A 112,342-nucleotide genomic window follows, 5' to 3' on the forward strand; every position below is an offset into this window, starting at 1 on the left:
AAAACCTCCTTAACTTACAACCTCAAACCTGTGCCATGGGTGCTGACGGCGGACACTCAGCCTTGTTGTAGACAGCCCTCACGCCCTTCTGCTCGTGCGCCAGGCACTTCTCGATCCAGTCGGTGTTGTAGCCGGCCTCATGCAACAGCGTGCTGGCTGTGCGCCGCAAATCATGCGGTCCGAACTTGGTAAGTGACTTCCCATCTTTCTGCGCCGCCTTGTAAGTCAGCGTCAGCACCTGGTTAAGTGTGGCAGCGCTCATCGGCGCATCCGAGTCGTACCGTGATGGCAAAACGAAGTCGGAACCACCGGCAAAGGTTTTCATGGCAATGAAAATATCCAGAGCCTGCTGGGACAGAAATACCAGGTGCGGGTTACGGCGTTTCATCCGCTCCTTTGGAATCGTCCACAACGCTTCGCTGAAATTGATCTCGCTCCAGGTCGCATTGGTCAGCTCGCTCTTGCGCACCATCGTCAGCAATAACAGCTTGGCCGCCGCACGGTTTGTTGGGCTTGTGCCCACTCGCTCCATGTACTGGTACATCAGCCCAATTTCTTCTGGCGTCAACGCTCGGTCACGTGGCTCGAATCGAGCGATGCTTGTTGGGCGCACCAGTTCTGCCGGGTTTTCGACCTTCTGCCCACGCTCGATGGCCCAGCGAAATACCTGCAACACGATTTCACGCACATGAACGGCGGTGGCCGGTGCGCCTCGCTCAACAATGGCATCAGCCAGCGCCCGCAAGTCTTCGTGGGTGATCTCCACCAGCTTCTGATTGCTGAATTTCGGCTTCAGCTCACGCTCATAAACCGAGCGGCGCATATCGCGGGTGGAGTCGGCCATCTGGTAGCCACGCAGCCACTTCTCCGCCCAGGCACCGAACGTCTCTGCATCTTTCACCCGCGCCTTGTCTCGGGCTTTCTCCTTGGCCGGCGACTTGCCCGCCGCAACCATCTTCTTGGCGTCACCCAACAGCTCGCGGGCTTCGGCCAGGGTGATGCCACCGACACCATAACGCCCAAAGGTGATGGTCTCCTGCCGACCGTTGATTGAGTAGTTGTAACGGAACGAGATGGAGCCGGCTGGAGTCACTGCCACATAGAGACCTTCCCGGTCATTCACTTTGTAGAGTTTGTCCCTGGGCTTGAGATTGCGCAGCTTGGTATCGGTCAGCATGTACCTTGTCCTTCTTCGTCTCCGATACCATGCTGAAAAAATCTCGAATTTATCGTATTTTTTCTTACGAAACAGTAACTTATAGAATATTAATACCATGAACACACAAAAGAACGCAGCATGGTATCGGCATCAATCATGGCATCGCCAAACCATAATACCAGCTTTAATGCCATGCTCAAACGGTGCTTGGCGCTTCCTCCCGTTGCCAGATCGTGCCAAACACAAACAAAAAAAAGCCCGCAATTACGCGGGCTTAGCGGCATTTCATGCCATCAGGTGCCTGGCTGTGCCAGACGCGGAATCATTCCCACTCGATCGTTCCCGGGGGCTTGCTCGTCACGTCATAGACGACGCGGTTGATGCCCTTGACCTCGTTGATAATCCGGGTCGCGGCGCGGCCGAGGAAGCCCATGTCGAAGGGGTAGAAATCGGCGGTCATGCCGTCGACGGACGTCACGGCGCGCAGGGCACAAACGTTCTCATAAGTCCGCCCGTCGCCCATCACGCCGACTGTCTGCACGGGTAGGAGCACGGCGAAGGCTTGCCAGATGGTGTCGTAGAGGCCCGCCTTGCGGATCTCATCGAGATAGATCGCGTCGGCCTGGCGCAGGATATCGAGCTTTTCGCGCGTCACACCGCCCGGAAGACGGATGGCGAGGCCGGGTCCGGGGAAGGGATGGCGGCCCACGAAGTGTTCGGGCAGGCCCAGTTCGCGACCCAGCTTGCGGACTTCGTCCTTGAAGAGTTCGCGCAGCGGTTCGACGAGCTTCATGTTCATGCGCTCGGGCAGCCCGCCGACATTGTGGTGGCTTTTGATGGTGACCGAGGGACCGCCGGTGAAGGAGACGGATTCGATCACGTCCGGATAGAGCGTGCCCTGGGCGAGGAACTCCACGCCACCGATCTTGGCGGCTTCCTTTTCGAACGTCTCGATGAACAGCCGGCCGATGATCTTGCGCTTGGCTTCGGGCTCGGTAACGCCTTCGAGTTCGCCGATGAATTCATCCGCCACATCAACATGTACCAGCGGGATATTATACTGATGCCTGAACATCGAAACGACTTCGTCCGCCTCGTTCTTGCGCATCAATCCGTGATCGACGAAAATGCAGGTTAGCTGATCGCCGATCGCTTCGTGGATCAGGATGGCGGCGACCGAGGAATCCACGCCGCCCGACAGCCCGCAGATCACTTTCTTGTCGCCGACCTGCTTGCGGATCGCGGCGATGGCCTGCTCACGATAGGCAGCCATCGTCCAGCTCGCCTCGCAACCGCAGATCGCGTGCACGAATTGCGCATAGAGCTTGGCGCCATCGGGGGTGTGCACGACTTCTGGGTGAAACTGCACGCCGTAGAATTTACGCTCTTCGTTGGCAATGATCGCGAACGGTGCGCCGGGCGAGGTTCCCACCGCCTCGAAGCCCTCGGGGATCGCCGAGACCTTGTCGCCGTGGCTCATCCACACCTGATAGGAATGGTCGAGCTCCCAGACGCCGTCATAGAGCGCGCAATCTTTTTCGATGCGGACTTCGGCGCGGCCAAACTCGCGGATATACCCCGGCTCGACGACGCCACCGAGCGCCACGCACATGGCCTGCTGTCCATAACAGATACCCAGCACGGGAACGCCGTATTCGAGCAATTTGAGATCGACCTGGGGCGCGCCCTCCTCGATCACGCTTGCCGGTCCGCCCGAAAGGATGATGCCTTTGGGCTTGAGCACGTCGAGCCTTTCGGCCGCCGTGCTGAAAGGATGGATTTCGCAATAGACCCCGGTTTCGCGCACCCGCCGCGCTATGAGCTGGGTGACCTGGGAACCGAAATCGACGATGAGGATGGTGTCGGTGGGGGCGTCGTTTTGCATGGCGAGGCTTTAATCGGAATCGAACGATGAAGCAATGGGGCGCAAGCTGCAACCTCCGCGTGAAGATGACGCAAATAAACCCATGAGGCCGTGCAACTCCCCGATGACTGCCGCGTTGTTAGGACAACTGGCGGGAATATATCGGGCTTCCCCTAACCGCCGCGAAAACGGGTTATGCGCGGCCCCCAAAGCGTCCCACTCCGCGCTCTCCCGGTCAAAAGGCCAGTTGCGGTCCCATGCCCTCAGGCCTTTTGCAGCCACCCCGGATGTCCCTCGCATCCGGGGTGGTTGAATTCCAGCCCCCCAAAATCGTTGTCAGGTGTTCAGAATTGCAAGCGACAGGTTGAGGATCGTCGCAAAGCCGACCCAGGCTGCATAGGGCGCGAACAGCAATGCCGAGACTCGGTCCTTGTTCCAGCGCTCTGCGATGAAGGCGACGATAACGCCAAGCATGGGCACGATGACGACCATGCCCAGCCAGAGATTTTCGGCCATGAAGAAGGCAGGCGACCAGGTCCAGTTGAGCAGCATCTGCCCCACCCATAGTCCCATGGCCAGACTTACGGGGGCGATTAGGGAGGTGCGCCATCCGGCGATCGCGATCATTGCGTAAAGTGTGAACCAGACCGGCGCGAATATCCAGTCGGGTGGGTTGAATGGCGGTTTGTCCAGCCCGGCATACCACGCACCGGGCGCTGTCTGTGTGCCGATCAGGGCGCCCACGCCGATCACGAGAACGAGGAAAACCGCCAGCGTCAGAAGCGAGCGGGGCTGCTTGAGAGTGTCGAAGGATAGGACTTGGTTCATGCACCGTGAACGCCGGGATGGCGTTTTTGGTTCATGCGCCCTTTTTGGTCAGGGTCGCGCAGAAAAAGCCGTCTGTATCGGTCGAGGCGGGTGTCAGGGTTACCGTCTTCCCGTTCCGGTTCAACGGAGCCGGGATCGAGGGGAAGAGAGCGGTCCAGCGCTCTTCCAAAAACGTGAGCCCGAAATCGGGGTGCCGCTCGAGGAACGCCGAGACCTGGTGGTCATTTTCCTGCGGCAGGATGGAGCATGTGATGTAAACGAGTTCGCCGCCCGGCTTGAGAAGACGCGAGGCGGTGTCGAGCACGGCCGCCTGCTCGGCCATACGCGTTTCGAGCTGCGCCGGCGTGAGCTTCCATTTGGTATCGGGCCGCCGTCGCCATGTGCCGGTGCCTGTGCAGGGAGCATCGACCACCACCCTGTCGAGCCGCCCCTCGAGGTCGCTAAGTGCATTCGGATCGGGATTTCGGACCTGAACGTTGCGTACGCCATTGCGCTTCAACCGCTCATGGATGGGAGCGAGGCGAGTGCGCTCGCTGTCGTAGGCGAAGATCTGGCCCGTGTTGGCCATGCCCGCCGCCATGGCCAGCGTCTTGCCGCCGGCCCCGGCGCAAAGGTCGAGAACCTGCTCGCCGGGCCGGGCTCCGGTCAGCAGGGAAACGATCTGGCTGCCTTCGTCCTGAACTTCGAACCAGCCCTTTTGATATCCCTCGTCGGCGGTGACGTTCGCGGTCCGCGCATCGGTCGGGCCCGAAACGACACGCAGGCCATCGGGAGCGATTGCCGTTTCCTGCGGCGAAAACCGCGCCAGCGATTTTTTCACCCGCGCCCTGTCCGATTTCAGCCGATTGACACGCATGCCTAGGGGCGGACGGGTGGTCATCCCCTGCCCTTCCTCGATCCACCGCGAGCCGAAATTTTCCTCCAGTGCCGGTGCCAGCCATTCGGGCACATCGGCCTTCACCCAATCGGGTGCGTCGGAAAAAACGGAATCCGAAGAAAGCCTTAGCGCCTCGGCCTCGGTGATTGATTCAGGTGCGAAGCGATCGGTGCTGAAGTCCTGGTTGATGGACTTAATGTCCTGATTCCACTCGGTTACCATCACCGAGAGCACCAGAGCGCGAGGAGTATCCTCGCCCATTCGCCATGCATGGCTCGCGCGTTTGCGCAACGCGTCATAGACGATGTTGCCGATTGCAGCGCGATCACCCGCCCCGGCGAATCGGTGGTCGAGCGCCCATCCTTTAAGCGCTTCGGAAGCCGGGCGTTTGCGCGCTTCCATATCGGCAAGCACCTCGATGGCCGCCGCGATCCGTCCGGGCAACCGCATCAGAGCGTACCTGCCACATAGAAGAGGCGGCCCAGCAATTCGCCCCAAAGGAAAAGCAACAGCGCCGCGCCCACCACATAAGCGAAAAAGCGCCGGGGCACATGATTGGTGGTGATGTGGATGCCGTAATGGATGAGGCGCGAGAAAACGAACAGCATCGCGACCGTCGCCTCGTACCAGTTCGGGCCCAGATACAGCGCCAATCCGCCGGCAAGATAGAGCAATACCGGCAGTTGGAACTGATTGTCGAATGCGTTCGACGCCTTGATGGCGGTTTCAGGCCATCCGTCGCGTGAAAGCGCGATATCGCGAATATGGATCTCGCCGCGCAGGATACGCGGCACGCGCTGAGCGCCTAGCCAACCCAGGGCGCAGAGGGCAAGCGCCCCCTGCAGCCACAGGGCCGTGACCAGCCAGAACGCCGCGCTGTCCATCCCGCTCAATTGCCTCCGCGATAGTTCGGGCTTTCGCGCGTGATGGTGACGTCATGGACGTGGCTTTCGCTGAGCGCCGCGCCGGAAATCTTCACGAAGGTGGCTTCGCGCCGGAAGGTTTCCAGATCTTTGGCGCCGGTATAGCCCATGGCGGCGCGCAGTCCGCCTGCCAACTGGTGCAGCACGGCGCCGGCCTGTCCCTTATAGGGAACCTGCCCTTCGATCCCTTCGGGCACCAGCTTCATGGTGTCGTTGACTTCCTGCTGAAAGTAGCGGTCGGCCGATCCGCGCGCCATGGCGCCGACCGAACCCATACCGCGGTAGGATTTATAGCTGCGCCCCTGGTAGAGATAGACCTCGCCGGGGCTTTCGTCGGTGCCTGCAAGGAGCGAGCCGACCATGGCCACCGATGCACCGCCTGCCAAGGCCTTGGCCAGATCGCCCGAGAATTTGATGCCGCCATCGGCAATCACCGGCACGCCCTGCTTGTCGGCCTCTTCGGCGCAGGCCATCACGGCCGCGAGCTGGGGGACGCCGACGCCGGCCACAATTCGGGTCGTGCAGATGGAGCCGGGCCCGATGCCCACTTTGATCGAATCCGCCCCAGCGTCGATCAATGCCTTGGTGGCTTCGGCGGTTGCGACGTTGCCCGCCACGATACGCGTGGAATTGCTCTCGCGCTTGATGCGCTCCACAGCCTCGGCGACCCGCACCGAATGGCCGTGGGCCGTATCGATGACCAGCAGGTCGACACCAGCGTCGATCAGGGCCAACGAGCGCTCGAAGCCCTGATCGCCCGTGGTCGAGGCGGCAGCGACGCGCAGCCGTCCCTGTGCATCCTTGATGGCGTGGGGGTTGAGCTGGGCCTTTTCGATGTCCTTGACGGTAATCAGCCCGATGCAGTTCTGGTACTCGTCGACGACGAGCAGTTTTTCGATGCGATGCTGGTGCAGCAGGCGCTTGGCCTCGTCCTGACTGACGCCCTCGCGCACGGTTATCAGCCCCTCGCGCGTCATCAGCTCGGAAATCTTCTGGCGGTCATTGTTGGCAAAGCGCACATCGCGGTTGGTGAGAATACCCACCAGCTTGCCATTCTTGCGCCCACCGGCCCCGCCATCGGCCACCACGGGGATGCCCGAAATCTTGTAGCGATCCATCAGGGCATAGGCATCGGCCAGCGCCGCGTCGGGGCCGATGGTGATCGGGTTGACCACCATGCCGGACTCGAAATGTTTGACCTGCTTGACCTGTTCGGCCTGCTGCTCGACCGTAAGGTTGCGGTGGATCACCCCCATGCCACCGGCCTGCGCCATGGCGATCGCCATATTGGCTTCGGTTACCGTGTCCATGGCCGAAGACATGATCGGCATGTTCAGCGAGATGTCCTTGGTGACGCGACTGCTGATGTCGACGTCGGTCGGCAACACGTCCGACCGTGCCGGCTGCAGCAGCACGTCGTCGAAGGTGAGCGCGGCGTCACCGGTGATGGAAGAAATGATTTTCGCCAAGGCCAGCCCCTTTTCGTGCCCTTCATCGTAGAACAGATGAATGTCGATGGTTTAGCGTGGCGAGCCGTCGGCTTTATGACCGCTCCGCTCGTCCGCGTTGTCCGCTTGCCGGCGAAGGAAACGACTCAGCGCCAGCTTTTGGGTTGGCGAGGGTCAATAGCACCGCGACCACGGTTTGGGAAGTGGGGCGCTACTCCCGGATATCCTGATAGTCGGTCGTCGCGGGTTTGCCCCTGAAGGTCATCGAGACAAAATTCTTGGCGTAGATGAAGCCGGTGCGCAGGATTCCCTCGTGTGCCAGCCGGCGTCCCGAAGTTTTGATGCGCAGGCGGTGCGTCCATTTGACCGGGCCGATCTTGGACATCCGCACGGCAACGTCGGTGTCCTCGCCATAAAAAGCGATCGAACGATCAAAGCCGCCCGCCTTTTCCCAGGCTTCGCGCCGGAAGACGAAATTGCCGCCGTGAATGACCGAGCCGACCCGCAGGACGAACCTGTTGATGATATAGGCGACGTAGGTGAAGACGTAGAAGACTTCGACAAGCGCCCGCTGGCCGCGCGTCAAATCGTAATAGAAATAGGGCCCCGAGAGACAAACCAGTTCGGGGTGGCGGGTGAATTCGTCAAATACCGTCGACAGCCAGCCCTCGGGCACCATCGTGTCGGCATCGATATTGGCCACCAGATCATAGCCGGCGCTGGCGACGAAACCGGCGTGGCGGGCATGGACCAAGCCTTTGTTCATCTCCTTGACGACCCGCACACCGGGATAGCTCGCGGCGATCTCACCCGTGCGGTCGGTCGAGGCGTTATCGATCACAATGATGTCGGCGGGGTGCCCGCTGCGATCGATCTCGGCAAGGATAGCCTCGAGGCATTGCCCGATCATCGCTTCTTCATTGTAAGCGGGAATTACGAATGCGACTCTCATGCGGCCCGTCGAATTAGCTTCCATATGCTCGATAAGCGGTCGTTATAGTCGTTTGTCAACGCGTGAAGACGGTCATTTCATGGCTGTTATCGGCCATTTCCACATCTCCCGCGCCCGAATGGCCCGATTTACAGCAAATGATGCGCCTAGACCATACCCCGATCTAAAGCGCGAAAATATCGGCATCGTCATCCTTGCCGCCTCCGATCGCCGTCGTGATCATTTCAGCAGCGATACGCGCAAAGGTGATGCCGTTGCCGCCATATCCCATGAGCGCGAATATCCGGGGGCGGTTTGGAACCGGCCCGATCAGCGGCAGACCGGTTGCCGTCGTGCCGAAGCTGCCCGCCCACGCGAACTCGGGAGCGGGGTCGATCCGAGGCAGAAGGTGCGCCAGCTTTTCGGTAAGACGCTCGGTTTTTTCTCCGATCAGTGCATCACGTTTTTCCTCGTCCTCGAACGACGCGTCCTCCCCGCCGCAGATGATGCGGCCGTCATGGGTCGTCCTGAGGTAGAGATATGGGTCGGATGCTTCCCAGATGAGCGGGTTGCCCGGCACAAGCGCCGACTCCGTCTGGCGCCCGGTGGCGATCGCCCATGTGGAGATGATCTGGTGACGATCTTGCTTGACCATATCGACCAGCTCATATCCCGTCGCCAAAACCACCTGGGAAGCCGAGATGGTATGACCCGATTTTGTCGTTACCGTCACGCCATCCGGCGCATGGATAAATTCCGCCGCTTCTTCAGGAGCGTAGATGCGAGTGCCCCTCTCGGCGGAACGATTGAGCAGGCCTGTCGTCAATTTCACCGGGTCGAGCGCGAGATTGTCGCGGCTCAGGATGGCGCCGGCCCGATCGATGCCGAACCGGTCCGCCAATTGGCCCGCCGTCAAATATCGTGCCGAGAGCCCCGCAGCCGCTCTTGCCTCGGCTTCTTCGCGAAGCGCCGAACCGGTCAGTTGATTGCCTGCGAGATAAAGCGTCTCGCGCGGAGACATCCGACAGTCGATGCCGAGTTCATCGATGCGCCCCTTGAGGTTGAGAACCGCTAGCCGGGCACGCCGCCAGGCTCGTGTCGCCTTGTCGCGTCCAACCATTCTCCAAAGGTCGCGCAGCGGCACGTCGATCTCATATTGCACCAGCGCCGTGGTTGCCGGCGTGGAGCCTTTGGACGGGCCGCGGCGGTCGATCACCACCACGTCATGGCCGGCCTCGCTCAGAAGATCGGCGGTCATCGCGCCAGAGATTCCGGCCCCGACGACCAGCACATCGGTTCGAATATCGCGCTGGAGCCGTCGTTCCTCGACCTTGGTCGTGCGATAGGAGAGCCATACCGGTCGGCCGGTTCGCAGATCGAGCGTACGCCTCACGCCGCTTCCCTGGCCTTTTCCCGCGTGGCCCAGCCTTCGCCGACCCATTCGCGCACCCGTATGGTGATCTCGTTGTTCTCGATATCGATGAGGTTATAGGCGTTGGGCTCACCGCGCAGACGCGTGGAGGTCGTGGACGCCGCCTGGGCGACGAGGATATGTCCCGCAGCGCTTTCACGAGGTCCGCTGGGCTCGGCGACCCGGACCTGTCCGGCCTGCTCGTGCTTGCGGACGTAGGACATGTGGAAATGCCCCGAAAGCACGAGCCTGACGCCGATCCGGGAAAAGGTCTCGAGCGCCTTGTCGGCGCGCCGTACCCGGTTCTGGTGCCTGACCATGGGTTCTTCGGGGTGAAGCAGCGGGTGATGGGCGATAACGATCTTGACGGTATCGGACGGGACCTGAGCAAACCGTGCTTCGAGCCGCTCAAGCTGTTCCCGGCTGATCGAACCATCGGACCAGTTCAGACCCCGCCAATTGGCCCGGCGCGACGTTTTGAGACCGGCCAGCGCAACGCCATCTTTATGAACGAAAGGTTCGAGGTCGCGGGAGATATAGCGGCGATAACATCCGTATGGGTTGAAGAAGCGCCGGATCAGATTCCGCTCGGGTACGTCATGATTTCCCGGAACGGCCATGAAGGGTGCCGGGAGGGAATCGAGAAATTCCCGCGCCTTTTGGAATTCCTCCGGACTACCGATTTGCGTGAAATCGCCGGAAACCACGACGAGGTCGGGTTCCTGCGCCTTGATTTCGTTTTCCAGCGAGCGCACGACAGCGTCGTCATGCCGCCCGAAATGCAAGTCGGAAAGATGGAGGATGCGCATCAGGCCGGATGCCCCATCGTGCCGACCTGTTTAGCCGCTTCAGATTGTTCCTCGGAAATCTCTTCCTTGATGGCCCGCAAGGGGGCCAAAACCGTGAGCGCACGCGGATAAATCTTGAACTGCAAGGGGACCTCCATCGACGTCACCTCCCCATCGATCATCAATTGCAGGCGCGGTTTCTTGGCGCGGATGGTCACGCTCTTGGCCGTTGAGATATCCAGAGCATCGTAATCACGCCACCGCCCCGCCAGCATCCCTGTCGCAAGCTTGAACATATCGCCGGTATTGAGGTGCCGCAGCACATAAATGGTCAGCAGCCCGGTATCGAGCTTGTCACGGTGGAAGAAACGGCCCAGCCCTTCGTCATAAGGGTTTGAGGCCACGGCGATCGCTTGGACGCGCTCGATCCGGGTCTGGCCGTCTCCCGTCGAAATCTCGAGCGCCAGCCGCCTCGCCCTCGCAATTCGGCGGAAGAAATAGCGCATATAGCCGATTTTGGCGCCGACCCCCTGCCCCCGGATATACTCGCGGCCCGCCGCCAGCTCGGGGATAACGCCGATCACTGCCTTGTGCAGGAAGATCGTGCCGTTGACCTCCGATACGTCGATGGCCAACGGCTCCATGGCGGCGAGCGCATCGATGCATTCTTCGAGATCGAGCGGCACCTCCAGGTCGCGGGCGAGCAAATTGGCGGTGCCGAGCGGCAGGATGGCGAGGTTCTTGTCGGTCTCGATAACCGCAGTAGCCAGCGCCGTCACCGTGCCATCCCCGCCGGCGGCGATGATCGTATCGGCGTCGCTTTCAAGCGCCTTTTTTATGCGCTCGGAAAGTTGTGCATCGGGATCGGCGTCGATGGTAACCTCAAGGCCCTTCGCCTCGAACATGGCCTTGAGGCCGCTCTCGGTTACGCCCAGCGTCTGAACGGTGCCGGAATTGACATTGAGAACGAGATAAAAGCGTCTTTGCGACATTCTTGCTGCCTGTTGAGATGAGCCCCGTGCCCACATCAACGTCTGGAACACGCTATTGTTTCGCCCTGACGAAATAATCCCTGCGTCGCATTGTCACCGCGCGCCGAAAGGGTGATGATGTTCCCGATCGATAATCCAGACTCAATCCTTCCGGACCAGTTCGTTGTCCCGTCTCATCCCGCTGATCCTGGCGGTTGCATTGTTCATGGAAAACATGGACGCAACCGTCATCGCGACCTCGCTGCCCGCCATCGCGGAAGATATCGGCACGACGCCCGTGGCGTTGAAGTTGGCCTTCACCGCCTATTTCGTGGCGCTAGCCATCTTCATCCCGATGAGCGCGTGGCTCGCCGACAAGTTCGGCGCCAAGAATGTGTTTCGCGCGGCAATCCTGGTGTTCGTGATCGGCTCGATCGCCTGCGCTTTTGCCGGTTCGCTGCACGAGTTCGTTCTGGCGCGCTTCCTCAAGGGGATGGGCGGCGCGATGATGACGCCCTTGGCGCGGCTCATCCTTTTGCGCACGACCCCGCGAACCGAACTCGTCAGCGCCATGGCCTGGTTGACCATCCCCGCCCTGATCGGGCCGACGCTGGGACCGCCGATCGGCGGATTTCTGACGACTTTTCTTTCCTGGCACTGGATATTTCTCATCAACGTGCCCATCGGCCTGCTCGGTGTAGTGCTGATCACCAAATATCTTCCGCACGTGGAATCGGCGGAACTTCGTCCAATGGATTTCCCCGGCCTTGTCCTTTCGGCGATTGCCTTTGCCGGCATCGTCTTCGGCCTCTCCCTGCTCTCGATGCCCGTGCTGCCGACATGGGTGGGGATCGCCTCGACTGTCGCAGGGATCGCGGCCGTGCTGATCTACATCCCCTATTCGCTCAGGGTAAAGCATCCCCTGCTCGATCCTCGTCTGTTCCTGCGGCCTTCGTACAGGGCGGCCGTGGTGGGGACATCGCTCTTTCTCATCGCTGCCGGCGCCACACCCTTCCTGTTGCCGCTCATGCTGCAGGTTGGCTTCGGCTATTCGCCCTTCGAAACCGGGATGATCACTTTCGTCGCCTCGCTCGGAGCGCTGACGATGAAATTTGTTGCCAAGCCGATATATGAGCGCATCGGGTTTCGAACGGCCCTCATAGCCGCCACGGTTCTTTCGGCGATGGGCATGGCCATTAACGGCACATTTGTCGCCCAGACGCCCGTCATCGTCATGATGCTTGTGTTTTTCTTCGTGGGACTGGTGCGGTCGATGTATTTCACGGGCCAGAATGCCCTGGCGTTCGCCGATATCGACGACGATCAGGCCGGCCCGGCCACCGCCATCCATTCGGTTATGCGTCCAATCGCCACTGCCTTGGCCGTGGCCCTGGCGGGCGGGGTGCTCGAACTGAGCAGCCACCTGCGCGGCGAACCACTCGGGGTTCCCGATTTCCATACCGCCTTTTTCGTGATCGCCGCCCTGTCGCTTATGGCCGTGATCCCCTATCTACGGCTCGAAAAGGACGCCGGCAGCGAAATCTCGGGCCACCGCTCTGCCGCACAGCGCGCCGCGGCGCTGGAAAAAGCGAGCGAGGAAGGCTTCGAGGGACGTTCGCCGCGCTTCTGAACCGCAAAAGTGGCATCCACTTTTGCTGGAAACGCCCTAGTCCTGCCGCTCGCCCTTAAAGCCGCGCGCGATCAAATAGGTTTCGGCGGATTCGGCACGGCTCGAAGGCGGCTTGGCATGGAATGTCGAGGCGAAATTCCGCTTGAGCATGCCGAGCAATTCATGCTCGGTTCCGCCCTGGAAGACCTTGGCCACGAACGTCCCGCCCGGTGCCAGGACGTCAAGTGCGAAGTCGGCGGCGATCTCTACCAGCGCAATGATCCGCAAATGGTCGGTAGGCTTGTGACCGGTCGTGGGCGCTGCCATGTCCGAGAGGACGATATCGGCCTTGTGCCCGCCCAGAAGGTCGATCAACGCCTGTGGCGCGTCGTCATCGGTAAAGTCCTTCTGCAGAAGGGCCGTGCCCGGTACAGGGTCCATTTCGAGATAGTCGATGCCGACCACGGTTGGGTTATCCGGATCGGATTTGACGGCCTTGACCGCCACCTGACACCAGCCGCCCGGTGCCGCTCCCAGATCGACCACGCGCATTCCGGGCTTGAGCAAATTGTATTTTTCATCGAGCTCGAGCAGCTTGAAGGCCGAACGGGCTCGCCAACCTTCCAAACGGGCCTTGGCCACATAAGGATCGTTGAGCTGGCGCTGCAGCCAGCGCGTCGATGATGTCGAGCGCTTGCGCGCCGTCTTGACCCGCGTCTTGAGATCGCGCTCGCCGCGACGGCCGGCACCCTTGCCGGTCGGCTTATTGGGCATCGCTTGCTCCCCTACGCCTGCGGTTGGATCGTGGCCGCATCCAGACCCTGTCATTGGACATCATTGAAATCAGAATTCCCTCCCGCAATCCCCGGTCGGCAACCCGAATCCGCTGGCAGGGCCATTCGCGCCGTATGGCCTCGAAAATGGCGCAGCCCGGAATGACCAAATCGGCGCGTTCCCGTCCGATGCACGGATTGGCCATGCGCTTTTCATAACTCATGGCCAACAGCACCCGCATTGTGGCGTCCACGTCATGGGCATGCATCCAAAGCCCGTCGACCTTGGCCCGCTCATAACGTTCGAGCCCGAGATACAGACCGGCCAGCGTGGTCACCGTGCCCGACGTGCCCAGAAAATGGACCGGATGGCTGCCCAGCATGTCACGCAGCTTTTCGCGCCCCCGGAAATGGCGCAATTGTTCGGTGACGTGATTGACCATGGCCTCGAACACCTCGGGCGTCACGTCAACGCCGCCGAACTTTTCGGCAATGGAGACGACGCCGACGGGAAGCGACTGCCAAGAACGGATCGAGGCCGAGGTCTTGCCCTGGTTACGCGGGCGACCGCCCCGGAAATCTATCCAGGCGAGTTCCGACGATCCGCCACCGATATCGAAGAGAATGGCACCCGGCGCACCGGTTTCGATCAAATCCGCACAGCCCGTCACCGCCAGTTCGGCCTCGGTCTTGCGATCGATCACCTCGAACTGAAGTCCGACTTCGCGCTTTACCCGGTTAAGAAACGCAGCCGAGTTCGTCGCCGACCGACATGCCTCGGTGGCGACGATCCGCGCCTTCACACCCTCGTGCTGCGCGAGCTTGCTATTGCACAGCTTCAGCGCTTCGATGGTGCGTTCGATGGCCGCCTCGGACAGGCGGCCCGTCTGGCTCAGGCCCTCGCCCAGCCGCACGATACGGGAAAAGCCGTCGAGCACGCGAAAGCCATTGTCAGTGGGCTTGGCAATCAGCAAGCGGCAGTTATTCGTACCCAGATCCAGCGCAGCATAGATCGGGGCGCGCTTCTTGCGTGCAGCGCCGGATTTGGATTGCGATGTCCACCGCGGCCCGCGCTTGGCACCCGGATGCGCCTTTGCGTCGTCGCGATCATGCCGAACAGCCTCACGTCCGCGCTCCCGCGCATGAACGCTGGCCGCCGACAAGGCGGTGGACCGATTGGAATCGGTCACTCGGTTCTCCGTGCTGCCTGGTCGCCTGCTCGACGGTGCAAAGGCTGTTCGCCTTTTGCACATTCCGACGGCGCCCGCGGCAGATCATTTTCACTTCACGGACACGGTAGTCCATCGCGGATGGTAACGCAACGATTGCCATCGAAGCGCATCTCATCGATGTCGGTCAATTTGTAGCCACAAAAATCCAGTTTATCCGAGCCTCTAGGGAGGGGGGCCGCAGTAGCGCAGTCCCCGTGCACGCGCCCAGCGTGATCAACCTGCCCTCCTGCGGAAAATCCTCCAATTGGCCGCCCCGTTCGCAACGGGTCTCGTCTGCCAACGACTTGACAGAAACTGGTGCCGACCCCAACCGGTGCTCCGGTTGTGCTCGATTGCACAAGCCAAGGACAAATAATAAGTGATGCGTATTGTCTTTTCGCTTCTTCTCGCCTTGGTCGCCGCCTCCGCGGTGACCACTCCCGCTTCCGCCAAGGATGCCCAAACCGTAATCAACGTCATGCTCAACGAACTGGGTGCCTCGCGGCCTTCGGGTTGTCCGGGCCGCTGGTGCGCCTGCTATCTCGACACCGTGCTGGCCCGCACCGGACTTGCCCCGCGCGGCTCGAACCAGGCCCGCGATTTTGCCAACTACGGCGCCGCCGCCAATCCTGGCACCGTGGGCTCCATTATGGTGATGTCCAACCACGTGGGGGTCGTCGTGGGCTCGTGCGGAAACGGCCAGGTTCAGATCGTCTCCGGCAATTATTCCAACACCGTCGCCCTGGGCTGCTACAGCCCCAACCGTGCCATCGCCTGGCGCGCGCCCGTGCAGCACTAGCGTATCGTAGCGAAGTGCAAATGCGGGCTTGAAATCGCCGTCATGTGTCGCTAAACAGGCGCAACTCGTCCGGCAGCGACCGGTTCGGGACAAGCGGCAAGCTCGCTGGTGGGGAATAGGTTAACGGTAGACCCACGGACTCTGACTCCGTTAGTCCTGGTTCGAATCCAGGTTCCCCAGCCAAACAAAATCAATGACTTAGCAGAGAAATCGCCCAAAAACGTGTCGCACATGTCGCGGAATTGGTGGGAAGCTAAGCCATTGATTTGTAACAGATCGGAATGAGCGGAGGCAGCGGAGCGCGACACATGCGCGACATGGTTGCCACCGATTCCGGCTGTTACAGCCCCTGCCCCGCAAAGGAAAAAGCCCACCGCCCGAAGCGATGGGGTTGGTCGGCAACCAGCTGATGGCCCGTGGGCGATAGAGCACCGGCCGACCTATTCCATTGCGCCGCTTCGGTAAGCCCGCATCACTGAAGGCTCCATCCGACCGCACGGGTACGGACGTGGTAGCTCGAGGCGGCGTTGTGGTGGTTAGGCGGCTTGGGCTTCGTCGCTGTCGCCGGGGTTTTCATAGAAACCGTCGTCGGCGGTCTGGGCTGGGATGGGCGTCGGGAACCAGTCTGTATAGCCCTCGGGCGGTGTCCAATCCGTCGCTTGCCGCGCCATCGCCAGTTCTTCGGCGGTGGGCTCGTAGGTTGCGCCCGAAAGCCGGGCTAAATCTCGCTCGATCGAAGCGGCCAGATTGCTCGTGAAGTCGTAAAGTTCTTGCAGATTCTCGTCGCGCAGCATCTTCGCTTTGAGCGCAACGTCGTCGAGATCCCGCGATTCACTTTCCACTAGCCGGGCGATGGCCTGCTCCTGCAATTCGCACAGACCATCCGAAATGTGATCTGAGTACCGGATGCCGGTCGCCAGCCAGTCGCGTTTGCGATCCTGCCCATTGCCGAGTTTGCGGCATTCGCGCCAATCGCCTTAGACTTTCCAAACTTCAACTCAGGGCCGGGAAACCGGCCCTTTTCTGTGTTCGGGTGCAGCAGCGAAAGTAGACACGGCCCCAATACAGTGCCACCATCGACCTGATTGGGAGGGGCTCATGAATATATGGCGACTATTGGCACGTCTGTTGGCCGGAAGGCGACCCAAACTTGTCTACTCAAAGCGGCAAGATACTGCGATCGTTCTGGTTGAACGAGCGAGGATCTCAAACGTAGAGACTTTGCTTCGAGGGCCGTGCTGGGTAATCGACGGCGACACCATCATCATCAACAACGTGCGTATAAGGCTCGCCGGCATCGACTCTCCAGAACTCGATCACCCATGGGGCAAGAAGTCGAAGTGGGCTCTCGTGCAACTCTGCAAGGGCCAAACCATCACCGCCAGGATCAGGCCGGAGCTGTCGCACGATCGAGTTGTAGCGGATTGCTTTCTACCCGATGGGCGCGATCTAAGCGCGGAACTCGTCAAGCTCGGCCTCGCTGTAGATTGGCCGAAGTTCTCCGGCGGGAAGTACAGGCACTTAGAGCCGCCGGGCACAAGGCAGCGGTTGTGGCGCGCCGACGCTCGTCAGAGGGGCAAGTTCTACGTTGCTCCGCCGGATTGAGGCGGGCCTTCGCCTTCGCGTCTCCTACCACCTCTTTGGCACGTTTCCCGGCGTGAAATGCACCGTCATCGGCCGCGCCCCGCACCTCTCGCACCGGAACCGCCCCAAAAAATAATCCCGGTGCGGCCTCACGTTGAAGTCAGAGCCGAAAATCTCGATCAGGCGCTCGATCGGCATCTGCCTCGAGTGATGGCACCGGCAAAACAGGGTGCAATGATCCTCCACCTCCAAATGGTCTTGGAGGGTTTCCACCACGTAAGCGCCGTTCCGATGTCCCATGTTGATCTCCTTCGAGCGAGACATACGATGAGAACGAAAAGAGAACAAGATGGGGCGGCGCTTGTTGAAGAGAATTGCGTGGAAGATGGCGGGCTAGCTGGACGTATGCCGTGAAGCCGCTTACGTTTTCCGAGTAGGATATTCTAGGGGCGAAAAGATGCGACTTCTAATTCTCGCTGCAGCTTTACTCACTGCCACCTCGGCTATCGGTCAGAGCACCTTGATAATTGTAAACGGCAATGAACTGCATGCTGAATGCCAGGACCGTAGCCCCATCTGCGTTGGGTATGTCGCTGGGGTCGCCGATGCATTAGAGGCGCTATCGGGGTCGGTTCCGCATACATGCCGTCAGGAGCAAGTCGAGTTGGGCCAGCTAGTAGACCTCGCAAGGCAAACTCTCATAGACAACCCTGCAACAAGGCACCGTGGCGCGTTCAATATCGTGGCCGAAGCGTTTGTTGCGGAATGGCCGTGCTGAGTGTTTTATCGCGTCCATTCGGGCCGCTTAGTTGTCGCTCATAAGGTTTAACCATGAATTATCCCGACGATATACTGGCGCTCCTGGCGGACACGCGCAAAGCATTCGGTGAGGCTAAAACCATTGAAGACGTAATGGCAGCATGGCATCACTTCCGCCTTGTAGAGGGCTGTGTAGAACGCTCTTGGCCCGACGATAGACAGACAATGGAAGCGCTACGCCGAGCAAAGAGCGGCCTTTCCGCCTTTACCCGTGATGTACGAGAGAACATGTCGTCTCCCTATCACGGATGGAGCGCTGACCTATACGCGCTCGAGCGCTGCGTCACACCGCAATACGACAAGGATGGGTGGCCAGTTTGACGATTAGGAGCTGACTTAACTCAGTTCTCTATTGTGCGGCCCGCGCCGCTGACGCTTCCATGCGCTTATCGGCAACAGCCTGCTTCTTCTCCGTTCGGCTTATTAAAGAAGTTAGCGTGGCATCGCGCCAGCGCGCGTCCAACTTGTCGCAGCCTGTCAGCTTTCTCAGTACGTCAATCGGATCGGCTTGATCACCGAACACCTTATAGGCGGTCTGGTCAAAGTAGAGTTCCTTCAGGGCGAACGCATATTCGTGTGCAATGCGATAGACCTCTTTAGCCTGATCTTGGTCTACCATTTCCTGAAGGAAGGCATCTAATATTAGCATGCTGGCTTTTGTCTGTGTAAGGGAGTGGTCGTCAGTCCTGTGTAATGTGTTGATATTGGCCAAGCGACTTTTTACACAATCCAGCGGGTGCAAAAGGGCAATATCAATGACGCGATCGATATTGGGAAAATAGCCCGATATCGTGACGAAACGGTCTAGGATGTCGTGTTCATCAACCCCCAATACGGTCGCCATAAAGTCGATCTGAATGCGTCGGTCATTCAAATTACCGACGACGACCGCCGCGTTGGGGGTGGCTGCGTATGCATCGGGGACTTTCAAGACGCTATTCACGAGCCGGTCGGCGAATTTAGCCGCAGCGCGCTCATCCGCAAAAAAATCAATATCTTTGCTGGTAACAGCGCCGATGGCCGCAAGGGCGTCATTTCTGCTGGCGAAATATTCTGCCCACAGCGCGATAGATTGCCCACCAATTACAATGGCATCGCAATCCTCGATATATGAAAGAAGCTGGGCTACTTCGGCGGCGTTGAGATGATTATCCGACGTCATGCATGAGCGGGATGAATAGCTCGCTTTCCGACTGCGGCTATACGAAATTTGCTCATATCGAGCGAGGCAAAGAAGTTATTCTCCTCGCGCAACTGCGCGTGGGAAACCTGCCCACTTCTAAGGCGGGCAGCATCTTCGATTCGGCTGATTTGTTTTTCCCGAACACGGGATCGTCCGTTAAGACGCACGACCTGCATTGGATATAGCCTCTCGCTGGCAGAGCTTACCTTATATCGATAAGCTAGAAGTCCGTCAATTTGATCCCTGATAGACGTCCGTTAGAATCAAATTGTCGAAATCGAGCTGGCTCACAAGGTGCAGGAATACCAGCCATCCTATTGGATGGCTGGTACCACAGCGTAGCAAAAATTTCTACCCCTTAGTCACCCAAACGCCGCCATCGCATCCGTCCAATCGTCGGAATCGTAGATCGAGCCGCCGCCGTCGCCGGTTGAGGCCATCGTGACCCTCCTTCGGTTAAACGAGATATTTCGCCTATAAGGCGAAAAATTGGGCTTTAGCTGATCGTTGTTTGTGCAGTCTCAGCTTGTCGATCGGTCAAGCCGCCCAGTTTCTGCGCGCACTGTCGTGGCACACAGTTTGCATTGGACCAATTCGCATGGTTTTCGCCATGCTCAATGACCAAAGAAACTAAGAGGGTGCAATGACGTTTAAAGGGATTCTGAGAGGCTCGCTCGCTATCTCGACAATCGTGCTAACGACTGGTTCTATACAGGCACAAACCGCCGAACCGGATCATGTGCTGGCTGCCACGCCTGACACAGTCCATTGGGGCTATTTTTCCCCTGACCTTGAACCAGTTCTTTCAATCCAATCAGGAGAAATTGTCCGCATTGAAACTGTGACATCGGCAGGCTTCGACCTCGAAAATCCTGTAGCCTTTGCGGAAGACAACGATCTCCCGATCGCCGACTCTGTGGCGGACCTAATCGACATCATTGAGAACGTGGAAAACGAGGGTGTCCACCTGCTCACTGGACCCATCTACATTGAAGGCGCCGAGCCGGGCGATATGCTGGAAATGCGCATCCACGATGTCTCGCCTCGTGCACCGTATTATGGGATCAACCTCACAAACACGAGCGGTGGAACGCTGCCGTCCATCGTTCCAGAAGGCGGATGGTCTCGACTCTTTCACCTCGACATGGAACGAGGTGTTGTCCCCTTCCAAGAAAACATTGAAGTGCCAATGGCTCCGTTTATGGGCATCATGGGCCTCTCTCCGGAAGAGCGTATTCCGAGCCCTCCGCCGGGCCGGCACGGCGGAAACATGGACATCAAGGAACTAACCACGGGGACGACGCTGTTTCTCCCCGTACTGGTTGAAGGAGGCCTATTCTCCACTGGCGATGGCCATGCGGCCCAGGGCGACGGAGAAGTTAACCTCACAGCAGTTGAGGCACCGCTCCAAGCTACTGTCGAGTTCATTTTGCACAAAGATGTACCTATGAACTTCCCGCGTGTGGAAACCGCAACTCACTTTATCCCGATGGGATTGGACCCCGATTTGAACCTCGCCGCGGAATATGCGGTTCAGGAATCAATTGACTTCCTCTCAGCTCGCTTCGGGCTCGACACTATGGAGGCCTATTCGCTCACAAGTCTTGGCGTTGACTTGGAGGTCAGCCAGATTGTCGATGGCACCAAAGGGGTTCACGCCATGATCCCGAAGAGCCTCTTCCTCGATCTCGAAGACGATTTCTGGTTCGCTGACGAGTGACCACGGAACGTCGTTTGGGTTGAATGGTTGCCCGTCTGCGCGTCGCTGCGCAGGCGGGTGGGTAAGACGGCCGGATCCAACAAGGCAGCTCGACCTCGCCGGCGTTTACGTCAATGCCGAAGCGCACATCACCACCCCCCATCTGGGCGCGGGTGACGGCCTCGGCGCTCGATTGGGCGGCCTTGCCAAGCGCTGTTGTTTGCTCGACTTCGGACGCGGCTAGGCCGTCGACGATGGTGTCGACTTCGTTCATTTGGATTCTCCATGTGGGAAAAAGAAAAAGCCCCGCGGGACGGGGCTGTTGTGGATGAGCGGCGGCCGCGTGGCCTTATTGGCGCGCTATCTAATCAATTGCCACCAGCGGCCTTGGCGACCTCCCCGGCAATCGAGGATAGATTCACGGGGCCAAATTCGTCGTCCTTGAACCGGCGGAATGCACCAATCAACAGCATAACAGTTACTGTTGTTATCGACGCTATCGGCGCGACATACAAAGCTATGATGATCGCCGGGGTCTTCTGAGACAGTGGATAGCTTAAATACTTATGGGTAGCGTACCAAAGAACAAATCCCATGAACGCCACGATGACCACCGCGAGCCGGCTTACCCAGCGGCGAATGGCGATGCGTTGCTTGATCTCATTCTGAAGTAACAACCGCTGTTCTGCGTCTGCGGAGAGCGCCTGATGCTCCAGCTTCTCTTCGAGTTCGGCAATGCGGCGCTGTAGATCATCGACCCGCGCATCGATGACCGGAGCTTCCGCTCTTCCGGGATCGCTGGGCGGGTCGATTTCATCCATTCTGTCTCAGATGCTCTTGTCGTTTAGCTCGGTAGTGGTCGACGATAATGTCGTTCGTGATTGGAGCGAAATATCCCCACCTGCTACTCGCCGAATCCCAGGGGCCGCCAGGAACGTGCGTGATCTCCGAGAGCTTCATCGCAGACAGGTTTCCATAAGAACTGTATATCTGCTCAAGTATATTCTCGGTGTAGCCGTCCACGTTCGGGGAAAATCCCGGAAGCTGCTGTGCTACATCTATTCCCTGTCCGCGGAAGGCTGAGTAGACATCTGGAATGACCGGGCCATACTTCCACGCCTCGATCTTGTTCCGGATCAGCGGGGCACTAGCCATCTCCATGTACCAGCCATGGGAGATGTAGATCAGCTTTAGCAGTTTCATGATGGACATCGACCGCCCATCGCGAGACGCGCGCTGGACGAACCAGTTGGCGATCTGTCGAGCGTCATACATTCTTGCCCTCCTTCTCACCTTTTGATGATTCTCGGTGCCCGTGAGCACCACCATACCATAGTGGTGTCAATATGGTTGCACTTTGCTTACTCTTGAAGAGCCACATAATGCAACGCAGCTATACACTCTTAAGTTGCCCCACTCTGTTCCGCGAGGGGGGGCACCATCAAACTCCTTACCTCCGCGCTCGGCTCACCGGCGCCACAGCTTTTTGCGCATATCCCCAATTGAAAATATGGGGGGTGCGGCGTGGGAAAACTTTTGAAAACCTGCGGGGACGCGCGTGTGGGTTGGGCGCGGGTCCTGGGGAGTCGACCATCCGGTATCCCACAATACCCCCCCATCGGCTCACAGCCGCACGATGCCGGCCTTACGCGGTCCTCGTGGACTGTCTCCGATACGAACCGCATGACCACCACCAATGCGGACTGGTTGGCCTGCACGCGGGTTGACGCGGACCAGGGGCACGTCGTGGCGCACCTTGCGCCCGGCTGACTTCGCGCCGACACCGGTGATGACCGCACCTGCGTTGGCTGGCACGGTGACCAGGCTGAGCTCTATCAATTCATAGCTATCGAACCGCGTTCCAGTGGCGATGGGCGTCGTCTTAATCGGACGGAAACCGATCGAGACCGATCGCACAAGACCCGCTTCGACTTCTTGCCACGCGACGTCGACACGATCGCGCAACTCACCTGCGGGGAGGTTGCTGGTAAGCGTTGCCTCGAATTCGATGCCCCGCGCGGTCGGGGTCTTGAAGGTTACCACCCCAACCGGGCGGCGATGGTCGTGTTGATGCAGAAGCGGCACCGGGTTGTTAAAGGTTGCACCCAACGGGTCGACGATATCTCCGACGCGGTCGACTTCCGGCGTCGAGGCAATGCCCCGGATCACGCGCTTACCGGATCCGGTGTCGACGGCAACGGCTGACGCGGACAGGTTTTTTGTTACTGTCATCGGATCAACCAATCTGCGCAAGAACTTCGGCAACAGCGGCATGGTCGCGCCTGTCGCCCGCGATGTGGGCGCTCCTCACGGCGCCATCTGGGAGGCCGCTGATCTGGTCTTCCAACCAACGATTCAACGCATCGGTGCGCTCGCGGCGGTAAGCTGCAATACGCTCGGGCGTCGCGCCAGTCGAGGCAAGGCGTTCGACCTCATCAGCCAGAGCGGCCTGGGCAGCGCGGCCCATAGCGAGGATCATGATGCTGCGCTCGTCCGTGACGGCGAGCGCTTCCATGTCCGCGATCACTAAATCGCGGAGGTGTTCAGTTTTGATCATTCTTCATTTCTTTCGTTACGAGGTCACGGCCGTCCTTGCCGGCTTTGACCATGAGTTGCCACGCTTCCGGGACGGTGCCGGGGCGCTCGCCGGTGCTGGCGCGTAAGGCCACCCAGCTAGAGCCGCCATCGGTAACAACGGTGCCACGGCTGTATTCGGCGGCACGCTGCCATGTGCCTGAATATTTAATGCCGGATGCCTCGATGGCGGCGAGGCGCTCTTCGACGGCTGCGAAGCCTCGGTCAATATATCCCTTGATGGCGTCGGCGAGATCATCGAGTCCGGAAGCCAATGCCCGGGTGGTATCTGGTTTGGTTCGCTTCCGTGTCATTCCGCGCACCTGAAAATTGGCGCCAAGGGAATGGCGACCAGCGCGTTCGCCTTCGGCATTGCATCCAGCGGAATAACCGCCGGCGACTGGTTCGGATCGTGCCCGAAAATCCCGACGAGCGGCTGGTCGCCCCGATCGCCGATGCGGTCGATCACAGCTTCGGCGTGCCGTGCGGCAACGGCCGGGGTGATGCCGTGGTCGACGAGAAGCGCCATGAGTGCGATCACGCGCACGTCCCGTGCGCTGAACTGGAAGCGGCCGCCGGGGGTTCGGTGGCCCAGGTCGATAAAGCTATGCTGTTGCCAGCCGCGCAGCCGTCCGGGATCAATACCGGCGGCAGCCGCGGCCTCAACCGTGGTGTATCCGTTGGACATTTTTGAATTTCCGTTGATGTGAGGGGAATAAAAAAAGCGACCGTGGGCGAGCATAAGAAACCCACGGCCGCGGCATGCCGTCGCGCGAGGCCTGAATTCGCACGCTGGCAATCTGAAGCTGAAGACGACCACCCGAGTTGCCGCCCAGGGTGGTCGTTTCTTAAGGCTCTGTGCGCCTTCGTATATAAGGGGCGGCTGACTGCTAGTTTCGGGCTATGCGGCTAAAAAATTTTGCAGTGCTTCGGCTGCACGACGGAATGACCGTTTGCCGGTCTTGTTATCGTTACTTGCCACGAGTGAACCCATTGAGCTGGCAGTCCCAGCGCTAAGCAGGAGCCGATACGCATCCGGCTCACGTTCTGCGAACTGTTCCAGCGCGATACGATCGACTACGTGTCCGCCAGCCTCGTACAGGTCATCTCTCGGCCGCTTTACCATGCTCGCCGTTCCCGCCCCATCGGCCCGCGAGCCGCGTCCGGTGAGCATTCCCAGAAATAGACGGCGCGGCTCTGGGAGCCACGGAAGACTCGGCGGACACAGCGTGGATGGCGGCAAACCGGAAAGTTCGCGAGCGACATGGAATGGGACATCGCCTCGTACGTGGCGAAACTCTGACCAGTCTATCGGTGGCAGCTTTTTGCGGCGTTTGAGCGTCTTGCCCTTCTTGCCGCCGGGCTGAACATCAAGCAGGGCACAGAACCAATCGCGACTGGCCTCGGCTTCCGATATGAATTTCTCGTTTTCCGGCTCCCGAACGCGGCCGGCATCCTGCCCTACACGCTCGCCCCAAACGTGTGTCACAGCGCCAGCCGGGACCGTGTATTCGCGAACCTCATCGACGCCATTAACGCGAACCGTCTGCTGGAATCGCTTCGCGCGATCGGATATCTTGAGAGCACCCCACGGCTTCTCTGAATCAACTGGCCTGACCCAATGAGGGACACGGCGAGGCGGACTGATCTGCCGGCCTCCTCGGCGAACAGAAACGACCGATACTCGTGTCGGTGATGGCAGGGCTCGGAGATACCGCTCGGCTTTTTGGGGGAGCGGATTGACGTCGGGCACGCTGGCCGGCCGGTCATTATCGTTAGCGGCTTCTCCGAGCGGGTACGGGTTGGCGTCGAGCGTGCCATAGAACCAACTCAGCGCTGGCACGAGGGGGTGCAAGTCGTTGTGACGGGAATGGCTAGGAATAATTGCCAATGGGTCCTCCTGGGCGGCGTGGAAGGGACTGTCAAATAGTGTCGCGGAGGCTCCCATTTGAGGAAACCGCGCTGTTCCTTCGTGCTTTTGACGGGCCGATCGGCTAATTACCGGCCTAAATGCTGTTTTCATCGGCTGCCGAAAGCGTCAACCAAAGCGTACCGATCTCGCTGCGACTGACGCCACCGAAGGTCGAAACTTTTTTTATACAAGAATAGCGACGTGATCCCCCGCCGCCGGTCCCGGTGGGGCAGGGCTGCGACTTTCGCGGTGCCCCCGCCACCAAACATTTTGTTCTCGATTTTGCACGCGAGAGCACCAAAAAGGCAAAAAAGCCCGGTTTTCCGGGACCACTTATTTCTTCCCATTTTGGCCATACGTGCGTGGCCTTGGGGGCGCGGGTCTGGGAGGAGCGAGGCGAGCGCTTCCCGGAACGCCCCCCCCTCTTTGATTTTCCAAAAAATCAAAAACAGGAATTTTAGTTGCGCGTGCCTGGGCCGCTGGTGCGCAGGGACGCGGTTCGGCTGTCAGCCGGGATACCCCCCCTAGGGGGGCGCGCTCCTGCTTACCGTTATCGTTCGCTGGACGACGGTCGGGGAACATGCGGTAGAATTCTGCCCAGCTCATCCGCCGGCCGCGGTACGAGCGGTCACTATCAGCGACGAATTCCAGCGGGCGGTTGATGATGGCTAGTGCGGTCATTGCTTGTCCCTCAAGGTTTGCGGCGAACACTGTCGACGTGTCTCACATATTGCCATCCATCCACAGTCTCGATGGCGACAAAGCCCATGCCGAAGGTTCCCTCAGCAACGCCAATGACTTTGACATCGCGCATGTCGGCCTTGGTGGCGCCCTCATGGGCAAAGTCGGCTTCGGCGTTGAATGGTTCGATGGGCATCATTGGGTAATCCGACATTCGGGTTCATTCTCTTTCCTCTCCTCATGGGTTGATTAAACAATCGGGATTGATTGTTCGCTTTTAGTGATCGTGCGCCGTGCGCACCCCTAAGATAAGGTACGCACGCACGACAGTTGTTGGGGGGATAAATCCCCCCACAACAACACTGTTTGGCTCTAAAAAATCGTGCGGGGGCACGGCTTTGATTTCATTGATATAATTGCCATCTTGACCCCCGATCGTGCGCGTGTTTCGTGCGCCGCACGATTTCCGCACGATTTGCCCGAAAAGCCGCTCCGGTCGTGCGCACCTGAATCACGCATTCCGCACGGCCATTTTTGCGGCAAACGCACCGGCTTGGCGCTCATGGTGGCGCTGTGTTCGAAGTTCGACCAGGGCCTCGTGTCCCGCCGGCGTGAGCTTCCATTTGCGCCCCTTGAACTCGACCAGCTTGTCGCGGCGCAACTTGTCGGTTGCGCGACGCACGCGGTCTTTGTGGGGATTGCCTTCTTTGGTCCAGCCGAGCGCTTCCGCCATGCTGGCCAGTGACTGGCCACCGTCCGCATCTATCTCGATCAGGACCTCGTCCTCGTCCTTTCTTGCCTTGGCTGCTTTTGCTTTCGCCTGGTCGCTGCCCAGCACCTTTGCCATGACGGTTGGAACGTCGCGGCCACGTGTGTCCCGAAGCTGTGGAGCGGTCACTTTTTCGAGCTCGAATTCGACAGGCTCAAAGTCGGGGCCGCGGTGCTTGCCCTGCCAATGCAGTCGCACACCACCATCGGTTTTCAGGCAAACAAGATTGCCATCCATTTCCGCAATGAACGAGCCCCCGCCACGGGGCAGCAGATTTTCTGTCGTCGCGTTTTTGGTGGGGTGACAAGCCACCATGACGCAGGGCCGACCCTCGAGCGTTGTGAGCGTCCGAAGTTCGCGGGCGTGCTTGCCCAGTTCGGTGTTGCTGTTTTCATCTTGCCCGTTGAAATAGGCGGCGCTGGTGTCAATCACGACAAGATCCACGCCGCCTAGCCTTTCGAAGTCCTGCCGAATGAGATCGAACATCTCTGCGATGTGGAACGTCCCTTTGATAAAGTGCACATTGATATCGGTGGCATCGAAAGGCAGATGCTCAGCTGCTGCAATCCAGCGCATGGTGATGTCGTCAGGGTTCTCACCCGCGAAATAAACCACACGGCCCTTGCGCACTTCTCGTTCACCCAGTGGCTCGCCAAGGGCTGTCAATGCTGACAGCAGCAACAGAATTGCAGTCTTGCCGGTGCCCGATGCCGCGGTCATGGAATAGATGAAGCTCTTCTGAACGATGCCGTCGATCTGGTAGTCCGGGGGCACAAACCCCTGCACCAGTTCGCCCGATGTTATGATGCCAGGGTAGCCCGTTGGCTTTGCCGGTTGCGTCTTGGCCGGCTCATTGTCGTTCGCGGGCTTGGCCATGCCCTTGGTGAACTTCTCCGCCTTCTCGCGGTCCTCTTCCCTTTGCCGCTCAACCTTGCCCCATGAACGGGCAAAATCCGTCTGCATCTTGGTGACGTCGCCTTTATACCTCTCCACCCAGTTTCCAGTCGAGGTCAGGAAGATGGCTGCCGCCTCTTCGGGCTTGTGCCCGTCGAAATGCAACTGCTCAACAACCTTGAAGGCGTGGCCGGAACGGTCTTCTTTAGGCTCCAGGTTGCAAGCCATCTTTTCCATGGCCCGCGGCGATACATCTATGCCGTCCACGCTGGGCAGTTCGCCAAGCTCTATGGTCTTGGCCTCGCGTGCGGCTGCACCATGGCCAGCAACCGCCAACGCCAAGGCAGTCGGGTCGGTAAGAGTGCCGTCCCATTCTTGGGCCACAGTGACCGGCTGCGGCTCAGGTGAGCGGCCGCGTGCCAGCTTTGTTGCACTCGGGTGGTTCAGGGTGCCCGGAACCCGCCACACATGCGCCACGTCGGCTGTGCAATGATCGGAGCCAGTGGCGGATTTCAATCCGGCCGCTATGCCTTTGGCAACTGTGGGCGAGATCGGCTTGTCGAAAAGCCAGAATGCTTGGCAGTTCCCAGCGCTGGACTCCACGACGTAATTGGGTGGCAAGGGGTACTGGCCGGAATTGTTGCCGGTGTCGCCGTCCATATCCGCGACAAGGCCAAGCACTGCGACAATATCGGCTTCGGTGCCGCGCTTGCCGCGTTCCAAGCCGCGCCGCATCACCTGTAACCCGACATAGCTATTCGCGCCTGGAGTCCCGATGTGCGCTTCGAGCGCTGCCACCATGCCGTCAACGTCACCGATCGGGTGGTGGGTTATAGGGCCAGTGCCGCCACTCGCGAAATAAGTGGAGGTGACTAACAGCCCTTCAGTGCCTGCCGCCAGGTTGTGCAGCATCTGGACGTGAGCGCGCAGCGCGCTGGGATTTTCAGAGGATTTAAGAACTGCGGTCATTGTGGGCATCGCCCTCCATTTGGGTGCGCGCAAGTTGCGTGATTTCGTCTAGAACATGCGGGGCAAGCCAAATCGGCGTGCGACCTTCGCGGACACGCGGCTGGAAAGAGCGCCAGCCATTGGCGGTGCGCTTAAGCGTCCAGTCTCTCAGTTCGATTTCGGGTGTAAGCCGCACGTCAAAAGTCGCCAAAGCTCCGCCCGCGCCCTCGACAGGGCGCAGGTTCGTGATGTGCATTGTGGGGTTCCTCCCTTATGCGGCTTCAGCCAGCCGAACTTCTTTCAGCGCGTCTCTCTGGTCCAGGAATGAGCGCATACCTGCGGCATTGGCAAAATTCCCACTATCCTTTTCTTGCACCAGTGCCTCCTCCCATCCGTGAAATCCGAACATGGTATAGGCAAGCGCCTCGCTGCATTTCGCAAACTTCCAGCGCCCCTCCGGGATATCGAAATGCTTGCGGACCCACTCCCACAACGCGAAGAATGGCTCTTCGCCTGGGAAGTGAATCGCCTGCCCAAGCATCGGGCGAGGCGTCACGACGATATGGTCGTCATTGGAAACGGCAGCATAGAAATACCCGGGCGCCTCGATGGACCCCAAGATATACGCCGCAAACGTGTAGTCGGTTTCATCGTCGGGATAGATGCGAATAGCGTGCCCGGCTTCGGGTAGCCTTCTTTCCGACAGGAAGCGCAGTGCCCCCGTGATGCCGCCCAAATCCGTCACTGTGTCGGATTTGAGCCCCGACGCAGCGAGTTTCATGAGGCGCTGGGCCTTCCGCTCCTGCACTTCGGCTCGCTCAAGGAACGGGAGCCAAGTGCCGTGAGGCGCGCTTTCCTTTGCTACAATGAGGGCGTGACCGGCCTCGATGGCCTTCTCGATGGACTGGACCGCAGCGGGGTCAGATGCCGCGACCAGCGCGCGCACGGATTCGGCCGCGTCGGCCTGGGCATTGGTGAGGCTCATGCTGCTGCCCTCGCCGCGGGCCGGTTGTCATTGGCCGATTCCTGCGCCGCCACCCAGGCGAGGAGAGTCGATTTTCGCGCGCATATCTTTGCACCAATGCGGAACGAGGGCAGCGTTCCGACTTCAATGGCGTGGTAGATTGAGCGCGCCGGCAAGCCCATAAACGCGGCGATTTCCTTCGCTCCGTTGAGCAAGTCGTCTGAAAGGTCCATGCTTTTTCACCCTCCTTTAAAAAAGTACTTGACGAGTTTTTCAGTTCTCTGCTAGTTTTCCGGGAAGGACGTACTGTGTCCGAAATTGGCATACTGAATGAAATATAGTGTTCTCCTCGCAAAACAGCGAGGATTTTTTGTAAATGATTTCATGTTGCAAAAAATCCGTTAGTCGTACATAGTGCCCTCACCTATTGATTGGGAGGGATTCACATGACCGTCTCAGTGCGAGAATGGACCACGGCGAAGGGCGAGCCACGCAAGGCGTGGGTGGTCCGCTATACCGATCAAAACGGCAAGCGACACCTCAAAACTTTCGCCAAGAAAAAAGACGCCGACGCTTTCGATTCCCAAACCCATGTCGAGGTACTTGGGCGCATCCATATCGCCGACGCCGACACGGTGACGATCGAGCAGGCCGGCAAGTATTGGCTCGAAGCGTCCAGCGCAGCCGGGCTTGAGCAAACCACTTTGGCTCAATACGAGCAGCATCTCCGCTTGCACATTGTGCCAGCAATCGGTCGGCACCGGCTCAACGAGGTCTCGATCCCATTCGTGCGTGCCTTCACCGACAAGCTGGCGGCGGACGGCAAGTCTAAGGCAATGGTTCGGGCCGTTAGGGTCAGCCTGGGCGCCCTGCTCTCTGACGCCCAGGAACGCGGGCTGGTCATGCGCAACGCGGTCAAAGACATGGGGCGGAGCAAGTCGGCCAAGCGGGTTGAGGCTCGCCAAAAGAAGCGTCCTGAAGTCGGCGTTGATATTCCGACGGTCGAGGAAATCGGCAAGCTCATAGCTGCCGCTGACGGCAAGTCTCGCGCCTTCCTGATGACGGCCGCGTTTACGGGGATGCGCGCCAGTGAGTTGCGCGGCCTGCGCTGGGCAGACCTGGCGTTCAATCGCCGTGAAGTGACGATCCGGCAGCGCGCAGACGCGCACCGAAAGATCGGAGCGCCCAAGTCCGAGAAGGGCGGTCGGACGATCCCCCTGCCCTCACGCTTATGCAATGAACTTCGGGCCTGGAAGGATGACTGCCCGGAAGGCGAATTAGGTCTCGTTTTCCCGAACGGCGTCGGGAATGTCGAGTATTATGCCAACATAACGAAACGCTGGTATTATCCCGCCCAGCTCGCGGCAAGCATCACCATGCCGACCGGGGAGACAGACAAAGACGGCGAGACGATCCTTGAGCCGAAATATTCCGGGCTGCACGCCCTTCGGCACTTCTACGCATCATGGTGCATCAACCGGAAAGAAGACAACGGGCTCGGCCTGCCTCCCAAAGTCGTGCAGGCGCGCATGGGCCATGCATCGATCCAATTGACGCTCGACACCTATGGCCATCTATTCCCGAGCGGCGATACTGCTGACGAACTTGATGACGCGCTCGAAGGACTGCTCGCGACATGATTGCGACATACCGCAAATTTCATCAATGTTTTCAATGCTCATAACCGGACTCTGACTCCGTTAGTCCTGGTTCGAATCCAGGTTCCCCAGCCAAAAAATTCTCATTGAAAATCGATGGCATATTAAGAACGCGGCACGCGATGAGCCGGGCGTATAGATATTTCAGCTGCCAACTTTGGTGTTGCCACTGGCGCCTGCCCAAATTCTACCAGTAGAGACTAAGCGAGCCTATCAATTCACCGATTCGGGAGACATCGTGAAAATGCGCTTTCTAAATTGGTCCGCACCGGCGCTGGTTCTCGCCTTGGGATTTGCAACGCCGGCTTTTGCCGACGGCAGGATATTCGTGCCTCTGCCCGACCTCTCATCCTATCAAGGAGAAGATGCGGCGAAGTTGCTCGATCAGCTTGTCATTGCCGTAGTTGTCGGAATGAACTGCAGCGGTGATGGGCTTGCCGAGACCGAGTGGTCGCTACTCAACGATTCCGCCGACTTGCTCGCTTACGGCCAGCTTGGAATGTCGGTTGGCGAATATGATGACGAGGTCTTCAAACCGGCATTCGATATGCTCGACCAAGCTGACACCTGCGAGAACGTGGTGCCCAAAATCGACTTGCTGATCGAGCGGTTGATCGGTCTTGGTGGTTCGCTCGAACCCTTCCCTGATCAGGACGCCGCCTTCGTCGAATGGAGCGCACGTCAGGATGCCTGGACACAATTTTAGGTCTCCCTGGTCTGAACTCCCTGATGTTTCCGAGTTACTCCCTACCCGCATGAAGGGTTTCTGCGATATTTCTTGCTTCGTGCGGCGGCGTGTTCTAACTGTGCACTTGCTCTCGATCTTCGCCGATCGAGGGTTTGGCCCGGTCGGAGTTTCCACCTCCTGGCCGGGTCATTCATTTCTTCTCCAGCACACTGTCGAGAAAAATGGCCTCAACTCCCCGCAGACCTTCAAGCGCCAAGGAAAAAGCAGAGGCGCTGTTTAAGGCAGCGACGACCAAGCCGGATGCCCCCAAGGCGAAAGCCAATGCCATACCTGTCGGCAAGGAGATGGTTTCCATCCGCATCGACAGGGACGTACTGGCCCATTTCCAGGACGATGGCATCGGGTGGCAGGATCGGATCAATGCTGCGCTGCGAAAAGCAGCCGGCCTCAGCTAAGCCCACGGAGCTTTCCAATGAAGAAGTCCAATCTTCCCGATCATGCCGATCGGCGAAAAGCCTCGAGCGACGCCAAGCGTGCGCTGCTCGAAAAAATCAAGGCTTCCCAAAAGGGCGGCAAGACCGCTTCGTCCGAAGACGGAAAAGCGTCCAGCTAAGAGTCGGCAATCGCCGCAGGCTGCCCGAATTGGCTGGAACCACGACGTGGTCGGCCTGTTGTAGTGGATGAGGCATGCTCGCCTCGATCACCACGACAGGAATAGACGATGACCACGCACAAAGTTGGATATTTTGTCGGCAGCCTCGCTAAAGACTCCATCAATCGCAAGCTTGCCCAAGCGCTGGTAAAACTGGCGCCGCCGGAACTCGAGCTGGACGAAATCCCATTCAAGGATCTGCCGCTCTACAGCTACGATTACGATGCCGACTATCCTCCGGTGGCGCGCTCGCTGAAAAAAGCCATTGCCTCGGTGGATGCGGTTCTTTTCGTTACGCCCGAATACAATCGGTCGATACCGGGTGGCCTCAAGAACGCCATCGATTGGGCAAGCCGGCCCTGGGGGCAGAATTCATTTGCGCGCAAGCCGTCGGCGGTGATCGGAGCATCCATCGGCGCTATCGGGACCGCCGTGGCTCAGCAGAGCCTTCGCAGCGTCCTGAGCTTTTGCAATTCGCCTCAGATGAATGCGCCAGAAGCCTATATCCACTTTACGCCGGGCCTTATCACGGACGCGGGCGAGGTTACCGTCTCGTCGACCGAGGAGTTCCTGCGCAACTATATGGCCGAGTTCAAGACATTCATCGCACGGGTCTTGCAGGTTCTGCCCAGGGACGCTTGAAGATAATCGCGCCCTCACCCACTGGTAATGCCCAGGAATGACAACGCCAGGAACGTAGCGAACAGCACGAAGTGCGTCATTCCCTCGATGGCGTTCGTTTCCCCATCGTTGAGGTTGATGGCCGCAACGATCAGCGTGATGAACGCCATCATCGTCTGCACTGGCGTCATCGCCATGACGATCGGCTGGCCGGTGAAAAGGGCGATGCCCTCGATCACCGGCACCGTGAGGATGACCGTCGAGAGCGATGCGCCCAAGGCGATATTGATCACTACCTGCATGCGATTGGCCAGCGCGGCGCGCAAGGCTGTCAGGATTTCGGGCGCGGCCGACATCGCTGCGACGACGAGAGCCGCCAGCGCCACGGGCGCCCCGATGGCCTCCAGCCCTCCGGTGAGGAATTGAGACATGACTTCGGCAAGTAGCCCGATCAGAATGATGCCGAGCACGAGGAATATCACCGAATTCGAAATGGGCTGATCGGCCAGCGAATGGTCGCCCTTGCGCTTTTTCTCGGGGTAGCTGTAGTTGAAGAAATAACTGTGCGGGCCGATCTGATTGCGCAGGAAAACCCAGTAAAGAGTAATCATCGCACCAATCGAAAACAGCGAATAATAGTGCCATTTGTCGTCCGGCACGAATTCTGGCACCACCATGGAAATACCCATGGCCGTGAGGATCATGACGCCATAGGTCTTTCCGGAATCATCATTGTAGGGTTGCTCGCCGAACTTCCATCCGCCCAGCAACGCGGCAAGGCCGAGAATGCCGTTGATATCGAGCATGACGGCGGAAAAGATCGTGTCGCGCGCCAGCGTTGGCGAAGAACTGCTGGTCATAAGGATGGTGAGGATGATGACTTCGATGAGCACGGCGGCGATCGTCAGAATCATCGAGCCGTACGGGTCTCCCACCTTGGCGGCCAGCACCTCGGCGTGGTGAGCCACGCGAACCGAGACTGCAATGATCGCCGCGATGAGGATGGCCGCGCCGGCGAGCGAGCCCATCGGACCGAGCGCCAATATCTGATGCTCGAATGAAAACGCTGCGATTCCGGCCAAAAAGGCAGGAATCAGAATGACTTCGTGCCGCGCGCGCTCCAGCAAATTATTGCCCGTATCGGCCATGACGTTCCCAGGCGGCTCTACATTTGATCGTTATAGGGCGGCTTGGTTTCGCCCACGCGCCGGGCGAGCCGGTGGAATGATAGCCCGCGCTGGTCGGCGCCTTCGGCGTTGGCGATCTGCAGGAGACGGGCGGGGAAGGCTATGGCATCGCGGTTGGCGGGGCTGAGGTCCTCGACCGAACGCTCGTCGTTTATGGCCGCCTGCTCGGCTGTTTTGAGGGCATTGCCGACTTCGTCCCGGCTTAAATGCCCCTTGGCCACGAGTGTTTCGGTGAGCGAGGCCATCACCAGGTAAAGTCCTTCAAGCTGTAGATTGGCGGTGTTCATGGGTATGTACTCCATCGTGTTCACGCCGAGGATAGGCCAGCCAGAAAGGTTCGACACGAATATTCATTGATGAACCGACACGGACTGCTATCGTCGGACTTGGAACCGCCGAAAGGAGATCGCATGGCACTTCTCATCGTCCCCCTCGTCATCGCGTTTGCGATCTTCGTGGTCTTGATCACCGTCGTCTTCGGGGCCGGCATCATCGAAGGGCGACGGCGGCCCGAGGATCAGGGACACCCCTGACACCGCCTATTGATCTGCACCCGGCCCGGCTTCGCGGAGCGTGGCTACGTCTTCCGGAGCCACGCCGCCGAACGCATTGTCCCAGCTGTTGCGGATGAATGTGGCGACCGCGGCGACCTCTTCGTCATCGAACTGCTCGCCGAACGGCGGCATCGATTCGCGACCGAACAGGATGGTCTGGACGACCTGGCCGGCATCCGCGAGATCGGCATTGCCGACGAAGGAGGGGCCGACGCTGCCCTCGCCCGCCGGACCGTGGCAGGACTGGCAAATCCGATAGGCTTGCTCGCCCTGGGCCAGGAGATCTTCGGAAACGGGCGGAGCCTCGGTTTGTGCGGGCGGCGCTTCGGGCGCGGGGGCCGGAGCGGCCTCGCTCGCGGCGGCCGTTTCATCTACCGGCTGGTTGAAAAGCCAATCGGAGGTGAAAAGAAAGATCGTGCCGAACACGAGCACGGTTATGCCGACAAGCGCGCCGATGTGTTTCAAGTGTCTGCTCCCCGCCCACAGCTTTTTGCCGATAGGTTTTCACAAGAACGCGAGGAAGCGGATTCGGTTGCGCGAGAGGCGGGATGAAGAGGCGCTGCCGGGCGAAACCGGCAGCGCCAAACGAGGTTCAGTGCCCGAATGCGGGCTCGGCACCCATGGGCTGGCTGGGCGGACGGCGGATGAAGAACGCCGCCACGATGGCGAACAGCGAGATGATCCCGCCGCACATGAAAGCCAGCTGGATGCCCTGTGACGTCGCCGGGATCACCTCTACGCCGCTGGCGATGAGGTCGGTGGTGCGAAGCGTCATGAGCGACACGAAGACCGCGATGCCCGCAGCGCCGGCCACCTGCTGCACGGTGCCGATCACCGCGCTGCCGTGGGAATAAAGGTGGCGCGGAAGCGAACCGAGGCTGGACGTGAACAGCGGCGTGAACATCAGGGCCAGGCCGATGCTGAGCGTCACATGCAGGGCCAGGATGAACATGACGGAGGTCGACTGATCGAGAGTCGTCATGGTCCAGAGCACCGCACTCACGAGGATCGTTCCGGGCACGATGAGCACCGTCGGTCCGAACCGGTCGAAAAGCCGGCCCACGAACGGCGCCATAAGGCCCATCACGAGACCACCCGGCAGAAGCATCAGGCCGGTCTGCGAGGCATCGAGCCCAAGCACGTTCTGCATGTAGATGGGCAGCAGGATCAGCGAGCCGAACATTGCCATCATCGAAATCGCCATCATGATGACGCTGACTGTGAAGATCGGCGTGCCGAACGTACGCAGGTCGAGAAGCGCCGCGTCACGCTTTTGCAGCGAGAACTGACGGGTGATGAACAGCACCAGACCCACGATACCCACGACCACGGGAAGCCAGGCCGGGAAGATCGAGGCTCCGCCACCGTGCGATGCATCGCCGCCCAGGCTGGACAGGCCATAGACGAGGCCACCAAAGCCCAGCGCGGACAAAATGACCGAGAGCACGTCCAAGGGGGCCTTGGTCGGGGTCGATACGTTCTGAATCTTTGCGGCTCCCAGCGCGAGGGCGGCGAGCGCGATCGGCAGCACGAGATAGAACATCCAGCGCCATTCGAAATGCTCGAGGATGAAACCGCCGATCGTGGGACCCAGCGCCGGTGCCACGGAGATGACGATGGAGATATTGCCCATCGTGCGGCCACGCGATTCGGGCGGGACGAGATTCATGACGGTGGTCATGAGCAGCGGCATCATGATGGCCGTGCCGCACGCCTGGACGATGCGTCCCACCAGCAACAATTCGAAGCCCGGCGCAATGCCCGAAAGCAGCGTGCCGGCGCTGAACAGGGTCATGGCGAGGATAAACACCGGACGCGTGTTGAGGCGCTGCAACAGATATCCCGTGATCGGAATGACCACGGCCATGGTCAGCATGAAGGCGGAGGTCAGCCACTGGGCGGCGCCGGCCGTGATCTCAAGATCGTTCATCAGATGCGGGATGGCCACGCTCATGATGGTTTCGTTGAGAATCACGACGAATGCGGACACCAGCAAAAGCGCGATCACCAGCCGGTTGCGGGCAGAAGTTTCGTGTTCGCTCAATGGCGAATCGGGCGCGGACGCGCTGTTCATATCGGTCGGCGACATGGTGATAACTCTTTGGGTTTGGCGCAGCGACCAACGATGGCCGCTCGAAAATCGGGCCGTGTTGAATCTGCTTCCTGGACGCGAAAGTCAAGATATAGGTGTTCATGGCATGCATGCCAGTGGCGCATGACAGAACAATAAAAGCTTGCGCCATGAACTCGATAAGCCTTCACTTATCAAGCCGGTCATGCATCGGCCCCATAAACGAACAAAGGATGAGGAACATGCAATTGGCACGCAGCGGCGGGTTGATCCTGGCCGCACTCCTGGCTTCCGGGACGGCTCTGGCGCAGGACACGCCCCAGCCCGAGGAAACCACCGCAATCGCCGAACGAGAGTCGGTCAGCGCCGACGATTTCATGATCGCAACCGCCCATCCGCTGGCAACGCAAGCGGGCTATGACGTTCTTGCCGCCGGGGGCACGGCGGCCGATGCCGCGGTCGCCGCACAGACGATGCTCGGGCTCGTCGAACCTCAGAGTTCGGGCCTGGGTGGCGGCGCTTTCCTGCTCTATTGGGACGCCGCAAGCGGCGAACTCACCACCTATGACGCGCGCGAAAAAGCGCCGCTTGCCGCAGACGGAGATTATTGGCTCGATCAAAACGGCGAACCGCTCGAATTCATGACAGCCGTTGTGGGCGGGCGATCAGCCGGCGTGCCGGGAACGCCGATGCTGCTCGAAGTGCTGCATGGCGACCACGGCAGCATGGAATGGGCCGAATTGCTCCAGCCCGCCATCGATACGGCAGAGAACGGCTTTTCCGTTTCCCAACGCATGGCGGATTCGGTAGCCGGGGCCGACGGTCTCGATACGTTCGTGGAAACGTCAGAATATTTCCTGCCGGGGGGCGAGCCGATCGCCGAAGGTTCGACGCTTGCGAACCCGGCCTATGCGGAAACGCTTAGGCTGTTTGCCGAGCAGGGCTCCGAGCCGTTCTATACGGGAGAGATCGCCGAGGATATCGTCGCGGCGCTCAACACCAACATCAATCCCGGCATCCTCACCATGGAGGATTTCGCGGCTTATGAAGTGGTCAAGCGCGATCCCGTGTGCATGGACTACCGCGGCTATGAGGTCTGCGGAATGGGACCGCCGAGTTCGGGCGCCTATACCGTAGGCCAGATACTGGGCCTGCTGGAGCCGTTCGATCTGGCGTCGATGGAAGATGGTGTCGAATTCCGGCACCTGTTCGCCGAAGCTTCGCGCCTCGCCTTTGCCGATCGCGGCATGTATCTGGGCGACAGCGATTTCGTCGATATTCCCACGGGTTATCTCGACGACGCCTATCTCGAAGAACGCTCCGCGCTGATCGATCCGGAAGCCTCCATGGGCCGGGCGACGGCCGGAACGCCTCCGGGCTGGGACGAAGCCCTGCTGGCTCCGGATATCGAACGTCCGCGCGCCGGCACTTCCCATTTCGTCATCATCGATGGCGAGGGCAACGCGATTTCGGCAACCACGACAATCGAAAGCGGGTTCGGCAGCCGGGTGATGACGCGTGGCTTCCTGCTCAATAACGAGCTGACCGACTTCTCCTTCGCTCCGGAAGCCGACGGCATGCCGGTGGCCAACCGGGTGGAGCCGGGCAAACGCCCGCGCTCTTCAATGGCTCCGACAATCGTTTTCGAGAACGACGAACTGGTGCTGCTCACCGGTAGCCCAGGCGGCGCGGCGATCATTCCCTATACGGCGCTGTCGCTCGTCTCCATCCTCGATTGGGGCATGGACCCGCAGGAAGCCATCGACCTGCCCCATGTGACCAATCTCAATGGCGCGACAAATGTCGAAGAGGGCGAAGGGGCCGAGGAGTTGGCTGCAGGGCTCGAAGCGCTGGGCCATGAGGTCAATATCACCAACCTCAACTCCGGCCTGCATGTCATCTCGATCACCGATGACGGGCTGGTGGGCGCCGCCGACAAGCGCCGTGAAGGCACGGCCATGGGGGAATAGCCGCCTAACCCTAGGGCTGATAGGCATTCAGGTGGCCTTGGCTCATGCTGCTCTGGATTCCGGGAATAAATCCCGGGGTCCAGCAGCAGCCTATCCACAGCGAGCTAAGCGATTGGCGTCATTTTCGACTGAATGTCGATTCAGCCTAGCGCTCGGGGGTCCTGCCCCCGAGTGACACCGTCAACTCCCGCGCCGCATCGGCGACGAGCTTGCCGAGCACATCCACACGCTCATCGGTGACGCGAACGGACAGGCCCGAAATCGAGATCGCGCAGAGCGGTTCGGCCTGGGCTCCATAGACCACCGCCGCCACACAACGCAGGCCCATGACGAATTCTTCGTCATCCAGGGAAAATCCTTTTGAGCGTGTCTGCGCCACTTCCCTTTTCAGCGCCGCCAAGGTGGTGATCGATTTTTCCGTCACTTTCCGCAGACCCTGGCGGGCGATGATCGCCTTTATGTCTTCGTCCGAATAGGCCGCTAGGATGGCCTTGCCCATGCCGGAATTCGCCATGGGCGCCCTGCCCCCGACACGCGTTATGGCGCGCATGATCTCGCGGCTTTCCACCTGGGTGAGCACGACCACTTCGCCATCGTCCACGATCCCCAGATTGGCGGTTTCGCGTGTCTGGTCGCGCAATCGGCGCAGGATGGGCAAGGCGGGAGCGACGAAATTGCGCTGGCGCGTGAAGGCCGAACCGACCGCAAAGGCCGTGCGCCCCACATGCCACATGCTATCGGTGGGATCGAACTGAACGAAACGCCGCTGTTCGAGCGTCGTGAGCAGGCGATGGACCGTCGAAGCGGACAGGCCGGTGCGCCGGGAAATATCGGTCAGGCGGAAACCTTCCTCATCTTCTCCCAGCAGTTCGAGAATGGCCATTGCCCGATCGACCGACTGTACAGTGCCCGATCTTTGCTGCGCGCTCATTGCCCCACTCCCCGGAAATTCCGTACCCTAGCCCAAAGCAAACCGCCCGCGCCATCTCTGGCACGGGCGGTTCGGTATTCATGCGAAGGATGTTCAGCGCTTGCCGACCATCCGTCCGGTTGCCGCGAAGGGCGCGGTCCACCCCTCGAACGAGAGATCGCGTTCGCCATTCTCGTCGCGGATCGAGGTCTGCAGGCCCATCTGGTTGAGCAGGCCCAGGAACGGCTGCGGAGGCAGCTCTTCCACGTTGACCATCTTGTGGCAGTCCCATGCGCCCTTGGCGACCAGGATCGCCGCGGCCACCGGGGGAATGCCGGCGGTGTAGGAGATGCCCTGGCTACCCACTTCGGCATAGGCCGTTTCGTGGTCGGCGACGTTGTAGATGAAGACCTCGCGGTCCTCGCCATCCTTCTTGCCCTTCACCAGATCACCGATGCAGGTCTTGCCGGTGTAATTGGCAGCCAGCGAAGAGGGATCGGGCAGCACCGCCTTGACCACCTTGAGCGGCACGACTTCGAGGCCTTCGGCGGTCTTGACCGGCTGCTCGGAGAGCAGGCCGAGATTCTTCAACACCGTGAAGACGTTGATGTAGTGCTCGCCAAAACCCATCCAAAACCGGATGTCGGGCACGTCGAGGTTGCGCGAGAGCGAATGAAGCTCGTCGTGACCCGAGAGATAGGAGGTGTGCTTGCCCACGACCGGCAGGTCGTCGGTGCGCGAAACCTCGAACATCTCGTTGGTCTTCCACTGGCTGTCCTGCCAAGTGTAAACTTGGCCGGTGAACTCGCGGAAGTTGATCTCCGGATCGAAATTGGTGGCGAAATACCTGCCGTGCGAGCCGGCATTGATATCGATGATGTCGATCGAGTCGACGGTATCGAAGTACTCTTCCACGGCAAGCGCCGCATAGGCATTGACCACGCCGGGGTCGAACCCAGCGCCCAGGATGGCTGTTACGCCGGCCTTTTCGCACCGCTCACGCCGCTTCCATTCGTAATTGCCGTACCAGGGCGGCGTCTCACAAATCTTGGCGGGATCTTCGTGGATGGCGGTATCGATATAGGCCACGCCCGCCTGAATGCAGGCCTCGAGGACCGACATGTTGATGAAGGCGGAGCCGACGTTGATGACGATCTGGGACCGCGTTTTCGCGATCAGGGCCTTGGTCGCTTCGACATCGAGGGCATCGAGCTGATGGGCCTCGATGATGCCGGGCTTTTTGAGCGACTTCTTTTCGAGCACGCTCGAAACGATAGTCTGGCACTTGTCGAGCGTGCGCGAGGCGATATGGATATCGCCGAGCACGTCGTTTGCCATTGCAGCTTTATGGGCGACGACCTGCGCCACACCTCCGGCACCGATAATCAGTACGTTCTTTTTCACTTCTCACGAAACACCTTTTCAGAGGTTGAACCAAGCTACGCGACGCTGTCGAAATCGGGATCTCACCCTCGGTTACGACAGGCTCCGCGCGTAGTCCTCAAACGTGAACTCTCGAATGAGTTCCACCTGCCCGTCCAGGTGACGTACCGCTATTGACGGCATCTGGACCCCGTTGAACCAGTTCTTCTTGACCATGGTATAACCGCCGGCATCGAGGAAGGAGATACGGTCCCCAGCCTTGAGTTCGGTCTCGAACTGGAACTCTCCAAAAATGTCTCCGGCAAGACAGGTTTTGCCGCAGACAATATACGTGTGCGGCCCGGTATTGGGGGCCACGCTGGTATATTCGCTGTAGGTCAACAGATCGAGCATATGCGCTTCGGTCGAACTGTCAACGATCGCCACGTGCTTGCCGTTGTAGACGACGTCCAGCACCGTCACCTCAAGCGTCGTGGACTTGGTGACCGAGGCCTCGCCCGGTTCCAGATAGAGCTGGATGCCGTAGCGCTCGCTCATTTCCTTCAAGCGCTGCGCGAGTTTTTCGATCGGATAATCATCGTTTGTGAAACGGATTCCACCGCCCAGGCTAACCCATTCCAGCTTATGAAGAACGTCCGCATAACGCGCCTCGATCTTGCTCAAAAGCGCGTCGAGGCTGTCGTATTCGTCGTTCTCACAATTGAAGTGGAACATGACGCCCGAGATGCGATCCAGCACGGGCTCCACACGCTCGATGTCCCACTCGCCGAGGCGCGAAAAGGGGCGCGCCGGATCGGCAAGCACGAAGTGCGAGTGGGAAATGCCGGGGTTGAGGCGCAGGCCGACCTTCTTGCCCTTGGCATCGGCTTTGTCGGCGTAACGCTCGAGCTGGCCTACCGAATTGAAGATGATCTTGTCGCAGGCATCGATCGCCTCGTCGATCTCGTGATCGGCCCAGGCGACGGAATAGGCATGCGTCTCGCCGCCGAATTTCTCGCGGCCGAGCTTGACTTCATAAAGCGATGAGGAGGTCGTGCCATCCATGTGCTCGCGCATCAGGTCGAAAACCGACCACGTGGCGAAGGCCTTGAGCGCAAGAACGCATTTAACGCCTGATGCCTGACGCAAATACGATATTTTTTCCAGGTTGCGGAGAAGTACCGACTTGTCGAGCAGATAATAAGGTGTCTGAAGCGTCAATTCTTGCGATCGAACCTCCTTGGTCCCCGAGACTGGGGGCGTGAGCCATAAAAAAATCCGCGCCGGATGAAACGCGGAAGAACACTCATCTAACCATTGGGCGGGCGCGGCACAAGGGCTGGCCCTCAAAATTTTTGTGAACGATGACAGGGGGAAGCTTTTCTGCCATGACCGCCCCATGCGCTCAATCGTTCTCATCGGCATCGGCACCGGCAGCCCCGACCATATGACGGTCGAAGGGATAAATGCGCTCAATGGGGCGGATGTTCTCTTCGTGCCTACCAAAGGGGAAGAAAAGGCGCAACTGGCCGCGGTAAGGCGGCGGATCGTCGAGCGTTTCGCCCAGCGATCCCCGCGTATCGTCGAATTCGCCCTGCCCGTTCGCGACGCGGAAAACCCCAGCTATGCTGCCGGTGTCGCCGATTGGCACGATGCGATTGCGGACCAGTATCGCGCAATGATCGCGCGTATGGAGCCGGATGAAACCGCTGCGTTTCTCGTCTGGGGCGATCCGGGACTTTACGATAGCACGCTCCGCATCCTCGATCGGGTGAAGGATATGGGCGAGGCGTTCGCCACCAAGGTCATCCCCGGCGTTAGCGCCATTTCAGCACTGACGGCGGCTTTTGCGATTCCCCTCAACACAATCGGCAATCCGGTTACGATCACGACCGGCCGCAAGCTCGTGGAGGGTTGGCCGGCGCGTTCCGATACGGTTGTCGTCATGCTGGATGGCCGGAAGGCCTTCACCGAGATCGATCCCGAGGGGCTTTATATCTATTGGGCGGCCTATGTGGGGATGGAGCAGCAATTGCTGGTGGAAGGCCCGCTGGCAGACGTCTCCGGCCGCATTTCCGCGATGCGCGACACGGCGCGGGCCGAGCATGGCTGGATCATGGATATCTACCTGCTCCGGCGGCTCTAGGCTCGGCGCGAAGCCCTTGGTAAGAGTGGACATGAACCACGATATTTCCTCGCTCGCCGCGCGCGGTGCCTGCCCGACGCTCGATCACCCCATGCCGGTCGCCGATGGGCTTTTGGCGCGTTTCCGGCCCGAGACGGGGCTGACTTCAAAACAGCTCGCCGCGCTTGCTGAAGCCGCAGAATTCTGCGGGAACGGGCTGATCGAAATCACCGCCCGGGGCAATATTCAGGTTCGCGGGCTAAGCGACGCCTCGGGCCCCAATTTTCGCGCCGCGCTGGGCGATGCAGCGATCGCGGCGCAGCCTGCGCCGGCCATCGAATATTCGCCGCTCGCTGGACAGGACCCAAAGGCCACCGCAGATCCTCGTCCTCTGGCGAGGCGATTGAGAGTGGTGTGCGACAAAGCCCTCGCCGAAGGAGCGCTCTCGCCCAAGCTATCGATTGTGCTGATCACCGGCGGACAGGTGCTTCTCGATGGGCTCAAGGCCGATATCCGGCTGGTCGCACGCGGTGAGGCATGGGCGCTTGAGTTGGGAGGAATTGCGCTGGGATTGTTGGACGAAGTCGATATTCCCGATGCCGTTGCCGTAATTCTCAGGGCATTGCAGGCCGAGAGGCCGCGTGCGCGTGGCGCCGAGCTCGATGCTGCTCATGTCGCAGAGAAATTGCCTTCACTGCGGTCGCTGGACCATATCGGCGTGCGGCCCGTGGGGGCGACGATGGGGCCGTTGAGTCTTTCGGGTGGTGCAGCAGGGTTGAGAATCGGGCTGCCTTTTGGGCAGGTTCGAAGCTGGCAAATAAATGACCTTGCCCGGCTTATGGATCGGCATGGCGTGGCCGAAGCGATACCCGCACCCGACCGGACGCTTGTTTTGCTGGGACTTTCGGCCGATGCGCTGCATGAACTTTCCCCTGCCCTGGCCGCTATTGGTTTCGGCACGCGGCCCGATGCGGAGGAGCGGCGGCTCTCGATCTGTTCGGGCGCCGAGCGGGGGTCTGACGGTGTTATTCAGGCCGCGGAACTGGCCCAGGCGTTCTATACGGCGGACCCGGAACTGGTCGATGGTTCGTTCCATATCCATGTTTCGACCTGCGCCAAGGGATGTCCCCATGCGGGGCGGCCGGGCGTGGTTTTGGCGGGAAATCAATTGAGGCTATATCGCGCACCCGACGCCAAACCGCTTGCAACGTTCGATCCCGCAGCTATTGAGACCGGCGTCGTTTCCCTGGCCCGGCGAATCCGCGATACTCGGCGGCCCGGTGAGACGACGCTCATGGTTCTCGACCGGCTGGGACATCAATGACACACTACGACTACATCCGTGATGGGCAGGAAATCTACCGGCAGTCCTTTGCGACCATCCGGGCGGAGGCCGATCTTTCGCGGTTTTCGATGCAGGAAGCCGAGGTCGCGATCCGGATGATCCATGCCTGCGGGATGGTGGATGCCGCGAGATTCTTTCAGTTCTCGGAAGGGTTTGTCGACGCCGGGCGCAAGGCGCTGCAGCGTGGGAAACCCATTTTCACCGACGCCGAGATGGTCGCCCGGGGCGTGACTCGCTCCCGGCTGCCGGCCGACAATGAGGTGATCTGCGAGATCAACAATCCCGAGACGCCCTATCTTGCGCAGGACTATGGCAATACGCGCTCGGCGGCAGCGATCCATATCTGGTTGCCGAAACTGGAAGGGTCGGTGGTGGCGATCGGCAATGCGCCTACGGCGTTGTTTCACCTGCTCGAATTGCTGCGTGACGGGGCACCGAAACCTGCGGCGATCATCGGGATGCCGGTGGGATTCGTGGGAGCAGCCGAGTCAAAACAGGCGCTTAGCGAAAATTCCTATGGCGTTCCCTTCGCTATCGTGGAGGGCCGATTGGGGGGGAGCGCCATGACGGCGGCGGCGCTCAATGCATTGGCGAGGCCGGGGATATGACGGGCCGTTTGATCGGGGTCGGGACGGGTCCGGGCGACCCGGAATTGCTGACGCTCAAGGCGGTGCGGGCCATTCTCGATGCCGATGTCATTGCCCACTTTCTCAAGCGCGGGCGGAACGGAAACGCGCGGGCGATCGTGGCGCCGCATTGGCCCGAGAGCGCCATCGAGCTGCCGCTGGGCTATCCCGTGACGACCGAACTCGACCGGCGGGAAGATGCCTATAAGTCGGAAATCGGCGCGTTTTTCGATGAATCGGCACGCCAGATCGCGTCTCATCTCGATCAGGGGCGGACGGTTGCCGTTCTTTCGGAAGGCGATCCGTTCTTTTATGGCTCCTACATGCACATTCACGTGCGGTTGGCCCCACTTTACCCCACCGAAGTCATCGCGGGGATTACATCGATGTCCGGATGCTGGTCGCAGGCGGGTGTTCCGTTGATGCAGGGGGATGATGTTTTCACGGTTTTGCCCGGAACGCTTGAGCTTTCGGACCTTTCGCAACGGCTGGCCGGGACTGATAGTGCGGTGATCATGAAGGTGGGGCGCAATTTGCCAAAGATTCGCCAAGCACTTGAAGCGGCTGGGAAATTGGCTGGAGCGATATATGTCGAGCGCGGCACCATGGCCGATGCGGTGGTGACGCCGCTTGCCGAGCGCGACGACTCCCCTGCCCCGTATTTTTCGCAGGTGTTGGTCCCCGGCTGGACGAGCAGGCCATGACGGGGACGCTCTATGTCATCGGGCTAGGCCCAGGAAATCAAAAGCAAATTACGCCCGAGGCGATGGAAGCTGTCGCGGCGTCGAGCCATTTTTTCGGGTACAAGCCCTATGTGGACAGGCTCGATTTGCGGGCCGACCAGACGGCGGTGCCCTCGGACAATCGCGAGGAAATCGACAGGGCGAAAGCGGCTCTGGACATGGCGGCGGCGGGCCATACCGTGGCCGTGGTTTCGGGGGGCGATCCGGGAATTTTCGCAATGGCATCAGCGGTTTGCGAGGCGATGGATGGTGGGCCCGATGCCTGGAAATCTGTCGATCTGCGGGTGGTGCCGGGAGTGACGGCGATGCTGGCGCTGGCGGCGAAGGTGGGGGCTCCGCTGGGGGCGGATTTTTGTACGATTTCGCTCTCGGACAACCTAAAGCCTTGGGAAACAATCGAAAAACGGCTTCGGCTGGCGGCGGAGGCGGAATTTGCCATCGCCATCTACAATCCGATATCCAAGGCCCGGCCGTGGCAATTGGATAAGGCTTTCAATATCTTGCGGGAAATTTTGCCGGGAGAGATTCCGGTGATCTTCGGGCAGGCCGTGGGGCGGGAGAACGAGAAAATCGTGACGACGACGCTGGAAAAAGCCCATGGCGAACAGGCCAACATGGCGTCAACAGTCATCGTCGGATCGCGGTACTTTCGTGGTGTTGAACGCGGTGATGACGGGCGTGTTTTGATCTATGCGTTGAGGCGGGTGCCGGACGGTCGAAATGAATGAACGGTGGCTGACAATTGTAGGCATCGGAGAAGACGGTCTCGATGGATTGACCGATCTGACCAAATCGCTGATCGCCGATGCGGAAGTGGTATTCGGCGGCGCGCGTCATCTTGCGTTGGTGCGCCGGCTCAATCTTGCCGAGCAGCGGCGGTGGCAATCACCGATCGAGACTTCGGTGGAAGAGGTGGCGCGGCTGCGCGGGCGCAAGCGGGTGTGCGTGCTGGCGAGCGGCGACCCGTTCCATTTCGGGATCGGCGCGACACTGGCGCGGCGGGTTCCGGCGCGGGAAATGCTGGTGGTCACCTCTCCATCCTCCTTCTCGCTGGCGGCGGCGCGGATGGGATGGGCGTTGCAGGATGTGACGGTGCTCTCGCTGCATGGGCGGTCTAACGACCTCATCCGCCCTCACCTGCATCACGGCCGGAAAATCCTGGCGCTGACATCGGACGAGAAGGGTCCCGGCGAGCTTGCGACGCTGCTCAAGGAATCCGGGTTCGGGGCGAGCGCGCTGACGGTGCTTCAGGCCTTGGGCGGGCCCAAGGAGCGCATGAAGACCGCCGTGGCGGATGGGTTTTCGGAAACCGATATCGATCCGCTCAATCTGGTGGCCATCGACGTGGTGGCCGGGCCCGAGGCCAGAATCCTGCCGATGACGCCGGGCGTGCCGGACGACTGGTTCGACCATGACGGCCAGATCACCAAGCGTGAAATCCGGGCGCTGACGCTTTCGGCGCTGGCGCCGCGGCGCGGCGAACTGCTGTGGGATATCGGCGCGGGATCGGGATCGGTGGCCATCGAATGGATGCTGGCCGACACCTCGCTATCGGCCATAGCGATCGAGGCGGACGCGACGCGGTTCGGCCGGATCGCCGGCAACGCGGCGGCATTGGGCGTGCCAGGACTGACTGTCAAGCACGGGCGAGCACCGCAGGCGCTCAAGACCCTGCCGCAGCCCGACGCGATTTTCGTGGGCGGCGGCGGCACGGAAGACGGCGTTATCGACGCGGCGATGGATGCGCTCAGGCCCGGCGGACGGCTGGTGGCCAATGCCGTGACGCTGGAAATGGAGGCCCTGCTGGCGCTGCTGCACGGCCAGTCCGGCGGCACGCTGACCCGCATACAGATCGCCCGCGCCGAGACATTGGGGGCGATGAGCGGGTGGCGGCCCGCCATGCCGATCACCCAATGGGTGTGGGTCAAATGACCGTCCATTTCATCGGCGCCGGGCCCGGCGCCGCCGATCTGATAACGGTGCGCGGACGCGATTTGCTGGCAAGATGCCCGGTGTGCCTTTACGCAGGCTCGATCGTGCCCAAGGATATGCTGGCGTGGTGTGCCGAGGGCGCGAGGCTGGTCGACACGGCGCCGATGTCGCTCGATGAGATCGAGGCTGAATATGTCGCTGCCCATGAAAAGGGACTGGACGTGGCGCGGCTCCATTCGGGCGATCTTTCTGTGTGGAGCGCAGTGGCCGAGCAGATCCGCAGGCTGGAGAAGCACGCCATACCCTATACGCTGACGCCTGGCGTGCCGGCCTTCGCGGCGGCGGCGGCGGCATTGGGACAGGAATTGACCAAGCCGGGCGTGGCCCAAAGTCTGGTGCTGACCCGCGTTTCGGGCCGCGCCTCGCCGATGCCCGAAGGGGAAACGCTGGCCAATTTCGCGACGAGCGGCGCCACGCTCGCCATCCATCTGGCCATCCATGCTATCGAGGAGGTCGTCGCGGAGCTGACGCCTCGCTATGGCGCTGACTGTCCGGTGGCCGTCGTCGCCTGGGCGAGTTGGGACACCGAGCGGATCGTGCGCGGAACGCTTGGCGACATCGCAGCCAGACTGGCGGCCGATCCCATCGAGCGCACGGCGATCATATTCGTCGGCCCGACGCTGGCGAGTGAGGGGTTTTCCGACAGCTCGCTTTACGATGCGGCCTATCAACGACGATTTAGAGGACGTGATTGAGCCGGGGTTGTGCGTTTGCCGTCCGATGCGGATAAATACGCGTCCAGCAGACGACGAGGCCCAAGGTGCTCAAACGCTATCTCTCGCAATCCAATATTCAGCGCATACGTGAATTCGTCGTCGCCGAATATGCCGTCCTGATCGCCATGGGTCTGGCGAGTGCATTCGCCTTTGCGTTCTTTCAGGTCGCCGACGAAGTGACCGAAGGGGAAACGAACGAACTCGACATCGCCATTCTCGAGATGTTCCGCTCGGCGAGCGACCCCAGCCAGATGATCGGTTCGTTCTGGTTTCGGGAGGCGGTGCGAGACATCACAGCGCTCGGCAGTGTTTCGATACTGACGCTGGTGGTTTCGTTTGTCGTCATTTTCCTGCTCATGACGCGGCAGGCGCATGCGGCTCTGCTGGTCGCCGTTTCGGTGATCGGGGGATCGATCCTTTCGAGCCTGCTGAAGAATTTTTTCGACAGGCCGCGTCCCGAGTTCTCGACGATCACCGAGGCGCTGTCGGCGAGCTTTCCGAGCGGACACGCCATGCTGTCGGCGGTGACCTATCTGACGCTGGGGGCGTTATTGGCAAGGCTGTCACCGCGCCTGGAGGTGAAGGTGTTTTTCTATGGCGTGGCCGTGGCGCTGACCGTGCTGGTGGGGATCAGTCGGGTGCTGCTGGGCGTGCATTATCCGAGCGACGTGCTGGCTGGGTGGGCGCTGGGGGCGGCGTGGGCGCTGGGGGCTACGGCGGTTGCATCGTTTCTGCGGCATCGGGGGTGGGTTTAGGTTTTTTGGGACCTCAGGGGGTGGTGGTGGGGAGACTCAGAGCCCCCCTCATCCGCCTTTTCGGGGCACCTTCTCCCACCAGGGGAGAAGGGGAGCTTTTGGCGAGCGTTGGTGGAGATGGTCGCCTCAGCGCACCCCTCATCCGACCTTTCGCTTTTCAAGCGAAAGCCCACCTTCTCCCTCAAGGGGAGAAGGGTAGTTCTTGGCAGCGTTTCGGGAAAAACTTCCGTGCTGCCAAAAGAGCCCCCCTCGCCCCTTGAGGGAGAGGGGTCGGGGGTGAGGGGTGCGCTGAGGTTCCGCATCAACTTCGGTTCGTTACGAGACTCAGAGCACCCCTCATCCGACCTTTCGCTTTTCAAGCGAAAGCCCACCTTCTCCCTCAAGGGGAGAAGGGTAGTCGGTGGCAGGTGCTGTGGAAGAACTTCTGGGATGCGGGAGGAGTCGGCGTGAGTTTCAGCACGTACTATGGCTGTTGGGGAAGCTCAGCGCACCCCTCATCCGCCCCTTCGGGGCACCTTCTCCCACCGGGGGAGAAGGGTAGTTCTTGGCAGCATTTCGGAAAAAAACTTCCGTGCTGCCAAAAGAGCCCCCCTCGCCCCTTGAGGGAGAGGGGCCGGGGGTGAGGGGTGCGCTGAGGTTCCGCATCAACGTCAGTTCGTTAGAGACTCAGAGCACCCCTCATCCGACCGCTTCGCGGCCCGCCATTCGAGCGCAGCTCTCATGGCCTTCTCGCCTCCAATCGTGCCACCGGCACGATTGGCCAGAGGACGGCTCGAAGTCTCCCTCAAGGGGAGAAGGGTAGCCGGTGGCGGCGTTTGGGGGAGGATTCCAGTAATGCTCTCTGAGCCGCCTACCCAGTTTTACGGGCTAATGTGGTGTTTTGCCTGAAGCCGTTCGGCGATGACATTGCAGTTTGGGCGGGCGCGGAATAGCGGTAAAATCGATAAAACACACAATCTTCCGTGGGAGGAGGAGCGAAAATGCGTGCGCTCGCACTCGCGGTTCAGGCTATCGGTGGCTTGAACCGGCTGGTCGGCAATATCTTCGCATGGCTGGCGGTCGGCGTGGTCGTCGTTTGCTTTGCCGTCGTCGTCCAGCGCTATTTCTTCAATACGACCCATCTGTGGATGCAGGATCTCTATGTCTGGCTGAGCGGGGCGATGTTTACCGCAGTGGCCGGATATGCGCTGTTTCGCGACGATCACGTTCGGGTCGATATCCTCTATCGGCCGGCATCGATCCGCCGCAAAGCGATCTGCGATATCGTCGGCGTCGTGATTTTCCTCTTTCCCTTCATGTTCGTCGTCTGGCGCTGGGGACTGCCCTACGTACAGCGCTCATGGAGCTTTTATGAAGCGTCCCAGAACATCGGGGGCATGCCGGGCCTGTTCGTGCTCAAGACCTTTATCCTGGTGTTTGCCGTGCTCGTCGCGCTGCAGGGCCTCGCGATGATCGCGCGCGCCATTCTGGTGCTGGCGGACAAGGAAGACCTGCTGCCGCCCGCCTATCGCTACCCGGTCGACGGCGACGAGGAGATGCCCAGTGTCTAGCATTCTGATTGGGGAAATCCTCTCCGGCCTGCTGTTTTTCGGTGTTATCGGCTTTCTGCTGCTGGGCTTTCCGGTGGCGTTCACCCTGGCGGGAACGTCGCTGATTTTCGGGACCATCGGATACTTCCTCGGCGTGTTCGATTTCTCGAACATGGGCAATCTCATGGGCCGGTATATCGGCTACATGACCAATGAGGTGCTGGTCGCCGTTCCGCTGTTCATCTTCATGGGCGTGATGCTGGAGAAATCCAAGATCGCCGAGCAATTGCTGCTCACCATGGGCAAGCTGTTCGGGCGGTTGCGCGGGGGGCTGGGGATTTCGGTGATCGTGGTGGGCGCGCTGCTTGCCGCTTCGACCGGCGTGGTGGGCGCCACGGTGGTGACGATGGGGCTGATCTCGTTGCCGGCCATGCTGCGCGCGAAATACGACCCCAAGCTGGCATCGGGCGTCATCTGCGCGTCGGGCACGCTGGGGCAGATCATTCCGCCTTCGACCGTTTTGATCTTCATGGGGGACATGCTCTCCTCGATCAACGCGCAGGTGCAGATGGAGCTGGGCAATTTCGCGCCGGTGCCGGTGACGGTGGGCGATCTGTTCGCCGGGGCGTTCATCCCGGGGCTGCTGCTGGTGGGGCTCTATATCCTCTACATGATCTACAAGGCGATCACCCAGCCCGAGAGCTGTCCGGCGACGCCCATGAGCGACGAAGAGCGCAAGGGCATCGTCAAGGACGTGATCGTGGCGTTGATCCCGCCGCTGATCCTGATCCTTCTGGTGCTGGGCTCGATCCTGACGGGTGTTGCGACCCCGACCGAGGCCGGTTCGGTGGGCGCGGTGGGTGCGACGATACTCGCGGCGCTGCGCTGGAGACTGTCGTTCAAGGTGTTCCGCGACTGCGCCATGGCGACGGCGACGATCACCTCGATGATCTTCATCATCCTGTTCGGCGCTTCGGTGTTCTCGATCGTCTTCCGCGTGATGGGCGGCGACAATCTGGTGCACGAGTTCCTGGCCAATCTGCCGGGCGGGGCAATCGGGGCGATGATCGTCGTGATGCTGATCATGTTCGTGCTCGGGTTCATCCTCGATACGTTCGAGATCATCTTCATCATCATCCCGATCACCGCGCCGATCCTGCTGGCGCTCGGGGTCGACCCGATCTGGCTGGGCGTGATGGTGGGCGTGAACCTGCAGACGAGCTTCATGACGCCGCCGTTCGGCTTCTCGCTGTTCTACCTGAGAGGGGTGGCGCCGAGCCGGGTGACGACGGGGATGATCTACAAGGGGGCCGCGCCGTTCGTATTGCTCCAGATCATCGCCATAGCGCTGCTGTTCATGTTCCCGCAGCTCATCACCTGGCTGCCGTCGATCAACTAAGGTGCGGCACGACGGATGAGAGAGGGCCCCGCAGGGCCCTCTTCTTTTTTTGCGGCGCCAACCGGGATCGCGGTATCCTAATACCATGTATCCTCCTGCCATGCCCTGTCCTGGATGGCTGGCAGACTTTTCCTGTCGAGGGGCGCCGCCCCGTTTGCACGATGAAAGGAAACCCGATGAGCCCTGCATTACGGCCTCTTCGCAAGCGCGAGCCCATGCCCGATTTCGTGCGCGAGGCACTCGATGTTCGCGGCTTGTGGGCTGCCTATCAGGCGCGCCCGCCCTATCAGCGAAACGACTATCTGCTTTGGATCAACAAGGTGAAGCGCCAGGAGACCAAGGTCAGGCACCTGGCTCAGATGCTCGACGAGCTGGAGGCAGGCGACGTCTATATGGGCATGAGATGGAATGGAGCGCGGGGGCCAGCGGGGGAAAGCTGAGCGCCGGCGCTGGCCGGATGAAAAAAAGGCCCGGTCGAAACCGGGCCTTTCGTGCTTGAGTGGCTTGGATCAGTCGAAGGTGACGTATTGCTCGCGGGCGCGCAGGAAGAGCGAGTCCGTGCCGTCAGTCTTCTGGCGCGTGATGTTGAGGGCGGCGATGAAGCTCTCGGTGACGCGCTTGGTGAGGTCGTCGCTTCCCTCGCGGATCTCGGCGATCAGCTCCATGGACGCCTCGGCGCCGGCCTGGAGGATTTCCTCGGGGAACTGCTGGACCACCACGCCGTGATCGTTGACGAGCGTCTGGAGGGCGCGCGGATCGTTGGCGGCAAAGTCGGAGGCGACTTCGTCATATTCGGCCTGGCAGACGAAGCGGACGATGTCCTGCAGGTCCTGGGGCAGTTCCTGGTATTTGGCCTTGTCGACCACGAGTTCGGTGGCCAGACCCGGCTCGACGAAGCTCGGGAAATAGTAGTTCTTGGCGATCTGGTAGAAGCCGAGCGCCAGATCGTTATAGGGGCCGACGAATTCGGCGGCATCCAGCGTACCGTTCTGAAGCGCGGCGAAGATGTCGCCGGCGGCAAGGTTGGTGACCGATGCGCCCAGACGTTCCCACACCTGCCCGCCAAGGCCGGGGCTACGGAAGCGCAGGCCCTGGATGTCGGAGACGCCTGTCAATTCGTTGCGGAACCAGCCGCCCGCCTGGGTGCCGGTATCGCCCGAAAGGAAGCCCTGAAGGCCGAACTGGTCGTAGATTTCGTCCCAGAGCTCCTGCCCGCCCATGTGACGGACCCAGGCGGCGAGCTCGCGGTTGGTCATGCCGTAGGGCACGCCGGTGTAGAACGAGAGGCCCATGGACTTGTTCTGCCAGTAATAGGCAGCGCCGTGGCTCATTTCGGCCGAACCGTCGATGACGGCATCGAGGGCCTGCAGGCCGGGGACCATTTCGCCGGCGGCATAGACCTGAACCGAAAGCCGTCCGCCCGAGGCGGCGGTGATGCGGTCGGCAAGGCGCTGGGCGCCGACACCCAGGCCGGGGAAATTCTTGGGCCAGGTGGTGACCATCCGCCAGGTGATATTGCCCTGCGAAATGGCCGGGGCGGCCAGGGTGGCGGTCGCCGCCGCTGCACCCGCAGTCGCCGCGCCGGCCTTCTTGAAGAAGTCGCGTCTTTTCATCAATTCCTCCCAATGGCGCCGCTTGGCGCCAGATCGAAAATAGCTGCCGCGCTTCGTGAGCCGCCATTTTCATGCGCATTGCGAAGCGCGGAACAAAACAGACTGCATTTGCAGGTTTGCGTCGAGACGCAGGCTTTGCAATGGCGCCGCTTTGTTGCAAATAACTACCCAGTATTACGCAGGAACCGATGGCAACCGGCCCGTGATCCGCTACCATCGGGGCCGGCCATGGAGGTGGCCGCGAGGAGGACATATCGCCATGCAGTTGAGGCACCAGATTCTGGCGCTCGCCATCGTTCCGCTGATCCTGGCGATCATGGCGATCACATGGCTCGTCACCTGGCAATCGACCAGCCTGGCGCGGGCGAGCATCGACACCTTCGAACGCAACATGCTGCAGGCCAAGCAGGACGAACTGCTCAACCTCACCAATCTCGCCCTCTCGGCGATCGACGGCATCTATTCCAATGCCGGGCCCGACGACGAGGAGGCCAAGGAACAGGTGAGGACCATCCTCAACGCGCTCGACTATGGCGAGGACGGCTATTTCTTCGTCTATGACTATGACGGGATCAACGTGGTCCATCCGCGCCAGACATATCGGCCCGGACAGAACTGGCTGGATTTGCGCGACCCCAATGGCGACAGGGTGATCTACAACCTCGTGGAAAAGGCCAAGGAGGGTGGCGGCCTGCACCAATATCTCTGGGAGAAGCCCTCGGCGGGGACCATGGCCGAGAAGGTCTCGTTCGCCGTGGGCCTCGACAAATGGGAATGGATGCTGGGCACCGGGGTCTATCTGGACGATGTTTACGCCCAGACCGCCGCCGCCCATGCGGATTTGCGCAACACGATCAATTCGACCTTCCTCACCGTGGTGCTGATCGCGGTTCCGGCCGTGCTGCTGGTTTTCGCATGGCTGATGGGGCTGAACCTGCATGAGCGGCGGATGGCCGACCACAAGCTCAAGGAACTGACCCAGAGGATCATCGACACGCAGGAGGAGGAACGGGCGCGGATCGCGCGCGAACTTCACGACGGCATTTCGCAAATCCTGATCGGGGTGCGCTACGCCATCGATCTGGCCCGACGCAAGGTCGAGAGCGGCGCAGAGGGGGCGCCGGACGCCATCGGCAAGGGTGCCGATGCGCTCAATGGCGCGATCAAGGAGGTCAGGCGGCTTTCGCACGACCTGCGTCCCGGTGCGCTGGACGATCTGGGCCTGTCGGCGGCGCTGGAGGCGCTGACCCATAATTTTGCCGAGCGCACCGGCATCAAGGTGTCAGTCGAAGCCGTCGCGTTCAAGAACATGCTGCTGCCCGAGGCGCGGACGGCGCTCTATCGGGTGGCGCAGGAAGCGCTCAACAATATCGAGCGGCACGCCGCCGCCACCGAAGTTTCGATAGAACTGTCGAGCCCCCACGGGCGCGTGCAGATGGTGATATCGGACAATGGCAAGGGCTTTTCTGCCGACAACGACCGCAGGGGCGGACTGGGGCTGCGCAACATGCAGGAACGCATGGCCCATTTTGGAGGGAATATGCTGGTGGAAACTTCGCCCAGTGGAACGATGCTGCGCGCCATGCTGCCCAAATCAGTGTTCATGCGTCAGCCCAGCCTGGCCGAGGTGGCATGAACATGGCCGACCCGATCAAGGTGCTTCTTGTCGACAATCATCCGCTGGTGCTCGACGGGCTCAAGGCCATTCTCGAAACCTACGACCACATAAACGTTGTGGGAGCGGCGCCCTCGGCGCGCACGGCGCTGGAGATCGCGACGCGGACCGAGCCCGACGTGGTGCTGATGGATATCAACATGCCCGAACTCAACGGGTTGGACGCCATCGAGCTGTTCAAGGAACAAACGCCGGCCACTCGGCTATTGATGCTCTCGATGCACGACAGCCGCGAGTATATCTCGACATCGGTGATGTACGGGGCGTCGGGATATATCCTCAAGGACGTTTCGACCGAGGAAATCATCGAGGCCATCGAGACGGTGGCGGCGGGAGGGACGTTCTTTTCGACGGGCGTTTCGGACGTGCTGCTGGAGCGCAATGCGCGGGCGCAGAAGACCCGGGCGCTCACGACGCGCGAGCAGGCGATCCTGCTGCTGATCGCGGCGGGGAAATCGAACAAGGACGTGGCGGCGACGCTCGATATCTCGGCGCGGACTGTGGAAACGCACCGCAAGAACATCAAGAAAAAGCTCGGCATCGCGACGACGGCGGGGCTGACGCGATACGCCATCGAGAACGGGCTGATCGGCAATTAAGGCGGGTTTATTACACCTGACATCTTCCCAAGAGGGCCCAGGAACGTTTTGGAACGCTCCGGGCCGCAGTGAATTAGCCCCTCGTCACCGAAGCAACACACGGGAGATCGAGGATGGCCAACCCATCAGCCCCCAATGGCGAGGGTTCCGTGACCGAAACGGCACGCAGTGATGCCGAGACGATCAAGGACAACGCCCGCGAAGATTTCAACGAGATCAAGAACCGGGCGCGTGAGGATTTAGACGCCGTCAAGCGCGAGGCCAAAGCCGAATTCGATCATGCCCGGCGCGAAGCGGGCAGCTATGCCGAAGGCCAAAAGAATTATGCCGCCGACCAGCTTTCGGGCATAGCGGCGGTGTTCGAGCGCGTCGGCAACGAGATGCGCTCGGGCGAACAATCCTGGGCCGGCCAATATGCCGGCGACATCGCCCACCGCATGGAAGACGCAGCCGACAGGGCGCGCAACAGCAGCGTGGGCGAAATCGTCGGCGATGTGGAAAATTTCGGACGGCAGCGGCCCGGCGCATTTCTGGCCACGGCGGCCCTGCTCGGATTTGCCGCGAGCCGCTTCCTGAGTGCGTCCGCCAGCCGGCGGCGTCCGTCGCGATATGCCAATCGCGGTCACGACGACGACCGCTATTACGGCGACGGGAACGTCCACGGCCCTGCCCGTCCCTATGGCTCGAACACTGGAGAAGACTCATGAGCGCCGCCGGAGAACCTTATGGCGACAACCGTTCGCTCGCCGGAATGGTGAAGGGATTGGTGTCCGACGTGACGACCCTTTTCCGTCAGGAAATCGAGCTGGCCAAGACCGAGGCCGGTGAGCGGGTGGAAAGCGCGGTGCATGGCGGGCAAATGCTGGTCATCGGCGCAATCCTGGCCATCGGTGCGCTGGGCGTGCTGCTGGCCGCCATCGTCGTTTTGGGAACCGCCTGGCTGGTCAGCATCGGCATGGAGCCGATGACCGCCAATGTCATTTCGGCGGTGGTCGTCGCTTTGGTGGTCGGCCTTATCGGCTGGATCATGATTTCGGCGGGCATCAAGCGGCTCAAGACCTCCAATTTCAAGCTGGAGCGGACCGCCCATTCGCTTTCTGAAGATGCCAATGTCGTCAAGGAGAGGCTCTAATGGCTCACCATCACAAGACATCCGATGAGATCGAACGCGAGATCGAGGCGCGGCGCGCCCGGATCGAAGAGCGGGTGGACCAGATTTCGGCCCGTCTTTCGCCCGGCCAGCTTCTCGATGAGGCATTGCGCTATACGCGCGAAGGACCGGGCGCGGAATTCACGCGCAACCTGGGCCGCAGCGTCGTGCAGAACCCCCTGCCCGTGACGCTGATGGGCGCGAGCTTGGCCTGGCTTGCCGTTCAGTCCAACCTGCCCCGGCGCGAGCCCGAATATGGCAATGGCTATGATGCCGATGCGATGTATGGGCACTATGAGGTGGACGAGGACGATTATCCCGTTGCTACCGTAAAGGGCCGCACGCTGCAGCGTGTCGGGATTGTCGATAGCGACGAGGGTCGGCACAGCGAATTCACCGACGATGCCGGGCGCAAGTTCAAGGCACTGACCAATGAAGCGGGCCATCGGGCCGGACATTTCATCGACGAATCCGGCCGCATGTTTCGCGGATTTATCGACGAAACCGGACATCGGGTCAGCGATTTCCGCGACGAGGCGGGAAACCGCATCCACCAAACCGGCGGCTGGGCGTCTCACGCCTGGCGCAAGGCTGGCGAGAACGCGTCGCGGCTGGGCGAACGTGTGCGCCACGGAGCCGACCGGATGGGCGAGCAAGCCCAGCACGCAGGCGACAGGCTGCGCCGGCAGGGTGGCAATGCGGCCCATATGGCCGACGACTTCATCCACGACCAGCCGCTGATCAGCGGTGCGATTGCCTTTGCCATCGGTGCCCTGTTCGGCGGCGCCCTGCCCCATACGCGGCAGGAAGACGAGATGTTCGGCGATGCGGCGGATTCGGTCAAAGACCGTGCGGCACAAGAAGCCGAGCACCTTTACGAGCGTGGAAAAGAGGAAGCGGGCCATCTGCACGATCAGGCGCGCGAAGCCGCCGGCCATGCGTATGGAGAAGCCAAGGAGGCGGTGCGCGAAGCGGCGGACACTGCCCGTTCGGAAGCCGACAAGATCACGCACCATTGAAGAGCTCGGCAGCGGGCGGCATTTTGATACTGCCCGCCAACAAGGCCGCGGGCGCGGGGCGGATGCTCCTACGCCCTGCCCCGCGAGCCTGTCGATCCCATCCAATAAATAGCCAACAAATCCCTTGCCGTTTGCGGCAAAGCCGCCATGCTGTGCGCATCTGACTCGCGCAACGTGCCGGAGCCTTGATGGCGGCTTATATCCTGCGACGCCTTCTGTTGATGATCCCGACGGTTTTCGGGATCATGGTGGTGTCGTTCGTCGTCATCCAGTTTGCGCCCGGCGGGCCTGTCGAGCAGGCGATCGCGAATTATTCGGGGATGGAGAGCAGTTCGCTCTCGCGGGTGACGGGCTCGACGCAGGGGGATTTCGCCGGCCAGGGCGTTGCCGATGCCGCAGATAGCGGGGGCCAGCCGCAATCGGCTTATCGCGGGGCGCGCGGACTTTCACCGGCGTTCATCGCCCAGCTCGAAGAGCAATACGGGTTCGACAAGCCACCGCTCGAGCGGTTCGGTTCGATGATCTGGGATTTCCTGCGGTTCGATTTCGGGCAATCGTATTATCGCGACATATCGGTGATCGACCTCATCGTTGAAAAGATGCCGGTTTCGATCTCGCTGGGGCTGTGGATGATGCTGATTTCATACGGCATTTCCATTCCGCTGGGGATCGCCAAGGCGGTGCGCGACGGGTCGAAGTTCGATGTCTGGACGTCGGGCGTGGTGATCGTTGGCTACGCCATTCCCGGCTTTCTGTTCGCGATCCTCTTGATCGTGTTGTTCGCGGGCGGGAGCTTCTGGTCGATCTTTCCGCTGCGCGGGCTGACCTCGGCCAATTTCGCTTCGATGCCGTGGTATCAGCAAATCCTCGACTACGCCTGGCATCTGGCGCTGCCGATCGCCGCCATGGCGATCGGGGCGTTCGCGACCTCGACGCTGCTGGTCAAGAATTCGTTCCTCGACGAAATCCGCAAGCAATACGTGACGACGGCGCGGGCCAAGGGGCTGACCGAGAACCGGGTGCTCTACGGGCATGTGTTCCGCAACGCCATGCTGATCGTGATCGCCGGATTTCCCGGCGCGTTCATCGGGGCGTTTTTCGGCGGCTCGCTGCTTATCGAGACGATATTTTCGCTCGACGGGCTGGGGCTGCTGGGCTTCCAGTCGGTGCTGACGCGCGATTATCCGGTGATCTTTGCCACGCTCTATATCTTCTCGCTGGTGGGGCTGGTGCTGGGGCTGATTTCCGACCTCACCTATATGTGGATCGATCCCCGGATCGATTTCGAGACGCGGGAGGTCTAGGCGAATGGCGCTCACCGCGATCAACCGGCGCAGGCTGGCCAATTTCCGCCGCAACAGGCGGGGCTATGTCGCGTTCTGGATTTTCATGGTGCTGTTCGTCCTGACGTTCTTTGCCGAGGCGATCACCAACGACCGGCCGCTGCTGGCTTTCTACAAGGGCGAATTGTTGGTGCCGGCGGTGGTGGATTATCCCGAGACCAAGTTCGGCGGTTTCCTCGCGGTGACGCAATATCGCTCGTCGTTCATCCAGAACGAGATCGAAGCGAACGGGTGGATCGTGTGGCCGCTGTTCCGATTCTCGCACCAGACCGTCGATACGCTGTTGCCCGGCCCGGCACCGACCCCGCCAAGCTGGCTGATGAGCGCTGAACAGAACTGCGCGCGCTATCCCCAAGGGGTGGACGATCCCGGTTGTACGCTGGCCAATATGCATATCCTTGGGACCGACGATCAGGGGCGGGACGTGTTCGCGCGGCTCGTTTACGGGTTCCGGATTTCGGTGCTGTTCGGGCTGACGCTGACCATACTCTCCTCGGTGGTGGGCGTGGTGGCCGGCGCGGTGCAGGGCTATTTCGGCGGATGGACAGATCTGCTGTTCCAGCGCTTCATCGAGATATGGACCTCGATCCCCACGCTTTATCTGCTGCTGATCATATCGAGCATTCTCGCGCCCAGTTTCTGGGTGCTGCTGACGATATTGCTGCTGTTTTCCTGGGTGGCGCTGGTGGGGGTGGTGCGCGCCGAATTCCTGCGCGGGCGGAATTTCGAATATGTGAACGCGGCGCGGGCGCTGGGCGTGGGGAACTGGACGATCATGTTCCGGCACCTTTTGCCCAACGCCATGGTGGCCACCATCACCTTCATGCCGTTCATCCTCGGCGGCTCGATCACGACGCTGACCTCGCTCGATTTTCTGGGCTTCGGGATGCCGCCGGGCTCGCCCTCGCTGGGGGAATTGCTGGCGCAAGGCAAGAACAACCTTCAGGCGCCCTGGCTGGGGCTTACCGGGTTTGCGGTGATTTCGGTGATGCTGAGCCTGCTGGTGTTTGCCGGCGAAGCGGTGCGCGACGCGTTCGATCCGCGCAAGACGTTCGGGTGAGGCGATGAGCGAACATTTGCTTTCCGTCAGCAATCTCGACGTCGTCTTCCGGGTGGAGGACCGGCAGGTCGAAGCGGTGCGCGGTGTGAGCTTCGATATCGCGCCGGGCGAGACGCTGGCGCTGGTAGGGGAGTCCGGATCGGGGAAGTCGGTGACGGCGCTTTCGGTGCTCAAACTCCTGCCCTATCCGGCGGCATCGCATCCGAAGGGGCAAATCCTGTTCAAGGGACAGGATTTGCTGAAAGCCGATGACAAGACGCTGCGCAAGGTGCGCGGCAATGCCATATCGATGATCTTTCAGGAGCCGATGACTTCGCTCAACCCGCTGCACACGATCGAAAAGCAGGTGAGCGAGGTGGTTTCGGTGCATCTGGGGCTGGGGCGTTCGGCGGCGCGCAAGCGGGTGCTCGAATTGCTCGATGCTGTGGGCATTCCCGATCCGGCGTCGCGGTTGGCGGCGTTTCCGCATCAGCTCTCGGGCGGGCAGCGGCAAAGGGTGATGATCGCCATGGCGCTGGCCTGCGAGCCGGACCTTCTGATCGCCGATGAGCCGACCACGGCGCTGGACGTCACCGTGCAGGCGCAAATCCTCGACCTGCTCAAGGATGTGCAGCGCCGGATGGGAATGGCGATGCTGTTCATCACTCATGATCTGGGGATCGTGCGGCGGATGGCCGACCGGGTGCATGTGATGCGCAATGGGGAGATCGTGGAGCGGGCGGAAACCGCCGAGCTTTTCGACAATCCTCAGCATCCCTATACGCGGCAATTGCTGTCGAGCGAGTTGTCCGAGCCACCGCCGCCGCCGGTGGCGGACGCCAAGTCGATCGTGGAGGTGGACGACCTGCGGGTCTGGTTTCCGATCAAGCGGGGGCTGTTCAAGCGAACTGTGGGGCATTTCAAGGCTGTGGACGGCGTCGCTCTCGTGGTGCGTGAAGGGCAGACGCTGGGCGTGGTCGGGGAATCGGGATCGGGCAAGACCAGCCTGGGGCTGGCGATTTTGCGGCTGATTTCCTCTCGGGGGCGCATCGTGTTCCTGGGTGAGGACATACAGGACAAGCGATCGCGCGCCATGCGGGCCTATCGGGGCGACATGCAGGTGGTGTTCCAGGACCCATATGGATCGCTCTCCCCGCGCATGAGCGTCGGCGACATCATCGCCGAGGGACTGAAGGTGCATTTTCCGCGCGTTTCGGCGGCGGAACGCGAGGAGCGCGTGAAGGCCGTGCTCGCCGAGGTGGGGCTGGATGCGGAGATGGTGAACCGCTATCCGCATGAATTTTCGGGCGGGCAGCGCCAGCGGATCGCCATCGCCCGCGCGCTGGTGCTCGAACCCAAATTCGTGATCCTGGACGAGCCCACATCGGCGCTGGACATGAGCGTGCAGGCCCAGATCGTCAAGCTGTTGCGCGATCTGCAGGCGCGGCGCGGGCTGACCTATGTGTTCATTTCCCACAACCTCAAGGTGGTGCGGGCCATCGCCAATGAGGTGGCGGTGATGCACAATGGGAAAATCGTGGAGCGCGGGCCGACGGAAACGGTGTTCGCCAACCCGCGCGAGGACTATACGCGGGCCCTGCTCGCAGCGGCGCTGGATGAAACTTCTCTCCCGGGCGCCAAAAGTTAGACGTTCATCTGGCCGCGCCCGCAAAAGTGGTTTCCACTTCTGCTGAAAGCGCTTTAGGATCAACGCATTCGGCATCGTCTTGGTAGGATGGACGGCAAATGAAAACGCTCAGCATCACCCTGGCCATCGCAGTGGCAATGGCCGCCGGAACGCCGGTTTTTTCCCAGGAAGACGAATGGCACCATGCCGTGGCGCTCGATGCCGAGCCGAAATATCCGGCCGGGTTCGAAATGTTCGACTACGTCAATCCCGACGCGCCCAAGGGCGGGCTGGTGCGGATGCCCGCGTTCGGGGGGTTCGACACCTTCAACCCGGTGTTGCCGTTGGGCGAAGCGGGCGGCGGCCTTGGGCTGGTCTATGAGACGCTGATGACGCCGAGCGGTGACGAAAGCTCGGTCAGCTACGGGCTGCTGGCGGAAGCCGTGCAATATCCCGAAGATTTTTCCTCGGTGACGTTCAGGATGAACCCCGACGCGCGCTGGGCGGATGGCGAGCCGGTGACCGCCGAGGACGTATTGTGGAGTTTCGAAACGGTGATGGAGCTATCGCCGATCGCCTCGGAATATTATGCGCCGGTCGAATCCGCCGAGGTCATCGGCGAGGGCGAGATACGCTTCACCTTTTCGGAAACCGGAAACCGGGAACTGCCCTATATCATGGGGCAGCTCATGGTTTTGCCCCAGCACTGGTGGGAGGGCGAAAACGCCGATGGCGAGGCCCGCGACATCGGCGCCTCGACGCTTGAACTGCCGATGGGTTCGGGGCCCTATGAACTCACCGGTTTCGATGCCGGACGCAGCATCAGCTACACCCGCAACCCCGATTACTGGGGCGCCGATGAGCCGGTGAGGATCGGCACCAACAATTTCGATGAATACCGGCTCGAATATTTCCGCGATTTGACCGTGGCGTTCGAGGCGTTCAAGGCCGATGAGTTCGACTGGTGGGCCGAGAACATGGCGCGGCGCTGGGCGACGGCATACGACTTTCCCGCCGTGCGCGATGGCCGCGTGGTGCGCGAGGAGTTCGAGGAGCCTTATCGCGGGCGCGGCCTGATGGTGGGGTTCATCATGAATTTGCGGGACGAGAAGTTCGAAAATCCGCTGGTGCGGCAAGCGATCAATTACGCCTTTGACTTCGAAGAACTCAACCGCACGATATTTTACGAACAGTACAGCCGCATAGATTCATTCTTCTACGGCACGGAATTGGCGGCGCCGGATGGCCCGCCACAGGGGCTTGAGCTGGAGATCCTCGAAGAGGTCCGCGATCTGGTGCCGGCTTCGGTGTTCGAGGGCGAATATACCAATCCGGTGGGCGGCAGCGAGGAGGCCCTGCGGGCCAATCTACAGGAAGCGCTGAGGCTGTTCGGCGAGGCGGGATATACGCTCAACGGCACGCAACTGGTCGATGCCAATGGGCAGCAATTCGGCTTCGAAATCATGCTCGACGGGCCGACGATCGAGCCGGTCGCCCTGCATCTGGCGCAGAATCTCAACCGGATCGGGGCCAATGTGACGGTGCGCGGCGTGGACTCGGTGCAGTTCGTCAACCGGCTGCGCAGCTTCGATTATGACGTGGTCTATCAAGGCTGGGCGCAATCGCTCTCGCCGGGCAATGAGCAGCGCTCTTTCTGGGGCAGTTCCTCGGTCGAGGAAGAGGGATCGCGCAATTATGCCGGTATTTCCGATCCCGGCATCGACGCGCTGATAACCAAAATCGTCATGGCTCCCGATCGCGAGACGCTGGTAGCCGCGACCCGGGCGTTGGATCGGGTGCTGCTGGCCAACGCCATCATCGTGCCCTCCTACACGCGGTCGGCCTATCCGGCGGCGCGGTGGAACCGGTTCAGCCATCCAGAAACGCTGCCGGAGTTTGAAATCGGTTTCCCCACGAACTGGTGGTGGGACGAAGAAAAGGCCGCGGCGACGGGCGGCAATTCGCGGTAGGGGATTTAAAATGGCGCAAGACGTTCTGGTTATCGGTGCCGGCATAGTCGGCATTTCGACGGCGATCCATCTGCTGCGGCGCGGGCGGAGCGTGCTGCTGATCGACAAGAACCAGCCGGGCCGGGAAACCTCGTTCGGCAATGCGGGCATCATCCAGCGCGAGGGAGTGCGGCCGCACGCGTTTCCGCGCGATCTGGCGACGCTGATGCAGGTGGGGCTGCATCTGTCGACGGCAGCCCGCTACGATCCGCTGGCCCTGCCCCGCTTCGCACCCGCCCTGTTGCGCTATTGGTGGGAATCCTCGCCCAACCATTATGCCCATGTGGTCAAAAGCTATGCGCCGCTGATCGGGCGGTCGATCGAGGAACACGCCGATCTGATCGCCGCCTCGGGGGCCGAGGACCTGATCGTCAAGAAGGGCTGGTTCCTGATTTTTCGGACCGAGCACGCGCTCAAGGACGAAGCGGCCAAGGCCAAGACCGATCTGGAGCTTTACGGGGTCAATCACCGCGTTGTGGACGGCGCCGAATTCGCGCAAATCGAACCCGACCTGACCGAAAAACTGGCCGGCGCCATTCACTGGACCGATCCCTGGACGGTGCGCAATCCCGGCGCGCTGGTCGGCAAGTATTTCGAGCTTTTCAAATCCATGGGCGGGCAGTTCCTGGCCGGGGAAGCCAAGGGGCTGGAACAGGATGGCGACGGCTGGTCGACCTCGGTGAGCGGCACCCGCCACAAGGCGCGCGAGGCGGTGGTCACCCTGGGGCCATGGGCGCCTGAAGCCCTCGATCCGCTGGGCTATCGCCTGCCGCTGTTCGTCAAGCGCGGCTATCACATGCATTATGGGGCGCAGGGGGATGCCAAGCTCAACAACTGGATGATCGATGCCGAGGTTGGTTATTGCCTGGCGCCTATGGAAAAGGGCATCCGGCTGACGACGGGCGCCGAGTTCGCGCTGCGCGACGCGGCGCCGACGCCCATCCAGCTCGGGCGGGCGGAACGGACGGCGCGGGCGCTGTTTCCGCTCGGCGAACGGCTCGATCCGCAGCCCTGGAAAGGGGCGCGCCCGTGCACGCCCGATATGATGCCGATCATCGGGCCGGCGCCGCGTCATCGCGGATTGTGGGTGGGGATCGGGCATGCCCATCACGGGTTCACGCTGGGGCCCGCCACCGGGCATTTGCTGGCGCAGGCGATGACCGGGGAACAGCCGGCGATCGATATCACGCCGTTTGCGATGGAGCGGTTCAAGGGGACGTATCCGGGGCGGGGGTAGGGGCGGAGGTTAAGCCTCTGGCCAAGGTGTGTGGGGAAGCTCAGCGCACCCCTCATCCGACCGCTTCGCGGCCACCTTCTCCCTCAAGGGGAGAAGGGGTGCTGGAGGGTGTGGAGGCGTTAGAAGTCGCCAAGGGATGAGGATGAGGGGTGCAGCGGTTTAACAATCACCGCAGCGGATGTTGAAGCTCGGCGCACCCCTCATCCGACCGCTTCGCGGCCACCTTCTCCCACCAGGGGAGAAGGGGCGCTGGGGGTGTGGAGGCGTTAGAAGTCGCCAAGGGATTGGGGGTGAGGGGTGCAGCGGTTTAACAATCACCGCAGCGAATGTTGAAGCTCGGCGCACCCCTCATCCGACCTTTCGCTTTTCAAGCGAAAGCCCACCTTCTCCCTCAAGGGGAGAAGGGTAGCCCTCGGCAGAGTTTGGGGAGAAGATCCGCGCTGCAACAGGAGCGCCCTTCTCCCCTTGAGGGAGAAGGTGCCCCGAAGGGGCGGATGAGGGGTGCGCTGAGGCAACGGCGCCCACCATCTTGGGGAGTATTATCCCCGCCCCTTCCCTCTCACGATGCTTGGCTTCGATCCGGATTTCTAGCCGTAACTGCGCCGTGTACCGATTGCAGGTTCGGGCGCGAGGCGGGTGATGAGTTCGAGGGCGTCTTTTTCCGGGAGGGGGCGGGAGAAGAGGAAGCCCTGGATTTCGTCGCAGCCGTGGGAGCGGACGGCGTCGAGTTGGGCTTCGGTTTCGACGCCCTCGGCGGTGGTGGACATGCCCAGGCTGCGGCCCAGAGCGATCACCGCCTTGATGATTTCGAAATTGGCATCCTGCGATCCGGCGTCCTCGATGAAGGTGCGGTCGATCTTGATCTTGTCGAACGGGAAGGCGCGCAGGTAGGACAGCGAGGAATAGCCGGTGCCGAAATCGTCCATCGAAATGCGGATGCCCATGCCGCGCAGGGTGTGGAGGATTTCCAGCGTCTGGTCGGAATCGCTCAGCAACACGGATTCGGTGATTTCAAGTTCCAGCCGGGACGGCGGCAGACTGGCGGCTTCGAGCGCGTTCCTGACGCTGTTGAGAAGGCGTCCGCTCTTGAACTGGACCGGGGAAAGATTGACTGCAACGCGGATGTCGGACGGCCAGGTGGCGGCGACGCGGCAGGCCTGCTGGAGCACCCATTCGCCAAGCTGTACGATGAAACCGATCTCTTCGGCGACGGGAATGAATTCGACAGGGGAGATCGGCCCCATCTCCGAATGTTCCCACCGCAGCAGGGCCTCCATGCAGGAGACCCGGTTGTTTTCGAGCTCCATGAGCGGCTGGAAGACCAGTTTGAACTCGTCGTTGATGAGACCGAGTTTCAGCCCGCTTTCGATGGCGCGGCGGTGCTGCATGGCCTCGTCCATGCCCTTTTCGAAGAACCGGTAGCTGCCCCGCCCATCGCTCTTGGCTCGATAGAGGGCCATGTCGGCGTTTTTCATGAGGGTTTCCCCGTCCCCGCCGTCTCCGGGGGCGACCGCGATGCCCACCGATGTGCCGATGATGACGCGATGGCCCTCGAGCTCCATGGGCTTGCCGATGGTTTCGATAAGGCGCTCGGCAAGAGCAGCCGCGTCGCTGGGGCTCTTGAGGGGGCCGGCGAGGATGGCGAATTCGTCGCCGCCCAGCCGGGCGGCACATTCGTGCTCGCGCTTGGCGTAGTTGACGCGCGCGGCGACCTCCTGGAGCAGCGCATCGCCGACGGCGTGGCCGAGCGTGTCGTTGATCACCTTGAAATGGTCGAGGTCGAAGCAGATCACGGCCATCATCTCCCCCCGACGGATGCGGGATTCGGCCATGGCCATTTCTTCGGCGAACAGCGTGCGGTTGGGCAGGTCGGTGAGCGCGTCGTGGCGGGCCAGATGGTGGATGCGCGCTTCGGAGCGGCGCTGCTCGGTGATATCCTGATGGGTCTCGACCCAGCCGCCATCCTCCATGGGCTGGTGGACGACCGAGATGATCTGGCCGTTTTCGAACTCGCAGATATCGACGTTTCGCTGGCCCTCGGAAATCGTCCGCACGCGGCGCTGCAGGAACGCCATCGGCCCTTCCTTGGGGCGCATGCCGTTTTCGAACCGGAAATCGAGAATATCGGTGAGGAGCGTGCCGGGGCTCTGAAGCTCGCCGGGCAGGCCGTAGAGCGAGGCGTAGTTGGCGTTGCAGATCACCAGCCGGTGGTCGGCGTCGATCATGCACAGGCCATGGGCCATGTTGTCGACCGCCGTCTCGAACCGCATGGCCTGCCGGGCCAGATCGGCGTCGCGCCGGGTCAGGGCCGTCAGGTGATCGCTGGCGTCGGTTATGTCTTCATGGGTCACAAGCCAGCCCACGCCCCGACGGCGGGTGTAGGTGCTGCGGATGTTGCGGTCGCGCAGGATCTGCTCGTACTGGCGGGGGCCTTCCTGCTGGCGCTGGAAGCGCCCGACCATGGCGTCTTGCAGCTCGTCGACGCTGTAGCCGAAATAATTGCCCGCCTCGATAACGGCATGGCAGCATTCGCGCAGGCTCATTCCCGCTTCGATGGCGTCGGGCGCCAGTCCGAAGGTTTCGGCATAGAGGGAATTGAAGACCTGCAAGGTGAGGTCTTCGCCCCATACGCACAGGCCGTAGGGCATCGCCTCGAGCGCAGCATCGACGGCATGCGCATTTGTCATTCCCTTGCCCAGCGGCATCACGGTCTCCGAACCCAAACGAGTGCGGCCGATCATGGGGCGGACCCCTAAAGCAAGGATGAACTTGTTCGCTCGCTTTGTGGTTTTCAGAGGAAATGCTAACTTCGGTTAATAAGCGCTCGCCGGAACAAACCGGGTGGGCGGGGCGTTTGGGGTGTTCCCGCTCGGGACGCAAATTTTTTTGGGATGCTGGAGATTTTTTCATGAGCCGCAATACGCTCTATCTGTTGATCGGCGCGCTGATCGTCGTGGTCATCGGCTTTGGGATTTATGCCTATCAGCAGGAGACCGAGCCCCAGGGCGTGCAGATCGAAGTCAACGAGCAGGGGCTTTCGATCGAGGGCAATTGAGCCCCCGACGAAGCTGCGGCATCAACGGGCTTTTCCCCGCCCCCTCCTCCCGCTATTGAGTGAACGATAGCAGGAGGACATAGGGCGATGGGGTTTCCCGCACAGACGATCGACGAGCTCAAGACGCGCGCCAGGCGGCGCGTGCCGCGCATGTTCTTCGATTACGCGGATTCCGGATCCTGGACGGAAAGCACCTATCGCGCCAACGAAACCGACTTCCAGAAGGTCAAGTTTCGCCAGCGTGTGGCCGTGGACATGACCAATCGCTCGCTGGCCTCGACGATGGCGGGGGAAGAGGTCGCGATGCCGGTCGCCATCGCGCCCACGGGATTCGGCGGCATGCAGCATCCCGATGGCGAGATGCTTGGAGCCAAAGCCGCGCGGGCGTTCGGAATTCCCTTCACCCTTTCGACCATGAGCATCTGTTCGATCGAGGACGTGGCCGAAGCGACCGGCGGAGCGCCGTTCTGGTTTCAGCTCTATGTGATGCGGGACCGCAAGTTCATGCATAACCTGATCGATCGGGCCAAGGCGGCGGGGTGCTCGGCGCTGGTGCTGACGCTGGACCTGCAGATTCTCGGCCAGCGGCACAAGGATGCCCGCAACGGGCTTTCGGCGCCGCCCCGGATCAATTTCAACACCTTCCTCCAGCTCGCCACGCGCCCGCGCTGGTGCATGTCGATGCTGGGGACGAAGCGCCATACGTTCCGCAACATCGTCGGGCACGCGGACAATGTCGGCGATCTCTCCTCGCTCTCGTCCTGGACGGCGGAGCAGTTCGATCCGACGCTGAGCTGGTCGGACATCGAATGGATCAAGGAGCGCTGGGGCGGCAAGCTGATCCTCAAGGGTATTCTCGACGCCGAGGATGCGCGCATTGCCGCCGGCTCGGGGGCCGATGCGATCATCGTTTCCAACCATGGCGGACGTCAGCTCGACGGCGCTCCTTCTTCGATCTCCGCCCTGCCCGCCATCGTCGAGGCGGTGGGAGACCGGGTCGAGGTGCATATGGATGGCGGCATCCGCTCGGGCCAGGACGTGATGCGCGCGCTGTGCCTGGGGGCCAAGGGCGTCTATATCGGGCGGCCTTGGCTTTACGGACTGGGCGCGGACGGCGAAGCCGGCGTCAAACGGGCGCTGGACATCATCCGCAACGAACTCGATATCACCATGGCCTTTTGCGGCGAACGCGCCATCGGCAATGTCGGACGGCACAACCTCGTCAATCCGGACGTCTTCAAACCATGACCAGACCCTACCCGCCTTCCCTGCCCCTTCACATCGTGGAAGACGCGGTGCGCCGCGCCTTCGAGGAAGATCTCGGACAGGCGGGCGATATCACGACGCAGGCGACCATCGGGCCGGAGGCGACGGCTGTTGCGCTGGTCAATGCGCGCGATGCCGGGGTGATTTGCGGCATCGATTGCGCCAAGGCCGCGTTTTCGTTGATCGGGCCGGGCCTCCAAGTGCGCGCTTTCGTTTCCGATGGCGCTGCGGTGGAAGTGGGAACCGATGTTCTCGAAGTGCGCGGCAATGCCCGCGCGCTGCTGGCCGCTGAGCGCACGGCGCTCAACTTCATGACGCATCTGAGCGGCATTGCCACCCTGACGGCCCTTTATGCCAAAGAGACCCAAGGAACGAACACCCATATCTGCTGCACCCGCAAGACCACGCCGGGGCTGCGGGCGCTGGAGAAATATGCGGTCAAATGCGGCGGCGGGCACAATCACCGCTTCGGGCTCGATGATGCCATCCTGATCAAGGACAACCACATCGCCGTGGCCGGCGGAGTCGGCGCGGCGATTGCAGCGGCGCGGGCCTTTGCCGGGCATCTGGTCGCCATAGAAGTCGAGGTGGATACCCTCGATCAGCTCGGCGAGGCGTTGGCGGCGGGAGCCGATGCGGTGCTGCTCGACAATATGGACGACGCTACTCTCGCCCGCGCCGTGGAGATCACCGCAGGCCGTGCCAAGCTCGAAGCCTCGGGCAATGTCACGCTCGAGCGGATCGCCGCGATCGCCCGGACCGGGGTTGATTTCATCTCGACCAGCAAGATCACCATGGCGGCCGCCCCGCTCGATCTGGGCCTCGACATAAGACTCGCTTAACGGCCTTTCCTCACTTGCCTGAAAGAAATCGCACCTTATCTGAAACGATAAGGGTGCGACGCAGTGCCGTATGGCTTGGCAATCGACGAAGCGTCATATATAGCGCCTCCATATTCTCGTTCGGCATATAACAGATTTGAACATGAACGTCCGCACACTGTGCCTCTCGATCCTGTCTTGCCGGGATGCGAGCGGCTACGAGATCCGCAAGCTCTGCACCGAAGGCGAAGGCTCCTATTTCATCGAGGCCAGCTTCGGATCGATCTATCCTGCCCTGGCCAAGCTCGAAACCGACGAGTTTGTCACCTCGCGCGTGGAACACCAGAGCGGCAAGCCGTCGAAAAAAATCTATTCCATTACCGATGCGGGGCGAGCGGCCTTCTGCGAAGAATTGCAGGAGCCGCTTGGCGGGGACGTTTTCCGCAGCCCATTTCTTTTATTTGCGCGATTTGCGCATCTTCTCGACGCAGATCTCGTCCGCACCCGTGCCGAGGAACGACTCCAGGAATTGGACCGGAAAATCGCCGATTTGCGGAAGATTCAGGACCAACTGGGATCACGCGAGCGTGAGGGACACTCCAATGACGAGTGGGTGCTCAATCACGGCCTCACCTGTCTCGAGGTTGCGCGCAAGCATCTGCATACCCACATGAACGCCTTAATTGCCTCCGCGCGACACCAAGAGCCGCACGCCGGGCAGCAAGCAGCAGAGTAGAGGGCGCTGTTTATGCAAATTCTAAAGTCTTTTGGTTTGTCGCTATTCATCCTTATCGCCGCAGCCGCATGGTTCGCGACCGGTACGCTCGTCCAGGGCGGCCAGGGCCCCGGCAATGGCGAACGCTCGATTATCGGCCTCGTCGAGGGCGACGATCACGGCCCGATTTCGACTTCGCTTTCCAATGCAGGCCTTTTGGTCGAGCATGACGAAGAAACGGCGGAACTGGCCCGGATGACCGTGGCCGAGCGTGCCGCCCAGGAAAACGGCAGTGCGGCCACAGCGATTTCGGTGCGCACGCAGACATTCGAGCAGGAGGCCATGCCGCTGCTCGTGACATTGCGCGGGCGCACCGTGGCTCACGCCAATATCGAGGCGGTCGCCGAAACGGCGGGCGTGATCGAGACTGTACACGTCCAGAAAGGGCAGCGCGTCGAGGAAGGCGAGCTGCTCTGCACGCTCGACCAGGGCACGCGGGCGGCGGCTGTCGCCCAATCCGAAGCGGCTCTTGCCCAGGCGCGAGCCGGGCTGGAACAAGCCCAGCTCGATTTCGACACGAACGCATCGCTGCGTGAACGTGGCCTTGCCGCCGCCAATACGGCAAATGCGGCCCAGGTGGCCCTGACCGGCGCCGAAGCCCAGGTGCTTTCCGCACAGGCGGCGCTGGACAACGCCAATGCCGAACTCGAACGGACCGAGATCACGGCGGAAGTCGGCGGTCTGGTGCAGGCACCGATTGCGATCCGTGGTTCCATGCTCGCCCAGGGTGGGGTTTGCGCCACCATCGTCCAGCTCGACCCGATCGTCTTTTCGGGTTCGGTGGCCGAAGCCAATATCACGCTGGCCCGGACCGGTCTGCAGGCAAGTTTGCGCACCGTCACCAACCAGGAAGCGACCGGCGAAGTCACCTATGTGGCGGCCAGCGCCGACGATGCGACACGCTCCTTCCCCATCGAAATCGAGTTCGAGAATTCCGATTTCGACATTCGCGAAGGCATAACGGCGACGGCGACAGTCGATATGGGCAGCATGCCCGGGCATTTGCTGCCCCAGTCGGTGCTGACGCTGAACGACGAGGGGGTGCTCGGCATCCGCTCGGTGGAGGACGGGGTTGCCGCCTTCCATGAAGTGACCATCGTTTCGGACACGCGAGATGGGGTCTGGGTGACCGGACTGCCCGAGACGGTGGAAATCATCACCATTGGCCAGGAATTCGTGGTCGACGGGCAGGCCGTAACTGCCGGGCAGGCGTCCGGCACGGCCACAGAGGCTGCTGAAGAAGGCGCTCCCGCATGACGAACTTCATCGAACGCATTCTGCGCATGCCGCGCGTGGTCATGACGATCATGGCGCTGCTGCTGCTGGCCGGCGGGCTTTCCTATTCCATACTGCCCAAGGAAAGCTTCCCGGCCATCGACGTGCCGTATCTCTACGTCTCGATCACCCAGACGGGCGTGTCGCCACGCGATGCGGAAAACCTGCTCGCCAAGCCAGCCGAGGAAGAGCTGGCTGACCTTGACGGGCTGGTCAACATGACTTCGACCTCGACCACCGGGCACGCCTCGGTGGTTCTCGAGTTTGACACCAACGTCGATACCGACCAGGCGCTGGCCGATACGCGTGCGCGCATGGACGCCATCCGGGCCAATCTGCCCGATGACGCCAACGACCCCACGGTGAACGAAATCGACATGGTCGGCTTTCCGATCCTGTCGGTGGCCGTCTATGGCAACGCGCCCGAGCGCGAACTGGTGCGGCGCGCCGAGGAATTGCAGACGGCGATCGAAGGGATCGACAGCGTTCGGGAAGTGGAGCTTTCCGGCTCGCGCGACGAGGTTGTGGAAGTCACCATCGACCTATCGCGGCTCGAGGCCTACAATCTCACGGCCAATGAGCTGTTCGACGCCCTGGCCCGCAACAACATGGTGGTGCCCGGCGGCACGATCAACACCGGGCAAGGCTCGTTCAACGTCGAGGTGCCGGGGCTGATCACCGGCGCGCAGGACGTTTTCGAACTGCCGATCAAGACCGACGGCAACACCGTCGTCACCTTCGGCGACGTGGCCAATGTCACGCGCACGCTCGAGGATGCCACCGAATACACCAACGTCAACGGCTCGCCCGCGATGATCCTTGGCGTGTCCAAGAAGATCGGCACCAACGTCATCGAGGTATCCGAGCAGACGCGGGCGATGGTCGAACAGGTGGCCAGCCAGTGGCCGCAAGGCGTGAGCTACAGCTTCTTCCTCGACCAGGCCGACACCACCATCCACCTGTTCCGCTCGCTCGAGGCGGCGGTTCTGACCGCCGTGGCGCTGGTGCTGATCACCTGCGTGGCCGTGCTCGGCGTGCGGGCCGCGTTCATGATCGGGATGAGTATCCCGCTCTCGTTCATGATCGCCTTCCTCTACATGCAGATGACGGGCATGACGATCAACATGATGGTCATGTTCGGGCTGGTGATCGCCGTGGGGGTCTTGGTCGACGACCCGGTGGTGGTCGTCGAATATGCCGAGCGAAAGCTGCAGGAGGGCGTTTCCAAGAAGGAAGCGTTCATCCAGGCGATGCACAAGATGTTCGTGCCCGTGATCGGCGCGACGGCGACGACGCTCGCCGCCTTCGTGCCGCTGCTGTTCTGGCCGGGCATCATGGGCAAGTTCATGAGCCATCTGCCCACGATCGTCATCGTGGTCATGTGCGCCTCCTTCGTCTCGGCCCTGATCTTCATGCCGGTGATCGGTTCGATCATCGCATCGACCCATGTCGACCCCAAGCGCAAGGAACAGGCCGACATCGTGATGTATCCCGAAAAGTTCCACCCCAAGAAGGTGAAGGGACTGACCGGGATTTACGTGCGCATGATGTCGACGCTGATGCACTGGCCGATCCCCACACTTCTCGTGGGTTTCGGCATCGTGTTCGGCGTGTTCTTCACCTATGCGAGCAACCCCACGGGCGTGGAAGCCTTCCCGGCCTCCGAGCCCGAATATGCCACGGTTGCCGTGGTGGCGCGGGGCAATTACTCGCCCGAGGAAATCCGCGACATGCTGATCGAGGTCGAGGACGAACTGGTTCAGGTCCAGGGCGTTCAGGACATCATCATGCAGTTCGGCGAAACCGGCGCCATGGGCACGATGCCGCCCGACACGGTGGGCAATTTCCAGCTCCAGCTCGTCAACTACAACAACCGCGTCAAGGCCGAGGAAATCTTTGCCGATATCCGCACGCGGGTTGCCGATATTTCGGGGCTGCAAGTCCAGGTCTTCGGGATGGAAAGCGGCCCTCCGGCGGGCAAGGACATCAACATGCGGGTCGAGAGCAGCAATTACGCCGATCTCGTGCCCACGGTCGAGCGTGTCCGCGCGTTCATCGAGAACGAATTGCCCAACACCGCCGATATCGAAGACGGCCGCCCCTCCCCCGGTATCGACTGGCAGGTCACCATCGACCGCGTGGAAGCGGGCCGGTATGGGATCGGCGTGCGCGAGCTGGCGCCCTATGTCCAGCTCGTGACCTCGGGTGTGGAACTGGGCACCTATCGCGACTCCGAGACCGGTGACGAACTCGACATCAAGGTTCGTCTGCCACAGGACGAGCGTACGCTCGACGCGCTGGATTCCATGCGCATCATGACCCAGCAGGGCCAGGTGCCCGTCTCGAACTTCATCGAGCGGAACGCGGTGCCCAAGGTCGCCAATATCGAACGGCGCAATCAGGTCTATGTGATGCCCATCGCGGCCAATCTGGCGAACCTCCCCGAAGGGGTTTATCCCGCCCAGCGTGTGGCCGAGCTTCAGGCCTGGCTCGATGGGCAGGAATGGCCCGATGGCGTGACCTTCGCCTTCGGCGGCGCGGAAGAACAGATGGGCGATGCCAACGCGTTTATCGCGCAAGCGTTCGGCGCGGCGATGTTCATGATCTTCCTGATCCTGCTGCTCGAGTACAACAGCTTCTATCAGGTGCTGGTGACGCTCTCGACGGTCATCATGTCGGTGGCGGGCGTGCTGTTGGGCATGCTGGCGACGGGCATGAGTTTCTCGGCGATCATGACCGGGCTGGGCGTGGTGGCGCTAGCGGGTATCGTGGTGAAGAACGGCATCGTGCTGATCGACACCTATAACGAATACAACCGACACCAGGGCGTGGAGCCGGTGACCGCCATGCTGCTCACCACCGCGCAGCGCGTGCGGCCGGTGCTGCTGACGGCGTTCCTGACGGCGCTGGGCGTCATTCCGATGTGGGCGAACATCGAGTTCGACTTCATCCGGCGCGAAATCGTCGTCGGCGGTATTGCCGGGTCGTGGTTCGTCCACCTTTCGGCGGCGCTGGTTTCCGGGCTGTTCTTCTCGACGGCGCTCACGCTGGTCATGGTGCCGGTGCTGATCACCGCACCCAAGGTGATCAAGCAGCAGGTGCGCAGCGCGTTCGACTGGGTTCGCGGCCGCAGGGCCGAGGAGGTCGCGCCGCAGGGGTTCGACGGCATGGCCGTCCCCGTGGCCGCCGATGGCTCGCGCCATGTGGTGACCAAGGATACCGAACTGGTCGAACGCAATGAAAACGGCGTGACGGTTCTCTCCAGACGCCCGGCGGCGGAATAAAGCCCCTGCCCCACCGATTAAAGGCCCCGCGTTAGCGCGGGGCCTTTTCTTTTGTCGCCACGCGGGGTTCTTGACCGAAACATAGCTGCGCAGCTATATGTTTGAACCAAACCACGGCGGAGAAAATCCATGAACGGCAAGACCGAGAAGTCGCCCGTGCTGCTCAGCGGCGGCAATCCGCAGATCGCCAAAGGCTATGGCGACGAGCCCGTGCAGGCCTATATCGCGGCCATGCCCGAGTGGAAGCACGATGTCGGTCGCCGGCTAGACGAGATCATCGTGCGCGAGGTTCCGGGGGTCGAAAAGGCCGTGAAGTGGAACACCCCGTTTTACGGCACCGAGCGCGACTACTGGTTTTTGTCGTTCCACGTCTTTGCCCGTTACGTCAAAGTGACGTTCTTTAAGGGCAGCTCGCTCGATCCAATGCCCGCCGGAACCAGCAAATATCCCGACGTGCGCTATCTCGACATTCATGAAGGCGAGGATTTCGAAGAGCAGTTCGCGGAATGGGTGAAGCAGGCGAGCAAGCTGCCGGGCGAGAAGATGTAGCCCCTTATTCCGCCGGCTCCTCGACGGGTTTGCGGGTGACGAAGCCTTCGGGATCGTCCTGGGCGGCGCGCAGGCGTTCGCTGGCTTCCGCCGCTTCGCGCTGGCGGTTCCACATCTGGGCGTAGAGGCCGTTGCTGGCCAGCAATTCGCCGTGGCGGCCACGCTCGGCGATCCGGCCTTCGCGCAGGACGATGATCTCGTCGGCATCGACGACGGTGGAGAGCCGGTGGGCGATGACCAGAGTGGTCCTGCCCCGCGAAACCGTATCGAGCGCCGACTGGATTTCGCGCTCGGTATGGGTGTCGAGGGCAGACGTGGCCTCGTCGAGGATCAGGATGGGCGGTGCTTTCAGAATGGTGCGGGCGATGGCCACGCGCTGCTTTTCGCCGCCCGACAGTTTCAGCCCGCGCTCTCCGACCTGGGTGTCATATCCATGCGGCAGGCTTTCGATGAAGGCGCCGATCTGCGCCATGTTGGCCGCTGCCTTCACCTCCTCATCGGTGGCGTCGGGGCGTCCATAACGGATGTTATAGGCGATGGTGTCGTTGAACAGGACGGTATCCTGCGGCACCATGCCGATGGCGGCGCGCAAGGATTGCTGCGTCACATCGCGGACGTCCTGGCCATCCACGGTGACGCGGCCCGAGGTCACGTCGTAAAAACGATAGATCAGCCGCGAAATCGTCGATTTGCCCGCGCCCGAGGGGCCGACCACCGCGATGGTCTTGCCGGCGGGCACGGTGAAGCTCACGCCCTTGAGGATCGGGCGATCGGGATCGTAGTGGAAATGGACGTCCTCGAAGGCCAGTTCGGGGCCGGCGATGACCAGCGGGGTCGCGCCGGGCTTGTCCTCGATTTCCGGATTCTGGTCGAGCAGCAGGAACATTTCCTCGATATCGGCCAGGCCCTGGCGGATCTCCCGATAGACGAAGCCGATCTGGTTGAGCGGGCGGTAAATCTGCATCATGAAGGTGTTGAGCAGGACGAAATCGCCCACGGTCAGATCCCCGTTCATGACCCCGATGGCGGCCATGACCGAGAGGACGATCATGCCGGCCCAGAAGATTACTCCCTGGCCGAAATTGAGCCAGCCCAGCGATGTCCAGATGCGGGTAGCGGCGCGTTCGTAGCCCGCCATGGCGCCATCGTAGCGCCTGGCCTCCAGCGTCTCGTTGCCGAAATATTTGACGGTTTCGAAATTGAGCAGGCTGTCGATCGCCTTGGCATTGGCGTCGGTATCGCTCTCGTTCATGTCGCGGCGGATGGCGATGCGCCAGTTGGAAGCGCGCACCGTGAAGATCATGTAGAGCGCGACGATGGCGGCCAGCACCGCCACATAGCCGATGCCGAACAGCCAGCCGAAAATGATGCCCACGATGACGAACTCGACCAGGGTCGGCGCCGTGTTGAGCATGGTGAACCGCACGATGGTTTCAATGCCCTTGGTGCCGCGCTCGATCACCCGGCTCAACCCGCCCGTCTTGCGCTGCAGATGAAAGCGCAGCGAGAGCTGGTGCATGTGCGTGAAGGTGCGATAGGCGAGTTGGCGGACAGCGTGCTGGCCGACCGAGGAAAACAGGATATCGCGGAGTTGCTGGAAGCCGGTATCGACGATCTGGCCGACACCATAGGCGATGACCAGGACGACCGGCACCGACAACCCGAGGATCAGCGCCGCGTCGGGACCCGAGAGACTGAGCGCATCGATAACGCCCTTATAGGCGAACGGCACCAGCGTGCTGGCCACCTTGGCCAGCAGCAGTGCGCCGATGGCGAGCACGGCGCGCATGCGCAGATCCGGCCGGTCGGCGGGCCACATATAGGTCCACAGATTGCGAACTGTCGAAAGGATCGCGCCCTCGTCGGCACTGACTGTTGATTGGTTTTTCTGGGCCATGAGGGGGCTCCGGGCGGCAGGCGGGTGAGGCAATTGCAGGATCGCTGCGCCGTTTCAAAAGCGTGCCGAAACGATCCTGGTTATTGTATTTTGGCGTTGGATCAGGAGGCGGCCTGCAGCGAGCGCTCGCAGCTTTCGTCCTGGGTTCCCAGACCGGAAAGATAATCCCCCACCGCCAGATTGAAGGCGGTGAGCCGGTCGAGACGAACGCGGTAATTGTTGCGCGTGCCTTGCGCCTTGCGCTCGATGATCCCCGCATCGAGCAGTACCTTGAGGTGCTGGGAAACCGTGCTCTGCGCGAGCGAAAGGCAATCGGTCACGTCGTTGCAGCAGCAATTTTCGGCGCGCTTGGCCAGGATACGCAAAATCTCCAGCCGAACCGGGTGGCCCAGGGCGCGCATCAGGGTGGCGATATCGTCTTCATGCATTGGCGCTGCTTCCATCGTTAGATAACGATAAAGCAAACACTCCGGAGATGCAAGGCAAGGAACGGCGAGCCCGCCGTTCCTTGCCGATCACTCCTCGACCGAAGCTGCGGTATCGTCTTGCCCGATCACCTGATCGGTTTCGGGAAGGTCGAAGACCTGGCCGGGATAGATCAGATCGGGGTCGCGGATCTGATCGGTATTGGCCTCGAAAATCTGCGTATAGCGGATGCCTTCGCCATAAACGCGTCGCGCGATGGTCCACAGATTGTCGCCCGAACGGATGATGGCCAGCCCCGATGTCGTGCGCCCGCCTTCGGTGATCCCGATCAGAGTGGGCACTTCGCGCTCAGCCGGTTCAACTTCCGTAGCGGGCTGCTCGGCTTCCGCAGCGGGCTGTTCGGCGGGCTGCTGCTCAGCGGCGGGTTCGGTCACATCCGCAGGCTCGGCGGGTGCGGGTGCTTCCGGCTCGGTAGGCTCCGGCTCGATCGCGGGCACGGGTTCGACAGGTTCGGCGGGGGCTTCGGCCTCAGCCGTGGTTTCGGCGGCGGGCCCCGGCGGGGTCGTATCGGCCACCGCGATTTCCTCATCGACGCTCTCGGGCAGATCGAGGACGAAATCCACTTCGGCGCGTCCCACCACCGCCCCGTCAGGGCCGAGCATATCGATGCGCACGCGCTGGGTTTCCTGTTCGAGCACGCCGATGGTTTCGACCAGCCAACGTCCATCGGCGACCTGGGTGGTGCCGACCAGTTCATTGTCGACGTAGAGGCGAACGGTCATGCCGTCGGTTCCGGCCCCGGCGAAAAAATTGCGGTCGCCGTCGATTTCCACCGCGTCGATGGTCGGCTGGACGAGCCGCACCTCCGGCTGCGCCGTGGTTGCCGTTGCTTCGGGTTCCGTGACGGGCTGCCGCTCGGCCACTTGCTGTTCATTAGCCTCGGGTTCGGCTGCCGGTTCATCCTGTTCCGGCATGACGGGCTCGGCAGGAGTGGTTTCCGGGGGCGTGGCCGGCTCATCCGGGCTTTCGACCTCCGCTGGCGCCTCCGGGCGGGGCGCTGCGGTCTGCTGCGGCTCCGGCGCCGCAGCCTCCACGGCAGGCTCGCGCGCCTCCGGCTCCTGGGCTTGCGGTTCAGGCGCCGCCATGGGCGCAACCGGGGCTTCAGGCGCGGGCGCGGCAGGGGCGACCTGATTGTCGGCCAGTTCGGCCGGCGATGGCATTTCCACTTGCGGCGTCACGCCGCCCGGCGTTGGCTGCGGCGGTGCAATCGTTGCGGTTTCTCCAGCCGGCGTGCCGGGCGCTTCGGCGGCAGGTTCGGCGGGAGCGGGCGCATTGGATTGGGGAGCGACCTGCGGCGTGGCAGGAACGATTTCGACCGGAACAGCAGGCTCGTCGACATCGGCAACAACCATGGATTCGGTTTCGGGAACCGATGGCGGTGCGACTTCGGCCACGCCCTCCTGCTGGGGGGCGGCAGGCGTTTCGGCCACCGCCTCTTCCTCAGCCCCGGCCTCTTCCTCGGCAACCGACGCCTCATCGGCAACCGCGTCCGTCTCGGGCGCTTCGGCCTCGGCAACCGCCTGCGGCTGTTCGAGACCCTGCAGAATCTGGCTTGCCTCGCCGGGCTCCGACGCGATTACGATGGGCTCACTCGTCCTGTCGTCCTGCACCACCACGACAACCGATTCCTCGGCATAGGCACCGGTTTCGACATCGAGTACCCGCAGTTCGACCCCGCCGGCGGGCAGAGGGTCGTCGGTGACGAAGGCGAAATCGCCGGTGTGTTCGGCCGTTTCCGTCCCGATCCGTTCATCGTCGGCAAAGATATGCACCTCGCCATCCGGCGTTGCGGTGCCGGCGATGACCGCCGCGCCGTCCGGCTCGACGCGCACGAGACCGAATGATGGCAAAACTGCTTCCGATACGCTCTCCGCCGTCTCGCCGTCGGCCATTTGGACGGAGGGTTGCTCCTCGGCAATGGGCTCTTGCGCGGGCTCGGGCTCTTCGGCCTGTTCCGGCTGGGGCTCGGCAAGGGCGGCAACGTCGCTTGTCGGCTCGGCTTCGGCGATTTCGGTGATCCCGTTGCCCAGGAAGGTTTCGCCCATGCAGGCCGAAAAATCGCTCTGCTGGAAGCAGTTGACCGTGCCCGGCCCGACTACGATGCCGATGACGATCAAGCCGGTTGCGGCGGCTGCGCCGATGGCCAGAGCAATGGGAGAAAAGGGACCGGCCAGTGGAGCCTCCGTTAGTGTTCCCGGCCGCCGCATCGGCCTTAGATTTTGATTCGTTTTGTCGCCACAGTCGTTTGAACTATAACGACTATGCCGTCTTCATCAACTTATAGGTGAAGGACTCATATAGCGCCTCGAAAGACGCATCAATGATGTTGGGGGAGACGCCCACGGTGAACCACCTGTCCCCCGCCCCGTCGCGGCTTTCGATCAGCACACGGGTGACCGCGCCCGTGCCGCCGTCGAGGATACGCACCTTGTAGTCGACAAGTTCAAGATCATCGATCCGGCTCGAATACTTGCCCAGATCTTTGCGCATGGCGAGGTCGAGGGCGTTGACGGGGCCGTTGCCCTCGGCGACCGACATGAACACATCGCCCTCGACATCGATCTTGACCACGGCCTCGCACATGGTGACCAGCTCGCCGCGCGCGTTGTGCCGGCGCTCGACGGATGCCCTGTAGCTCGTCACATCGAAAAAGCGCGGCAGCGTGCCCAGGAGCTTGTGGGCCAGCAGATAGAACGAGGCTTCGGCGCCGTCATAGGAATAGCCGCGCGCCTCGCGTTCCTTGACCTGACGCAGGAGCTTGTCGAGCCGCGGATCGTCCTTGGCGAGATGGATGCCGAACCGTCCGAGCGAGGTCAAAAGGTTGGATTTTCCGGCCTGCTGGGACACCATGATGGCGCGCGCATTGCCCACGGTTTCGGGGGCGACGTGCTCATAGGTCGAGGGGTCCTTGGCGATGGCCGAGGCGTGGATGCCGGCTTTTGTCGCGAAGGCCGAAGCGCCGACATAGGGCGCGTGCCGGTTGGGCGCGCGATTGAGGATTTCATCGAAAGCCCGCGAGACATGGGTGAGCGTTTCGAGCTTTTGAGCGTTCACGCCAGTTTCGAACCGGTCGGCGAACAACGGTTTTAGAACCAGCGTGGGGATCAGGGTCATCAAATTGGCGTTGCCGCACCGCTCGCCCAGCCCGTTGATGGTGCCCTGGATATGGCGCACCCCGGCCCTCACCGCCGCCAGCGAATTGGCGACGGCCTGGCCCGTATCGTCATGGGCATGGATGCCCAGCCTGTCGCCGGGCGCCACCGTCAGCACATCGGCGATGATCGTCTCGATCTCGGCGGGCATGGTGCCGCCATTGGTATCGCACAGCACCACCCACCGCGCGCCGGCTTCGAGCGCAGTGCGTACGCAGTCGAGAGCATAGTCCCGATTTGCCTTGTAGCCGTCGAAGAAGTGCTCGCAATCGACGAAGGCCTGCTTGCCGTTGTCGATGGCCGCGCGAACGCTTTCGGCAAGGCTTTTGAGATTTTCCTTTGTCGAGATGCCGAGCGCCAGCTTGACCTGATGGTCCCAGGCTTTTGACACGTAGCAGATGGCATCGGCGCTGGAATTGACGAGATCGGCAATGCCAGGATCGTTCTCGACCGACCGCCCTGCCCGCTTGGTCATGCCGAAGGCGACGAACTGGGCCGCCTTCGTGCGTTTTTGCGCAAAGAACGCCGTGTCGACGACATTGGCGCCGGGATAGCCCCCTTCGACATAGTCCAGACCGAGCCCGTCGAGCAGCTTTGAAATGGCGATCTTGTCTTCAAGCGAAAACTCGACGCCGGTGGTCTGGGCGCCGTCGCGCAAGGTCGTATCGAAAAGGTAGAGGCGTTCTTTGGTCATGTGTGAGGCTTAAAAAACTTGCTGAAAATGTCAGGCGGGCGCGTGGCACACCGCTTCGATGTTGTGGCCGTCGGGGTCGAAAACGAAGGCTCCGTAATAGTTGGGATGATAAATCTCGCGTATGCCCGGCGCGCCATTGTCCCGGCCACCCGCCCCAAGCGCCGTGGCGTGAAACGCATCGACATCGGCGCGCGATTTCGCGGCAAAAGCGAAATGCAGATGGCCCGTGCAGCGCCCGCCGCTGCTGATCCAGAAATCGGGCTTGTCGCTGCCATAGCCGGCGATCATGCCCTGCGGAATGGGAAACTCCACAAGACGCTTGTACCCAAGGGGTTGCAATATCTCATCATAGAATGCGCGCGACTTGTCATAGTCGGCAACGCTCAGTCCGAAATGGTCGATCATGCTCATCTGGCTCCTCCCTTAAGGCCAATGGTCAGTGTCGTGATCGGGGTGTTGACGGGAATGGACGCACTCCTCCATGCGCTCATTGCCGTCTCTGGGTTGGTTGCCAATCGGGCGTATCGCGGTCGGGATGCTGGTGGTTGGTTGCCTTTATCGCAGCCGCCCATTCCTCGGCGTCCGTTTCGGTGGCGCCGCCGTCCTCGATTGTGACGATGGTCGAAAACCATTTCACCTTGGCCTCGGTGCCGGTATGGCCCAAGGGCGGGAAATCGTCGGGGTTGTCGAGCGATCCGATGGTGAGGTTGGTGCGGCCGTTGTTGACGTCGTGATAAAAGAGCGGCGTGCCGCAATTGGCGCAGAAGCCACGCTCGACGTGTTCGGAACTGTGCCAGACAGCCGGTTGGCCTCGGGTCCAGACGAGTTTGTCGTCCGGCGCCGCGACCAGTGCGGCGAAGATGTTGCCGACCGCCTTCTGGCACATGCGGCAGTGGCAAAGATGCGAGTTATCGAGCATCTGGCTCGTGTGGTAGCGCACGGCGCCGCATTGGCAGCCGCCGCTCACCTCCATATCGATGCGGTTCATAGTTCCTCCTCCCTTGCAGGCCAGATTTCCGTGTCGTGATCGGGGTGCTGGTTTGAATGAATTCCGGCCATGAAATCGCGCCACTCATCGGTGTTCTCCCGCACCGGCAGCGCCGTCAACTGCTCGAAAAACTCCAGCTTGTCGGCGAGGTTGACCTGGATTTCGGGCGGCACTTTCTCGGGATGATCGAAGGCGCCGATGGCCAGTTCCAGCCCGAACTTGGTTTCATAGGCCAGGGGGGTGCCGCAATCGGCACAGAAGGCGCGGCGCGCCGCGTCCGAGGATTGGAACCATTTCGGCTCGCCGCGCGTCCAGTGCCCGTCATGGGTGGTGACCAAGGGGCCGAAGAAGCTGCCGAACGCCTTTTGACACATGCGGCAATGGCATATCGAGCCGCGCCCGACCAGCTTGGTGGAAAATCGCACAGCGCCGCACTGGCAGCCGCCGGTCAGTTCTTCAGCCATGTTGGGTCTCCGTGAGGTTGTGCCAGACAGCGTCGAGCACCGCGTCGCGTTCGCTCGTCAGTTGATTGTTCCAGACGCGGAGGACGCGGAAGCCTTTCGATTGCAGCCATGCGTTGCGGGCGGCGTCCGATCCTTCGCCATGCTGGCTGCCGTCGAGCTCGATGATCAGGCGGGCCGAATAGCAGACGAAATCGGCGATGTAGGGGCCGATGGGGACCTGGCGACGGAATTTGTAATCGATGAGGCGACGGTCCTTGAGGATGAGCCACATTTGGCGCTCGGTTTCCGTGGGGTTGCGGCGCATTGATTTGGCAAAGCCGCGATTACGCTTCGGGATTTCGGATCGCCAACCGGCGCCGGCGGGCTTCATCGAGGCTGCGCACCCCTCATCCGACCTTTCGCTTCGCGAAAGCCCACCTTCTCCCTCAAGGGGAGAAGGGTAGCCTGGGGCAAGCTCTGCAGCAGGAACTGTCGCGACGGGTGGATGAGGCGCTACTGCGCACCCCTCATCCGACCTTTCGCTTCGCCAAAGCCCACCTTCTCCCTCAAGGGGAGAAGGGTAGTCTGGGGCAAGCTCTGCAGCAGGGACCCCTGCGGCGGTTGTCGCGGGTGCTGCGGCAGGAGCCCCCCTCTCCCCTTGAGGGAGAGGGGATGGGGGTGAGGGGTGCTCTGAGCTTGCCGCGTCTACCCGCTTAGGATCACTCACCGCTTCACCTCCCACTTCGTCTTGCGCTCGCCCGTTTCGGGATCCTTGTAGTCCATGAGCTGAATACCCGCTTCGAGCAGTTCGGCGCGGATCGTGTCGGCCTTGGCGAAATCCCTGGCCGCGAGGGCGGCGAGGCGGGCGGCGACTTTTTCTGCCGTGGCGGCGTCGTCGCCATCCTGGCGGATCAGGCTGTCGAGCGGGAAGCCGAGGAAATCGAGCGTGGCAGCGAGGCAATGGGCGGCGGAAATCTCTCCCCGGTTGGCCTTGCGCGCCATGGCGTCGAGCACAGTGGCGGCGCGGGAGAAGTTGAGATCGTCCGCCAGTTCGGCGAGCGTCGAGGCGTCGGGCGGCGTGCCGTCGTGGGCCTGGGCGGCGCGTTGCCAACCGGCGAGCCTGTTCTCCGCCTCTTCGAGCCGCGCGGCGGAAAAATCGATGGGCTCGCGGTAGTGGGTCATCAGCATGGCCAGCCGCAGCACCTCGCCGGGCCAGGTGCGGCCGCCCAGCTTTTCGGTGCCGAGCAGTTCGTGGATGGTGACGAAATTGCCCTCGGACTTGCTCATTTTGCGGCCTTCGACCTGAAGATAGCCGTTGTGCATCCAGTAGTTGGCCATCACCTCGGTGCCGTGGGCGCAGCGCGATTGGGCGATTTCGTTCTCGTGGTGGGGGAAGATCAGATCGAGGCCGCCGCCATGGATATCGAAGGTTTCGCCCAGGAACGCCTCGCTCATGGCCGAACATTCGATGTGCCAGCCGGGACGGCCGCGACCCCATGGGCTTTCCCAGCCGGGTTCGTTTTCGCTCGAGGCTTTCCAGAGTACGAAATCGGCGGGGTTTTCCTTGTGGCTCTCCACAGCGACGCGGGCGCCGGCGATGTTGTCGTCGAGATTGCGGCCCGAAAGCTGGCCGTAATCGGGCATAGAAGCGACGCGGAACAGCACCTCGCCGCCCGCCTCATAAGCGTGGCCGCGCGCGATCAGCCGCTCGATGATGGCGATCATGCCGCCGATGTGCTCGGTGGCGCGCGGTTCGATCGACGGGGGCAGGCAGCCCAGGGCGGCGACGTCCTTGTGGAACTGGCTGGCCGTGGCTTCCGTCACGCGGCGGATGGCCTCGTTGAGCGGCAGATCGGGGTAGTCGCGCAGCGCGCGGGCGTTGATCTTGTCATCGACGTCGGTGATGTTGCGCACATAGGTGACGTGGCTTTGGCCATAGACGTGCCGCAGCAGCCGGAACAGCAGGTCGAAGACGATGACCGGGCGGGCGTTGCCGATATGGGCAAAATCGTAAACGGTGGGCCCACAGACATACATGCGCACATTGTCCGGATCGATGGGGACGAAGTCCTCCTTGCTCCGGGAGAGCGTGTTGTAGAGCTTCAGGCTCGGCTCGTGCGACATGAAATGGTCCCCAGGCGTAAGCGTATGCTGTCACGCGGGCAGCGGGTCCACTCCTGATGTCGGGATGATGAAAACCGCGCCGCCAACGAAAAGTCAGCGGGTAATGATGCAGCCGATAATGCAGATCAGGCTGTTGGTTTTCATGGCGCGCACAATGGACGCGAAAATTCGGCAAATCAAGACAGAAAAACGGGGATGGCGCCGACACGCCATCCCCGGAACGGAGACCTTGGAGCAGTCTGAAAATGGTGCCGCCCGAAGACGGACGCCGCGGAGGCCGCAATGCGAACTCCAGACTTCGAACGTGCCATGAAAGAGATGGCCGCCGCCACCGTCTCACGGAGTTGTTATGGACGCGCCGTCACGCGGTGATTTCCACGGTAAATCCGCCCGGCGCCTCGACGTAAATGCTGTAGCCATGGCCCCGCTCGGGGGCGGTGACCGAAAAGCCGTCGGCAATGAGTCGCTTGTGAAACGCGTCCACTTCGGCCTCGGTTTCCGGGTAGAAGCCGATATGAAACGTCGATGGATATTCCACCGTCTTTGCCTTCATCAGCGTTATGACCATGTCGTTGTCGTCGCGCAGCAGGACGAAGGCCTTGTTGCCGCCTTCGTTGCGCAGACCGAAATAGGTCGAAAGGAAATCCGCGGTCGCTGTGGGGTTCGTGGTCGTGAGATTGAGGTGAAGAAGTTTCATCACAGGGTCGCTCTCTTGATTGTGGATGCGCCGATTGCCAGCCCGACGATGGCGACGATAACCGAAACCACCGCGCCCCAGAGGACGGTCAGCGAGAAAAGTTCGCCCATGAACAGCGCCCGTTCGGCTTCGACGAGATAGGTCAAAGGGTTGAAGCGGCTGGCGATGAAGAGCCAGTCGGGCGCCATCTGCATGGGCAGCAGCACGCCGCCCAGCAGCATCAGGGGCAGCGAGACGGAATGGGAGACGAGATAGAAGAGGCTCCCATCGTGCTTGGAGGCAATCGCCAGCGCATAGGATAGCGAGGCGACGCCCACGCCGAAGACCAACAGGAACAACAGCCCGATCAGCATAGGCAGGACGTGCAGTTGCAGGCCGAAGGGCACGGCGACGGCGATCAGGATCAGCGCCTGGACAAGAAGCGGCGCCAGTTCCTTGAGCGCTCGGCCGACGAGCAGGGCCGGACGGCTGGCGGGCGTAGCGAGGAAGCGCTCGAAGCTGCCCGAGACCAGTTCCTCGGTGAGCGCCCAACCGCATGAAACTGTGGTGAAAAGCACCAGCATCACCACCATTCCGGGCACGAACCATTGCAAGGGATTGCCCTCTCCCGCCATCGGCATGGCGCCGAGCAGCGGCACGAAGAGGCCGAGGTAAAGTAGCGGCTGGATGACGCCGAAGATCACGTAATACCAGCTTCTCAGCGTCGGGCCGATTTCGCGGCGGAAGGAGAGAAGGGTGTCGGAAACAAAGGTCATTGTCGTGTTCCTTGTGGGTTCCAATTTATCGGCATTCCTGGATTTGGCGGATGCTGCGCACCCCTCATCCGACCGCTTCGCGGCCACCTTCTCCCTCAAGGGGAGAAGGGGCGATTGCTGCAAGCGCTTCCGCAAGAGCCCCCCTCTCCCCTTGAGGGAGAGGGGCCGGGGGTGAGGGGTGCGCGGCGCTCGATGAGTTCATCGGCGGGAGATCGACTCAAGCCGCCACCGCGTTCTCGCGCAGTGAACGGCCGGTGAGGCCGAGGAACACGTCGTCGAGGGTCGGGCGTCTGACATTGGCGGCGGCGATGTCGACGCCTTTGTCCTGGAGGGTGCGCAGGAAATGGGGCAGCACCGCCTCCCCATCCTTGACCGTGACGGTGAGCGCTGTGCCAACAGGGGCGATGTCGCGGGCCTGGGGCAGATGCTGGGCCACCTCGGAGGCCGTCGAAACCTCGTGGCCATTGGTCAGCGAAACGCGGATGACGTCGCCGGCCAGTTCCGCTTTCAGCCGTTCGGGGGTGTCGTCGGCGATCATCCGGCCATTGTCCATGATCATCACCCGCTCGGCCATGGTATCGGCCTCATCGAGATAGTGGGTGGTGAGGAAGATGGTCATGCCCGTCTCCTTGCGGATGCGGGTGATGTGCTGCCAGAGATTGGCCCGCGAGTGCGGATCGAGGCCGGTGGTGGGCTCATCGAGGAACAGGATGGAGGGCGTGTGCATCAGCCCCAGTGCCACGTCGAGCCGCCGCTGCTGGCCGCCAGAGAGCGATGAACAATTGCGCTGGGCGAGGGAAGAAAGTTCGAGCATTTCGAGCAATTCGTCGGCCCGCTTGCGGGATGCCGCCTCGGTCATGCGTTGCGCCCTGCCCTGGATGATCAACTCATCGCGGACCCGGTGATAGGGACCAGAGGCTGTTTTTTGCCCGACATAGCCGATCTTGCGGCGCACCAGCGCCGGTTCGCGCGCCACGTCATGTCCGCCCACATTGGCGCTGCCCGAGGTCATGGGCAGGAGCGTGGTCAGCATGCGCACGGATGTGGATTTTCCCGCTCCGTTGGGGCCGAGGAAGGCGACGAGCTCGCCATCGGCCACGTCGAGGCTGAGGCCCCGCACCGCTTCGACGATACCGGTCTTGGTTTTGAACGTTCGGGCTATATCGCGGGCATGGATCATGGCTAAGCTCCGGGTTGACTTGCTTGAGGCAAAACCTAACCAACCCCGCCGACAGGGCATGTCAGCAGGAGATTGGCGGCAGGGTCGATTAATGATATACAGCGCACAAGGTTTATCACAATCTCGTGCGGTGTAAATAGTTTTTTGGAGCTTGAATGAGCCGGGATATCGCTGGCCGGGGTGATCCGGTGAAATTGCTGGAGTTGATGTGGGGCAAGGACAAGGGCGGACGTCGCGGTCCCAAGCCCAAAATCGGGCTCGAGCAGATCGTTGCCGCCGCGGTGAAAATCGCCGACGCCGAAGGCATCGAAGCGGTCTCGACGCGCAAGGTGGCCGAGGCGGTCGGCATCTCACCGATGTCGTTTTACACCCACGTCCCCTCCAAGGCCGAATTGCACGATCTGATGCTCGACCATGTGGCGACGCCCGGCAAAGCCGCGCCGCCCGATTGGGACAAAATGGGCTGGCGCGCGCGCATGACCGTGATCGCCGAAGCGATGTGGGGATTTTATCTCCAGCACCCCTGGGTGTTGCAGTTCCAGACGCACAGGCCGGTTCTGGGGCCAAACACGATGGCGTCCTATGAGGTGGCGCTGAGCGCGGTCGAAGGGATAGGTCTTGATGAAATCGAGATGGACCTTTCGATCACCGCTCTTTTCGACTTCGTGTCGGGAGCGGTGCGCAATGCGGCGCGGCAGAAATTCGTCTTCGAAGCCACCGGAATGAGCGATGACGAGTGGTGGCACAAGATCGAACCGTTCCTCGAAACGCTCGACTACAGCCCCTACCCCATCTCCAGCCGCGTCGGGCCGATCACGGGCGCCGAATATGGCGCGGGCGATCCCGAGCGGACGTTCAGGTTCGGGCTGGAACGGTTTCTCGACGGGATGGAGATGATGCTCGCCCGAAAAAAGAACCCGGCCTAGGAGCGCTTCCAGCAAAAACTTTGAGCAGATCGTGTTACAGGCCGTGCTTTTCGAGCATGTTGTGCCACATGTCGCTGATCTCGTCGGGATCGCGTTCCTGGTCCCATAGCGCTTCGATTTGCTGGCGAACATTGGGGTCGAGCCCGTCCCAACGGGCGCGCCACGCTTCCTTGTTGTCGAGCCAATAGCGCACCACCGAAAAATCGCGGCCGGTGAGGCCCAGTTCTCCGCGCAGATAGCGCCTTATGCCGCGCGAGGCGTGCATTTCGCCGGCCATCCATATGTAGCCTTCGCCTTGCGGCAGGGCCATGGCGCGCAGGCTGGACAAAAGATTGCTCGGCCCCACGCCATTGCCGCTGCCATAGATCCAGCGGATCTCCACGTGATCGCCGATATCGAGATTTTGCCGATGCGCGGCCTCGGCGACTTCGACCACCGCGATCGTCCGGACGTTGGGAAAGGTTTCCTCTGCAATCCGGCTCAGGGCCGGCAGCCCGGTGGCGTCGGCCAGAAGGATTTGCCACTGCATCCCTTCGGGCGGCTCGTAGCAGAAGCGCCCCTTGCCGAGGACGATGCAATCGCCGGGCTCTGCCTTCTGCGCCCACTCGCTGGCCAGCCCACCCTCATGGACGACGAAATCGATATCGATTTCGCGCGCCGCTTTATCGATGCGGCGGATGGAATAATATTCGTTGTGCGGCTCCTTGATCCCAGCGGGAAACACCGCCCGCCCCGCGTCGTCCTCTTGCGGAATCGGCAGATGGCCGGTCGCCGGATCGGGGAAGAAAATCCGCACGAATTCATCGGAAACTCCCGTATCCTCGAACGCTTCGACCTCTGGTCCGGCAAGCGTGACGCGGACCATTCCGGGCGTAACGAAGCGGCGGGCGGCGACGCGGGCTTTGACGAAAGGCATGGCGGCTCCGTTCAGCTCAGGAGGGAGTAGGCAGCGTCCCACTCGCGGGCGATCTGCATTGCGGTGTAGGCGCCGCCGAAATTGGTGTTGCCTACCGAATGATGGACCTTACCCGCCGCCACTGCCGGAACGCGCGGCCAAAGCGGGTGGGCGAGCAATTGGCTGTAGCTGTCGTCGCCGGAAAAGTCGCTGTAGATGATGACGTCCACATCGGCGAGCAGGTCGGGCAGGTTTTCCATCGAGACGGCGCCGGTCTCGAATTCGTCGGCGCCAAGCGTATGGCCGCCGATATCGCGCAACACGCGCTCCTGCGCGCTGTCATGGCCCCGGATGAAGACCTGATCGTCCTCGGGGAAGTAATAGAGCAGCGCCAGCCTGGTGGTGTCGAGCAGCGCCGCATGCTTTCGTGCGACCTCCGCTACGGCAGTATCATACTGGCCCATCGCGTCGCGCGCGCGCCCTTCGATGCCCAGCCATTCGCCGACATTGGCGAGGTTTTCACGCCAGTCGAGATCGTTGGTCAGCGGCAGCACGGGAGCAATCTCGCTCAGGCGGGCAATGGGCCAGTTTTCGAGCTCACCCCAATCGCTGCAGATGAACAGGTCCGGTTCGAGCCCCAGAATTTCCTCCATGTTGGGAGGCGAGGAAATCTTGCGCATGGCCGGATCGGCGGGCACCCAGGGCTGGAGCTGTCGATCGCTATAGGCGAGGAGCGGAACCTGGAGGACAAGCGCGGTTTCGAGATCGATACGCTGGTCGATGGCGATGATGCGGCGGGGATTGGCGGGGATGTCGTAGGTGCCGCGCCAATTGGTGATGGTGTGGGTTTCCCCCTGCGCCAAGGCCCTCGAAAAGGGCGCCAGCGCCAGGGCGGCGCCGAGGCCGAGGCCGAATTGCCGGCGGGTCGGGTGGAAACGGGCCATGGCGTCCTCGCGGCACGTGATTTGGTGCGAGGCTCAATATCAAAGTTGATGACATCAATCAACTTATCTCAGAGCGGCTGGACCACCTGTTCGATCGCGCCGAACACGGAGCGGTTATCGGCGTCGACGGCGTTGATGCGGACGGAATCGCCAAAGGCGAGAAACGGCGTACGGGCCTTGCCCAGCATCGCCTTTTCGGCGGTCCGCGCCTCGGCGATGCAACCGAAGCCGATGCCGTCATGCTTGAGCGGCAGGATATCGTCATGGGCGTTGGCGACCGTGCCCGAGCCGATGATGGTGCCGTTTGCCAACTCCCGCGTCTGAGCTGCCGCCACGATCAGGTCGGCGAAATCGAACCGCATGTCCTTTCCGGCGTTGGGCTGGCCGTAAAGACTGTTGTTGACGTGGACGCGCACCTTGAGATGGAGACGATTGTCCCGCCAATTATCGCCCAACTCGTCGGGAGAAAGAAAGACGGGAGCAAAGCTGGTGGCGGGCTTGGAATGGAAAAAGCCGAACCCGTTCTGCAGATCGCCCGCCACCAGCCGGCGGAGCGAAACGTCGTTGCAAAGGCCGACAAGGCGGATGGCGGCGCTTGCCTGCTCCTTGGTCGGGCGCATGGGAACATGGGCGACAACGACCACCACTTCCGCCTCGAAATCGACGGCCAGATCGTCCTCGGGCACGATTATCGGGTCGTTGGCGGCGATGAAGCTGTCCGAGCCGCCCTGATAGAGCAATGGCCGCTCGTCCTGCAATTCGGCGTCCTTGCTGCCCTTGAGGGACCGGACCCTGTCGAGGTGGACCATATATCCCGCCCCGTCGATCCACTGATAGGCGCGCGGCAACGGCGCGGCTGCCTCGCGCGAATCAAACTGCATGCCCGCGATCTCGCCATTGTTGAGCTGATCGCTCACCGCCCGCAGGATCGGCGCGCAGCGCCCCCACTCGTCGAGCGCGGCCTGCAGATTGGGCGCGATGCGGCCGGCCGAGGCGAAACGGGTGAGGTCGTTGGAGACAATGACCAGATGTCCGTCGGGACGGCCGTTGCGCAGGGTGGCGAGCTTCATGAGTGGAAAAGACCGGGACGTGATTGGCGTTGATGGCTAAGATGGCCCATAGCTCGACGCAGTTAAAGCCTCTAGATTGATGCACAGGCCGTAGCGGCGTTTCATGGACATTATGATTTCGGATCGTTCCCGCTTTATGCCCACTGCCCGGTTCCTGCTTATGATCGCCGTCACCCTCGGGGTGGTTTTCGGCGATATTTCGACGGCGATGGCCCAGACCCAGAATTGCGCCCAGCTTTCAGCCATAATGCGCGGCATCGAGCGCAACGAGATGTTCGTGAGCTTCAACGGCATCATGGGCGAGTTGCAAAGGCGCCAGGGCGAAGTGCAGCAGGCCGAGGGGCAATGGTCGCGCGGCGGGTGCCAGCAAATGATGAGCGCAGGCCAGGCACTCAATCAGCAATGCCAATCGCTGGCCCGGACGATCACGCTGGGCCGGAGCCAGATCGAGCAGTTGAATTCGATGGCGCGGGAGGGGCAGTCCCTGGCCCGGAACTATCAGCAGCTTAGTGCCGATTTCGCCCGTTCGGGTTGTGATGCCGGACAGTCGGGCGTCACCTTCGGCGGCCAGCGCGGCAATCTGCTCGACGGCATGTTCGGTGGCGGCGGCGGCGGATATATCGACGGCCAATACGATCCCTGGTCCACCCAGCAGACCCGTCGCACGGTCTGCGTGCGCACCTGCGACGGCTTTTATTGGCCGATCAGCTTTTCGACCACCGACAGCTATGTGGCGCAGGACGCCATACGCTGCCACGAAATGTGTCCGGGCACCGAGGTGGCGCTGTTTTCCTATCGCAACCCCGGCGAAGAGCCCGAGGACATGATCTCGCTTTCGGGCGCGTCCTATCGGTCCATGCCCTATGCGTTTCGCTTCCGGCAGGAAGTGGACATGAATTGTTCGTGCCAGACGCGCGAGCCGGTGGGCACCGTTGCGATCGGTGGGGAACAGGGCGAGCAATCGCGGGCGGCAATCGATTTCGGGGACCTCGCCTTTCCCCTGCCGCAGCGCGATCCGCGCGCCGGGGTTGCGGCGGTGGTGGCCGATGCGATCTACGTCCCCCTGCCCCGCCCTCGTCCGCGCGCCGACGGCACGTCGGAGGCGACGCTGGCGCAGCAGCCCGATGTGGAAAGCAACGACCTGCGGATCGTCGAATTCGGCGACCGGGAAGTCAGGATAGTCGGGCCAGAGACGCCTTACGTCCCAGAACCGGAAGAAGAACCTTGAGCTCGGGGCCTTCGGCCTTACCCGTCAGAGCGAGGCGCAGCGGCAGGAACAGCGCCTTGCCCTTGCGCCCCGACGCCTGCTTGAGTGCACCCGTCCACTCGCCCCAGGTGTTTTCGTCCCACGGCTCCTCGGGCAGCATTTCGCGCGCCATGGCGATGAAATCGCGATCCTCATCGGCGACGACCGGCTGGGCGTTGACGAAAATATCCTCATAGAGCGGCACGAGGTCGGAGAGGCGCGAGACGTTGTCGCGCAGCGCGAGCCAGACGGGCTCGGTCAGCCCTTCGAGCTGGGGAAACCGCTTTTGCACCGCCTCGAAATCGAAATGATGCACCAACCGGGCGTTGAGCGTATCGAGTTCGGCGGGGTCGAACCGGGCCGAGCCGTGCGAGATCATCGAAAAATCGAGCTTCTCGGCGATGGCTTCGAGGCTCGGATAGGGCTCGACCGGCAGCGAGGTGCCCGTCAGCGCGGCGACGGTGGCGACAGCCAGCGCCTCGTAGCCTTCCTCCCGCAGTTGGGCCAGCGAGAGTGAGCCGAGGCGCTTGGAGAACCCCTGCCCTTCGGCGTCGGTCAGCAGGTTGTGGTGGGCGAAAGTCGGCACCGCGCCGCCCAGCGCCTCGAAAATCTCGATCTGCGTGCCGGTGTTGGAGACGTGGTCTTCGCCGCGAATGACGTGGGTGATCCCCATGTCGATATCGTCGACCACCGAGGGAAGCGTATAGAGATAAGTGCCGTCCTCGCGGATCAACACGGGATCGGACATCGATGCCGTGTTGACGGTCTGCTCGCCCTTGATGAGGTCGAGGAAATGGACTGGGCGCCCATCGAGCTTGAACCGCCAGTGCGGCTTGCGGCCTTCCGCTTCGAGCTTGGCTTTGTCTTCATCAGTCAGGTTGAGCGCGGCGCGATCGTAGATCGGCGGCTTGCCCAGGGCGCGGGCACGCTTGCGCTTCCTGTCGAGTTCGTCGGCGGTTTCATAGCACGGATAGAGCCGACCAGCGGCGATCAGCCGGTCGCGGGCAGCGTCGTAAAGCGCGAAGCGATCCGATTGCCGGGCTTTCAGATCGGGAACGATGCCCAGCCAGGCCAGATCGGTTTCGATGCCTTGCGCGAATTCCTCGGTCGAACGGGCCGTGTCGGTATCGTCCAGCCGCAGCACGAATTGGCCGCCACGGCTTTTGGCGAACAGCCAGTTGAGCACCGCCGGGCGCGCATTGCCCAGATGCAGGCGCCCCGTGGGTGAGGGAGCATAGCGAACCACTGCACTCATCGGGCGATACTCCCGTCGCGATAACCGTTGGTGATTGGATATTTCCGCCCGATGCCGAACGCCCTGGCCGTGAGCTTTGGGCCCGGAGCAGCCTGGCGGCGCTTGAATTCGGAGATGTAGATCAGCCGCTCGACGCGCTTGACCAGTTCGGCATCGAAGCCGCGCGCCACGATATCGGCAGCCGACATCTCCTCCTCGACCAGATCGGAGATGATGGCGTCGAGCACCGGATAGGGCGGCAGCGAATCCTGATCGGTCTGGTCGGGGCGCAATTCGGCGCTGGGCGCCTTGTCGATGATTTCGGGCGGAATGACGATGCCGGCCGGCCCCAAAACGTCGGTCGGCTGATAGCCGTTGCGCCATTTGGCCAGCTCATAAACCTGCGTCTTGAGCATGTCCTTGATGGGATTGTAGGCGCCGTTCATGTCGCCATAGATGGTGGCATAGCCCACGGCCATTTCGGACTTGTTGCCCGTGGTGATGAGCAGCGACCCGAGCTTGTTGGAAATCGCCATCAGAATGGTGCCGCGCATGCGCGACTGGAGATTTTCCTCGGTGATATCGGGTGCAAGGCCGGCAAACAGCGGCGCGAGGTTCTCGTTGGCCGCATCCACGGGCGCGCCGATCGAAACGATATCGTAGCGCACGCCCAGCGTTTGTGCACAGAGCTTGGCGTCGCGCAGGCTGGCCTCGGACGTGTAGCGATAGGGCAGCATCACGCAGTGGACGTTTTCCGCACCCAGCGCATCGACGGCAAGCGCGGCGACCACGGCGGAGTCGATGCCCCCAGATAGCCCGAGCACCACGGATTTGAACCCGTTCTTGTGCACATAGTCGCGCAGGCCGAGCATGGCCGCGTGCCAGGGTGCTTCATTGACCGGCACCAGATCGGTGACGTGTCCGGCCACGCAGCGCCAGCCGGTTTCGTCCTTTTGCCAATCGGACATGACCATATCGTCCACGAAGCTCTTGCCCTGGAAGGCCAGCGAGCCATCGACATTGATGCCAAAGCTTGCGCCGTCGAACACCAGTTCATCCTGCCCGCCCACCTGATTGGAATAAAGGATCGGCAGGCCGGTTTCCTTGACGCGCTGGCGCACCAGATCGAGCCGCACGCGCTGCTTGTTGCGCCAATAGGGCGAACCGTTCGGGCAGAGCAGGATTTCGGCGCCTTTGTTGGCCAGCCTCTCGCAAACCGGCTCGTGCCACACGTCCTCGCAGACGGGCACGCCGATGGAGATGCCCTTGATGGTCAGGGGATCGGGAAGCTCGCCAACGGTGAAATAGCGCTTTTCGTAGAAGATATCGTCATTGGGAAGCTCGACCTTGTTGCGCCGGTCGATGATTGCTCCGTCCTCGGCGAGGATGACGCTGTTGTAGAGCTTGCCATCGGCGCTCCAGATGGTGGGGAGCAGGACGGAGACGTTGAGGCCCCGGGTGTCGCGTGCGAGCGCCTTTGCGGCATCCATGGCCTCGGTCACGAACTGACGCCGGAACAGCAGGTCCTCGGGGAAATAGCCCGTGAGATAGAGTTCGGTGAACATCAGGATATCCGCACCCGCGCTCTCCGCCTCGGCCAGCGTCCGGCGCGCGGCGGCAAGGTTCTCGGCGATGGCGCCGACCTTGGGATTGAGCTGGGCAAGGGCGATGCGGAGCGTATCGGTCACTGTGGGGTCCGGCGGTCAGAGGAGCGCGCAAGACTTATAGCGCGCGGCCGGAGAGAGCAAGGCAGGGGATGGACCATGCAGGCCTGGGCGGCTGTGGAAGGGCTGAGGCTGGACCCCGGGAATAAATCCCGGGGTGACAACGGTGTGGGTGGGGCAATGGGTTACCCAAACTCGCCTTGTCATTCCGGGATTTATTCCCGGAATCCAGCAACAGCGCTGGCAAAGAACGCCGGGATGACGATTTCCTAGAACGTGCCGGTCACCTCGATTACGGGGCCCCAACGGAAGAGTTCGGTTTCGCCTTCGAGGATGTAACCCTGGGCATTACTGCCGTCTGCATCGCGCGTTTCGAAATAGGTCTCGGTGGGGCCGGTCAGATAATAGCCGCGCAAACCGCCTCTGACGGCGAAATTCTCATGCGGCTTGAACCCGACCATGGCTTCGAGCGCGCCGCCGTAAAGATGACCATTGATGCTCGCCGCAGACCCCTGACCACCTGCGGGCGTCGTGCCGAGGTCGAACGCGCCATAAGTGCCGCGCAGCGCGGCGTAAGGAATGGCTGCCGCATCGACACGAATGTCAAAAACATCGTTGATTTCTGCCCGGCCTGTGATCCCGAGACGCAGCCCATGGACCTCAAGCAGGTTGGGCTCGCTATTGCCACCGCCCGAGGAGGTATAAAAGTCCCCTCGTCCGATATCGGCCGACTCGTTGAGGTATTGATATCCGATGAAGCCACCGACTCCGAAACCATCGCCCTTCAACGGCAGATAGCCGAAATCGGCGCCGCCATAAGCGATCATCCCCGAATCCGTCGATTGCCTTCCAAGGCTGGTCGGGGTCTCGAAGTCTCCGTCGATAACGGCGGCGTAGCCGATATTGCCCTGAACGTAGGTGCTGGTCGAATGGTCGTCGATCCGTCCATGAAGTTCGAGGAAATGGCTCGCATCGTCCGCGGAGTAGTCCAACGGCCCGATCGAGGTTCGCTGCCCGCCCATGCCATAAAAATACCGAAGCCCTGCCTCAAAATCGAGGCTGTCTTCCATTGGCTCCATGGCCATGGGATAGGCAGGCCGGAACCCTTGGGGTTGCCCGCCGAGCCAATCGGCGGCCGATGCCGGCGCGTTTGCCGCCGCAGTCAGAAGACCCACGGCCAGGCCAGTGAGAATACGCGACATTGAGCCCTCCGAACGACGCGCAACAACGATGTTTGCGCCAGTTATGAGGCGTTAGGGTTAATGTTGGCTGAAGACGCGCAAAGCAAAAGGCGCCACCCGGGGGCAGCGCCTTTCTTCGTTCACATCGAGGGTACGATCAGTACCCGACGGCCTCGGCTGTGCTGTGCGTGCGATGGTCGTGCATTTCCTCGGCGATGAGGAAGGCAAGCTCCAGCGCCTGGGAAGCATTGAGGCGCGGATCGCAATGGGTGTGGTAGCGGTCCGAAAGCGAGGCTTCGGTGACCGCCGAGACGCCGCCGGTGCATTCGGTCACGTCGGCGCCGGTCATTTCCACATGCACGCCGCCGGCGACGGTGCCCATCTGACGGTGGATTTCGAAGAAGGACTTCACTTCCGAAAGAATCCGGTCGAACGGGCGCGTCTTGAATCCGGTCGAAGCCTTGACGACGTTGCCGTGCATCGGATCGCAGCACCAGACGACGGTGCGGCCTTCCGATTTTACGGTTTCGATCAAACGCGGCAGGTGTTCCTCGACCTTGTCCGAACCAAAGCGCGCGATCAGCGTCAGGCGCCCCGCCTCGTCCTTGGGGTTGAGGGCTTCCATCAGGCGTTTGAGATCGTCCGAGGACATCGACGGGCCGCATTTGACGCCGATCGGGTTCTTGATGCCGCGGAAATATTCGACATGGGCATGATCGGGATTGCGGGTGCGGTCGCCGATCCAGATCATGTGGCCCGAGGTCGCGTACCAATCATTGGTGATCGAATCCCGGCGCGTCATCGCCTGCTCGTAGCCGAGCAGCAGCGCTTCGTGGCTGGTGAAGAACTTGGTCTCGCGCAATACTGGGGTGTTTTCGGGGTTGAGTCCCAGTGCTCCCAGGAACTCGATCGCATCGTCGATCTTCCTGGCAACCTCTTCATAGCGAGGATACCAGTTCGAATCCTTCATGAACCCCATCGTCCATTCATGAACGCGGCCCAGATTGGCGAAGCCGCCGGCCGAAAAAGCGCGCAGCAGGTTGAGCGTCGCGGCCGACTGGCGGTAGGCCTCGAGCTGACGGTGCGGATCGGGGATGCGGGCCTCGGGCGTGAACTCGATGCCGTTGATGATGTCGCCCCTGTAGGAGGGCAGTTCCACGCCGTCGATGGTTTCGGTATCGGCCGAACGCGGCTTGGCGAACTGGCCGGCGATGCGGCCCACCTTGACCACGGGCTTGGACGCGCCATGGGTCAGAACCACCGCCATCTGCAGGAAAACGCGGAAGAAATCGCGGATATGGTCGGCCGCGTGCTCGGCAAAGCTCTCGGCGCAATCGCCGCCTTGCAGCAGGAAGGCGCGACCGGCAGCGACTTCGGCCAGATTGGCCTTCAGATCGCGCGCCTCGCCGGCAAAGACCAAGGGGGGAAACGAAGCGAGCCGGGCCTCGACCGCCTCAAGCTCTGTCTGGCTCGGATAGGTCGGGACCTGCAGGATCGGTTTCGTCCTCCAACTGTCAGGTGTCCACGTGCTCATCGTTTCACTCACTTCAAAAGGTTAAACCTCCCGAAAACCGGGAAGGTCCGGCGGTTTACCAAGTCACGGGTATGATGCCAAGTATTCTATGGTATCACATCGGGATGATCGCGACGGACGGAAAATGCCCATGACGGCTTCCCAGTATTGGGATATGGCCCTTCGCGCGGTGATCGTCGCCTGTACGCTCGGGGCAGTCTTCCTGCCGCTGAGTGAACTGACCACTGGCGACCCGCGCACGCTCGGCATGCTCGCGGGGCATTTGATTGTTCTTTATCTGCCGCTGCCCGCTTGTGCCCTGCTCGCGCTGTTCTCGCCGTTCATCGACGGCCTCAAGCCATACGGCGCGCTGCTTGACAGCCTCACGGCGCTTTTCGCGTTCTGCGTCCTTGCCGTCCTCGGTGTCTATTTCGTCCTCGCCGGGCTGGGCGTCATCGCCCTGTTCTTCCTGCTGCTGGCGTTTTTCATTCCGTTCTTTTGGGACATGAACGTCTTCATGCAGGCAGGCACCTGGCTTCTGGTCGTCGCGTTCGTGCTGTCACTGGTGCAGATGGTGCGCTCCAACCGGTCTCGGCCGACGACCCTCTAGGGGTTGCACTTTTCCCCGTCGATCACGCGATAGCTCGGCGATTTGAACGTCACCAACTCCTCGGCCGCCGTCGGGTGCACGGCGATGGCGTGATCGAAATCGGCCTTGGTCGCGTTCATGCCCATCGGGATGGCGACGAGCTGGATCATTTCGCCCGCGCCCGGCCCGACGATGTGACACCCAAGCACCCGGCCGCTGTCGGTTTCGGTGATGAGCTTGAGCATCATCTTTTCCTGCTTGTCAGACAGGGTGTTCATCATCGGCCGGAAACGGGTGAGATAGACATCGATCGAGCGGTGGCGCTCGGCGGCATCCTCTTCGCTCATGCCGACCGTTCCGATCTCGGGTTCGGAGAACACGGCGGTTGGGATCAGATGATAGGGCACCGTGGTGGGCGTGTTGTTGTAGATCGTCTGGGCAAAGGCCGCGCCCTCGCGGATGGCGACCGGGGTCAGCGCGGCGCGTCCCGTCACGTCACCCACCGCAAAGATCGAGGGCACCGAGGACCGGGAATATTCGTCGACGACCACCGCGCCCGTCTGATCGAGCTGCACGCCCGCATCCTCGAGGCCCAGCCCGCCGGTGTTGGGGTGGCGACCCGTCGCAAACATCACGGCGTCGAACGTCGCTTCCTCGCCATGCGAGAAGGAGACGCAAACGCCCTCCCCGTCCTTGCGCAGCTTGGAAATGTGGTAGCCATAGCGGAAACGGATGCCACGTTCCCGCATGGCGTCCTCGAGCCCATCGCGCACGTCGCCATCGAAGCCGCGCAGAATCTTGTCGCGGCGATAGACGAGGGTCGTATCGACGCCCAGTCCGTTGAAGATCGTGGCGAATTCCACGGCGATATAACCGCCACCCTCGATGAGTATCGTGCGAGGCAGCTTTTCGAGATGGAAAGCCTCGTTGGAGGTGATGCCGAGATCGGCCCCTTCGATATCGGGCTTGAACGGTGCGCCGCCGGTGGCGATGAGGATGCGTTCGGCCTCCAGCTCCTCGCCGGTCGAAAGCTTGACCGAATTGGCGCCGGTGACGGTGGCGCGTGCCTTGAAGGTGGTTACGTTCGCGCCCTCGAGCAGCGTCTCGTAAATATTTTCGAGCCTTGCGATCTCCTTGTCCTTGTTGGCGAGCAGGGTCGGCCAATCGAAGGACGCATCCACCGTCCAGCCGAAGCTGGGCGCGACGTCAAACAGGTCGCTGAATCGCGACGCATAGACGAAGAGCTTCTTGGGCACGCAGCCGCGAATGACGCAGGTGCCGCCATAGCGGTATTCCTCGACGATCGCGACCTTGGCCCCGAGTTGGGAGGCGACCCGCGCCGCCCGCACGCCACCCGAGCCCCCACCGATAACGACCAAATCAAATTTCTCGCTCATGGAGGACTCCGGGTTTTTATCTGGACGCAAGGATATAGGCGGCAAACGCGCACAAAAAAACCCCCGTCACCGGGACGGGGGTTCGTGTTTGCCGGCTAGCCGATTATTGGGGCGCCGCTTCGCCTTCGGCGGGGGCTTCACCATCCGCCGGCGCTTCGCCTTCGATGGCCGGGGCGTTATAACCCTGGTTGCGCAGTTCGGCGCGCACGCGGGCGAGATATTCGTTGGAGGTGTTGCGGCTCCAGATGCCCAGGATGGTCGTCAGGTCCTGGTTGATCGACGGGTTCTGCTCCAGCAGCCTTGCACCGACCGGAGTGCTGTAGAAATCGACGATCTGCTGCAGCTCTTCCTCGGAAAACCTGATCGCATAGATGCGCGCGAACTGGTTGTAGAGCGAATCGCGATCGGCGAGATAACCCTCGTAAACGGTCTGGAGCGCTTCGAGCAGGGGCTCGCGCAGCGAGGGGTCCTGCTGGATCATCACGCGCATGACCTGAAGCCCCATCTCGACGAGCGTGCGCTCATAGAGCTGCCCTGAATCGGTGATGTTCACATATTCGCGAGCCTTGGCCAGGTGCTCGGGAGAAATCTCCTGCTGAGCCTGGACGGGAGCGACCGAGACGAGCGCGGTGCCAGAAATGACGAGCGCCGCAGCAAACCGGCGCAGGGTGGGCAGGAAGGTCATTGTGCGAACGGTCCCTTGCGAATGACTTTTATGACTTTACGTGCTCCGAGAGCCGAATGGTCCCCTCGGGAGTAGCAAGATAGGCTTCAGAACACAAATCGATGAACAGGCCGTGCTGGACCACGCCGGGAATCTCCAACAGCGCCTGTGACAGTGCTTTTGCGTTCGAAATGCGGCCAAAAGATGCGTCGATGATGTGGTGTCCACCATCGGTAACATAGGCCGCGCCATCGGCTTTTTGCCGCAGCGCCTTGCCGCCTTCGGCCCCGAAATCGGCCATCACGGTCTCTATGGCCCTGGCGGTCGCGGCAAGCCCGAACGGGTTGACCTCGATGGGCAGCGGGAACCGGCCGAGCGTATCGACCAGCTTGGATTGATCGGCGATCACGACCATGCGGCCCGACGCTGCCGCGACGATCTTTTCGCGCAGCAAAGCGCCCCCGCCCCCTTTTATAAGCTGGAAATCCCGATCGATCTCGTCGGCGCCGTCGATGGTCACGTCCAGGCTGTCGATCTCTTCGAGGGTGGTCAGGGGGATAGCGAGTTCACGCGCCTGTGCGGCGGTGGCCTCGGAGGTCGGCACGCAAAGGCATTGGAACCCGCGCGCCACTTCAGCGCCCAGCAGATCGACGAAATGCTTGGCCGTCGATCCGGTGCCCAGCCCGATCCGCATGCCGGAGCTGACTTCGCCCATGGCCGCCTGGGCCGCCTTGCGCTTGAGATCGTCGCTCATGGATTCCCCTCGCCCGATTTTTGCTTGTAAGACGTCAGTTCGTTGCCGATGTCAACGCAAGGCTGGTCCGGCTTTGCCAAATGGATATAGCGCTCTATAGTGCGGTAATGAGTTCGAGCCCATCGCCAACCTCACCGCGTCCGCTCATCGACGGCTTTGGCCGTCACGTCACCTATTTGCGCGTGTCGGTGACCGACCGATGCGATTTCCGCTGCACCTATTGCATGGGCGAGGACATGGTGTTCCTGCCCAAGAGCGAAGTGCTCAGCTTCGAGGAAATCCAGTCCGTCATCGGCGCATTCGTCGCCCGTGGCGTGCGCAAGGTGCGCCTCACGGGGGGCGAACCTCTGGTGCGGCGCGATATCATGAAATTGATCGAAGCGCTTTCGGCCCAGCACCTCGCAACCGGTGCGCTCGATGAATTGACGCTGACCACGAACGGAAGCCAGTTGGCAAAGCACGCCGACCGGCTGTTCGAATTGGGCATCCGCCGGATCAACGTGTCTCTCGATACGCTCGATGCCGAAAAGTTCGCGGCCATCACCCGGCGCGGGCGGCTGGCCCAGGTGATCGAGGGGATCGAGGCTGCCCGGGCGGCGGGCCTTGCGGTCAAGCTCAACATGGTGGCGCTCAAGAACGTCAACGAGGACGAAATCGTCCCGATGCTCGAATGGGCGCATGCCAACGGGTTCGAGCTGACCTTGATCGAGGAAATGCCCCTGGGCGATGTCGCTTTCGACCGCGCGGACACGCATCTGTCGCTGCGTACCGTGCGGGATCGACTTGCCGAGCGCTATACCCTGACCCCCATTGCCAAGCGCACCGGCGGTCCGGCCCGCTACATGCAAGTGCACGAGACCGGCGGCACTATCGGTTTCATCACGCCACTGAGCCATAATTTCTGCGAAAGCTGCAACCGGGTGCGCCTGACCTGCACCGGCCAGCTCTATATGTGCCTGGGCCAGGACGATCGCGTCGACCTGCGCGCCGCGCTGCGCGAAGGCGGAGCCGAGGGTCTGGATGCGGCGTTGGAGAGGGCGATGATCCTCAAGCCCAAGGGCCATGATTTCGTCATCGCCCGCCGCTCCGCACCCGCCGTCGAACGGCACATGTCGGTGACGGGCGGTTAGGCTGAATTGACATTCAGAAGCGCTTGGCTGACGCAGCACTAGCTTCCGGGAATAAACCCCGGAATGACAAGGTGAGTTTTGGGCAGTGCCATGCCTGTACCCACCCCCAGATTTATTCCCGGGGTCCAGAACCAAGGCCACCTGAATGTCGATTGATCCTAATCGTCGATTACGGCGAATTCGAGCGGCAGGGCTGTCGTATATTTGATCTGTTCCATGGCGAAGGACGAGCTCACGTCCGACAGCGCGATCTTGGCGATCAGCTTCTTGTAGAACACGTCATAGGCCTGGATCGAGGGCACCACCACGCGGAGCAGATAGTCCACGTCCCCGCTCATGCGGTAGAATTCGACAACCTCGGTGAAATCCTCGACCACGGCCGCGAATTTGCGCAGCCATGCATCGTTGTGCTCGTTGGTCTTGACCGCAACGAAGACCGTGACGCCGGCATTGACCTTCTCGGGATCGAGCACGGCGACGCGGCGTCTGATAACCCCTTCTTCCTCCATCTTCTGGATACGGCGCCAGCACGGCGTGGTCGAAAGCCCGACCTTCCGGCCGATCTCGGCCACCGGCATGGTGGCATCCTTTTGCAGAAGTTGGAGAATCTTGCGGTCGAGTTTGTCGAGCGCCATGCGAGCCCCTGAAATAGAATTCTTCAAAACTACGAATTTCCTGGGGATACTGGAAAAACATCCGCCCCATTCCCGCATTTGAGCCGGCCATGTTGCCCATGTCAAGCGATGGAAGGCACGGCCTCCTTTTGTGCGTTTCGCTTTAACCCGGCGGCAACCGATGCTTCGCACGGCGCTATGGTGAAAATTGCGTCTAAACCCATGCCTCGTCTCAACGCCCTGTTAACTACGCACGCCTTAGCGTTGGTCCGTCGCGTACGGATCGGCTCGGTTTGAGTGGGTCCGATGAGTAGTTGAGTAGCGTAACGAGAGTTCGATGGCCTCCAGCCAGGCAAGCCGTGCATCCGAAGCGCCGCGTCTGCGCGAACCGCGCCGTACAGTGCAGCGCGCGGTTCTCGATGCCCGCCAGAAGCTCACTTCGAGTTCGGGCACCCGTGCGCCTTTCGACTACGAACTGCTCGACGATTACGCCGATGCGCGCCTGACGAGCCTCGTTCCCACCCTGCTGCTACTCGGCATCCTCTCGGTGGCCGCCGTTCTTTGGATTCCGCCCACCATCGCCGCGATCTGGGCGTCGGTAGTATGTCTTTCCAACCTCGGCGTCGCCTTCATCTGCCGCAGCTTTCGCAAGGAGAGCGAAAGCAAGTTCAATCCGCGCCGCTGGACGCGGACCTTCGTCATCGGCGAAAGCATCAACGGGTTGGCCTGGGCCACTCTGCCTATCCTCACGATTGCCGGCGGCGGGCAGGATATCCAGATCATCATTTTCGCAATGCTTCTGGTGGGCGTCGCGGCCAATGCGGTCGCCACCCGCACCCTGCCCAGCGCCACGCTCGCCGCGACCTTCCCGGCGACGGTCAGCGTCGCGGCCATGCTCATCCTCACCGGCGGCACGCTCAACTATGCTATGTCGGTCGTCGCGATCGGCGCGTTTTTCTTTTTCCTGTTCCTCACCCGCCAATTGCACAAATCCGAGATCGGCAATCTCGAGCATCAGTGGGAAAAGGACGGGCTGATCCTTGAGCTCAAGGAAGCGCGCTCGATGTCCGACGAGGCGCGGCGGCAGGCCGAACAGGCCAACATCGCCAAGTCGCGGTTCCTGGCCACCATGAGCCACGAGTTGCGCACGCCGCTCAACGCCATCATAGGTTTTTCCGAAGTGCTCAAATCCGAGTTGCTAGGTCCGCACGGGGTTGCCCAGTACAAGGAATATGCAGGCGACATCCACGCCAGCGGCCAGCACCTGCTCAATCTCATCAACGAGCTTCTGGACCTCTCGCGCATCGAGGCGGGCAAATACGATCTGAACGAAGAAGCGATCAGCCTCGTGGATATCTCGGACGATTGCCGGCGCATGCTGGAAATCCGCGCCAGGGCCAAGAATATCGAGCTCCATTTCGAAGCGGGCGAGGCCATGCCCAAGATCTGGGGTGACGAGCGCGCCGTGCGGCAGGTGGTGCTCAATCTGCTCTCCAATGCCATCAAATTCACCCCGCAGACGGGCAAGATTGCGCTGACGGTGGGGCGCTCGACGGATGGCGGCCAGTTCGTTTCGGTGGTCGACAACGGGCCGGGAATTCCTGAGGAGGAGATCGAAACCGTACTCTCCTCGTTCGGTCAGGGATCGCTGGCCCAGAAGACCGCCGAACAGGGTGCTGGCTTGGGCCTGCCCATCGTCCAGCGCATCATGGACCTGCACCAGGGCCGCTTCGACCTCTTCTCCAAGCTGCGCTTCGGCACCGAAGCGATCGCCACCTTCCCACGCGCCCGCGTCATGGAAGGGATGGCTCCCGTGGTCGAAAAACGCAACCGGCTCGAGATTTACTCCGAGGCGTCGTGAGGAGGAGCGGCTTACGCCGCTGCATCGCCAAAGCGATGCGTACCCCTCATCGCCAACCCTTCTCCCTCAAGTGGAGAAGGGGCTCTTGTTGCAGCGCTGATCTTTTCTTCAGACTCCGCCAAAAGCTACCCTTCTCCCCTTGAGGGAGAAGGTGGGCTTTCGCTTGAAAAGCGAAAGGTCGGATGAGGGGTGCGCAGTGCTTGCGGCAGGATTTAACGCCGGCGGCTAAACCGCCCGCAAATCCTCGATCAGCGAACCCACCTGCGTGATTTCCGCGTCGTGCGGCAAATCACGGATGGTTTCGGCCACACCCGCCTCGTACCACTCCTGCATCGCAGGAAGCGCGAGCAGGCGTTCCGCGTAAGCCATCGCCGTATCGCCGAGTTTCAGCCCATAGGTCTGAATGCGAAACGCCACCGGGCAGAAGAAGGCATCAACCGCAGTGAAGCTTTCGCCTGCGAGGAAAGGACCGCCGAACCGGTCGAGCCCTTCGGTCCAGAGTTCGTCAAGCCGTGCGAGATTGGCTTTCAAGCCATCGCTTTGCTCGTGGAGCCGGACGCGCACGCCCACATTCATTCCGCAGATATTGCGCAAGGCCGAAAAGCCCGAATGCATTTCCGCCGAGGCCGAGCGCGCCCAGGCCCTGGCCTTGCGGTCGGAGGGCCAGATTTCCGAATGGGCTTCGGCCAGATATTCGGTGATCGCCAGCGAATCCCAGACGGTCAGCCCGTCATCCACGAGGCACGGCACCAGTCCCGTGGGCGAGAACTTGCGGAACTCCGCATAGGTCGCCCCTTCGAGGAACGGCACGAAGCGTTCCTCGAACTCAATGCCGAGCGTCTTGAGCAGAACCCATGGCCGCAGCGACCATGAGGAATAATTCCTGTTTGCGATATAGAGCACGTACATCGGTCACTCCCCTAGGATCAGATGCTCTTGCCGTCGACCGCTGCCTCGGCAAAAGTCGCCATGTTCTTGTGCACGTGCAGCGCCGTCTTGCACAGGATTGCCCCCATCGCGGCGCCAGTGCCCTCGCCCAGCCGCATGCCCAGATCGAGCAGGCCGGTCCTGCCCATCCGCTCCAGCGCTCTTGCGTGACCGTGTTCGGCCGAAACATGGGCAAACAGGCAGTGGTCGATCGAACCGGGCGCCACCGCATGGGCAACCGCCGCCGCCGCCGTCGCGACGAATCCGTCGACGATCACCGGCACTTTCTGGTGACGCGTGGCGATGATCGCACCGACCATGGCGGCGATCTCGCGCCCGCCCAGATTGGCGAGAATGTCGAACGGCGTATCGAGCCGGCCCGCATGGCGCATCAGCGCGCGGTCCACCGCATCGGCCTTCCGCTTCAGCCCGGCCTCATCCACGCCTGTCCCGCGCCCCACCCATTCGGCGCCGGTGTCGCCATAGAGCGCGGCGTATATGGCCGCGGCGACGGTCGTGTTGCCGATGCCCATCTCGCCGATGCAGAGCAGGTCCACGTCGCCGGCAATCGCCTCCATGCCGTAGGCGATGGTGGCGGCGCAGGTGCGCTCGTCCATGGCGGGGACGATTGTGAAATCGCCCGTCGGAACATCGAGGGCCAGTTCGAACACCCGCAGATTGATCTCGTGCAGCGCGCAGATCTGTGAAATCGCCGCTCCGCCCTTGGTGAAATTGTTGACCATCTGCTTGGTCACCTCACGCGGAAAGGCCGATACGCCCTGATCGGTCACTCCATGATTGGCCGCAAAGATCGCCACCATGGGATCGTCCATCGTCGGGCTCGGCTTGCCCTGCCAGCGGGCCAGGAACTCCACGAGATATTCGAGCTGGCCGAGCGACCCCGCAGGCTTGGTAAGCTGGGCATCGCGCGCCCTCACCGCCGCCACCGCAGCCTCGTCGCCATCGGGGCCGAGCATCAAGAGGTCCTGGAAATCGGCGAAGGCTTGGGCGGACATGGCGGCTCCCGGATTCGGATGTTAGAGTGCTTCCAGCAAAAGTTCGATACCACTTTGCGGTTCGGAAGCGTGATAAAACAAAGACTTGGAGCAATTGAGCGATTCGAAGAAACGCGAAAATGCTCCAGGAGGGGTGTTCTTGTGGGCCAAGCAGAGGAAAAACGCAATTGAGCGCGCCCAACGACCATCCGCTTGCCGGCTTTATAATGGCCGTCCGGTTCTTTTCGCGCCTGCCCACCGGCTCGAGCCCCCATGCCACCCCGAACCTGGACCGTATCGCCAAGATTCTGCCCCTCGCCAGCCTCGCGATCGGGATCGGCCCGGCGGTGTTGCTGTTCGTAGCCATCCATGCCGGCCTCGATCCGCTTTTTTCCGCCCTCCTCGCCGCAGCGGCGTCGGCCATCGCCGGCGGCGCGATGAGCGAGGACGCGGCGGCCGATGCCGCCGATGGGCTGTTTGGCGGCTCGACGCGGGAACGTCGGCTTGAGATCCTCAAGGACAGCCGTCACGGCACCTATGGCGTGCTCACCATCGTCTTCGTGATCGGGCTCAAGGCCGCCGCGCTGGCCGCGCTCGCCATGCGCGATCCTCTGGCAGCGGCGCTGGTCTGGCTCGGCGCAGCGATCCTCGCACGGTCGGGCTCGCTTTATGTCGCCCTCGCCCTTCCCCCCGCCCGCTCGACCGGAGCGGCGGCATCGGCGGGGCAGGTTTCCCGGAACGGATTTGCGATCGGAGCCGTTCTCGCCCTTGCCATCGCCTCGGCGTTCGTCCTGCCTTTCGCAAGCGCCTGGGGCTTCGCTCTTGCCCTCGTCTTGGCAGTCGTCATCGCTTGGGGCTGGACACGGCTTTGTGAGCGATTGGTGGGCGGGCAAACCGGCGATCTGATCGGCGCGCTCAACGCGCTGCTTGAAATCGCCCTATTGGGTACCTTTATGCGTATAGTCGGTTGAGCTTTTCGGAAACTGCATGCTGTTCGTCGCCTTCGCCATCCTCATCACCCTCGGCCTCGCCATTGCGATCAGCGCCGATGCGGGGGCCGTGTTCGGGCTGACGCAGGCGCAGACCGCGAGCGCCATCCCCCTTGTCATCATCGGCACGCTGCTGGCGAGCGCCCTTGTGGGGCGCCGGCACAAGCTGGGCGAAATCCTTTCCGGCTTTCTGGTCTGGGTCGCCATCGGTGGCCTCTTGGTCCTGGGCTACACCTATCGCGGCGACCTGCAGCGGATGGGCCATCGGGTGGTGGGCGCCCTCCAGCCCGGGGCGGCCATCGTCGATCCGCAATCGGGCAATGTCCACATATCGCGCTCGTTCGGTGGCAGTTTCGAAGTCGATACCGTGATCAACGGCGTCTCGACGCCGATGATCTTCGATACGGGCGCCAGTGCAGTCGTGCTTTCGTTGCGCGACGCCGAAGCCGCAGGCATCGACACCTCCACCCTCACCTATTCGGTTCCGGTGCAGACCGCCAACGGCGAGGGCCGCGCCGCGCCCATCCGCATCAAATCCATGGAAGTGGGCAATATCGTCCGCAACAATGTCCGCGCCTTCGTTGTCGAGGACAACGCGCTCGAAACCTCGCTCCTGGGCATGACCTTCCTCGAAACGCTGTCGCGCTACACCGTTAGCCAGGATTCACTCGAACTGCACAATTGATCGGGATCGTCCCGGTCATTCAAATTCAGCATTACCTATGTAAGTCTGAACAAAAGGCAGTTGAGGGGAGCCCGATCATGGCGCAGACAAACGCATTCTGGAACAGGCTGGCCGATCGATATGCGAAATCGCCGATCGCCGACGAGGCATCCTATCAGACCAAGCTTGAACTAACCCGCCAATTTCTTCGGCCCGACATGCGGCTGCTGGAATTCGGCTGCGGCACCGGCGGCACGGCCATCTTCCACGCTCCGCATGTAGCCCATATCGACGCCATCGATTTTTCGGAAAGCATGCTGGAATTCGCGAGGGCCAAGGCCGAGGAGGCCGGCGTCGAGAACGTGTCGTTCGAACTCGGCGACATCACCACCCTGCCCATGCCGGACCAACCCTATGACATGGTGCTGGGACTAAGCATCCTGCATCTTCTGGAAGATCCCGACGCCGTCATCGCCAAGGTGCGCGATATGCTGGTTCCCGGCGGCTATTTCGTCACCAGCACGGCCTGCATGAACGATATCATGCCCTGGTTCAAATACGTCGTCCCCATCGGACGCGCGCTCGGCAGGCTTCCCCATCTCACCTTCATGGGCGCCGACGAGCTGGTCGAAAAATTCCAGGCCGCTGGCATCACCATCGTTCACCGCTGGCAGCCGGCAAAGAACAAGGCGCTGTTCCTGATCGCGCAAAAGCCGGATTAGATACGTCAGGCGACCTTGGTTTCCTCGGCGGATCGGATATGCGCGAATGCCGCCGCGATCACTTCGGGCCCCGCGCCGGGTTTGCAGGCTTCGACCGAGAGAATTTGCCGGAAACGCCGCGCGCCCGGCAAGCCGTTCGCGAGCCCCAGCATATGCCGCGTGATCTGGTTGAGCCGCGCGCCCCTGCCCCGCTCTTTTTCGGCATAGACGGTCATTGCAGCTTCGATCTCGTCGAGCGTGCGAGGCAAGCCGGTTTCCCCGAAAAAACGGGCATCGACATCCGCGAGGATCATCGGCTCGTGATAGGCGACGCGGCCCAGCATCACTCCATCGACATGGCCGAGATGGGCGTCGCACTCATCGAGCGTCTTGATGCCGCCATTGATCATCACCGGGACTTCGCCGAGCCGCTGCTTGAGGCGATACACCCGATCATAATCGAGCGGCGGAATATCGCGGTTTTCCTTGGGCGAAAGCCCCTTGAGCCAAGCCTTGCGCGCATGCACGTAAAGCGCATCGATACCGGTGGGCAGCACCGTATCGACGAAACGGTTGAGATCGGCTTCCGAATCCTGATCGTCGATGCCGATCCGGCATTTGACCGTTACCGGCGTGTCGGTCGCCCCGCGCATGGCCCTGAGACATTCGGCGACCAGCTCGGGCTCGGCCATCAGGCAGGCGCCGAACTTGCCCGACTGCACCCTGTCTGACGGGCAACCCACATTGAGATTGATCTCGTCATAACCGAACCGATCGCAGATCGCGACGGCCTCGGCCAGCTCACGCGGATCGGACCCGCCCAGCTGCACGGCGACGGGGTGTTCGCTCTCGTCATAACCGAGCAATCGTTCCGCATCCCCATGCACCAGCGCCGCGCTGGTCACCATTTCGGTAAACAGCAGCGCGCGGCCGGACAATTGCCGGTGCAGATACCGGCAATGCCTGTCCGTCCAGTCCATCATCGGAGCTACGGAAAATTTGCGCGATTGGTCGAGTTGCATTGGCCTAGATTGTCGCGAAAGCTGAAGTGTTCGCCCTTCACTTAGTCGCGCGCCCGAGCCGACACAAGCCGTCAGAGCGCGAAGATTG

111 protein-coding genes and 1 tRNA gene (1 of these 112 cut by a window edge) are annotated in these 112,342 nt (G+C 61.5%); 50 read left to right on the forward strand and 62 right to left on the reverse strand.

Annotated elements, in window-relative coordinates:
- Positions 1-22: 22 nt before the first annotated feature.
- The 10 genes from V4T21_RS11220 to V4T21_RS11265 form a co-directional block, all read right to left on the reverse strand.
- Positions 23-1,177, reverse strand: coding sequence for a tyrosine-type recombinase/integrase (locus tag V4T21_RS11220; RefSeq protein WP_332716610.1), 1,155 nt, complete (start codon positions 1,175-1,177; stop codon positions 23-25).
- 304 nt (positions 1,178-1,481) lie between these two features.
- A complete protein-coding gene (guaA, locus tag V4T21_RS11225) occupies positions 1,482-3,044 on the reverse strand; it encodes a glutamine-hydrolyzing GMP synthase (protein ID WP_332716613.1) in 1,563 nt (520 codons plus the stop codon).
- Between the two features lie 315 nt (positions 3,045-3,359).
- Positions 3,360-3,851 carry a TspO/MBR family protein gene (locus V4T21_RS11230; RefSeq protein ID WP_332716615.1) on the reverse strand — a complete coding sequence of 164 codons (492 nt, stop codon included), beginning with the start codon at positions 3,849-3,851 and terminating at the stop codon, positions 3,360-3,362.
- Between the two features lie 31 nt (positions 3,852-3,882).
- Positions 3,883-5,178, reverse strand: coding sequence for an RsmB/NOP family class I SAM-dependent RNA methyltransferase (locus V4T21_RS11235; RefSeq protein ID WP_332716618.1), 1,296 nt, complete (start codon positions 5,176-5,178; stop codon positions 3,883-3,885).
- Positions 5,178-5,612, reverse strand: a complete 435-nt coding sequence (locus tag V4T21_RS11240) for an MAPEG family protein (protein WP_332717466.1) — start codon at positions 5,610-5,612, stop codon at positions 5,178-5,180. Before V4T21_RS11240 ends, V4T21_RS11235 begins: the two co-directional genes overlap by 1 nt.
- Positions 5,613-5,617: 5 nt before the next feature.
- Positions 5,618-7,120 carry an IMP dehydrogenase gene (guaB, locus tag V4T21_RS11245; RefSeq protein WP_332716621.1) on the reverse strand — a complete coding sequence of 501 codons (1,503 nt, stop codon included), beginning with the start codon at positions 7,118-7,120 and terminating at the stop codon, positions 5,618-5,620.
- Positions 7,121-7,310: 190 nt separating this feature from the next.
- On the reverse strand, positions 7,311-8,051 hold the full coding sequence (locus tag V4T21_RS11250; RefSeq protein WP_332716624.1) for a glycosyltransferase family 2 protein: 741 nt from the start codon (positions 8,049-8,051) through the stop codon (positions 7,311-7,313).
- 163 nt (positions 8,052-8,214) lie between these two features.
- The gene (locus V4T21_RS11255) at positions 8,215-9,423 is read right to left on the reverse strand and encodes an NAD(P)/FAD-dependent oxidoreductase (protein WP_332716627.1); all 1,209 of its coding nucleotides are present in this window, start codon (positions 9,421-9,423) and stop codon (positions 8,215-8,217) included.
- Entirely contained in the window at positions 9,420-10,250 is an 831-nt protein-coding gene (locus V4T21_RS11260) for a metallophosphoesterase family protein (RefSeq protein ID WP_332716630.1), read from the reverse strand. Before V4T21_RS11260 ends, V4T21_RS11255 begins: the two co-directional genes overlap by 4 nt.
- Positions 10,250-11,221, reverse strand: a complete 972-nt coding sequence (locus V4T21_RS11265; protein ID WP_332716633.1) for a diacylglycerol/lipid kinase family protein — start codon at positions 11,219-11,221, stop codon at positions 10,250-10,252. Before V4T21_RS11265 ends, V4T21_RS11260 begins: the two co-directional genes overlap by 1 nt.
- Before the next feature lie 163 nt (positions 11,222-11,384).
- Here V4T21_RS11265 and V4T21_RS11270 point away from each other — a divergent pair, with 163 nt between their 5' ends.
- Positions 11,385-12,830 carry an MFS transporter gene (locus V4T21_RS11270; protein ID WP_332716636.1) on the forward strand — a complete coding sequence of 482 codons (1,446 nt, stop codon included), beginning with the start codon at positions 11,385-11,387 and terminating at the stop codon, positions 12,828-12,830.
- A gap of 36 nt (positions 12,831-12,866) precedes the next feature.
- Here V4T21_RS11270 and V4T21_RS11275 read toward each other — a convergent pair whose 3' ends face one another.
- Together V4T21_RS11275 and V4T21_RS11280 are read right to left on the reverse strand one after the other, a co-directional pair.
- Positions 12,867-13,583: an RlmE family RNA methyltransferase gene (locus V4T21_RS11275; protein WP_332716638.1), complete on the reverse strand. Its 717-nt coding sequence runs from the start codon at positions 13,581-13,583 to the stop codon at positions 12,867-12,869.
- Positions 13,573-14,772 carry a Ppx/GppA phosphatase family protein gene (locus V4T21_RS11280; RefSeq protein WP_332716640.1) on the reverse strand — a complete coding sequence of 400 codons (1,200 nt, stop codon included), beginning with the start codon at positions 14,770-14,772 and terminating at the stop codon, positions 13,573-13,575. Before V4T21_RS11280 ends, V4T21_RS11275 begins: the two co-directional genes overlap by 11 nt.
- 400 nt (positions 14,773-15,172) lie before the next feature.
- Here V4T21_RS11280 and V4T21_RS11285 point away from each other — a divergent pair, with 400 nt between their 5' ends.
- Both V4T21_RS11285 and V4T21_RS11290 read left to right on the forward strand, forming a co-directional pair.
- Complete coding sequence (locus V4T21_RS11285; RefSeq protein ID WP_332716643.1) at positions 15,173-15,592, forward strand: C40 family peptidase; 420 nt, start codon at positions 15,173-15,175, stop codon at positions 15,590-15,592.
- Between the two features lie 109 nt (positions 15,593-15,701).
- Positions 15,702-15,775: transfer RNA gene (locus V4T21_RS11290), tRNA-Gln, on the forward strand.
- Between the two features lie 353 nt (positions 15,776-16,128).
- On the opposite strand, the gene V4T21_RS11295 is transcribed toward V4T21_RS11290, so the two are convergent.
- Complete coding sequence (locus tag V4T21_RS11295) at positions 16,129-16,461, reverse strand: hypothetical protein (RefSeq protein ID WP_332716646.1); 333 nt, start codon at positions 16,459-16,461, stop codon at positions 16,129-16,131.
- A 229-nt stretch (positions 16,462-16,690) separates the two neighbouring features.
- Here V4T21_RS11295 and V4T21_RS19195 point away from each other — a divergent pair, with 229 nt between their 5' ends.
- Positions 16,691-17,197: a thermonuclease family protein gene (locus V4T21_RS19195; RefSeq protein WP_440589649.1), complete on the forward strand. Its 507-nt coding sequence runs from the start codon at positions 16,691-16,693 to the stop codon at positions 17,195-17,197.
- 436 nt (positions 17,198-17,633) lie between these two features.
- Positions 17,634-17,954: a Rap1a/Tai family immunity protein gene (locus V4T21_RS19200; RefSeq protein ID WP_440589650.1), complete on the forward strand. Its 321-nt coding sequence runs from the start codon at positions 17,634-17,636 to the stop codon at positions 17,952-17,954.
- 390 nt (positions 17,955-18,344) lie between these two features.
- Here V4T21_RS19200 and V4T21_RS11300 read toward each other — a convergent pair whose 3' ends face one another.
- Positions 18,345-19,157, reverse strand: a complete 813-nt coding sequence (locus tag V4T21_RS11300) for a hypothetical protein (protein WP_332716648.1) — start codon at positions 19,155-19,157, stop codon at positions 18,345-18,347.
- Between the two features lie 2 nt (positions 19,158-19,159).
- Here V4T21_RS11300 and V4T21_RS11305 point away from each other — a divergent pair, with 2 nt between their 5' ends.
- Both V4T21_RS11305 and V4T21_RS11310 read left to right on the forward strand, forming a co-directional pair.
- Positions 19,160-19,363: a hypothetical protein gene (locus V4T21_RS11305; protein ID WP_332716650.1), complete on the forward strand. Its 204-nt coding sequence runs from the start codon at positions 19,160-19,162 to the stop codon at positions 19,361-19,363.
- A gap of 458 nt (positions 19,364-19,821) precedes the next feature.
- Positions 19,822-20,898, forward strand: coding sequence for an acetamidase/formamidase family protein (locus tag V4T21_RS11310; RefSeq protein WP_332716653.1), 1,077 nt, complete (start codon positions 19,822-19,824; stop codon positions 20,896-20,898).
- A 347-nt stretch (positions 20,899-21,245) separates the two neighbouring features.
- On the opposite strand, the gene V4T21_RS11315 is transcribed toward V4T21_RS11310, so the two are convergent.
- From V4T21_RS11315 to V4T21_RS11370, 12 genes are all read right to left on the reverse strand, one after another.
- A complete protein-coding gene (locus V4T21_RS11315) occupies positions 21,246-21,698 on the reverse strand; it encodes a hypothetical protein (RefSeq protein WP_332716656.1) in 453 nt (150 codons plus the stop codon).
- Positions 21,691-22,080 carry a Panacea domain-containing protein gene (locus tag V4T21_RS11320; RefSeq protein ID WP_332716659.1) on the reverse strand — a complete coding sequence of 130 codons (390 nt, stop codon included), beginning with the start codon at positions 22,078-22,080 and terminating at the stop codon, positions 21,691-21,693. The genes V4T21_RS11315 and V4T21_RS11320 overlap by 8 nt, the downstream gene beginning before the upstream one ends.
- Before the next feature lie 420 nt (positions 22,081-22,500).
- Complete coding sequence (locus V4T21_RS11325; protein ID WP_332716661.1) at positions 22,501-23,151, reverse strand: HK97 family phage prohead protease; 651 nt, start codon at positions 23,149-23,151, stop codon at positions 22,501-22,503.
- Positions 23,114-23,434 carry a hypothetical protein gene (locus tag V4T21_RS11330; protein ID WP_332716663.1) on the reverse strand — a complete coding sequence of 107 codons (321 nt, stop codon included), beginning with the start codon at positions 23,432-23,434 and terminating at the stop codon, positions 23,114-23,116. Before V4T21_RS11330 ends, V4T21_RS11325 begins: the two co-directional genes overlap by 38 nt.
- Positions 23,421-23,765, reverse strand: a complete 345-nt coding sequence (locus V4T21_RS11335; protein ID WP_332716666.1) for a hypothetical protein — start codon at positions 23,763-23,765, stop codon at positions 23,421-23,423. The genes V4T21_RS11330 and V4T21_RS11335 overlap by 14 nt, the downstream gene beginning before the upstream one ends.
- Positions 23,762-24,139, reverse strand: coding sequence for a MerR family transcriptional regulator (locus tag V4T21_RS11340; RefSeq protein ID WP_332716668.1), 378 nt, complete (start codon positions 24,137-24,139; stop codon positions 23,762-23,764). The genes V4T21_RS11335 and V4T21_RS11340 overlap by 4 nt, the downstream gene beginning before the upstream one ends.
- A gap of 213 nt (positions 24,140-24,352) precedes the next feature.
- Positions 24,353-25,342, reverse strand: coding sequence for a hypothetical protein (locus tag V4T21_RS11345; protein ID WP_332716671.1), 990 nt, complete (start codon positions 25,340-25,342; stop codon positions 24,353-24,355).
- A gap of 712 nt (positions 25,343-26,054) precedes the next feature.
- Positions 26,055-26,243, reverse strand: a complete 189-nt coding sequence (locus V4T21_RS11350) for a hypothetical protein (RefSeq protein WP_332716674.1) — start codon at positions 26,241-26,243, stop codon at positions 26,055-26,057.
- A gap of 312 nt (positions 26,244-26,555) precedes the next feature.
- Positions 26,556-28,676 (reverse strand): AAA family ATPase, encoded by a 2,121-nt coding sequence (locus V4T21_RS11355; RefSeq protein ID WP_332716677.1) that lies wholly within the window; start codon positions 28,674-28,676, stop codon positions 26,556-26,558.
- Complete coding sequence (locus tag V4T21_RS11360) at positions 28,660-28,911, reverse strand: hypothetical protein (protein WP_332716679.1); 252 nt, start codon at positions 28,909-28,911, stop codon at positions 28,660-28,662. Before V4T21_RS11360 ends, V4T21_RS11355 begins: the two co-directional genes overlap by 17 nt.
- 15 nt (positions 28,912-28,926) lie before the next feature.
- Positions 28,927-29,640, reverse strand: coding sequence for a hypothetical protein (locus V4T21_RS11365; protein ID WP_332716680.1), 714 nt, complete (start codon positions 29,638-29,640; stop codon positions 28,927-28,929).
- Positions 29,637-29,852 (reverse strand): helix-turn-helix transcriptional regulator, encoded by a 216-nt coding sequence (locus V4T21_RS11370; protein WP_332716682.1) that lies wholly within the window; start codon positions 29,850-29,852, stop codon positions 29,637-29,639. The genes V4T21_RS11365 and V4T21_RS11370 overlap by 4 nt, the downstream gene beginning before the upstream one ends.
- 213 nt (positions 29,853-30,065) lie before the next feature.
- Here V4T21_RS11370 and V4T21_RS11375 point away from each other — a divergent pair, with 213 nt between their 5' ends.
- The 5 genes from V4T21_RS11375 (at position 30,066) to V4T21_RS11395 (ending at position 33,259) form a co-directional block, all read left to right on the forward strand.
- The gene (locus V4T21_RS11375) at positions 30,066-31,259 is read left to right on the forward strand and encodes a tyrosine-type recombinase/integrase (protein WP_332716684.1); all 1,194 of its coding nucleotides are present in this window, start codon (positions 30,066-30,068) and stop codon (positions 31,257-31,259) included.
- A gap of 256 nt (positions 31,260-31,515) precedes the next feature.
- A complete protein-coding gene (locus V4T21_RS11380) occupies positions 31,516-31,983 on the forward strand; it encodes a hypothetical protein (RefSeq protein WP_332716687.1) in 468 nt (155 codons plus the stop codon).
- A 203-nt stretch (positions 31,984-32,186) separates the two neighbouring features.
- On the forward strand, positions 32,187-32,420 hold the full coding sequence (locus V4T21_RS11385) for a BrnA antitoxin family protein (RefSeq protein ID WP_332716690.1): 234 nt from the start codon (positions 32,187-32,189) through the stop codon (positions 32,418-32,420).
- Positions 32,421-32,437: 17 nt separating this feature from the next.
- The gene (locus tag V4T21_RS11390) at positions 32,438-32,578 is read left to right on the forward strand and encodes a DUF6481 family protein (RefSeq protein ID WP_332716692.1); all 141 of its coding nucleotides are present in this window, start codon (positions 32,438-32,440) and stop codon (positions 32,576-32,578) included.
- A gap of 108 nt (positions 32,579-32,686) precedes the next feature.
- A complete protein-coding gene (locus tag V4T21_RS11395; RefSeq protein ID WP_332716694.1) occupies positions 32,687-33,259 on the forward strand; it encodes an NADPH-dependent FMN reductase in 573 nt (190 codons plus the stop codon).
- 14 nt (positions 33,260-33,273) lie between these two features.
- On the opposite strand, the gene V4T21_RS11400 is transcribed toward V4T21_RS11395, so the two are convergent.
- Positions 33,274-34,365 carry a calcium:cation antiporter gene (locus V4T21_RS11400; RefSeq protein WP_332717468.1) on the reverse strand — a complete coding sequence of 364 codons (1,092 nt, stop codon included), beginning with the start codon at positions 34,363-34,365 and terminating at the stop codon, positions 33,274-33,276.
- A gap of 38 nt (positions 34,366-34,403) precedes the next feature.
- Complete coding sequence (locus tag V4T21_RS11405; RefSeq protein WP_332716696.1) at positions 34,404-34,712, reverse strand: hypothetical protein; 309 nt, start codon at positions 34,710-34,712, stop codon at positions 34,404-34,406.
- Positions 34,713-34,835: 123 nt separating this feature from the next.
- Here V4T21_RS11405 and V4T21_RS11410 point away from each other — a divergent pair, with 123 nt between their 5' ends.
- Positions 34,836-34,958, forward strand: a complete 123-nt coding sequence (locus tag V4T21_RS11410) for a hypothetical protein (RefSeq protein ID WP_332716699.1) — start codon at positions 34,836-34,838, stop codon at positions 34,956-34,958.
- Positions 34,959-34,964: 6 nt separating this feature from the next.
- Here V4T21_RS11410 and V4T21_RS11415 read toward each other — a convergent pair whose 3' ends face one another.
- Both V4T21_RS11415 and V4T21_RS11420 read right to left on the reverse strand, forming a co-directional pair.
- Positions 34,965-35,444, reverse strand: a complete 480-nt coding sequence (locus tag V4T21_RS11415) for a c-type cytochrome (protein WP_332716701.1) — start codon at positions 35,442-35,444, stop codon at positions 34,965-34,967.
- Between the two features lie 127 nt (positions 35,445-35,571).
- A complete protein-coding gene (locus tag V4T21_RS11420; protein ID WP_332716703.1) occupies positions 35,572-37,068 on the reverse strand; it encodes an MDR family MFS transporter in 1,497 nt (498 codons plus the stop codon).
- Between the two features lie 224 nt (positions 37,069-37,292).
- On the opposite strand from V4T21_RS11420, the gene ggt reads away from it, so the two are divergent.
- Entirely contained in the window at positions 37,293-39,020 is a 1,728-nt protein-coding gene (gene ggt, locus V4T21_RS11425) for a gamma-glutamyltransferase (RefSeq protein WP_332716705.1), read from the forward strand.
- 145 nt (positions 39,021-39,165) lie between these two features.
- On the opposite strand, the gene V4T21_RS11430 is transcribed toward ggt, so the two are convergent.
- From V4T21_RS11430 to nspC, 3 genes are all read right to left on the reverse strand, one after another.
- Positions 39,166-39,951: an IclR family transcriptional regulator gene (locus V4T21_RS11430; RefSeq protein ID WP_332716708.1), complete on the reverse strand. Its 786-nt coding sequence runs from the start codon at positions 39,949-39,951 to the stop codon at positions 39,166-39,168.
- 93 nt (positions 39,952-40,044) lie between these two features.
- On the reverse strand, positions 40,045-41,334 hold the full coding sequence (locus V4T21_RS11435) for a saccharopine dehydrogenase family protein (RefSeq protein ID WP_332716711.1): 1,290 nt from the start codon (positions 41,332-41,334) through the stop codon (positions 40,045-40,047).
- 72 nt (positions 41,335-41,406) lie between these two features.
- On the reverse strand, positions 41,407-42,717 hold the full coding sequence (nspC, locus tag V4T21_RS11440) for a carboxynorspermidine decarboxylase (RefSeq protein WP_332716713.1): 1,311 nt from the start codon (positions 42,715-42,717) through the stop codon (positions 41,407-41,409).
- Between nspC and cobF the strand changes: the two genes are divergently transcribed.
- The 11 genes from cobF (at position 42,692) to V4T21_RS11495 (ending at position 52,962) form a co-directional block, all read left to right on the forward strand.
- Entirely contained in the window at positions 42,692-43,438 is a 747-nt protein-coding gene (gene cobF, locus V4T21_RS11445) for a precorrin-6A synthase (deacetylating) (RefSeq protein WP_332716715.1), read from the forward strand. The genes nspC and cobF overlap by 26 nt on opposite strands.
- Positions 43,439-43,469: 31 nt before the next feature.
- Positions 43,470-44,741 carry a ferredoxin-like domain-containing protein gene (locus V4T21_RS11450; protein WP_332716718.1) on the forward strand — a complete coding sequence of 424 codons (1,272 nt, stop codon included), beginning with the start codon at positions 43,470-43,472 and terminating at the stop codon, positions 44,739-44,741.
- Entirely contained in the window at positions 44,738-45,370 is a 633-nt protein-coding gene (locus tag V4T21_RS11455) for a precorrin-8X methylmutase (RefSeq protein WP_332716720.1), read from the forward strand. The genes V4T21_RS11450 and V4T21_RS11455 overlap by 4 nt, the downstream gene beginning before the upstream one ends.
- Complete coding sequence (locus tag V4T21_RS11460; RefSeq protein WP_332716723.1) at positions 45,367-46,092, forward strand: precorrin-2 C(20)-methyltransferase; 726 nt, start codon at positions 45,367-45,369, stop codon at positions 46,090-46,092. The genes V4T21_RS11455 and V4T21_RS11460 overlap by 4 nt, the downstream gene beginning before the upstream one ends.
- A complete protein-coding gene (locus tag V4T21_RS11465; protein ID WP_332716726.1) occupies positions 46,089-46,859 on the forward strand; it encodes a precorrin-3B C(17)-methyltransferase in 771 nt (256 codons plus the stop codon). The genes V4T21_RS11460 and V4T21_RS11465 overlap by 4 nt, the downstream gene beginning before the upstream one ends.
- Positions 46,852-48,063 (forward strand): precorrin-6y C5,15-methyltransferase (decarboxylating) subunit CbiE, encoded by a 1,212-nt coding sequence (cbiE, locus tag V4T21_RS11470; protein WP_332716728.1) that lies wholly within the window; start codon positions 46,852-46,854, stop codon positions 48,061-48,063. Before V4T21_RS11465 ends, cbiE begins: the two co-directional genes overlap by 8 nt.
- Complete coding sequence (cobM, locus tag V4T21_RS11475; RefSeq protein ID WP_332716730.1) at positions 48,060-48,818, forward strand: precorrin-4 C(11)-methyltransferase; 759 nt, start codon at positions 48,060-48,062, stop codon at positions 48,816-48,818. The genes cbiE and cobM overlap by 4 nt, the downstream gene beginning before the upstream one ends.
- Positions 48,819-48,883: 65 nt before the next feature.
- On the forward strand, positions 48,884-49,594 hold the full coding sequence (locus V4T21_RS11480; protein ID WP_332716732.1) for a phosphatase PAP2 family protein: 711 nt from the start codon (positions 48,884-48,886) through the stop codon (positions 49,592-49,594).
- A 980-nt stretch (positions 49,595-50,574) separates the two neighbouring features.
- Positions 50,575-51,144, forward strand: a complete 570-nt coding sequence (locus tag V4T21_RS11485) for a TRAP transporter small permease subunit (RefSeq protein ID WP_332716735.1) — start codon at positions 50,575-50,577, stop codon at positions 51,142-51,144.
- Positions 51,137-52,522 carry a TRAP transporter large permease gene (locus V4T21_RS11490; protein WP_332716738.1) on the forward strand — a complete coding sequence of 462 codons (1,386 nt, stop codon included), beginning with the start codon at positions 51,137-51,139 and terminating at the stop codon, positions 52,520-52,522. The genes V4T21_RS11485 and V4T21_RS11490 overlap by 8 nt, the downstream gene beginning before the upstream one ends.
- A gap of 176 nt (positions 52,523-52,698) precedes the next feature.
- Positions 52,699-52,962: a YdeI/OmpD-associated family protein gene (locus V4T21_RS11495; protein WP_332716740.1), complete on the forward strand. Its 264-nt coding sequence runs from the start codon at positions 52,699-52,701 to the stop codon at positions 52,960-52,962.
- 69 nt (positions 52,963-53,031) lie between these two features.
- Here the strand turns inward: V4T21_RS11495 and V4T21_RS11500 are convergent, their stop codons facing one another.
- The gene (locus V4T21_RS11500) at positions 53,032-54,135 is read right to left on the reverse strand and encodes a TRAP transporter substrate-binding protein (RefSeq protein WP_332716742.1); all 1,104 of its coding nucleotides are present in this window, start codon (positions 54,133-54,135) and stop codon (positions 53,032-53,034) included.
- Between the two features lie 259 nt (positions 54,136-54,394).
- On the opposite strand from V4T21_RS11500, the gene mctS reads away from it, so the two are divergent.
- The 10 genes from mctS (at position 54,395) to V4T21_RS11550 (ending at position 65,833) form a co-directional block, all read left to right on the forward strand.
- Positions 54,395-55,771, forward strand: a complete 1,377-nt coding sequence (gene mctS / locus V4T21_RS11505) for a two-component system sensor histidine kinase MctS (RefSeq protein WP_332716744.1) — start codon at positions 54,395-54,397, stop codon at positions 55,769-55,771.
- Entirely contained in the window at positions 55,768-56,409 is a 642-nt protein-coding gene (mctR, locus tag V4T21_RS11510; protein WP_332716746.1) for a two-component system response regulator MctR, read from the forward strand. Before mctS ends, mctR begins: the two co-directional genes overlap by 4 nt.
- 113 nt (positions 56,410-56,522) lie before the next feature.
- Entirely contained in the window at positions 56,523-57,116 is a 594-nt protein-coding gene (locus tag V4T21_RS11515) for a nutrient deprivation-induced protein (protein ID WP_332716748.1), read from the forward strand.
- Complete coding sequence (locus V4T21_RS11520) at positions 57,113-57,541, forward strand: phage holin family protein (protein ID WP_332716750.1); 429 nt, start codon at positions 57,113-57,115, stop codon at positions 57,539-57,541. Before V4T21_RS11515 ends, V4T21_RS11520 begins: the two co-directional genes overlap by 4 nt.
- Entirely contained in the window at positions 57,541-58,578 is a 1,038-nt protein-coding gene (locus tag V4T21_RS11525; protein ID WP_332716752.1) for a DUF3618 domain-containing protein, read from the forward strand. Before V4T21_RS11520 ends, V4T21_RS11525 begins: the two co-directional genes overlap by 1 nt.
- 188 nt (positions 58,579-58,766) lie before the next feature.
- A complete protein-coding gene (locus V4T21_RS11530) occupies positions 58,767-59,882 on the forward strand; it encodes a microcin C ABC transporter permease YejB (RefSeq protein ID WP_332716754.1) in 1,116 nt (371 codons plus the stop codon).
- 4 nt (positions 59,883-59,886) lie between these two features.
- Positions 59,887-60,981: an ABC transporter permease gene (locus tag V4T21_RS11535; protein WP_332716757.1), complete on the forward strand. Its 1,095-nt coding sequence runs from the start codon at positions 59,887-59,889 to the stop codon at positions 60,979-60,981.
- A gap of 4 nt (positions 60,982-60,985) precedes the next feature.
- Positions 60,986-62,608 carry an ABC transporter ATP-binding protein gene (locus V4T21_RS11540; protein ID WP_332716759.1) on the forward strand — a complete coding sequence of 541 codons (1,623 nt, stop codon included), beginning with the start codon at positions 60,986-60,988 and terminating at the stop codon, positions 62,606-62,608.
- Between the two features lie 98 nt (positions 62,609-62,706).
- On the forward strand, positions 62,707-64,557 hold the full coding sequence (locus V4T21_RS11545; RefSeq protein WP_332716760.1) for an extracellular solute-binding protein: 1,851 nt from the start codon (positions 62,707-62,709) through the stop codon (positions 64,555-64,557).
- 10 nt (positions 64,558-64,567) lie between these two features.
- Positions 64,568-65,833 carry an NAD(P)/FAD-dependent oxidoreductase gene (locus tag V4T21_RS11550; RefSeq protein WP_332716761.1) on the forward strand — a complete coding sequence of 422 codons (1,266 nt, stop codon included), beginning with the start codon at positions 64,568-64,570 and terminating at the stop codon, positions 65,831-65,833.
- A gap of 587 nt (positions 65,834-66,420) precedes the next feature.
- Here V4T21_RS11550 and V4T21_RS11555 read toward each other — a convergent pair.
- Complete coding sequence (locus V4T21_RS11555) at positions 66,421-68,574, reverse strand: putative bifunctional diguanylate cyclase/phosphodiesterase (RefSeq protein WP_332716763.1); 2,154 nt, start codon at positions 68,572-68,574, stop codon at positions 66,421-66,423.
- Positions 68,575-68,741: 167 nt separating this feature from the next.
- On the opposite strand from V4T21_RS11555, the gene V4T21_RS11560 reads away from it, so the two are divergent.
- The 7 genes from V4T21_RS11560 (at position 68,742) to V4T21_RS11590 (ending at position 76,858) form a co-directional block, all read left to right on the forward strand.
- Complete coding sequence (locus V4T21_RS11560) at positions 68,742-68,888, forward strand: hypothetical protein (protein WP_332716764.1); 147 nt, start codon at positions 68,742-68,744, stop codon at positions 68,886-68,888.
- Between the two features lie 87 nt (positions 68,889-68,975).
- Positions 68,976-70,136, forward strand: coding sequence for an alpha-hydroxy acid oxidase (locus tag V4T21_RS11565; protein ID WP_332716765.1), 1,161 nt, complete (start codon positions 68,976-68,978; stop codon positions 70,134-70,136).
- Positions 70,133-70,996, forward strand: coding sequence for a carboxylating nicotinate-nucleotide diphosphorylase (gene nadC / locus V4T21_RS11570; protein WP_332716767.1), 864 nt, complete (start codon positions 70,133-70,135; stop codon positions 70,994-70,996). Before V4T21_RS11565 ends, nadC begins: the two co-directional genes overlap by 4 nt.
- Before the next feature lie 142 nt (positions 70,997-71,138).
- The gene (locus V4T21_RS11575) at positions 71,139-71,711 is read left to right on the forward strand and encodes a helix-turn-helix transcriptional regulator (protein ID WP_332717470.1); all 573 of its coding nucleotides are present in this window, start codon (positions 71,139-71,141) and stop codon (positions 71,709-71,711) included.
- Positions 71,712-71,747: 36 nt separating this feature from the next.
- The gene (locus V4T21_RS11580) at positions 71,748-73,007 is read left to right on the forward strand and encodes an efflux RND transporter periplasmic adaptor subunit (protein ID WP_332716769.1); all 1,260 of its coding nucleotides are present in this window, start codon (positions 71,748-71,750) and stop codon (positions 73,005-73,007) included.
- Positions 73,004-76,309 carry an efflux RND transporter permease subunit gene (locus tag V4T21_RS11585; RefSeq protein WP_332716771.1) on the forward strand — a complete coding sequence of 1,102 codons (3,306 nt, stop codon included), beginning with the start codon at positions 73,004-73,006 and terminating at the stop codon, positions 76,307-76,309. The genes V4T21_RS11580 and V4T21_RS11585 overlap by 4 nt, the downstream gene beginning before the upstream one ends.
- Positions 76,310-76,438: 129 nt before the next feature.
- Complete coding sequence (locus tag V4T21_RS11590; protein ID WP_332716773.1) at positions 76,439-76,858, forward strand: DUF1801 domain-containing protein; 420 nt, start codon at positions 76,439-76,441, stop codon at positions 76,856-76,858.
- A 4-nt stretch (positions 76,859-76,862) separates the two neighbouring features.
- Here the strand turns inward: V4T21_RS11590 and V4T21_RS11595 are convergent, their stop codons facing one another.
- The 12 genes from V4T21_RS11595 to V4T21_RS11650 all read right to left on the reverse strand — a co-directional run bounded on the left by V4T21_RS11595 (position 76,863) and on the right by V4T21_RS11650 (position 89,274).
- A complete protein-coding gene (locus tag V4T21_RS11595) occupies positions 76,863-78,755 on the reverse strand; it encodes an ABCB family ABC transporter ATP-binding protein/permease (RefSeq protein ID WP_332716774.1) in 1,893 nt (630 codons plus the stop codon).
- 101 nt (positions 78,756-78,856) lie between these two features.
- Positions 78,857-79,183: an ArsR/SmtB family transcription factor gene (locus V4T21_RS11600; protein WP_332716777.1), complete on the reverse strand. Its 327-nt coding sequence runs from the start codon at positions 79,181-79,183 to the stop codon at positions 78,857-78,859.
- Between the two features lie 87 nt (positions 79,184-79,270).
- Complete coding sequence (locus tag V4T21_RS11605) at positions 79,271-81,358, reverse strand: LysM peptidoglycan-binding domain-containing protein (protein WP_332716779.1); 2,088 nt, start codon at positions 81,356-81,358, stop codon at positions 79,271-79,273.
- Positions 81,359-81,500: 142 nt separating this feature from the next.
- Positions 81,501-83,087, reverse strand: coding sequence for a citramalate synthase (gene cimA / locus V4T21_RS11610; protein ID WP_332716781.1), 1,587 nt, complete (start codon positions 83,085-83,087; stop codon positions 81,501-81,503).
- A gap of 30 nt (positions 83,088-83,117) precedes the next feature.
- On the reverse strand, positions 83,118-83,492 hold the full coding sequence (locus V4T21_RS11615; RefSeq protein WP_332717472.1) for a VOC family protein: 375 nt from the start codon (positions 83,490-83,492) through the stop codon (positions 83,118-83,120).
- An 82-nt stretch (positions 83,493-83,574) separates the two neighbouring features.
- Positions 83,575-84,075 (reverse strand): GFA family protein, encoded by a 501-nt coding sequence (locus V4T21_RS11620; protein ID WP_332716783.1) that lies wholly within the window; start codon positions 84,073-84,075, stop codon positions 83,575-83,577.
- The gene (locus V4T21_RS11625; RefSeq protein WP_332716786.1) at positions 84,072-84,539 is read right to left on the reverse strand and encodes a GFA family protein; all 468 of its coding nucleotides are present in this window, start codon (positions 84,537-84,539) and stop codon (positions 84,072-84,074) included. The genes V4T21_RS11620 and V4T21_RS11625 overlap by 4 nt, the downstream gene beginning before the upstream one ends.
- On the reverse strand, positions 84,532-84,909 hold the full coding sequence (locus tag V4T21_RS11630) for an endonuclease domain-containing protein (RefSeq protein WP_332716788.1): 378 nt from the start codon (positions 84,907-84,909) through the stop codon (positions 84,532-84,534). Before V4T21_RS11630 ends, V4T21_RS11625 begins: the two co-directional genes overlap by 8 nt.
- A 332-nt stretch (positions 84,910-85,241) precedes the next feature.
- Positions 85,242-86,642, reverse strand: a complete 1,401-nt coding sequence (gene cysS, locus V4T21_RS11635; RefSeq protein WP_332716790.1) for a cysteine--tRNA ligase — start codon at positions 86,640-86,642, stop codon at positions 85,242-85,244.
- Between the two features lie 361 nt (positions 86,643-87,003).
- On the reverse strand, positions 87,004-87,339 hold the full coding sequence (locus tag V4T21_RS11640; RefSeq protein WP_332716792.1) for a VOC family protein: 336 nt from the start codon (positions 87,337-87,339) through the stop codon (positions 87,004-87,006).
- Positions 87,339-88,094 (reverse strand): ABC transporter permease, encoded by a 756-nt coding sequence (locus V4T21_RS11645; RefSeq protein ID WP_332716795.1) that lies wholly within the window; start codon positions 88,092-88,094, stop codon positions 87,339-87,341. The genes V4T21_RS11640 and V4T21_RS11645 overlap by 1 nt, the downstream gene beginning before the upstream one ends.
- A gap of 217 nt (positions 88,095-88,311) precedes the next feature.
- A complete protein-coding gene (locus V4T21_RS11650; RefSeq protein ID WP_332716796.1) occupies positions 88,312-89,274 on the reverse strand; it encodes an ATP-binding cassette domain-containing protein in 963 nt (320 codons plus the stop codon).
- A gap of 155 nt (positions 89,275-89,429) precedes the next feature.
- Between V4T21_RS11650 and V4T21_RS11655 the strand changes: the two genes are divergently transcribed.
- Positions 89,430-90,200: a TetR/AcrR family transcriptional regulator gene (locus V4T21_RS11655; RefSeq protein WP_332716799.1), complete on the forward strand. Its 771-nt coding sequence runs from the start codon at positions 89,430-89,432 to the stop codon at positions 90,198-90,200.
- Positions 90,201-90,234: 34 nt separating this feature from the next.
- Here the strand turns inward: V4T21_RS11655 and V4T21_RS11660 are convergent, their stop codons facing one another.
- The 3 genes from V4T21_RS11660 to V4T21_RS11670 all read right to left on the reverse strand — a co-directional run bounded on the left by V4T21_RS11660 (position 90,235) and on the right by V4T21_RS11670 (position 93,109).
- Positions 90,235-91,116, reverse strand: a complete 882-nt coding sequence (locus V4T21_RS11660; RefSeq protein ID WP_332716802.1) for a siderophore-interacting protein — start codon at positions 91,114-91,116, stop codon at positions 90,235-90,237.
- Positions 91,117-91,127: 11 nt separating this feature from the next.
- Positions 91,128-92,039 (reverse strand): ABC transporter substrate-binding protein, encoded by a 912-nt coding sequence (locus V4T21_RS11665; protein ID WP_332716805.1) that lies wholly within the window; start codon positions 92,037-92,039, stop codon positions 91,128-91,130.
- Between the two features lie 68 nt (positions 92,040-92,107).
- Positions 92,108-93,109: a fumarylacetoacetate hydrolase family protein gene (locus tag V4T21_RS11670; protein WP_332716807.1), complete on the reverse strand. Its 1,002-nt coding sequence runs from the start codon at positions 93,107-93,109 to the stop codon at positions 92,108-92,110.
- A 160-nt stretch (positions 93,110-93,269) separates the two neighbouring features.
- Between V4T21_RS11670 and V4T21_RS11675 the strand changes: the two genes are divergently transcribed.
- Positions 93,270-94,337 carry a DUF2865 domain-containing protein gene (locus V4T21_RS11675; protein WP_332716810.1) on the forward strand — a complete coding sequence of 356 codons (1,068 nt, stop codon included), beginning with the start codon at positions 93,270-93,272 and terminating at the stop codon, positions 94,335-94,337.
- On the opposite strand, the gene gltX is transcribed toward V4T21_RS11675, so the two are convergent.
- The 4 genes from gltX to V4T21_RS11695 all read right to left on the reverse strand — a co-directional run bounded on the left by gltX (position 94,282) and on the right by V4T21_RS11695 (position 99,968).
- Positions 94,282-95,610 (reverse strand): glutamate--tRNA ligase, encoded by a 1,329-nt coding sequence (gltX, locus tag V4T21_RS11680; RefSeq protein WP_332716813.1) that lies wholly within the window; start codon positions 95,608-95,610, stop codon positions 94,282-94,284. The genes V4T21_RS11675 and gltX overlap by 56 nt on opposite strands.
- Positions 95,607-97,277, reverse strand: coding sequence for an NAD+ synthase (locus V4T21_RS11685; RefSeq protein WP_332716815.1), 1,671 nt, complete (start codon positions 97,275-97,277; stop codon positions 95,607-95,609). The genes gltX and V4T21_RS11685 overlap by 4 nt, the downstream gene beginning before the upstream one ends.
- Positions 97,278-97,522: 245 nt before the next feature.
- Positions 97,523-98,455: a hypothetical protein gene (locus tag V4T21_RS11690; protein ID WP_332716818.1), complete on the reverse strand. Its 933-nt coding sequence runs from the start codon at positions 98,453-98,455 to the stop codon at positions 97,523-97,525.
- A 136-nt stretch (positions 98,456-98,591) separates the two neighbouring features.
- Positions 98,592-99,968: a class II 3-deoxy-7-phosphoheptulonate synthase gene (locus V4T21_RS11695; protein ID WP_332716820.1), complete on the reverse strand. Its 1,377-nt coding sequence runs from the start codon at positions 99,966-99,968 to the stop codon at positions 98,592-98,594.
- Between the two features lie 130 nt (positions 99,969-100,098).
- On the opposite strand from V4T21_RS11695, the gene V4T21_RS11700 reads away from it, so the two are divergent.
- Positions 100,099-100,557 (forward strand): hypothetical protein, encoded by a 459-nt coding sequence (locus V4T21_RS11700; RefSeq protein ID WP_332716823.1) that lies wholly within the window; start codon positions 100,099-100,101, stop codon positions 100,555-100,557.
- Here V4T21_RS11700 and gor read toward each other — a convergent pair.
- The 3 genes from gor to rpiA form a co-directional block, all read right to left on the reverse strand.
- Entirely contained in the window at positions 100,554-101,933 is a 1,380-nt protein-coding gene (gene gor, locus V4T21_RS11705; protein ID WP_332716826.1) for a glutathione-disulfide reductase, read from the reverse strand. The two genes, V4T21_RS11700 and gor, sit on opposite strands and share 4 nt — an antisense overlap.
- Positions 101,934-102,036: 103 nt before the next feature.
- Positions 102,037-102,618 carry a DUF2059 domain-containing protein gene (locus V4T21_RS11710; RefSeq protein ID WP_332716829.1) on the reverse strand — a complete coding sequence of 194 codons (582 nt, stop codon included), beginning with the start codon at positions 102,616-102,618 and terminating at the stop codon, positions 102,037-102,039.
- A gap of 28 nt (positions 102,619-102,646) precedes the next feature.
- The gene (rpiA, locus tag V4T21_RS11715) at positions 102,647-103,351 is read right to left on the reverse strand and encodes a ribose-5-phosphate isomerase RpiA (RefSeq protein ID WP_332716831.1); all 705 of its coding nucleotides are present in this window, start codon (positions 103,349-103,351) and stop codon (positions 102,647-102,649) included.
- Positions 103,352-103,431: 80 nt separating this feature from the next.
- On the opposite strand from rpiA, the gene moaA reads away from it, so the two are divergent.
- Positions 103,432-104,481, forward strand: coding sequence for a GTP 3',8-cyclase MoaA (gene moaA / locus V4T21_RS11720; RefSeq protein ID WP_332716834.1), 1,050 nt, complete (start codon positions 103,432-103,434; stop codon positions 104,479-104,481).
- A gap of 158 nt (positions 104,482-104,639) precedes the next feature.
- Here moaA and V4T21_RS11725 read toward each other — a convergent pair whose 3' ends face one another.
- Positions 104,640-105,116, reverse strand: a complete 477-nt coding sequence (locus tag V4T21_RS11725; RefSeq protein ID WP_332716837.1) for an Lrp/AsnC family transcriptional regulator — start codon at positions 105,114-105,116, stop codon at positions 104,640-104,642.
- A gap of 316 nt (positions 105,117-105,432) precedes the next feature.
- Between V4T21_RS11725 and V4T21_RS11730 the strand changes: the two genes are divergently transcribed.
- The gene (locus V4T21_RS11730) at positions 105,433-106,956 is read left to right on the forward strand and encodes a sensor histidine kinase (RefSeq protein ID WP_332716840.1); all 1,524 of its coding nucleotides are present in this window, start codon (positions 105,433-105,435) and stop codon (positions 106,954-106,956) included.
- 225 nt (positions 106,957-107,181) lie between these two features.
- On the opposite strand, the gene V4T21_RS11735 is transcribed toward V4T21_RS11730, so the two are convergent.
- Both V4T21_RS11735 and cobT read right to left on the reverse strand, forming a co-directional pair.
- On the reverse strand, positions 107,182-107,865 hold the full coding sequence (locus tag V4T21_RS11735; protein ID WP_332716843.1) for a glutathione S-transferase family protein: 684 nt from the start codon (positions 107,863-107,865) through the stop codon (positions 107,182-107,184).
- A gap of 17 nt (positions 107,866-107,882) precedes the next feature.
- Positions 107,883-108,899 carry a nicotinate-nucleotide--dimethylbenzimidazole phosphoribosyltransferase gene (cobT, locus tag V4T21_RS11740; RefSeq protein ID WP_332716846.1) on the reverse strand — a complete coding sequence of 339 codons (1,017 nt, stop codon included), beginning with the start codon at positions 108,897-108,899 and terminating at the stop codon, positions 107,883-107,885.
- 167 nt (positions 108,900-109,066) lie between these two features.
- Between cobT and V4T21_RS11745 the strand changes: the two genes are divergently transcribed.
- From V4T21_RS11745 to V4T21_RS11755, 3 genes are all read left to right on the forward strand, one after another.
- The gene (locus V4T21_RS11745; RefSeq protein WP_332716848.1) at positions 109,067-109,849 is read left to right on the forward strand and encodes an adenosylcobinamide-GDP ribazoletransferase; all 783 of its coding nucleotides are present in this window, start codon (positions 109,067-109,069) and stop codon (positions 109,847-109,849) included.
- Positions 109,850-109,865: 16 nt separating this feature from the next.
- Positions 109,866-110,552, forward strand: coding sequence for a retropepsin-like aspartic protease family protein (locus tag V4T21_RS11750; RefSeq protein ID WP_332716851.1), 687 nt, complete (start codon positions 109,866-109,868; stop codon positions 110,550-110,552).
- Between the two features lie 77 nt (positions 110,553-110,629).
- Positions 110,630-111,253 carry a class I SAM-dependent methyltransferase gene (locus V4T21_RS11755; RefSeq protein WP_332716853.1) on the forward strand — a complete coding sequence of 208 codons (624 nt, stop codon included), beginning with the start codon at positions 110,630-110,632 and terminating at the stop codon, positions 111,251-111,253.
- A 5-nt stretch (positions 111,254-111,258) separates the two neighbouring features.
- On the opposite strand, the gene dusA is transcribed toward V4T21_RS11755, so the two are convergent.
- Positions 111,259-112,254, reverse strand: coding sequence for a tRNA dihydrouridine(20/20a) synthase DusA (gene dusA, locus V4T21_RS11760; RefSeq protein ID WP_332716855.1), 996 nt, complete (start codon positions 112,252-112,254; stop codon positions 111,259-111,261).
- Positions 112,255-112,325: 71 nt separating this feature from the next.
- Positions 112,326-112,342, reverse strand: partial view of an RES family NAD+ phosphorylase gene (locus V4T21_RS11765; RefSeq protein ID WP_332716857.1) — the final stretch only. It continues 670 nt past the right edge of the window; 17 of the gene's 687 nt are visible here — the last part of the coding sequence; the start codon falls outside the window, past its right edge — the gene reads right to left on this strand; its stop codon occupies positions 112,326-112,328.

Source organism: Pelagibacterium mangrovi, from assembly GCF_036662815.1.
Classification (GTDB): domain Bacteria; phylum Pseudomonadota; class Alphaproteobacteria; order Rhizobiales; family Devosiaceae; genus Pelagibacterium; species Pelagibacterium mangrovi.

What these genes read in the sequence shown, in the direction of transcription:
- V4T21_RS11320 (WP_332716659.1), bottom strand. Translation starts at nt 22,080, where the DNA reads ATGAAACTGCTAAAGCTGATCTACATCTCCCATGGCTGGTACATGGAG.
- V4T21_RS11315 (WP_332716656.1), bottom strand. Translation starts at nt 21,698, where the DNA reads ATGGATGAAATCGACCCGCCCAGCGATCCCGGAAGAGCGGAAGCTCCG.
- V4T21_RS11660 (WP_332716802.1), bottom strand. Translation starts at nt 91,116, where the DNA reads ATGCCTTTCGTCAAAGCCCGCGTCGCCGCCCGCCGCTTCGTTACGCCC.
- V4T21_RS19195 (WP_440589649.1), top strand. Translation starts at nt 16,691, where the DNA reads ATGAATATATGGCGACTATTGGCACGTCTGTTGGCCGGAAGGCGACCC.
- gltX (WP_332716813.1), bottom strand. Translation starts at nt 95,610, where the DNA reads ATGAGTGCAGTGGTTCGCTATGCTCCCTCACCCACGGGGCGCCTGCAT.
- V4T21_RS11730 (WP_332716840.1), top strand. Translation starts at nt 105,433, where the DNA reads ATGGCCTCCAGCCAGGCAAGCCGTGCATCCGAAGCGCCGCGTCTGCGC.
- V4T21_RS11410 (WP_332716699.1), top strand. Translation starts at nt 34,836, where the DNA reads ATGGCACTTCTCATCGTCCCCCTCGTCATCGCGTTTGCGATCTTCGTG.
- V4T21_RS11325 (WP_332716661.1), bottom strand. Translation starts at nt 23,151, where the DNA reads ATGCCGCTGTTGCCGAAGTTCTTGCGCAGATTGGTTGATCCGATGACA.
- V4T21_RS11615 (WP_332717472.1), bottom strand. Translation starts at nt 83,492, where the DNA reads ATGATCGACCATTTCGGACTGAGCGTTGCCGACTATGACAAGTCGCGC.
- V4T21_RS11355 (WP_332716677.1), bottom strand. Translation starts at nt 28,676, where the DNA reads ATGACCGCAGTTCTTAAATCCTCTGAAAATCCCAGCGCGCTGCGCGCT.
- dusA (WP_332716855.1), bottom strand. Translation starts at nt 112,254, where the DNA reads ATGCAACTCGACCAATCGCGCAAATTTTCCGTAGCTCCGATGATGGAC.
- V4T21_RS11305 (WP_332716650.1), top strand. Translation starts at nt 19,160, where the DNA reads ATGAGCGGGATGAATAGCTCGCTTTCCGACTGCGGCTATACGAAATTT.
- cimA (WP_332716781.1), bottom strand. Translation starts at nt 83,087, where the DNA reads ATGACCAAAGAACGCCTCTACCTTTTCGATACGACCTTGCGCGACGGC.
- V4T21_RS11220 (WP_332716610.1), bottom strand. Translation starts at nt 1,177, where the DNA reads ATGCTGACCGATACCAAGCTGCGCAATCTCAAGCCCAGGGACAAACTC.
- V4T21_RS11710 (WP_332716829.1), bottom strand. Translation starts at nt 102,618, where the DNA reads ATGACCTTCCTGCCCACCCTGCGCCGGTTTGCTGCGGCGCTCGTCATT.
- V4T21_RS11235 (WP_332716618.1), bottom strand. Translation starts at nt 5,178, where the DNA reads ATGCGGTTGCCCGGACGGATCGCGGCGGCCATCGAGGTGCTTGCCGAT.
- V4T21_RS11675 (WP_332716810.1), top strand. Translation starts at nt 93,270, where the DNA reads ATGATCGCCGTCACCCTCGGGGTGGTTTTCGGCGATATTTCGACGGCG.
- V4T21_RS11460 (WP_332716723.1), top strand. Translation starts at nt 45,367, where the DNA reads ATGACGGGCCGTTTGATCGGGGTCGGGACGGGTCCGGGCGACCCGGAA.
- V4T21_RS11545 (WP_332716760.1), top strand. Translation starts at nt 62,707, where the DNA reads ATGAAAACGCTCAGCATCACCCTGGCCATCGCAGTGGCAATGGCCGCC.
- V4T21_RS11275 (WP_332716638.1), bottom strand. Translation starts at nt 13,583, where the DNA reads ATGCCCAATAAGCCGACCGGCAAGGGTGCCGGCCGTCGCGGCGAGCGC.
- V4T21_RS11390 (WP_332716692.1), top strand. Translation starts at nt 32,438, where the DNA reads ATGAAGAAGTCCAATCTTCCCGATCATGCCGATCGGCGAAAAGCCTCG.
- V4T21_RS11590 (WP_332716773.1), top strand. Translation starts at nt 76,439, where the DNA reads ATGAACGGCAAGACCGAGAAGTCGCCCGTGCTGCTCAGCGGCGGCAAT.
- V4T21_RS11640 (WP_332716792.1), bottom strand. Translation starts at nt 87,339, where the DNA reads ATGAAACTTCTTCACCTCAATCTCACGACCACGAACCCCACAGCGACC.
- V4T21_RS11690 (WP_332716818.1), bottom strand. Translation starts at nt 98,455, where the DNA reads ATGTCGCGTATTCTCACTGGCCTGGCCGTGGGTCTTCTGACTGCGGCG.
- V4T21_RS11375 (WP_332716684.1), top strand. Translation starts at nt 30,066, where the DNA reads ATGACCGTCTCAGTGCGAGAATGGACCACGGCGAAGGGCGAGCCACGC.
- V4T21_RS11655 (WP_332716799.1), top strand. Translation starts at nt 89,430, where the DNA reads ATGAGCCGGGATATCGCTGGCCGGGGTGATCCGGTGAAATTGCTGGAG.
- ggt (WP_332716705.1), top strand. Translation starts at nt 37,293, where the DNA reads ATGCAATTGGCACGCAGCGGCGGGTTGATCCTGGCCGCACTCCTGGCT.
- V4T21_RS11515 (WP_332716748.1), top strand. Translation starts at nt 56,523, where the DNA reads ATGGCCAACCCATCAGCCCCCAATGGCGAGGGTTCCGTGACCGAAACG.
- gor (WP_332716826.1), bottom strand. Translation starts at nt 101,933, where the DNA reads ATGAGCGAGAAATTTGATTTGGTCGTTATCGGTGGGGGCTCGGGTGGC.
- V4T21_RS11455 (WP_332716720.1), top strand. Translation starts at nt 44,738, where the DNA reads ATGACACACTACGACTACATCCGTGATGGGCAGGAAATCTACCGGCAG.
- mctR (WP_332716746.1), top strand. Translation starts at nt 55,768, where the DNA reads ATGAACATGGCCGACCCGATCAAGGTGCTTCTTGTCGACAATCATCCG.
- cysS (WP_332716790.1), bottom strand. Translation starts at nt 86,642, where the DNA reads ATGTCGCACGAGCCGAGCCTGAAGCTCTACAACACGCTCTCCCGGAGC.
- V4T21_RS11630 (WP_332716788.1), bottom strand. Translation starts at nt 84,909, where the DNA reads ATGAAGCCCGCCGGCGCCGGTTGGCGATCCGAAATCCCGAAGCGTAAT.
- V4T21_RS11420 (WP_332716703.1), bottom strand. Translation starts at nt 37,068, where the DNA reads ATGTCGCCGACCGATATGAACAGCGCGTCCGCGCCCGATTCGCCATTG.
- V4T21_RS11750 (WP_332716851.1), top strand. Translation starts at nt 109,866, where the DNA reads ATGCTGTTCGTCGCCTTCGCCATCCTCATCACCCTCGGCCTCGCCATT.
- V4T21_RS11600 (WP_332716777.1), bottom strand. Translation starts at nt 79,183, where the DNA reads ATGCATGAAGACGATATCGCCACCCTGATGCGCGCCCTGGGCCACCCG.
- V4T21_RS11520 (WP_332716750.1), top strand. Translation starts at nt 57,113, where the DNA reads ATGAGCGCCGCCGGAGAACCTTATGGCGACAACCGTTCGCTCGCCGGA.
- V4T21_RS11535 (WP_332716757.1), top strand. Translation starts at nt 59,887, where the DNA reads ATGGCGCTCACCGCGATCAACCGGCGCAGGCTGGCCAATTTCCGCCGC.
- V4T21_RS11240 (WP_332717466.1), bottom strand. Translation starts at nt 5,612, where the DNA reads ATGGACAGCGCGGCGTTCTGGCTGGTCACGGCCCTGTGGCTGCAGGGG.
- V4T21_RS11350 (WP_332716674.1), bottom strand. Translation starts at nt 26,243, where the DNA reads ATGATGCCCATCGAACCATTCAACGCCGAAGCCGACTTTGCCCATGAG.
- nspC (WP_332716713.1), bottom strand. Translation starts at nt 42,717, where the DNA reads ATGCCGATGAGAACGATTGAGCGCATGGGGCGGTCATGGCAGAAAAGC.
- mctS (WP_332716744.1), top strand. Translation starts at nt 54,395, where the DNA reads ATGCAGTTGAGGCACCAGATTCTGGCGCTCGCCATCGTTCCGCTGATC.
- V4T21_RS11525 (WP_332716752.1), top strand. Translation starts at nt 57,541, where the DNA reads ATGGCTCACCATCACAAGACATCCGATGAGATCGAACGCGAGATCGAG.
- V4T21_RS11265 (WP_332716633.1), bottom strand. Translation starts at nt 11,221, where the DNA reads ATGTCGCAAAGACGCTTTTATCTCGTTCTCAATGTCAATTCCGGCACC.
- V4T21_RS11330 (WP_332716663.1), bottom strand. Translation starts at nt 23,434, where the DNA reads ATGATCAAAACTGAACACCTCCGCGATTTAGTGATCGCGGACATGGAA.
- V4T21_RS11260 (WP_332716630.1), bottom strand. Translation starts at nt 10,250, where the DNA reads ATGCGCATCCTCCATCTTTCCGACTTGCATTTCGGGCGGCATGACGAC.
- moaA (WP_332716834.1), top strand. Translation starts at nt 103,432, where the DNA reads ATGGATATAGCGCTCTATAGTGCGGTAATGAGTTCGAGCCCATCGCCA.
- rpiA (WP_332716831.1), bottom strand. Translation starts at nt 103,351, where the DNA reads ATGAGCGACGATCTCAAGCGCAAGGCGGCCCAGGCGGCCATGGGCGAA.
- V4T21_RS11620 (WP_332716783.1), bottom strand. Translation starts at nt 84,075, where the DNA reads ATGAACCGCATCGATATGGAGGTGAGCGGCGGCTGCCAATGCGGCGCC.
- V4T21_RS11540 (WP_332716759.1), top strand. Translation starts at nt 60,986, where the DNA reads ATGAGCGAACATTTGCTTTCCGTCAGCAATCTCGACGTCGTCTTCCGG.
- V4T21_RS11550 (WP_332716761.1), top strand. Translation starts at nt 64,568, where the DNA reads ATGGCGCAAGACGTTCTGGTTATCGGTGCCGGCATAGTCGGCATTTCG.
- V4T21_RS11250 (WP_332716624.1), bottom strand. Translation starts at nt 8,051, where the DNA reads ATGAGAGTCGCATTCGTAATTCCCGCTTACAATGAAGAAGCGATGATC.
- V4T21_RS11340 (WP_332716668.1), bottom strand. Translation starts at nt 24,139, where the DNA reads ATGTCCAACGGATACACCACGGTTGAGGCCGCGGCTGCCGCCGGTATT.
- V4T21_RS11645 (WP_332716795.1), bottom strand. Translation starts at nt 88,094, where the DNA reads ATGACCTTTGTTTCCGACACCCTTCTCTCCTTCCGCCGCGAAATCGGC.
- V4T21_RS11665 (WP_332716805.1), bottom strand. Translation starts at nt 92,039, where the DNA reads ATGGCCCGTTTCCACCCGACCCGCCGGCAATTCGGCCTCGGCCTCGGC.
- V4T21_RS11230 (WP_332716615.1), bottom strand. Translation starts at nt 3,851, where the DNA reads ATGAACCAAGTCCTATCCTTCGACACTCTCAAGCAGCCCCGCTCGCTT.
- cbiE (WP_332716728.1), top strand. Translation starts at nt 46,852, where the DNA reads ATGAATGAACGGTGGCTGACAATTGTAGGCATCGGAGAAGACGGTCTC.
- V4T21_RS11495 (WP_332716740.1), top strand. Translation starts at nt 52,699, where the DNA reads ATGAGCCCTGCATTACGGCCTCTTCGCAAGCGCGAGCCCATGCCCGAT.
- V4T21_RS11335 (WP_332716666.1), bottom strand. Translation starts at nt 23,765, where the DNA reads ATGACACGGAAGCGAACCAAACCAGATACCACCCGGGCATTGGCTTCC.
- cobT (WP_332716846.1), bottom strand. Translation starts at nt 108,899, where the DNA reads ATGTCCGCCCAAGCCTTCGCCGATTTCCAGGACCTCTTGATGCTCGGC.
- V4T21_RS11395 (WP_332716694.1), top strand. Translation starts at nt 32,687, where the DNA reads ATGACCACGCACAAAGTTGGATATTTTGTCGGCAGCCTCGCTAAAGAC.
- V4T21_RS11700 (WP_332716823.1), top strand. Translation starts at nt 100,099, where the DNA reads ATGACGGCTTCCCAGTATTGGGATATGGCCCTTCGCGCGGTGATCGTC.
- V4T21_RS11555 (WP_332716763.1), bottom strand. Translation starts at nt 68,574, where the DNA reads ATGATCGGCCGCACTCGTTTGGGTTCGGAGACCGTGATGCCGCTGGGC.
- V4T21_RS11365 (WP_332716680.1), bottom strand. Translation starts at nt 29,640, where the DNA reads ATGAGCCTCACCAATGCCCAGGCCGACGCGGCCGAATCCGTGCGCGCG.
- V4T21_RS11575 (WP_332717470.1), top strand. Translation starts at nt 71,139, where the DNA reads ATGAACGTCCGCACACTGTGCCTCTCGATCCTGTCTTGCCGGGATGCG.
- V4T21_RS11385 (WP_332716690.1), top strand. Translation starts at nt 32,187, where the DNA reads ATGGCCTCAACTCCCCGCAGACCTTCAAGCGCCAAGGAAAAAGCAGAG.
- V4T21_RS11430 (WP_332716708.1), bottom strand. Translation starts at nt 39,951, where the DNA reads ATGAGCGCGCAGCAAAGATCGGGCACTGTACAGTCGGTCGATCGGGCA.
- V4T21_RS11625 (WP_332716786.1), bottom strand. Translation starts at nt 84,539, where the DNA reads ATGGCTGAAGAACTGACCGGCGGCTGCCAGTGCGGCGCTGTGCGATTT.
- V4T21_RS11585 (WP_332716771.1), top strand. Translation starts at nt 73,004, where the DNA reads ATGACGAACTTCATCGAACGCATTCTGCGCATGCCGCGCGTGGTCATG.
- V4T21_RS11310 (WP_332716653.1), top strand. Translation starts at nt 19,822, where the DNA reads ATGACGTTTAAAGGGATTCTGAGAGGCTCGCTCGCTATCTCGACAATC.
- guaA (WP_332716613.1), bottom strand. Translation starts at nt 3,044, where the DNA reads ATGCAAAACGACGCCCCCACCGACACCATCCTCATCGTCGATTTCGGT.
- V4T21_RS11595 (WP_332716774.1), bottom strand. Translation starts at nt 78,755, where the DNA reads ATGGCCCAGAAAAACCAATCAACAGTCAGTGCCGACGAGGGCGCGATC.
- V4T21_RS11755 (WP_332716853.1), top strand. Translation starts at nt 110,630, where the DNA reads ATGGCGCAGACAAACGCATTCTGGAACAGGCTGGCCGATCGATATGCG.
- V4T21_RS11565 (WP_332716765.1), top strand. Translation starts at nt 68,976, where the DNA reads ATGGGGTTTCCCGCACAGACGATCGACGAGCTCAAGACGCGCGCCAGG.
- nadC (WP_332716767.1), top strand. Translation starts at nt 70,133, where the DNA reads ATGACCAGACCCTACCCGCCTTCCCTGCCCCTTCACATCGTGGAAGAC.
- V4T21_RS11450 (WP_332716718.1), top strand. Translation starts at nt 43,470, where the DNA reads ATGAACCACGATATTTCCTCGCTCGCCGCGCGCGGTGCCTGCCCGACG.
- V4T21_RS11695 (WP_332716820.1), bottom strand. Translation starts at nt 99,968, where the DNA reads ATGAGCACGTGGACACCTGACAGTTGGAGGACGAAACCGATCCTGCAG.
- V4T21_RS19200 (WP_440589650.1), top strand. Translation starts at nt 17,634, where the DNA reads ATGCGACTTCTAATTCTCGCTGCAGCTTTACTCACTGCCACCTCGGCT.
- V4T21_RS11370 (WP_332716682.1), bottom strand. Translation starts at nt 29,852, where the DNA reads ATGGACCTTTCAGACGACTTGCTCAACGGAGCGAAGGAAATCGCCGCG.
- V4T21_RS11725 (WP_332716837.1), bottom strand. Translation starts at nt 105,116, where the DNA reads ATGGCGCTCGACAAACTCGACCGCAAGATTCTCCAACTTCTGCAAAAG.
- V4T21_RS11650 (WP_332716796.1), bottom strand. Translation starts at nt 89,274, where the DNA reads ATGATCCATGCCCGCGATATAGCCCGAACGTTCAAAACCAAGACCGGT.
- V4T21_RS11485 (WP_332716735.1), top strand. Translation starts at nt 50,575, where the DNA reads ATGCGTGCGCTCGCACTCGCGGTTCAGGCTATCGGTGGCTTGAACCGG.
- V4T21_RS11530 (WP_332716754.1), top strand. Translation starts at nt 58,767, where the DNA reads ATGGCGGCTTATATCCTGCGACGCCTTCTGTTGATGATCCCGACGGTT.
- V4T21_RS11560 (WP_332716764.1), top strand. Translation starts at nt 68,742, where the DNA reads ATGAGCCGCAATACGCTCTATCTGTTGATCGGCGCGCTGATCGTCGTG.
- V4T21_RS11465 (WP_332716726.1), top strand. Translation starts at nt 46,089, where the DNA reads ATGACGGGGACGCTCTATGTCATCGGGCTAGGCCCAGGAAATCAAAAG.
- V4T21_RS11735 (WP_332716843.1), bottom strand. Translation starts at nt 107,865, where the DNA reads ATGTACGTGCTCTATATCGCAAACAGGAATTATTCCTCATGGTCGCTG.
- cobF (WP_332716715.1), top strand. Translation starts at nt 42,692, where the DNA reads ATGCGCTCAATCGTTCTCATCGGCATCGGCACCGGCAGCCCCGACCAT.
- V4T21_RS11405 (WP_332716696.1), bottom strand. Translation starts at nt 34,712, where the DNA reads ATGAACACCGCCAATCTACAGCTTGAAGGACTTTACCTGGTGATGGCC.
- V4T21_RS11300 (WP_332716648.1), bottom strand. Translation starts at nt 19,157, where the DNA reads ATGACGTCGGATAATCATCTCAACGCCGCCGAAGTAGCCCAGCTTCTT.
- V4T21_RS11670 (WP_332716807.1), bottom strand. Translation starts at nt 93,109, where the DNA reads ATGAAGCTCGCCACCCTGCGCAACGGCCGTCCCGACGGACATCTGGTC.
- V4T21_RS11500 (WP_332716742.1), bottom strand. Translation starts at nt 54,135, where the DNA reads ATGAAAAGACGCGACTTCTTCAAGAAGGCCGGCGCGGCGACTGCGGGT.
- cobM (WP_332716730.1), top strand. Translation starts at nt 48,060, where the DNA reads ATGACCGTCCATTTCATCGGCGCCGGGCCCGGCGCCGCCGATCTGATA.
- V4T21_RS11360 (WP_332716679.1), bottom strand. Translation starts at nt 28,911, where the DNA reads ATGCACATCACGAACCTGCGCCCTGTCGAGGGCGCGGGCGGAGCTTTG.